This window comes from Aquimarina sp. 433, assembly GCF_054054605.1.
Genome location: NZ_JBSWZK010000007.1, coordinates 173,015 through 288,357 on the forward strand (window position 1 = coordinate 173,015; position 115,343 = coordinate 288,357).

Annotated in this window: 91 protein-coding genes (2 of these 91 running past the window's edge); 58 read left to right on the plus strand and 33 right to left on the minus strand. The window is 33.2% G+C overall.

The window, feature by feature from the left end; translation table 11 throughout:
* The 9 genes from ACWNT5_RS15470 to ACWNT5_RS15510 all read left to right on the plus strand — a co-directional run.
* Window positions 1–644: the 3' end of an MFS transporter gene (locus ACWNT5_RS15470; RefSeq protein ID WP_299607049.1), read on the plus strand. 706 nt of this gene lie to the left of the window's left edge; only the last 644 of its 1,350 coding nucleotides appear in the window; its start codon lies off the left edge, out of view; the stop codon is at window positions 642–644.
* 5 nt (window positions 645–649) lie between these two features.
* Window positions 650–1,312, plus strand: coding sequence for a beta-phosphoglucomutase (pgmB, locus tag ACWNT5_RS15475; protein WP_299607050.1), 663 nt, complete (start codon window positions 650–652; stop codon window positions 1,310–1,312).
* A gap of 82 nt (window positions 1,313–1,394) precedes the next feature.
* Window positions 1,395–3,701: a glycoside hydrolase family 65 protein gene (locus ACWNT5_RS15480; RefSeq protein ID WP_456517844.1), complete on the plus strand. Its 2,307-nt coding sequence runs from the start codon at window positions 1,395–1,397 to the stop codon at window positions 3,699–3,701.
* Between the two features lie 119 nt (window positions 3,702–3,820).
* On the plus strand, window positions 3,821–5,683 hold the full coding sequence (locus tag ACWNT5_RS15485; protein WP_456517845.1) for a glycoside hydrolase family 13 protein: 1,863 nt from the start codon (window positions 3,821–3,823) through the stop codon (window positions 5,681–5,683).
* Window positions 5,684–5,707: 24 nt separating this feature from the next.
* The gene (locus tag ACWNT5_RS15490; RefSeq protein ID WP_456517846.1) at window positions 5,708–7,093 is read left to right on the plus strand and encodes an alpha-amylase family glycosyl hydrolase; all 1,386 of its coding nucleotides are present in this window, start codon (window positions 5,708–5,710) and stop codon (window positions 7,091–7,093) included.
* A 300-nt stretch (window positions 7,094–7,393) separates the two neighbouring features.
* On the plus strand, window positions 7,394–8,140 hold the full coding sequence (locus ACWNT5_RS15495) for a T9SS type A sorting domain-containing protein (protein ID WP_456517847.1): 747 nt from the start codon (window positions 7,394–7,396) through the stop codon (window positions 8,138–8,140).
* A gap of 266 nt (window positions 8,141–8,406) precedes the next feature.
* Window positions 8,407–9,393 (plus strand): 6-phosphofructokinase, encoded by a 987-nt coding sequence (gene pfkA, locus ACWNT5_RS15500; RefSeq protein ID WP_299607055.1) that lies wholly within the window; start codon window positions 8,407–8,409, stop codon window positions 9,391–9,393.
* A 42-nt stretch (window positions 9,394–9,435) separates the two neighbouring features.
* Entirely contained in the window at window positions 9,436–10,437 is a 1,002-nt protein-coding gene (gene gap / locus ACWNT5_RS15505) for a type I glyceraldehyde-3-phosphate dehydrogenase (RefSeq protein WP_299607056.1), read from the plus strand.
* Between the two features lie 88 nt (window positions 10,438–10,525).
* Window positions 10,526–11,395: a BadF/BadG/BcrA/BcrD ATPase family protein gene (locus ACWNT5_RS15510; protein ID WP_456517848.1), complete on the plus strand. Its 870-nt coding sequence runs from the start codon at window positions 10,526–10,528 to the stop codon at window positions 11,393–11,395.
* Window positions 11,396–11,437: 42 nt separating this feature from the next.
* On the opposite strand, the gene ACWNT5_RS15515 is transcribed toward ACWNT5_RS15510, so the two are convergent.
* The 6 genes from ACWNT5_RS15515 to ACWNT5_RS15540 form a co-directional block, all read right to left on the minus strand.
* Complete coding sequence (locus tag ACWNT5_RS15515) at window positions 11,438–11,812, minus strand: hypothetical protein (protein WP_299899180.1); 375 nt, start codon at window positions 11,810–11,812, stop codon at window positions 11,438–11,440.
* A 41-nt stretch (window positions 11,813–11,853) separates the two neighbouring features.
* On the minus strand, window positions 11,854–13,671 hold the full coding sequence (locus ACWNT5_RS15520; RefSeq protein WP_299899182.1) for a sensor histidine kinase: 1,818 nt from the start codon (window positions 13,669–13,671) through the stop codon (window positions 11,854–11,856).
* 10 nt (window positions 13,672–13,681) lie between these two features.
* The gene (locus ACWNT5_RS15525) at window positions 13,682–14,266 is read right to left on the minus strand and encodes a DUF4202 domain-containing protein (RefSeq protein WP_456517849.1); all 585 of its coding nucleotides are present in this window, start codon (window positions 14,264–14,266) and stop codon (window positions 13,682–13,684) included.
* Window positions 14,267–14,328: 62 nt separating this feature from the next.
* On the minus strand, window positions 14,329–14,706 hold the full coding sequence (nirD, locus tag ACWNT5_RS15530) for a nitrite reductase small subunit NirD (protein WP_299607061.1): 378 nt from the start codon (window positions 14,704–14,706) through the stop codon (window positions 14,329–14,331).
* Window positions 14,707–14,751: 45 nt separating this feature from the next.
* Window positions 14,752–17,268 carry a nitrite reductase large subunit NirB gene (nirB, locus tag ACWNT5_RS15535; RefSeq protein WP_456517850.1) on the minus strand — a complete coding sequence of 839 codons (2,517 nt, stop codon included), beginning with the start codon at window positions 17,266–17,268 and terminating at the stop codon, window positions 14,752–14,754.
* A gap of 160 nt (window positions 17,269–17,428) precedes the next feature.
* Window positions 17,429–18,736 carry an alginate export family protein gene (locus ACWNT5_RS15540; RefSeq protein ID WP_456517851.1) on the minus strand — a complete coding sequence of 436 codons (1,308 nt, stop codon included), beginning with the start codon at window positions 18,734–18,736 and terminating at the stop codon, window positions 17,429–17,431.
* Between the two features lie 270 nt (window positions 18,737–19,006).
* On the opposite strand from ACWNT5_RS15540, the gene ACWNT5_RS15545 reads away from it, so the two are divergent.
* The gene (locus tag ACWNT5_RS15545) at window positions 19,007–19,693 is read left to right on the plus strand and encodes a response regulator (RefSeq protein ID WP_456517852.1); all 687 of its coding nucleotides are present in this window, start codon (window positions 19,007–19,009) and stop codon (window positions 19,691–19,693) included.
* A gap of 18 nt (window positions 19,694–19,711) precedes the next feature.
* On the opposite strand, the gene ACWNT5_RS15550 is transcribed toward ACWNT5_RS15545, so the two are convergent.
* On the minus strand, window positions 19,712–20,545 hold the full coding sequence (locus ACWNT5_RS15550) for a type IV pili methyl-accepting chemotaxis transducer N-terminal domain-containing protein (protein ID WP_299607065.1): 834 nt from the start codon (window positions 20,543–20,545) through the stop codon (window positions 19,712–19,714).
* A gap of 453 nt (window positions 20,546–20,998) precedes the next feature.
* On the opposite strand from ACWNT5_RS15550, the gene ACWNT5_RS15555 reads away from it, so the two are divergent.
* The 6 genes from ACWNT5_RS15555 (at window position 20,999) to ACWNT5_RS15580 (ending at window position 26,443) form a co-directional block, all read left to right on the plus strand.
* On the plus strand, window positions 20,999–22,405 hold the full coding sequence (locus ACWNT5_RS15555; RefSeq protein ID WP_456517853.1) for a CmpA/NrtA family ABC transporter substrate-binding protein: 1,407 nt from the start codon (window positions 20,999–21,001) through the stop codon (window positions 22,403–22,405).
* 128 nt (window positions 22,406–22,533) lie between these two features.
* Window positions 22,534–23,628: an ABC transporter permease gene (locus tag ACWNT5_RS15560; protein ID WP_299607067.1), complete on the plus strand. Its 1,095-nt coding sequence runs from the start codon at window positions 22,534–22,536 to the stop codon at window positions 23,626–23,628.
* A gap of 10 nt (window positions 23,629–23,638) precedes the next feature.
* Window positions 23,639–24,502: an ABC transporter ATP-binding protein gene (locus ACWNT5_RS15565; RefSeq protein WP_299607068.1), complete on the plus strand. Its 864-nt coding sequence runs from the start codon at window positions 23,639–23,641 to the stop codon at window positions 24,500–24,502.
* Window positions 24,503–24,518: 16 nt separating this feature from the next.
* A complete protein-coding gene (locus ACWNT5_RS15570) occupies window positions 24,519–25,340 on the plus strand; it encodes an ABC transporter ATP-binding protein (protein WP_299607069.1) in 822 nt (273 codons plus the stop codon).
* Window positions 25,341–25,713: 373 nt separating this feature from the next.
* A complete protein-coding gene (locus ACWNT5_RS15575) occupies window positions 25,714–26,043 on the plus strand; it encodes a hypothetical protein (protein WP_299607070.1) in 330 nt (109 codons plus the stop codon).
* Window positions 26,044–26,116: 73 nt separating this feature from the next.
* A complete protein-coding gene (locus tag ACWNT5_RS15580; RefSeq protein ID WP_299607071.1) occupies window positions 26,117–26,443 on the plus strand; it encodes a hypothetical protein in 327 nt (108 codons plus the stop codon).
* A 300-nt stretch (window positions 26,444–26,743) separates the two neighbouring features.
* Here the strand turns inward: ACWNT5_RS15580 and ACWNT5_RS15585 are convergent, their stop codons facing one another.
* The 8 genes from ACWNT5_RS15585 to ACWNT5_RS15620 all read right to left on the minus strand — a co-directional run bounded on the left by ACWNT5_RS15585 (window position 26,744) and on the right by ACWNT5_RS15620 (window position 33,965).
* Window positions 26,744–28,498, minus strand: a complete 1,755-nt coding sequence (locus ACWNT5_RS15585) for a cytochrome c biogenesis protein (protein WP_456517854.1) — start codon at window positions 28,496–28,498, stop codon at window positions 26,744–26,746.
* Entirely contained in the window at window positions 28,488–29,807 is a 1,320-nt protein-coding gene (locus ACWNT5_RS15590; RefSeq protein WP_456517855.1) for a cytochrome c biogenesis protein ResB, read from the minus strand. The genes ACWNT5_RS15585 and ACWNT5_RS15590 overlap by 11 nt, the downstream gene beginning before the upstream one ends.
* A 137-nt stretch (window positions 29,808–29,944) precedes the next feature.
* A complete protein-coding gene (locus ACWNT5_RS15595) occupies window positions 29,945–30,313 on the minus strand; it encodes a hypothetical protein (RefSeq protein WP_456517856.1) in 369 nt (122 codons plus the stop codon).
* A 36-nt stretch (window positions 30,314–30,349) separates the two neighbouring features.
* On the minus strand, window positions 30,350–31,069 hold the full coding sequence (locus ACWNT5_RS15600) for a cytochrome c3 family protein (protein ID WP_456517857.1): 720 nt from the start codon (window positions 31,067–31,069) through the stop codon (window positions 30,350–30,352).
* A 7-nt stretch (window positions 31,070–31,076) separates the two neighbouring features.
* The gene (locus ACWNT5_RS15605) at window positions 31,077–32,117 is read right to left on the minus strand and encodes a 2Fe-2S iron-sulfur cluster-binding protein (protein WP_456517858.1); all 1,041 of its coding nucleotides are present in this window, start codon (window positions 32,115–32,117) and stop codon (window positions 31,077–31,079) included.
* 14 nt (window positions 32,118–32,131) lie between these two features.
* Window positions 32,132–32,611, minus strand: a complete 480-nt coding sequence (locus ACWNT5_RS15610; RefSeq protein ID WP_299607077.1) for a hypothetical protein — start codon at window positions 32,609–32,611, stop codon at window positions 32,132–32,134.
* Between the two features lie 17 nt (window positions 32,612–32,628).
* Complete coding sequence (locus tag ACWNT5_RS15615; protein WP_456517859.1) at window positions 32,629–33,498, minus strand: c-type heme family protein; 870 nt, start codon at window positions 33,496–33,498, stop codon at window positions 32,629–32,631.
* Between the two features lie 38 nt (window positions 33,499–33,536).
* Complete coding sequence (locus ACWNT5_RS15620) at window positions 33,537–33,965, minus strand: globin family protein (protein ID WP_299607079.1); 429 nt, start codon at window positions 33,963–33,965, stop codon at window positions 33,537–33,539.
* 576 nt (window positions 33,966–34,541) lie between these two features.
* Between ACWNT5_RS15620 and ACWNT5_RS15625 the strand changes: the two genes are divergently transcribed.
* Complete coding sequence (locus ACWNT5_RS15625) at window positions 34,542–38,060, plus strand: molybdopterin-dependent oxidoreductase (protein ID WP_456517860.1); 3,519 nt, start codon at window positions 34,542–34,544, stop codon at window positions 38,058–38,060.
* Between the two features lies 1 nt (window position 38,061).
* The gene (locus ACWNT5_RS15630; RefSeq protein WP_299607081.1) at window positions 38,062–39,498 is read left to right on the plus strand and encodes a rubredoxin; all 1,437 of its coding nucleotides are present in this window, start codon (window positions 38,062–38,064) and stop codon (window positions 39,496–39,498) included.
* A 17-nt stretch (window positions 39,499–39,515) separates the two neighbouring features.
* On the opposite strand, the gene ACWNT5_RS15635 is transcribed toward ACWNT5_RS15630, so the two are convergent.
* Window positions 39,516–40,034 carry a lipocalin family protein gene (locus ACWNT5_RS15635; protein WP_299607082.1) on the minus strand — a complete coding sequence of 173 codons (519 nt, stop codon included), beginning with the start codon at window positions 40,032–40,034 and terminating at the stop codon, window positions 39,516–39,518.
* Between the two features lie 142 nt (window positions 40,035–40,176).
* Between ACWNT5_RS15635 and ACWNT5_RS15640 the strand changes: the two genes are divergently transcribed.
* Window positions 40,177–40,659 carry a hypothetical protein gene (locus tag ACWNT5_RS15640; protein ID WP_299607084.1) on the plus strand — a complete coding sequence of 161 codons (483 nt, stop codon included), beginning with the start codon at window positions 40,177–40,179 and terminating at the stop codon, window positions 40,657–40,659.
* A 7-nt stretch (window positions 40,660–40,666) separates the two neighbouring features.
* On the opposite strand, the gene ACWNT5_RS15645 is transcribed toward ACWNT5_RS15640, so the two are convergent.
* From ACWNT5_RS15645 to ACWNT5_RS15695, 11 genes are all read right to left on the minus strand, one after another.
* Window positions 40,667–42,118 (minus strand): S41 family peptidase, encoded by a 1,452-nt coding sequence (locus tag ACWNT5_RS15645; protein WP_299607086.1) that lies wholly within the window; start codon window positions 42,116–42,118, stop codon window positions 40,667–40,669.
* Between the two features lie 172 nt (window positions 42,119–42,290).
* On the minus strand, window positions 42,291–43,598 hold the full coding sequence (locus ACWNT5_RS15650; RefSeq protein ID WP_299607088.1) for a carboxypeptidase-like regulatory domain-containing protein: 1,308 nt from the start codon (window positions 43,596–43,598) through the stop codon (window positions 42,291–42,293).
* A gap of 228 nt (window positions 43,599–43,826) precedes the next feature.
* A complete protein-coding gene (locus tag ACWNT5_RS15655; protein WP_299607090.1) occupies window positions 43,827–45,230 on the minus strand; it encodes an ATP-binding protein in 1,404 nt (467 codons plus the stop codon).
* Between the two features lie 129 nt (window positions 45,231–45,359).
* The gene (gene moaA, locus ACWNT5_RS15660; protein WP_299607091.1) at window positions 45,360–46,388 is read right to left on the minus strand and encodes a GTP 3',8-cyclase MoaA; all 1,029 of its coding nucleotides are present in this window, start codon (window positions 46,386–46,388) and stop codon (window positions 45,360–45,362) included.
* Window positions 46,378–47,292, minus strand: a complete 915-nt coding sequence (gene moaCB, locus ACWNT5_RS15665; protein ID WP_299607093.1) for a bifunctional molybdenum cofactor biosynthesis protein MoaC/MoaB — start codon at window positions 47,290–47,292, stop codon at window positions 46,378–46,380. The genes moaA and moaCB overlap by 11 nt, the downstream gene beginning before the upstream one ends.
* Window positions 47,293–47,294: 2 nt before the next feature.
* Window positions 47,295–47,732 (minus strand): molybdenum cofactor biosynthesis protein MoaE, encoded by a 438-nt coding sequence (locus ACWNT5_RS15670; RefSeq protein ID WP_299607095.1) that lies wholly within the window; start codon window positions 47,730–47,732, stop codon window positions 47,295–47,297.
* Between the two features lie 70 nt (window positions 47,733–47,802).
* Window positions 47,803–48,042 carry a MoaD/ThiS family protein gene (locus tag ACWNT5_RS15675; protein WP_299607096.1) on the minus strand — a complete coding sequence of 80 codons (240 nt, stop codon included), beginning with the start codon at window positions 48,040–48,042 and terminating at the stop codon, window positions 47,803–47,805.
* Window positions 48,033–48,605, minus strand: a complete 573-nt coding sequence (mobA, locus tag ACWNT5_RS15680) for a molybdenum cofactor guanylyltransferase (protein ID WP_299607102.1) — start codon at window positions 48,603–48,605, stop codon at window positions 48,033–48,035. The genes ACWNT5_RS15675 and mobA overlap by 10 nt, the downstream gene beginning before the upstream one ends.
* Complete coding sequence (locus ACWNT5_RS15685; RefSeq protein WP_299607104.1) at window positions 48,602–48,934, minus strand: winged helix-turn-helix domain-containing protein; 333 nt, start codon at window positions 48,932–48,934, stop codon at window positions 48,602–48,604. The genes mobA and ACWNT5_RS15685 overlap by 4 nt, the downstream gene beginning before the upstream one ends.
* 144 nt (window positions 48,935–49,078) lie before the next feature.
* Window positions 49,079–50,254, minus strand: coding sequence for a molybdopterin molybdotransferase MoeA (locus ACWNT5_RS15690; protein WP_456517861.1), 1,176 nt, complete (start codon window positions 50,252–50,254; stop codon window positions 49,079–49,081).
* A gap of 131 nt (window positions 50,255–50,385) precedes the next feature.
* Window positions 50,386–50,919, minus strand: coding sequence for a hypothetical protein (locus tag ACWNT5_RS15695; protein WP_299607108.1), 534 nt, complete (start codon window positions 50,917–50,919; stop codon window positions 50,386–50,388).
* A gap of 358 nt (window positions 50,920–51,277) precedes the next feature.
* Here ACWNT5_RS15695 and ACWNT5_RS15700 point away from each other — a divergent pair, with 358 nt between their 5' ends.
* The 4 genes from ACWNT5_RS15700 (at window position 51,278) to ACWNT5_RS15715 (ending at window position 56,909) form a co-directional block, all read left to right on the plus strand.
* Entirely contained in the window at window positions 51,278–53,599 is a 2,322-nt protein-coding gene (locus ACWNT5_RS15700) for a hypothetical protein (RefSeq protein WP_456517862.1), read from the plus strand.
* 53 nt (window positions 53,600–53,652) lie between these two features.
* On the plus strand, window positions 53,653–54,105 hold the full coding sequence (gene parS, locus ACWNT5_RS15705; protein ID WP_299607110.1) for a type II RES/Xre toxin-antitoxin system antitoxin: 453 nt from the start codon (window positions 53,653–53,655) through the stop codon (window positions 54,103–54,105).
* Window positions 54,105–54,569 carry an RES family NAD+ phosphorylase gene (locus ACWNT5_RS15710; protein ID WP_299607111.1) on the plus strand — a complete coding sequence of 155 codons (465 nt, stop codon included), beginning with the start codon at window positions 54,105–54,107 and terminating at the stop codon, window positions 54,567–54,569. Before parS ends, ACWNT5_RS15710 begins: the two co-directional genes overlap by 1 nt.
* Before the next feature lie 267 nt (window positions 54,570–54,836).
* Window positions 54,837–56,909, plus strand: a complete 2,073-nt coding sequence (locus ACWNT5_RS15715; protein WP_456517863.1) for a M13 family metallopeptidase — start codon at window positions 54,837–54,839, stop codon at window positions 56,907–56,909.
* A 75-nt stretch (window positions 56,910–56,984) separates the two neighbouring features.
* Here the strand turns inward: ACWNT5_RS15715 and ACWNT5_RS15720 are convergent, their stop codons facing one another.
* The 4 genes from ACWNT5_RS15720 to ACWNT5_RS15735 all read right to left on the minus strand — a co-directional run bounded on the left by ACWNT5_RS15720 (window position 56,985) and on the right by ACWNT5_RS15735 (window position 61,758).
* On the minus strand, window positions 56,985–57,722 hold the full coding sequence (locus ACWNT5_RS15720) for a hypothetical protein (RefSeq protein ID WP_456517864.1): 738 nt from the start codon (window positions 57,720–57,722) through the stop codon (window positions 56,985–56,987).
* Between the two features lie 162 nt (window positions 57,723–57,884).
* Complete coding sequence (locus tag ACWNT5_RS15725) at window positions 57,885–59,054, minus strand: CARDB domain-containing protein (RefSeq protein WP_456517865.1); 1,170 nt, start codon at window positions 59,052–59,054, stop codon at window positions 57,885–57,887.
* 63 nt (window positions 59,055–59,117) lie between these two features.
* Window positions 59,118–60,947 (minus strand): helix-turn-helix domain-containing protein, encoded by a 1,830-nt coding sequence (locus tag ACWNT5_RS15730; protein WP_456517866.1) that lies wholly within the window; start codon window positions 60,945–60,947, stop codon window positions 59,118–59,120.
* Window positions 60,948–61,113: 166 nt separating this feature from the next.
* Complete coding sequence (locus ACWNT5_RS15735; RefSeq protein ID WP_299607118.1) at window positions 61,114–61,758, minus strand: hypothetical protein; 645 nt, start codon at window positions 61,756–61,758, stop codon at window positions 61,114–61,116.
* A gap of 102 nt (window positions 61,759–61,860) precedes the next feature.
* On the opposite strand from ACWNT5_RS15735, the gene ACWNT5_RS15740 reads away from it, so the two are divergent.
* From ACWNT5_RS15740 to ACWNT5_RS15755, 4 genes are all read left to right on the plus strand, one after another.
* Complete coding sequence (locus ACWNT5_RS15740) at window positions 61,861–63,195, plus strand: aspartate kinase (protein ID WP_456517867.1); 1,335 nt, start codon at window positions 61,861–61,863, stop codon at window positions 63,193–63,195.
* 570 nt (window positions 63,196–63,765) lie between these two features.
* On the plus strand, window positions 63,766–65,304 hold the full coding sequence (locus tag ACWNT5_RS15745) for a YifB family Mg chelatase-like AAA ATPase (RefSeq protein ID WP_299899238.1): 1,539 nt from the start codon (window positions 63,766–63,768) through the stop codon (window positions 65,302–65,304).
* 143 nt (window positions 65,305–65,447) lie between these two features.
* On the plus strand, window positions 65,448–69,218 hold the full coding sequence (locus ACWNT5_RS15750; protein WP_456517868.1) for an Ig-like domain-containing protein: 3,771 nt from the start codon (window positions 65,448–65,450) through the stop codon (window positions 69,216–69,218).
* A gap of 269 nt (window positions 69,219–69,487) precedes the next feature.
* Window positions 69,488–72,364, plus strand: a complete 2,877-nt coding sequence (locus tag ACWNT5_RS15755; protein WP_299607126.1) for a M16 family metallopeptidase — start codon at window positions 69,488–69,490, stop codon at window positions 72,362–72,364.
* A gap of 61 nt (window positions 72,365–72,425) precedes the next feature.
* Here ACWNT5_RS15755 and ACWNT5_RS15760 read toward each other — a convergent pair whose 3' ends face one another.
* Together ACWNT5_RS15760 and ACWNT5_RS15765 are read right to left on the minus strand one after the other, a co-directional pair.
* Entirely contained in the window at window positions 72,426–72,776 is a 351-nt protein-coding gene (locus ACWNT5_RS15760) for a hypothetical protein (protein ID WP_299607127.1), read from the minus strand.
* Window positions 72,777–72,799: 23 nt separating this feature from the next.
* Window positions 72,800–73,369 carry a toxin-antitoxin system YwqK family antitoxin gene (locus tag ACWNT5_RS15765; protein WP_299607128.1) on the minus strand — a complete coding sequence of 190 codons (570 nt, stop codon included), beginning with the start codon at window positions 73,367–73,369 and terminating at the stop codon, window positions 72,800–72,802.
* 448 nt (window positions 73,370–73,817) lie between these two features.
* On the opposite strand from ACWNT5_RS15765, the gene ACWNT5_RS15770 reads away from it, so the two are divergent.
* From ACWNT5_RS15770 to ilvC, 31 genes are all read left to right on the plus strand, one after another.
* Window positions 73,818–74,408, plus strand: a complete 591-nt coding sequence (locus ACWNT5_RS15770; RefSeq protein ID WP_456517869.1) for a DUF4255 domain-containing protein — start codon at window positions 73,818–73,820, stop codon at window positions 74,406–74,408.
* Window positions 74,409–75,419, plus strand: a complete 1,011-nt coding sequence (locus ACWNT5_RS15775) for a hypothetical protein (RefSeq protein ID WP_456517870.1) — start codon at window positions 74,409–74,411, stop codon at window positions 75,417–75,419.
* Between the two features lie 15 nt (window positions 75,420–75,434).
* Entirely contained in the window at window positions 75,435–77,393 is a 1,959-nt protein-coding gene (locus ACWNT5_RS15780) for a phage tail sheath C-terminal domain-containing protein (RefSeq protein WP_456517871.1), read from the plus strand.
* A 39-nt stretch (window positions 77,394–77,432) separates the two neighbouring features.
* Window positions 77,433–77,879, plus strand: a complete 447-nt coding sequence (locus tag ACWNT5_RS15785; protein ID WP_299607134.1) for a phage tail protein — start codon at window positions 77,433–77,435, stop codon at window positions 77,877–77,879.
* Window positions 77,879–78,322 (plus strand): phage tail protein, encoded by a 444-nt coding sequence (locus ACWNT5_RS15790; RefSeq protein ID WP_456517872.1) that lies wholly within the window; start codon window positions 77,879–77,881, stop codon window positions 78,320–78,322. Before ACWNT5_RS15785 ends, ACWNT5_RS15790 begins: the two co-directional genes overlap by 1 nt.
* 6 nt (window positions 78,323–78,328) lie before the next feature.
* Window positions 78,329–78,496: a DUF5908 family protein gene (locus tag ACWNT5_RS15795; RefSeq protein WP_456517873.1), complete on the plus strand. Its 168-nt coding sequence runs from the start codon at window positions 78,329–78,331 to the stop codon at window positions 78,494–78,496.
* A gap of 2 nt (window positions 78,497–78,498) precedes the next feature.
* Window positions 78,499–79,224: a CIS tube protein gene (locus ACWNT5_RS15800; RefSeq protein ID WP_456517874.1), complete on the plus strand. Its 726-nt coding sequence runs from the start codon at window positions 78,499–78,501 to the stop codon at window positions 79,222–79,224.
* Window positions 79,225–79,226: 2 nt separating this feature from the next.
* Window positions 79,227–80,972, plus strand: a complete 1,746-nt coding sequence (gene vgrG, locus ACWNT5_RS15805; RefSeq protein ID WP_456517875.1) for a type VI secretion system tip protein VgrG — start codon at window positions 79,227–79,229, stop codon at window positions 80,970–80,972.
* A 94-nt stretch (window positions 80,973–81,066) separates the two neighbouring features.
* A complete protein-coding gene (locus ACWNT5_RS15810) occupies window positions 81,067–81,357 on the plus strand; it encodes a PAAR domain-containing protein (protein ID WP_456517876.1) in 291 nt (96 codons plus the stop codon).
* Between the two features lie 2 nt (window positions 81,358–81,359).
* Window positions 81,360–81,779 carry a GPW/gp25 family protein gene (locus ACWNT5_RS15815; protein ID WP_299607144.1) on the plus strand — a complete coding sequence of 140 codons (420 nt, stop codon included), beginning with the start codon at window positions 81,360–81,362 and terminating at the stop codon, window positions 81,777–81,779.
* A 22-nt stretch (window positions 81,780–81,801) separates the two neighbouring features.
* A complete protein-coding gene (locus tag ACWNT5_RS15820) occupies window positions 81,802–85,026 on the plus strand; it encodes a baseplate J/gp47 family protein (protein ID WP_456517877.1) in 3,225 nt (1,074 codons plus the stop codon).
* A gap of 63 nt (window positions 85,027–85,089) precedes the next feature.
* Window positions 85,090–87,903 (plus strand): hypothetical protein, encoded by a 2,814-nt coding sequence (locus ACWNT5_RS15825; protein WP_456517878.1) that lies wholly within the window; start codon window positions 85,090–85,092, stop codon window positions 87,901–87,903.
* Between the two features lie 15 nt (window positions 87,904–87,918).
* Window positions 87,919–91,722: a hypothetical protein gene (locus ACWNT5_RS15830; RefSeq protein ID WP_456517879.1), complete on the plus strand. Its 3,804-nt coding sequence runs from the start codon at window positions 87,919–87,921 to the stop codon at window positions 91,720–91,722.
* A gap of 3 nt (window positions 91,723–91,725) precedes the next feature.
* Window positions 91,726–93,375: a contractile injection system tape measure protein gene (locus tag ACWNT5_RS15835; protein WP_456517880.1), complete on the plus strand. Its 1,650-nt coding sequence runs from the start codon at window positions 91,726–91,728 to the stop codon at window positions 93,373–93,375.
* A gap of 297 nt (window positions 93,376–93,672) precedes the next feature.
* Complete coding sequence (locus ACWNT5_RS15840; protein WP_456517881.1) at window positions 93,673–95,463, plus strand: eCIS core domain-containing protein; 1,791 nt, start codon at window positions 93,673–93,675, stop codon at window positions 95,461–95,463.
* Between the two features lie 30 nt (window positions 95,464–95,493).
* A complete protein-coding gene (locus ACWNT5_RS15845; protein WP_299607155.1) occupies window positions 95,494–96,159 on the plus strand; it encodes a hypothetical protein in 666 nt (221 codons plus the stop codon).
* Between the two features lie 37 nt (window positions 96,160–96,196).
* A complete protein-coding gene (locus ACWNT5_RS15850; protein ID WP_456517882.1) occupies window positions 96,197–100,057 on the plus strand; it encodes an eCIS core domain-containing protein in 3,861 nt (1,286 codons plus the stop codon).
* Between the two features lie 283 nt (window positions 100,058–100,340).
* Complete coding sequence (locus tag ACWNT5_RS15855) at window positions 100,341–101,159, plus strand: peptidoglycan-binding protein (RefSeq protein ID WP_456517883.1); 819 nt, start codon at window positions 100,341–100,343, stop codon at window positions 101,157–101,159.
* A 6-nt stretch (window positions 101,160–101,165) separates the two neighbouring features.
* On the plus strand, window positions 101,166–102,509 hold the full coding sequence (locus ACWNT5_RS15860; RefSeq protein WP_456517884.1) for an ATP-binding protein: 1,344 nt from the start codon (window positions 101,166–101,168) through the stop codon (window positions 102,507–102,509).
* Between the two features lie 151 nt (window positions 102,510–102,660).
* Window positions 102,661–103,788 carry a DUF2891 domain-containing protein gene (locus ACWNT5_RS15865; protein ID WP_456517885.1) on the plus strand — a complete coding sequence of 376 codons (1,128 nt, stop codon included), beginning with the start codon at window positions 102,661–102,663 and terminating at the stop codon, window positions 103,786–103,788.
* Between the two features lie 82 nt (window positions 103,789–103,870).
* Window positions 103,871–105,091, plus strand: coding sequence for an Nramp family divalent metal transporter (locus ACWNT5_RS15870; RefSeq protein WP_456517916.1), 1,221 nt, complete (start codon window positions 103,871–103,873; stop codon window positions 105,089–105,091).
* A gap of 26 nt (window positions 105,092–105,117) precedes the next feature.
* A complete protein-coding gene (gene pxpA, locus ACWNT5_RS15875) occupies window positions 105,118–105,849 on the plus strand; it encodes a 5-oxoprolinase subunit PxpA (protein ID WP_456517886.1) in 732 nt (243 codons plus the stop codon).
* Window positions 105,846–106,580: a 5-oxoprolinase subunit PxpB gene (gene pxpB / locus ACWNT5_RS15880; RefSeq protein WP_456517887.1), complete on the plus strand. Its 735-nt coding sequence runs from the start codon at window positions 105,846–105,848 to the stop codon at window positions 106,578–106,580. Before pxpA ends, pxpB begins: the two co-directional genes overlap by 4 nt.
* A gap of 5 nt (window positions 106,581–106,585) precedes the next feature.
* Window positions 106,586–107,434: a 5-oxoprolinase subunit C family protein gene (locus tag ACWNT5_RS15885; RefSeq protein ID WP_456517888.1), complete on the plus strand. Its 849-nt coding sequence runs from the start codon at window positions 106,586–106,588 to the stop codon at window positions 107,432–107,434.
* Window positions 107,435–107,803: 369 nt separating this feature from the next.
* Window positions 107,804–108,202 carry a hypothetical protein gene (locus ACWNT5_RS15890; protein ID WP_456517889.1) on the plus strand — a complete coding sequence of 133 codons (399 nt, stop codon included), beginning with the start codon at window positions 107,804–107,806 and terminating at the stop codon, window positions 108,200–108,202.
* Window positions 108,203–108,864: 662 nt separating this feature from the next.
* Entirely contained in the window at window positions 108,865–109,671 is an 807-nt protein-coding gene (locus ACWNT5_RS15895; protein ID WP_456517890.1) for a sensor histidine kinase, read from the plus strand.
* A gap of 16 nt (window positions 109,672–109,687) precedes the next feature.
* A complete protein-coding gene (locus tag ACWNT5_RS15900) occupies window positions 109,688–110,344 on the plus strand; it encodes a response regulator (protein ID WP_456517891.1) in 657 nt (218 codons plus the stop codon).
* Between the two features lie 595 nt (window positions 110,345–110,939).
* The gene (gene ilvD / locus ACWNT5_RS15905) at window positions 110,940–112,616 is read left to right on the plus strand and encodes a dihydroxy-acid dehydratase (protein ID WP_299607170.1); all 1,677 of its coding nucleotides are present in this window, start codon (window positions 110,940–110,942) and stop codon (window positions 112,614–112,616) included.
* A 41-nt stretch (window positions 112,617–112,657) separates the two neighbouring features.
* Window positions 112,658–114,391: a biosynthetic-type acetolactate synthase large subunit gene (gene ilvB / locus ACWNT5_RS15910; RefSeq protein ID WP_456517892.1), complete on the plus strand. Its 1,734-nt coding sequence runs from the start codon at window positions 112,658–112,660 to the stop codon at window positions 114,389–114,391.
* Window positions 114,392–114,393: 2 nt separating this feature from the next.
* Entirely contained in the window at window positions 114,394–114,927 is a 534-nt protein-coding gene (gene ilvN / locus ACWNT5_RS15915) for an acetolactate synthase small subunit (protein WP_299607173.1), read from the plus strand.
* Between the two features lie 180 nt (window positions 114,928–115,107).
* Window positions 115,108–115,343: the beginning of a ketol-acid reductoisomerase gene (gene ilvC / locus ACWNT5_RS15920; protein ID WP_299607175.1), read on the plus strand. 1,240 nt of this gene lie beyond the right edge of the window; only the first 236 of its 1,476 coding nucleotides appear in the window; it begins with the start codon at window positions 115,108–115,110; its stop codon lies beyond the right edge, outside the window.

Below are 115,343 nucleotides of genomic sequence, written 5' to 3' on the forward strand. Positions count from 1 at the left end.
ACATTTTTTCGGATTTTAGAAAAATGCCATTGACTATGAAACAATTGAGCGGTGTTCAGTTTTTTTCTTGGTTTGGTCTTTTTGGAATGTGGGTTTTTTCAACACCTGCTATAGCACATCATATCTATGATTTACCACTTAGTGATCATAGCAGTGAGGCTTATCAAAATGCTGGAGATTGGGTTGGAGTATTATTTGGGGTTTATAATGCTGTTTCCGCAGTGTTCGCATTCTTTTTACCATACATAGCGTTAAAAATAGGTAGAAAACTAACTCATGCTGTATCTTTGATAATCGGTGGCTTAGGTCTTATTTCCATTTATCTAGCTCCAAACGAAGATTGGTTGATACTTTCTATGGTTGGTATTGGAATTGCTTGGGCAAGTATTCTGGCAATGCCTTATGCAATACTAGCGGGTTCTATTCCTGCGAAAAAAATGGGAGTTTATATGGGGATATTTAACTTCTTTATTGTACTGCCTCAGATTATAAACGCAATTATAGGAGGACCTGTAGTTAAATATTTTTATGGAGGAAATCCAATTTATGCTTTAGTAATTAGTGGTGTGTCTTTTATCATTGCAGCACTATTAGTTATCAGAGTAAAAGATGTTGACGATACTTTAATTAATACAAAAAGTTAAAAAGAATGACGAAAAAAGCATTCATATTTGATCTTGATGGTGTCATTGTAGACACTGCAAAATACCATTTTCTGGCATGGCAAAATTTAGCCAATACACTAGGTATATCTTTTTCTGAAGAACAGAATGAACAATTGAAAGGAGTTAGCCGAATAAAATCCTTAGAGAAAATTTTAGAATGGGGAAATAAAACAATTTCAGAAGAAGAGTTTACGACCTTAATGGCTAAAAAGAATGAGGAGTATCTAAATTATATCGAAACGATGGATACCTCTGAAATTCTGCCTGATGTTCCTAGAGTTTTAGAATATCTTTTAACCGAAGAACAAGCTATAGCTCTGGGTTCTGCCAGTAAAAATGCAAGAGTGATTCTTGATAAGGTATTATTAAAAGAGAAATTTCATGCTATTGTGGATGGTACCGACGTAACCAAAGCAAAGCCAGATCCTGAAGTATTTTTGATTGGGGCACAAAAGTTAGGAGTAGCACCTAAAAATTGTGTTGTTTTTGAAGATTCTGTAGCAGGTATTCAAGCAGCTAATATTGCCAATATGATCAGTATTGGTATTGGAGATCCAAAGGTGTTACACGAAGCAGATTATGTGTTTAAAGATTTTACTGAAATAAAAGAAGAATTCATTAACCAATTAGTTACAACCGAAAAATAATGAGAATAATTTGAGAAATTTCCTTGGGATCATAAATACTTGGGTAGTTTTTCAAACAACTAAAAATTAAAAAAGAGAACCGATGAATCAGGATTATATTAAACCAGATAACTGGTCGATAATTGAAGAAGGATTTGATGTAGAAAGAGTTAAATCCTCAGAAAGTCTTTTTAGTATTGGTAACGGAGCCATGGGGCAACGTGCAAATTTTGAAGAGACGTATACAGGCCCTACTTTTCAGGGAAGTTACATTGCAGGAGTATATTATCCTGATAAAACCCGAGTTGGTTGGTGGAAAAATGGATACCCAGAGTATTTTGCTAAAGTTTTAAATGCTCCGAATTGGATTGGAATTGATGTAGAAATCAATGGAGAGAAACTTGATCTTCATAGGTGTAAAGTAGTGTCAGATTTCCGCAGAGAATTAAATATGAAAGAAGGTTGGTATCAACGTTCTTTTAAAGCCATTCTTCGAAATAATACAGAAGTATCGGTAAAATCAACTCGTTTCCTTAGTCTGGATTTAGATGAAGTAGGAGCGATCAAGTATGAAGTTACACCATTAAATGAGGAAGCTGTTGTAAGTTTTAAGCCCTATATAGATGCTGGAATTACTAATGAAGATAGTAACTGGGATGATAAGTTTTGGGATACTTATGAAGTATCACATAAAGGGAATGCTGCTTTTATTTCGTCTAAAACAATGAAAACTGAATTTCATGTGTGTGCGGGAATGTTAAATCAGTTGTTTTTAGACGGAGAGTTACAGGATGTTTACCCAGTTGTAGAAACTAATAAAACCCTAGCTAGTTTAGGGTATGCAGTGACCGCTAAACAAGGAAAAACTGCTGTTTTATGTAAGTTTGGTGGGTATACGGTATCTCTGAATCATAAGAAAGAAGATATTGCTTCTGCCAGTGCAGCAGTACTTAAGCAAGCTTCAGAATCGGGGTTTGATGCACTTTTGGATTTACAAAAGAAAGCTTGGTCTCGTATATGGGAAATGGCAGATATTGTCATAGATGGAGATGTAAAAGCTCAACAAGGAATACGTTTTAATATTTTTCAACTAAACCAGACGTATCTTGGAAAAGATGCTCGTTTAAATATTGGTCCAAAAGGATTTACTGGAGAAAAGTATGGAGGAAGTACCTACTGGGATACTGAAGCATACTGTATCCCTTTCTATATGGCCACAAAAAATCAGCAAGTTGCTCGTAGCTTACTAAAGTACAGATATAATCACCTAGAAAAAGCTATAGAAAATGCTGAAAAGTTAGGTTTCACCAATGGAGCTGCTTTGTATCCAATGGTTACTATGAATGGAGAAGAGTGCCATAACGAATGGGAGATCACTTTCGAAGAGATTCATAGAAATGGAGCGATGACATTTGCAATCTATAACTATCTTCGTTATACAGGTGATTACAGTTATATTCCCGAAATGGGACTGGAAGTGATGATCGGGGTAGCAAGATTTTGGCATCAGAGAGCGACATTTTCTACAGATAAAGAAAAATATGTCATTCTCGGAGTAACAGGACCAAATGAATATGAAAATAATATCAATAACAATTGGTATACAAATTACCTAGCGAAATGGTGTATTGAGTATTGTGTAGAAAATATCGAAAAGGTAAAGTCAGATTTTAAAGCTGATTACGATAGAATTATTGCCAAAACAAAGCTTGATCAAAAAGAAATTGATCAAATGCTAGAAGTAGCAGAAAAAATGTATTTCCCATATTCAGAAAAACATCAAGTATATCTTCAGCAAGATGGTTTCTTGGATAAAGAGTTAATTACCGTTGAAAATTTAGATAAATCTCAACGTCCTATTAACCAAAAATGGAGTTGGGATAGAATCTTAAGATCTCCTTACATCAAGCAGGCAGATACATTGCAAGGTTTTTATATGTTTGAAGATCATTTTACCAAAGAGGAGTTAGAACGTCATTTTGACTTCTACGAACCTTTTACAGTTCATGAATCCTCACTTTCGCCTTGTGTTCATAGTATACAAGCGGCGGCTTTAGATAGAATGGATCAAGCTTATACATTTTATCTTAGAACATCAAGATTAGATCTTGATGACTACAATAAAGAAGTAGAAGAAGGATTACATATTACAAGCATGGCTGGTACCTGGATGAGTATCGTTGAAGGTTTTGGTGGTCTAAGAGTTAAAAATGACACATTATCTTTTGCGCCTAGAATTCCAAAAGAATGGAAAGGATATACTTTTAATGTTAATTTTAGAGGAAGTATCTTAAAAGTAAACGTTTCTCAAGATGGTACTACCTTTAATCTTGAAGGAGAAAAAGATCTGTTGATATATGTGGATGGTAAGGAGTTTACCATTTCTCCAAATAGTTTAATGAGTGTTTAACTCATTTTTTTAAATGAATTAGTGATACCCCAAAAGCGAAAGTTTTTGGGGTATTTAATTCAATTCTTTATTAAGATTAGGATAAACCTAATTAAATATTACAAATCAAAATTTAAACCATGAAGAACATACTAACCATGCTCTTTGGGTTAATCATTTCATTAACCTTCGGGCAAATAGAAAAAATAGAGCCTCCATTTTGGTGGAGCGATATGAAATCTAGCCAACTACAGCTAATGTGCTATGGTAAAAATATAGCGGAGCATGATGTTGAGAGCAAAACAGTAACTATTACCGATGTTACCAAAACTGAGAATCCTAATTATCTTTTTGTTACCATCGAAACTAAAGGAGTAAAGCCGGGTGAAGTAATTTTAGATTTTACAAAAAACAAGAAGATTGTTTTCTCACAGCCGTATGAATTAAAACAAAGAAGAGAAGGTTCTGCTAACCGAAAAGGATTTGATAGTAGTGATGTTATGTATTTGATCATGCCAGATCGATTTGCAAATGGAAACCCGTCTAATGATTCACATAAAGATACCGTAGAAAAGGCAGATCGGTCTAAACCGGGAGGAAGGCATGGAGGAGATATCCAGGGAATTATTGATCATTTGGATTACCTCAATGAGCTTGGTGCCACAGCGATTTGGAGTACACCTTTATTAGAAGATAATGAGCCTGTGTATTCATATCACACCTATGCACAGAGTGATCTTTATAAAATTGACCCCAGATATGGTACAAATGAAGACTATAAAAGATTAGCAACTGAGATGCATAAATTAGATATGAAGCTAATTATGGATTATGTTACGAATCACTGGGGATCAAAACATTGGATGATCAAAGATTTACCTACAAAGGATTGGATTCACCAGTGGCCAGAGGGTTTTAGAAGAAGTAACTATCGAATGACCACTCAATTTGATATCAATGCGTCTAAAGTAGATGCTAAAGGATGCATGGATGGATGGTTCGATACCACTATGCCAGATATGAATCAGAGTAATCCATTACTTCTTCAGTATATTACACAGAATGCCATTTGGTGGATAGAATATGCAGATTTAGATGGATTTAGAGTAGATACATATTCTTATAACGATAAAGAAGGAATTGCTAAATGGACGAAAGCAATTATGGATGAGTATCCTAATTTCAATATTGTTGGTGAGGTATGGATGCATGATCAGGCACAAATGGCGTATTGGCAAAAGGATAGTAAAATAGGAGCTATCGACAACTTCAATTCTCACCTTCCATCAGTAATGGATTTTACTTTGCATGATGCCATTATGGTTATGTTTCACGAAGAAGGAAATTCTTGGGATAAAGGGATGATACGAGCATATGAAAATTTTACAAATGACTTTTTGTATCCCGATATTAATAACATTCTACTTTTTGCAGGTAATCATGATACGAATAGAATCAATGAAATATATCAGAGTGATATTAGTAAGTACAAGATGGCCATGAGTCTTATTTTTACTACCAGAGGTATCCCTCAGATCTATTATGGAGATGAGATAGGTATGTTGGGAAACCGAGATAAAAAAGGAGATGGTGATATTCGTAGAGACTTTCCTGGAGGTTGGCCAGATGATAAAAGAAGCGCTTTTATTTCTGAAGGAGAAAAGCAAAAGATAGCTGGTAGAACTAAGGATGAAGAAGCCTTTCATGCCTTTACAAAAAAGGTATTGAATTGGAGAAAAAATAGCGAAGCTATACACAAAGGGAAGCTCTTACAATATATCCCTTTTGACAACGTGTATGTTTATTTTAGGTATACCGAAAAGGAACGTGTTATGGTGATTATTAATAATAATTCTGAAGATCAAAAGCTAGATGTTACAAGATTTAAAGAAGGTTTAGAAAATCACAAAGTAGGGAAAGATATTATTACAGATAATACTATTGATTTGACGGAAACTATAGAGATACCTTCTAGAACGTCCATGATACTTACATTACAATAATAAATCAAAATCAAACTAGAACAAATGAAAAGAATAATCTTAGGTCTTTTATTAGCGGGTATTGTAACTTCTTGCGGAAAGACAAAAAAGGAAGAAACCGTCGCAGAGGTCACGGAAACTATTATTGAGGAAGCAAAAGAGGAACTAGCACCAATAAGTAATGCAATGATGGAGAATGCTGTTATATATGAAGCTAACATACGACAGTATTCAGAAGAAGGATCTTTTAAAGCTTTTACTAAAGACATTCCAACATTAAAAAATCTTGGAGTAAAAGTATTATGGGTTATGCCAATATATCCAATATCAACAACCAAAAGTAAAGGTCCATTAGGAAGCTATTATGCTATTTCGGATTACACAAAAGTAAATCCTGAATTTGGAACTTTAGAAGATTTTAGAGATTTAGTAAAGACTGCTCATGATAATGGTATCTATGTAATATTGGATTGGGTTGCTAATCATACTGGTTGGGATCATGTTTGGTTAAAAGAACATCCAGAATTTTATACTAAAGATGATAAAGATGAAATAACACATACGGTAGGAACCGATTGGACTGATGTGGCAGACCTTAATTATGATAATCAGGAGATGAGAGCAGAAATGGTAAAAGCTATGCAATATTGGTTAAAAGAAGAAGGAGTAGATGGTTTTCGTTGTGATGTAGCAGGAATGGTCCCTGTTGATTTTTGGGAATCTACCGTAGCTGAACTAAAGAAAATAAAACCAGTATTTATGTTAGCCGAAGGATGGGAACCAGAATTGATGGAGAACGCATTCGATATGGGATATGGATGGGATACACATCATGTAATGAATCATATTGCAAAAGGAGAGAATACAGTAGCAGCTTGGGATAAGAGAATGAAACAAGTAGATTCTATGTATGCTGCAGATGATATATTAATGAATTTTACTTCTAATCATGATGAAAACTCGTGGAATGGTACCGTACAGGAAAGAATGGGAGATGCTAAAGAATTATTTGCAGCACTATCTTATGTCGCACCGGGAATGCCATTAATATATTCTGGACAAGAATATGATATGGATAAACGTTTGTTATTCTTTGAAAAGGATACCATTATTAAAAAGAAAGGAGTGTTTTATCCATTATACGAAAAACTAGGTAAGCTAAAAAATGAGAATATAGCATTACACGGAGGAAAAAGTGCTGCTTCTTATGAAAGAATAAAAACTTCTGCTGATGATAAAGTTTTAGCGTTTAAACGTGAAAAGGAAAATAATAAGGTGATTTTTGTGGCGAACATGACAAAAGAACCTGTGAAATTTACCGCAGAATATGAAGGAGAGTTTAAAGAATATCTTTCTGGTGAATCTATAATGGGTACCAAAGGACAAGAATATGACTTAGATCCATGGCAATACTTAATTTTAATTGAGTAGTTAAGCTATATAAAAGGAATTATAAAAGCAGTGTTTCTAAAACACTGCTTTTTTGTTTTTTTAAATTATGATGGCGTTAAAGTTTCTAAATTGTAATCTAGGATACTTTGGAAAGATGAATTTGAAATGAAGATTATAAATTGATCTTTTTTATTGAGTTATGTTATTTTATGATTAATTAAGGGAATTTTCCCTTAATTAAAAGGTATTTCCACAATAAAATGAAGCAGTATTTCCATAATTTAGAGATTCAGATTTAGCTAAATCAATTATTTCTAACCATTAAACTTCATTTTAATTATGAAAACTCTTAAAACACTTTTATTCATTTGTTTTTTCGCTTTTAATTTTTCGGTGATCAATGCGCAAATTAAAATTGGTCAAGGGGTAACATCTCCAAATGATTGGGTTGATTACAACACGACGGGAATCTATGTAGATGTAGATACGAAATCTTGTGGTTTTACTACGACACCTCATTATTTAGTAACCCTGGAATCCACAAGTAACAAAGGGTTTCATTGGTATATTTCTGGGGTTCCTTCAATTTATAATACAACACCAACTGGTTTTAGAGTATATCTGCGATGGACAGATGCTCCATCTGATTTGCCTACTGTCGGATCTCTTAATTTTCCTAATCCTTTAAGAGCAAGTACGGCTCAGGATAGAGATTGGGTGATTCGTTGGACTGCTATAGAAATGCAAGATTGCTCACCATCTAGATTAGATAGTAGTGCAGTAAATACTATTTTTTCTGGTGCTTTTGGAAAAGATGGTGATATCTTACCTAAAGATAATAATGCAGGTGCGGTAGATACTACTCCAGAGAATAATCTTAAAATATTTCCAAATCCTAGTAGTAATATTCTTAATGTAGAATATAAAGGAAGAATTGAAAAACATGAAATTTATAATTTAAACTTTCAATTATTAGGAACATATCATTCTAATACAATTGATATTAAGAAGTTTCCAAAAGGGAATTACTTATTAAAAACCTATACCTCTCAAGATGGAATAGTTACTAAACAATTTGTGAAGTAAAAATTTTATAAAGTTTATAATTTTAAGTTTAAAATTTTAAGGAACGGTTTATGAATGTAAGCCGTTTTTTGATTTTGTATGAATTATAAAGGAAATATACTCATGTTTATACAATTTTGAAATTTTACTTATTCCTTAACATTTTAGATGTAAATATGTTAAAACCGTACCTTTTTTGTCAGCAATTACTGAATTTATTAACCGAAAACGTTTTAGATTTTAGGCAAATTAGGTTATTGTGATCAATAACAATAGATTTGGCTTCAATGATGGAAAAAGTGAAAAATATTGCGGTTCTAACTTCTGGAGGAGATGCTCCAGGAATGAACGCTGCTATTAGAGCAGTTGTTCGTGCATGTAGTTACTATGAGGTTGAATGTTTTGGTGTGTATAAAGGTTATGAAGGTCTTATACATAACGAAATGGAAAAACTAAATGCGCGTTCGGTAAGAAATATTATAAATAAAGGAGGAACTTTTCTAAAATCAGCACGTTCCAATGACTTCAGGACAGAAGAAGGTAGAAAAAAAGCCCATGATAATCTTATCAAAAACAACATTGATGCTCTTATAGTAATAGGAGGTGATGGAAGTTTTACCGGAGCTTTAAAATTATCAGAAGAGTTCAACTTTCCGGTAGTAGGTATTCCAGGTACTATAGATAATGATATTAATGGAACAGATTATACGATTGGATATGATACTGCACTAAATACGGTTGTAGAAGCAATTGATAAAATACGAGATACGGCAAGTTCGCATAACAGATTATTTTTGATTGAAGTTATGGGAAGAGATGCAGGAGATATTGCTCTAAATGCAGGAATTGGAGCAGGAGCAGAGGAAATACTAATTCCTGAAGAAGATATGGGGATTGATAGACTTATAGAGTCCCTTAGAAAAAGTAAAAAAACAGGAAAGACATCTAGTATCATAGTAGTTGCTGAAGGAGATAAGTCCGGAAAGAATATTTTCGAATTAGGAGAATATGTAGAAGAAAATTTGGAAGATTATGAAGTTAGAGTTTCAGTACTAGGTCATATACAAAGAGGTGGTGCACCAAGCTGTTATGATCGAGTTTTGGCAAGCAAATTAGGAGTAGGCGCCGTAGAAACTTTATTAGAGGGAAAAAGCCAGGTAATGATCGGAATTGTACACAAACAGGTTACAATCGTACCGCTTACCACAGCTTTAGGGAAAAGAACACATAAACACGATAGATTAATAAAAGTAGCTGATATAACTTCAGTTTAAATATAACCACGTTTTAAATCAAAAACAACTAAATTATTAAGTATGAGTACGTTAAAAATTGGAATTAACGGTTTCGGTAGAATTGGAAGAATTGCCTTTAGAATTGCTTCTAAACGCGAGAATGTAGAAATAGTAGCTATTAACGATTTGTTAGATGTAAACCACCTGGCTTATTTGTTAGAGTACGATTCCGTTCACGGAAAGTATGATGGGACTATAGCAGTAGAAGATGGGAAGTTAGTGGTAGATGGCAAAGCAATTCGTGTTACTGCAGAAAGAAACCCTGAAGATTTAAAGTGGGACGAAGCTGGAGTAGAAGTAGTAATGGATTGTACAGGTATTTTCACCACTTTAGATAAAGCGGATGCTCATTTAAAAGCAGGAGCCAAAAAGGTAGTGATTTCTGCACCTTCTGCTGATGCACCAATGTTTGTAATGGGAGTAAATCATAAAGATGTTAAACCAACAGATACTATTGTTTCTAATGCATCTTGTACAACAAATTGTTTAGCTCCTCTAGCTAAAGTAATCAATGATAACTTTGGTATAGAAGAAGGATTAATGACTACAGTGCATGCAGCTACAGCTACACAAGCAGTGGTAGATGCTCCATCTAAAAAGAACTTTAGATTAGGAAGATCTTCCCTAAATAACATTATTCCTTCATCAACAGGAGCTGCAAAAGCGGTAGGTAAAGTTATTCCAGAGTTAAATGGAAAGCTTACAGGAATGGCATTCAGAGTTCCAACGGCTGATGTTTCTGTGGTAGATCTTACTGTAAGAACTAAGAAATCTGTATCTTATGATGAACTTAAGGCAGTTGTGAAAAAGGCTTCAGAAAACGAATTGAAAGGTGTACTAGCATATACAGATGAAGATGTAGTATCACAAGATTTTGTTGGAGAAGATCATACTTCTACTTTCGATGCGGGAGCTGGAATTGCTTTAAACGACAATTTCTTTAAGTTGGTATCTTGGTATGATAATGAGTATGGATACTCATCTAAATTAGTTGATCTTTCATCATACGTAGGAAATCTATAAGGAGTAATATATGATATTGCCCTGATTTCGGAATGTTATTGGGGCTTTTTTCTTAGATATACATACACACACAACAAATTTTTTTTAAATGATTTTAATAGCTGACGGTGGTTCTACTAAGTGCGATTGGATTCTCCTTGATGATGTAGGGGAAATCGTGTTTAAAACGCGTACAGAAGGATTAAATCCTGCTGTATTTGAAAAGTCTTTGTTAGAAAAGCGAGTTCGGGCTAATGCCGAGTTAATCGAACATAGGACAACAATTGAGGCAGTTCACTTTTATGGAGCAGGATGTGGTACGGAGAAACCAGCTGCCATGCTAAAAAAAGTGTTTGAAAACTTTTTTGTCAATGCAGATGTCATTGTTAGAGAAGATATGGTAGCAGCCGTGTATGCTGCAACTACAGAACCTGGTATTGTGTGTATTTTAGGAACAGGTTCTAACAGCTGTTATTTCGATGGTGATAATATACACATGGCCGTAGATTCGTTAGGGTATATTTTAATGGATGAAGCTAGTGGGAACTATTTTGGAAAACGGCTGATAAGAGATTATTATTATAAAAGGATGCCTCCGGAGGTGGCAGGAGAGTTTGAAAAACGTTTCGACCTTTCCTCTGATACTATAAAAGAAAATTTATATAAAAAGGAAAATCCTAATACCTATCTAGCATCATTTGCAGAGTTTATTTTTACAAGTGAACGTAACGGATACTTTTATAAAATTATTACAGAAGGAATTCAGGAATTTGTAGAAACTAGGGTTTTATGTTTCCCTGAAGCACAAAATGTACCAGTACACTTCATTGGATCTATTGCACATTTCAGTGAGGATATTATCCGAGCAGCGGTATGGCCTTATCATTTAACGGTTGGTAATATCGTAAGAAGACCAATTGACGGTATTATAGATTATTACCGAAATGATGTGATTCAGAAAAATCCAAATAACGTATAGGTAAGATAACGTTACCTTGAAGAAAATTAAAAGAAGGAGAAGTTAATGGTAATGTTCTAAAATTATCAGATTTTCTCCTTTTTCCATTTTCCATAAGCTAGCTACAAAAAAGTAAGACCCTTCAAAATCCTCGTAATCACAACCTACAAAATAATCATCATCATCTTTGATTATTTTTTCGCAGATGTGTTTTTTCATTTCATTATGCCAAAAACTGTCATTCTCTTCTTGATCAATCCAATCTATTACATCCCTTTCAGAAATAATTCCTAGTTGTGTTTTGTTGTCCGAAATTAGTTTTTCAACCTCTTTTTCCTTAAGATATTTAACAAACTTTTTACTAATGGTCTCTTCCTTCCAAATTCTTTTGGAATCCCAGTTCATTAAATACTTTATGTTTTCCTTTGTTGTTTTCACTCTTCTTTTTTGGGGAATAATTCTGGGTAAAAGTATATATTTTATTTATTAAAATTGTAATTTAAGGTAATTCTTGTTCCTTTTTCGGGTGTACTACTTATAAATATTCGACCATTTATATAGTTCATTCGCTCTTTCATAAAAAATAGACCCATTCCACCTTCGGCATTGTTTTTTGGCTTATCCGGAATTTTACTTAGATCAAAACCTTTACCATTATCTTCAATACTTATACTTAAAACGGATTCTGAGCTATTTATTTTAATGAGTATATATTCAGAATTAGCATATTTAATAGCATTATTTACGGCTTCTTGTGTAACCCTATATAAATTGGTTTCGACTAACGAATCAAAACGAATATCTGTGTCAGATGTGTCTTGGAGAATGATGTTTTTGCTGGTTAGTTTGGTTAATTCTTTTGCCATTTTCTGAAGGGCAATACTAATACCATAATCTTTTAATTCTGGAGGTGTAAGATTAAAGGTTGCGGTTCTAATCCCAAGAATCAAATCTTTGGATAATTTTTTTAATCCTTCAATTTTTTGATTTGTTTTCTCTACATTCTCCGTGTTAATCGATTCTATATTAAATTTTAATGCAGTAAGCATTTGACCGATACTATCATGAATTTCTTTGGCAATTCGTTTTCGTTCCTCTTCTTGCGCTTCTACTATCTGACTGGCATTTGATTTTTGTAATTCCTCTTTTTGGCGATATTCTAAATCTGTTAACCTTTTAATTTCTAATTGAGCTTCTTTTCTTTTAGAAATATCAGAACAAAGAACCAACCTTTCACTATTACCAGATTCCTTAAATACATTAAGGATAGAAATGTCCAACCACATTTTTTGACCTTCACTTGTAGTAAATTCAAATTCTTCATTAAAAACACCACCTTTGTTTTGTGCAATAAGAAGCAAAAGTCTATTGGTCTGTAATTCACTTAATTTCATAAGTTCAACAAGGTTTTTTTGATCTACTTTTTGATCTACATTTAGAACTTTTCGAAATCGTTCACCTAAATTTTTAATAAATCCTTGTTCATTTACTCTAGCGTAAAGCAATGTTTGATCTAATGCTTTGGTTAAAGAAATAAGTTCTTGTACATTTTCATTTTGAATTTTCCTCAGTTTCTCAGCATTTTTAGCCATATCAGTTGCATCTTTCTGTGAGATCAGAAGATCAAATATGGTCTTTTTAATACTTAGTGCTACAGGTCTAAATAATAGGAAAAATTCAAAGACTAAGATTAAAATAATCAATCCAAAGAGTAAATATTCTATCTGTTTAAGGCTTGAAATTTTTTCTTGTGCATCTTTTTCATACCTAAATACAATAGCATCCATTTGTTTCAGGAAAAGAGGTTCGTTGAAGATAACACTATTTAGATATGGGGTTAGTATTTCATTGTTAATGGAATCATTTCGGGCTAATGAAACTATTTGCAAACTATTTTCATAAATAGTTTCGAAATAGGGTTGTAAAACCAAGAACATCCGCTTGATTTCGGTACTATCATTTTTACCTTTAGGAATCGAATCATTATAGCGTCTTAATCTCTCGTGGGATGTTTTCCAAAGACTAATGGTTGCTTCTAGGTCATTCAAATATCTTTTTTTTGATATAGAATTGGTAGCGTTACTAAGTAGTAATAGTTCTTTAGTAAGCTTTTGGCTTAACATTCTTTGTCTACCAGAAATATTTATGATTTTAGAATCATCAATCTGAGAATTAAGATATCGTTGAATAAAGAACTGACCTCCAATAGTGAAAATAGCAATAGCGCCTAGCGCAATAATATAAATTTTACTAAGGCGATTAAACGTTTGAAGATCTAGTGACTCTAATTTATTCAATTTAACAAAATTAACCGATCGCTTTTTGTATCAATTCCAGTCCTTTTTCAGTATAGGATAATTGCAATGCCGCTTCCTGTCCTCGTTCAGACATTTTTCTCCATGTTTTTTGCAATATATCGATAACTTTTTCGTCAGAATGCTTTTCGAAAAAGTCGGTATAGTAGAACTCTAAAAAAACCAAACAAATTACATCTTCTAAGATTTGGGTTCCCTCATCTTTTTTAAGTTTCTTTTTCTGTATTAAAAATGAAACTCTATCTATCATTTCTTGATCATACCCAACTTCTGACATGATTTCAGAAGTCTTAGCTGCATGAAACTTTTTCAGTTCTTCTCTCCATTTTAAATAGCCAACACGGTCCATTGGATACTGGTTTCGTGGTATTTCCCAGCGACATATATGTTGAGCTCTAGCTGCTATTTCTAATGCTTCAGAAGGGGTCTTTTCGAACTTAGAAAGTGTAGCACTCATTCTTTGTCCATAAATTAACTCTTTTGCTACCTGTTCCTTATTAACATTTTCAGTATTCGGATCTTGAGCATTTAATTTATCGATAAGCGAAAAAACTTGGTCTAATTTTGTGGTTGGCATAAAAGTAAACTATGATTAGAATACTTGCTAATGTAAGGCTTTTATAAGGAATATAATATTGATTATTCTTCAAAACCGATAAATACGGTTCCGTCTTCTACCTTAACAGGGTATGTAGCAATAGCAGCTAAATCCCCATTTAAATTTTCACCACTTTCTAAAGAAAATGTTTTTTTATGCATCGGGCAAGCAACTTTCGGTATTCCTGAGTGATCTCCAATCATTCCTCTACTTAGAACCATTTCCATTTTGTGAGGACACACATTTTGACACGCGTACCATGCATTTTTTCTTTCAAAATTAAAGACAGCAATCTGTTTTCCTTTGTATTTAACGCAAGCACCTCCATTTTTTGGAAAATCTTCTACTTTAGCTGCTTCAAACCAAACTTTTACACTCTCTAAACTAGTAGTCTTGTATATTTCTAAAATTTCTTCCATACTCTTACTATTTTACATACTTGTTAGACTCATTTCCTGGATAGTCTACTTCCAATGTTGTGGCATTTTTTGATCTCTTAATGGAACGAATACCAAGTTATCATCGGTATCGTCACTATTTACAAAATGATTGAAACGTTTCATGATTTCTTCATCCTGTATGGCTTGAGTCCATTCACATTGGAAAGAATCAACCAGCTTTGCCATTTCATTTTCAAGCTCTTCCGCTAATTGTAGTTTATCGTCTACAACAACTTCTTTTAAATACTCAATCCCACCTTCTAAATTATCTAACCACTTTGCTGTTCTTTCAAGCGGAGCTGCAGTTCTGATGTAATACATCAAAAATCTGTCGATGTATTTGATTACAGTTTCATTATCTATTTGCTCTGCTAATAATTCTGCGTGTCTAGGATTCGCTCCACCGTTTCCACAAACGTATAAATTCCATCCTCCTTCTACTGCGATGACACCAAAATCTTTACATCTTGCTTCAGCACATTCTCTAATGCATCCAGATACACCTCCTTTTATTTTGTGAGGAGATCGTAATCCTTTATAACGTTCTTCTAATTCTATAGCGAAGCTCACACTTTCATCCATTCCATATCTGCACCATGTAGATCCAACACAACTTTTTACCGTTCGAAGAGATTTACCGTATGCATGCCCACTTTCAAAACCGTGGTCTATTAGATCTTTCCAAATTAACGGTAATTGATCCAATCTAGCCCCAAAAAAGTCCACTCGTTGACCACCCGTTATTTTTGTATACAAATCGTATTTTTTTCCTACTTCTCCAAGAACAATAAGTTTTTCTGGAGTAATTTCTCCTCCAGGAATTCTAGGTACTACAGAATATGTTCCATTTCGTTGAATATTTGCTAGAAAACGATCATTAGAGTCTTGAATTGCTATTTCTTCATTAGCTGTGTCTGCGTATAAACTCGCCATGATAGAGGCAATTACAGGTTTACACACTTCACATCCATCACCTTTACCATAGGTATCCAGTACTTCATCATAAGTTCTATAACCTTTTACTTTAATAATATCATAAAGTTCTTGTCTGTTATAATCAAAATGCTCGCAGATGTTGTCTTTTACTTCTTTTCCTAATGAAGTTAGAGTAGCATTTACTAAATCTTTTACCATTGGTTTACATCCACCACATCCTGTTCCAGCTTTTGTACATGAAATTACTTCTCCAAGATCATTAGCTTCACCACTTTCTATGGCGCCACATATTTGTCCTTTGGTAACACTCTCACAGGAACAAATCTGTGCATCATCTGGTAGATCCATTACATCGCCTAAAAGAGCACCTCCATCAATACCTCTGCTTCCTAGGATAAGATCTTCCGGCTCTTCAGGAAGTTTTAAGCCATTAATATAAATTTGGAAAAGTGAGTTGTAATCTGAAGAATCTCCAACTAAAATACCGCCTAATAGTTTAGTGCCATCTTTAGAGACGTTGATTTTCTTGTAAACTCCTTTGCGTTTATTTTTATAAGTAATCTCATCTACTTCTTTTTTTGCTTCATTTAGTGCGTCTCCGAAACTAGCAACCTCGGTACCAATCAATTTTAATTGAGTAGACATATCAATATACTCGGGCATTTCACGAGTGCCGCCAGTAATTTGATCAACAGCAATTTCTGCCATGTCATAACCAGGAGCTACCAATCCATAAATCATACTATTTAATAAGGCACATTCTCCTATGGCATAAATAGATTCATCCGAAGTCTGCATTTGCTGGTTTACTACGATGCCTCCTCTAGTTCCTACTTCTAATCCAGCTTCTTTTGCAACTTCATCACGTGGTCTTATACCAGCAGAAACGACTAACATATCTACTTTTAATTCGGTATCATCTATATATTGTAGTCCTTCAATCGCTTTTGCACCTTGTATAAACTTTGTTTGTTTCGATAGATGTACTTGTAACCCTAAGCTTTCTATTTTAGCTTGTAGCATATCACTTGCTCCTTTATCCAATTGTCTTGGCATTAATCTAGGAGCAAATTCTACCACATGTGCATTTAGTCCAAGGTTTTTTACTGCATTGGCAGCTTCTAAGCCTAATAATCCTCCACCAAGAACTGCAGCTTCTGTTTTGCCTTGAGCTTTTAATTTTTTTGCGTACGCTTCTGTAGCTTCTAAATCTTCAATTGTTCGATATACAAAAACACCTTCTTTATCAACACCTTCAATCGGAGGAACGAAAGCGGAAGATCCAGTAGCTAATACAAGATAGTCATAGGAATAAGTGTCACCACGATGATTGGCTACTGTTTTTTGTTCTCTATTAATCTCAGTAATCATTTCTGAAATATGAAGATCTATGTTGTTTTCTTCATACCAACTGGCTGTTGACATACTTAGATCTTCAGCAGTTTTACCATCGTAAAATTCACTTAAATGTACTCTGTCATAAGCTCGTCTTGGTTCTTCCCCAAATACGATTAACTTATAATCATTAAACTTTTCTGAGGCTACAAACTTTTCGCAAAACTTATAACCTACCATTCCGTTACCTATTACTACAACCTTCTTCATTAGTTACGTATTTAAAATTCAAAATTAAGTATTAATACGTATTTAATTAATAAGAATTACGTAATTATATATGTTTGTCATTGAGAAATTCGAAATAATGCATAAAAAAACCTGCAAAATATAATTGCAGGTTTTCATAAATAAACTAAAATCGGTTGATTTATTCTTTTGATTTATTCCATTTAAATAAGTTTGGGTTTACCGTTAACATTACCCATCCCCAATTTTGTATACTATCAGCTTCTCCACCAGCTCTTGCATTGGCAAAATCTTCATCAAGAAAAGACTGTGAATATCCTATGTTTAATTTAGCATATGAAGTAATTTTTTGTGTAAACACTAAATCTACTGATGTACCATATGAGCCAGCTTCATATGAAGCTCCATTAAATGCAGCATCTTCTAAACCTGAAAAATAATGTGCTTTGGTTAGTAATGTTGATTTTTCACCTAGTTTAAATACAGCTTTAACATTAAGATCTAATAATCCACCATTGTTTGCATGACGACCTACGTAGAAGAAGTCTTGAAAACCGTTAAACTTGTGATTTGTTCCGAAAAGCGGAAAAAATGCTTCCGTTTTATCTGCAGTATCAGGATCGTTACCACTTAGAATTTCGGCTCCTATTCCAAATAAAGTTTTACCCGGTTTATAGGTTAAATTTAACATCGCTTGGTAAGCGCCAATACTCACTGTTTCTGTAAAGTCTCCAAACTGATAATAAAAACTACCGTCTAAACCAAATGCACCTTTTTTGTACTTACTGTAAACCCCAGTGGTATGTCGGGAAATAAATCGGTCTATAGCAGCTCCGGTTCCGTCAAGAGCTTGAAACTGATTGTTTAAGAAAAGAAAACTTCCAGAAAATGATTCACTGAATTTATTGTTTAAGTGTAAAAACTGTAATGATTTATACTGAAACACAGGTTGTCCAGCACCTGAAGGTTGGAAAACATTACCGAAATTACTGATTCCGTTTTGGTTAAACGCAAAACCAACATCTAGTTTTAAGCCAGAGTTTTTGTAACGTATCAAAGCTGCATCGTGAGTTCTTTGTTGATCAGCCCATCCAAGAGCCCCTAAAATTCTCTGATCGTCATAGCTTAAGAATTGACGTCCTACTTTTGTGGACCATCCGCCACCGAGAGAAAGTAATGCCCAAGCACGGTTTACTCTAAATCCACCATTTCCTTGGTCATCAGCAGTAGAAAGTTGAGGTCTATCACCCCATACACTTGTACCTTGTAAATCTAAAAAAGTTGTGATTTTGGAATCGCTATATTTAACCAATAAGGCAGAACGTTGTGATACGAAGGCAGATCCTTCCACATCTTCTGGTGCAACATCTTGAAAACCATGACGATATTCGAATCGAGGTCGAACCATAGCATCTACACTTAACTCTTGCGCTTCTCCCTTAAATACCATCACCGTTAATAGTATGGTAAAGAATAATTTGTTTTTCATCTCTTAAGTTTTTGTTTAATGTGTGTTATAAATTGTTCACACCATTGCTAAGTTTTTTCAATTAATCCTATTAGCTGATATATTAATTGAACTTTTCAAAACTAAGTATTAATACGTATATTCTTTGTGTTTTTTAGATAAAAATACTTATTTTTATTTCAAAGATTATCAATTTCTAGAAGCCTTTTTTGAATTATTCATATCTTTGACTCATAGAAGGGCGTATTGATACGTAAATTATAGTAATCACAAATTAAGTATTGAGTTAAAATGGTAAGTATTGTATTAGTGGATGATCATTTTTTGGTTAGAGATGGAATTCGTTCTCTTTTAGAAGATGAAGAACAATATAAGGTTATCGGAGAGGCCTCTAATGGTAAGGATGCAATAGATTTGGTACAATCTCTAAATCCAGATATTGTAATTTGTGATATTAGAATGCCTGAAATGTCTGGGATAGAAACTGTAGAGAAGCTAACTGAATTATCTGTAGCTTCTAAATCCATTATGTTGTCTATGCATGACTCGGATGAGTATATTTTACAATCGATCAATGCTGGTGCAGATGGTTATTTGCTAAAAGACGCAGGAAAAGAGGAGTTTTTGAAAGCTTTATCTACTGTTAGTAAAGGAAATAAGTATTTTAGCGGTGATGTTTCTTCTATATTAGTAAAGAACTTGCTTAATAAAGGTAGTGCTAAAAAAGCAGATCAAATAGAGGAAAAGTCGGATGTAAAGGTGAAGCAAGCGAAGAAAAACCCTTTTGATTTAACAAAAAGAGAAAATCAAATTTTGAAATTGGCTGTTTCCGGTATGACTAACAAGGATATCGCTTCGGAATTAGAAATTAGTAAACGAACAACAGAAGTTCATCGTTTTAATCTGATGAAAAAAATGGGGGTTAAAAATGTATTGGAACTTAGCAAAAAAGCCAGAGAATTTGATATGATTCCCTGACTTTAAGAAGCTAATCCACTAATTGTTTGCTATTCCTTCGTATAAACCTGTAATTTTATTAAAGGACTTTGTTAACTGGTTTGTGGTCGCAAACATTTCTTGTAAAGGGAATTCACCGTTAAGTAATCCTCTTTGATTTGTTTGAAACTTTTCCCAATACGACATTACAACTCCTAACTCTTCTTCGATCTCTGTGCTGTTATAACTACTTATAAGTAATTCTCCAATGGTAGTATCGAATTTTTGGTAAGTTTCACTAAGTATTTTCTTAAATTCAGGACCTTCGCCTTTAAACATGGTTGCAGCAGTATAATAAAGACATAGTCTTTGTGATAACATACGTTGTCTTCCTGAAATATTGATAGTTTTTGCAAAATCCTTATTCTTATTTTGAAAAAACTGATTATTATAATTATAACTGTTTTCTATACTAATAACGACGTCATTACAGGCTTTTAACAAAGCTGTGTTTGTTTTTACAATACGCAAAGAGTTTTGTACATCTGGAGGGCTCATAATAATAGCCTTAAAATCATTCCATAAAGTTTGTACTTTTTTTAGCGATAACTTTGTAGAGGAGCTTGTAGCATTTGTGGTAAGTATTTGAAGTTGTTTCTCAAATATAAATTTGCTCGAGTTTAATTCTTTTTTAATAGAAGGATCGCTGATTCCTTTGGCCATTAATAAGTATGCTTTCGAAATTTTCTGTGATAACATACGTTGTTTTCCTGATACATTAATCGCTTTGGCGTAAGTTATAGATCCAAAGCTATTAGATTGAGCATTTATTGTGACGCACGTTATTAAGAAAATAAAAATGACGGGCAAGGTTTTAATAGTTCTTTTTTTCATAAATAATTTTTTAAGAAATTATACTTTTTAGTGCTATAGTATGGTATGAACTTGGGTAAATTAATACTTACAAACTAAGAAGAAAATGTTTACGTTTTTGAAGTAATTTAGTACGAAAATACTTATTTTTTTTTGAGAATACCAAATATTTGGTACGTAGTTTTTTTTGTGTAAAACAGGATTCTTTCTAAATATGGATAAACCGTATTAAAAATACTGTAATACAGTTAATATATTGATATTCAAAACATTACAATTTTAATAGTTTTAAAGAGAGTTCATATTTTAATTTTTGACCTATTCAGATTATCAATAATTCAATCTACAACTACCTAATTTGAGAAATACGTAATTAACGCAATAAATACGTATTTTTTTTCCTTAAAACTTTTTTAGTAAGTATTAATACTTAATTTTGTTGTATTCTATTAGCTGAATTTCAAAAATCAAATTATGAAAACAATGAATTTTAAAATAGGGATCTTCTTAACTGCATTGGTTATGTTGTCCTGTGGAGGAGAAAAGAAGAAAGAAATCGCTTCAAGTGGGGAAGAGGCCAAAGAAGAATCATCTAAATTAACTATAGAGAAACCTCAATTAACTTTTGGTTTTATAAAGTTAACGGATATGGCGCCTTTAGCAATTGCAAAAGAAAAAGGTTTTTTCGAGGATGAAGGGCTTTTTGTATCAGTAGAGGCTCAGTCTAACTGGAAAAATGTATTAGATCGTGTGATCGACGGGCAATTAGACGGATCTCATATGTTAGCAGGTCAGCCAATTGCAGCTGGTGCTGGTTTTGGAAGACAAGCGGAGTTGGTGACACCTTTTTCCATGGATTTAAATGGAAATGGAATCACCGTTTCTAACGATGTTTGGTCTAAGATGAAACCAAATGTACCGAAGGGTGAAGATGGAAAACCAATACATCCTATTTCTGCGGAAGCTTTAAAACCCGTTATAGAGTCTTATAAGAATAAAGGAAAAGCTTTTAAAATGGGGATGGTATTTCCAGTTTCTACTCATAATTATGAAATACGCTATTGGTTAGCTGCTGCTGGAATTAATCCTGGTATGTATTCGAAAGATAATATTCAGGGTCAGATAGATGCTGAAGTTCTTTTATCTGTAACACCACCACCACAAATGCCAGCTACTTTAGAGGCAGGTACAATATATGGGTATTGTGTAGGAGAGCCATGGAATCAGCAAGCGGTATTTAAAGGTATTGGAGTACCGGTAACTACAAATTACGATATCTGGAAAAATAATCCAGAAAAGGTGTTTGTAATGACTAAAAAATTCGTTGAACAGTATCCTAACACTGCGACAGCTGTAACAAAGGCTTTGATAAGAGCGGGTAAATGGTTAGATACTCCAGGTAATAGAAAAGAAGCGGTAAAAATATTGTCAATGCCAGAATATGTTGGTGCTGATGAGGCAGTTTTAGCAAATTCTATGACAGGAACATTTGAATTTGAAAAAGGTGATAAAAGAGAGATGCCAGATTTTAATGTGTTCTATAGATATGATGCAACGTATCCATTCTATTCTGATGGTATATGGTTTTTAACTCAAATGAGACGTTGGGGGCAAATTCCAGAAAGTAAGCCAGCAGAGTGGTATGATAAAACAATCAAAGATATTTATCGTCCTGATATTTGGACTAAAGCAGCTAATTTATTAGTAGCAGAAGGGCATTTAGAGGCTTCTGAATTACCAAAAACAGATGGGTATAAGCCAGCTACTACAGATTTTATAGATGGTAATAAGTTCGATGCGAAAGATCCTATTGGATACATTAATAGCTTCGGTATTGGAAATAAAGAAAATGTAGAAGGTGTTTCAAGCATAGAGAAATAAAAGAGAGTTTTCTCTTTTATTTCTCCTTCTCTCAGAAAAAGTAAGTTGAATAATAAGAAACAATCAAGTAATCTCTGACACAAAGCATAATCTGAAGATAGTAGTTGGGGAGCAATAAATTAAATGACATGAAAGATAGATCTATTCATATTCTGAATTTTGTAGGATTAGGGTTTTTTGAACCAGCTATTAGATTAGCGGCAGGAGAGGAAACCAAGAAGAATTTAATTGCTTTGTTAAAAAAAGTTTTCTTACCTGTTTTGTCGGTAGGATTGTTTTTGATTTTATGGCATGCCGGAGCTACTTATTTATATAATGTAGAAAAAGATTTTAAAATAGAAAGAGCTCAAGAAGCGTCTGGTGATGCTGGAGTTACTCTAGAGTTACAGAGAATTGAATCTGGAGAGTCTTCTATTAATTCCTTACCATCTCCAGGTGCGGTTTTGGATGCGTTTAAAACATTATTGGCAGATCATAGAAGTATAACAGCAAAGAAAGCAGCTTTTAAAGAAAAGGTAGCTGCTACGAACGCGAAGCGAGAAGAGCAAGGATTAGATCCGATAAAATACACAGGAAGACCATCATTCGTAGATCAAATATTTACAAGTTTGAAAACCGTGTTTGCCGGATTCTTTTTAGCACTGTTTTTGGCAGTTCCTGTAGGGATTATATTGGGGCTAAGTAGTACGTTAAGATCTTCGTTTAATTGGTTGATTCAGATATTTAAGCCTGTTTCTCCAGTGGTTTGGTTTCTATTGGTGTATATGATCGTGAAAACTATGACTTTGAGTTATAATGGAGATGTGTCTTTTATTATTTCTTTTATAGCCGTTGGGTTATGTGCCATGTGGGCAACATTGGTGAATACCACTTTAGGAGTTTCAACGGTGGATAAAGACTATATAAATGTTGCTAAGGTTTTAAATTTGGGAGTAGGGCAAAAAGTATTTAAAATTGTTTTGCCTTCGTCTTTTCCTTTGATATTTACAGGTCTTAGAATAACTGTTTCTGTTGCATGGATGGTATTGATCGCAATTGAACTACTTTCTCAAAGTCCTGGTTTAGGAACTTTTGTATGGGAAGAATTTCAGAATGGTGCAAATGATTCAAATGCTAAAATAATAGCCGCAATGTTTGTGATCGGAATCATTGGATTCTTATTAGATAGATTAATGTTTACAGTACAGAAATTTGTAACTTTTACAGAAGAAGCTGCTGCTTAAAATATATAGTATGGCATACATAGAATTAAGAAATGTTTCTAAGTCATTTGGTACTGGAAAGGATTGTACAGAAGTATTATCTAATATTAATTTAGAGATAGAAGAAGGTGAATTTGTTGCTATTGTTGGTTTTACAGGCAGTGGAAAAACAACATTAATAAATCTAATATCAGGTTTATTAATGCCTGATGAAGGAGAGGTGTTATTTAAAGGTAAGCCTGTGACAGGACCTAGCCATGAACGAGGTGTTATTTTTCAGAATTATTCTTTATTGCCTTGGTTGAACGTTAGAAATAATGTTGGGATGGCGGTAAAAGAGGCGTTTAAAAAAATGTCTAGAAAAGACCGAAATAAGCGTGTGGAAGATTATGTGGAAATGGTAAATCTTTCCCCAGCGATAGGCAAACTTCCAAAAGAACTTTCTGGGGGAATGCGACAAAGGGTTTCTGTTACTAGAGCGTTGTCCATGAGTCCAGAGGTAATACTAATGGATGAGCCATTGAGTGCTTTGGATGCTTTAACGAGAGGGAATCTTCAAAAAGAAATTTTGAATATCTGGAATAAGGACAAAAAAACAGCATTGTTAATTACTAATGATGTTGATGAAGGGATATTGATGGCAGATAGGATTATTCCCTTGAAACCTGGTCCAAAGGCAACGTTGGGGCCAGAATATAAGATAAATCTGGAGCGTCCAAGAGATAAAACGGCTCTTAATCATAATGAAGAGTACAAAAAGCTTCGTAATGGTATTATGGAATATTTGATTCAAATTGGAGAGCAAAGAGCTTCTAAGAAAAGTGCTGATTATGTGTTGCCAGATATAAAACCAGTAATCAAGCCAAAACCTTTTAGAAGATTAAGTTTTAGTTAATAAAAACAGATGAAGCATGGAGACAGTTGAAAAGTTAGGAATTAGAAGATCTGATAATGGGTTGTTTGAGGATAAGTATATGTTAGATATATCTCAATTAACTAAGATTTATCCTACTCCAAAAGGAGATTATGTTGTACTTGATGATCTGGATTTAAAAGTAAAACATGAAGAGTTTATTTCTATTATTGGTCATTCAGGTTGTGGAAAATCCACCTTATTGACAATGATAGCAGGTTTAAATCCTATTTCTAGAGGTACAATAATAGCTAATAATGAAACCGTAAGAGGGCCAGGTCCAGATAGAGGTGTTATTTTTCAATCGCCTAGTTTATTGCCATGGATGACAGCGTATGATAATGTAATGCTAGGAGTTAAGCAGGTTTTTGCTCATGGCACGAAAAAGGATAGAGATGATATTGTAAAGTATTATCTGTCTAAGGTGGGATTAGAAGATGCTATGTACAAAAAGGCAAAAGAATTATCTCAGGGAATGCAACAGAGAGTCGGAATCGCTAGAGCTTTTGCTTTAAAGCCTAAGGTTTTACTATTAGATGAGCCCTTTGGAATGCTAGATTCTCTGACAAGAGGTGAGTTGCAGGATGTCCTTATAGAAGTTTGGAATCAAGAAAAAATAACTGCGATTATGATTACACATGATGTTGATGAATCTATATTTTTGGCGGATAGAGTAATTATGATGACTAGTGGGCCAAGAGCTAAAGTAGGAGATATCTTAGAAATTGATTTTGAACGTCCACGTTTAAGAAAAGATGTTTTAGAACATCCAGATTATTATAAATATAGAGAGCATTTGATTGATTTCTTAGAGCATTAGAAGTTAGAAAATAGATACTATTTTTTTAAACCTCGTACTATTCCTAATACATAGGAAATAGTACGAGGTTTTTTATTTTATGAGTATTTCGCAAACAATGAATAGGTTTTTTAGGATTATAATTAATACTATTCCATTAATTTTTTTGGATCTTAAATTATCAAAAAGATAATTTATCATGGTTTTTTTTTGTTAAAACATAATTATTTGTGTTTAACCCTATTTTTTTAGGGGTTAAATTGTTTTTATATATGTTTTATATATAGATTTGTATTGTTTTTAAGGGGGTATAAACATAGAAATATATTTAATTTTTAATTTAACCCTTAAAAAAAGGGGGTAATTTAGATTTTTTTGAAAATAAAAGAAGAATATGAATATTGAAGAATTAATTACTGCGTCAATTACTGAATTTTTAGATGTAGAAGTGCATAGAGATACTGGGAATCTTGATTTTTCGTCTAAAATAGAAATAGTAAAGAAACGTATTACGAATAAGGTGAAAAATAGTCCAGATTCTTATGGTATGGTGAATGGATTGAAAGGATATGAGTACGAAATGTTTTTTAGTAGTAATCCTAATGATATGATTAAAATTGATGGATGGATTCCGATAGATACGGATAGAATTGAAAAAGCAGATAAAATAGAGGAGTATATAGAAATAGGTCTTCTTAGAAAGATAGGGAGTTCCTTAAGTTGATTCTGTTGTTATAAAGATATATTGCTGATTGGCTAGCTTTAAATAAATTATGAACCCAAAAACAAAATGAATTATGAATGTAAATGAATTAATCACAGAGGCTATTACAGAGTTTTTAGATGTGGAAGTAAATGGAGAAACAGAAAATTTGAATTTTGCGTCTAAGATCGAAATCGTTAAAAATAGAATTACCGATAAAGTAAAAAATAGTCCACATGTCTATGGTCTTGCAAAAGATGCAGAGGAGTATGAATATGAGATGTTTTTTAGTAGTAATCCTAATGATATGATTAAAATTGATGGTTGGATGCCAATTGATACTAAAAAGATAGAAATGGCAGACAAGATTACGGAATATATAGAAATCGGTTTGCTTAGAAGAATAGAAAAAGCTGCGTAAGCTTTAACGTTATAGTTCACAACTTTTTGTGAAAAAGTAGGATAAATAAACTTTGTTTAAGTAATATTGGGGTGTAAAACTAATGTTATTATAGGCAAAGTTTATTTTTTTAAGTATTTTTATAATACACTTTTAAAGCTGGGATACCATTATACATCTATATCAAAAAGATTACATTAAAAAATAATATTGATTGGACTTAATCCATAAAAATTTAGTGTTTGAAACCTTAAAGATCTAGTAGCTTTAAGTGTTTCTTGTGTTGCCGGTTATGAGGAGTCATGACCGGCTTTTTTTATTCTAATTAAATCGTTTCCTATAAATGGGTATTATGGAGATTAGCAATGCTATTGGGATGATAATATATATCCAATAAGGAATAGGGAATGGATCTCCTTTGGCGTAGGAATGAAGACCTGATAAATAATAATTTACCCCAAAGAATGTCATAATTAAGCTACTAAGTGCAAATAGGTTACAAACATTAAAAATGTAGATGTAATTTTTTTGGAAAATAATTCTAAGATGTAAGACGAAGGAGTAGATAATAATACTAATCAAAGCCCAAGTTTCTTTAGGGTCCCATCCCCAGTATCTTCCCCAGGATTCATTTGCCCAGATACCTCCTAAAAAAGTGCCTATAGTTAACATGTATAGACCAATTGTGCTAGTAAGTTGATTTGTGTTGGTGAGTCTGTGGATGGTTTTTTCTGCATTAGTGGTATTCCAAAAAACTTGAAAGCACATGATCAAAAGGGTGATTAATGAAAGTAATGATCCTAGTGCCAGAAAACCATAACTGGCGGTTATTACCGCAACGTGTATGAGTAGCCAATAAGATTTAAGTACAGGAACTAAGTTGGTGATTTCCGGGTTCATCAAGCTTCCGTGGGCTATTCCTATCAAACAAATCGCAAGGATAGAAGATGCTGCAGGTGCAAAAGAACTGTTTTTTTGAAAAATAAATCCAGCTAACATTCCAATCCATGCTATAAAAATAGTAGCTTCATAACCATTGCTCCAAGGAGCATGATTTGAGATGTACCATCTAATTATGATTCCCGAACCGTGTGTTATAAAAATTAAAAATATGGCAATCAATATAATTTTGACAAGTTTTTTAAGGAATTTGTTTTGATCTTTGAATATTTGCCAGAAACTTAAAATTATTAGTAGAGTCCCTAGTAAGGAATATCCTATAAGGCACCATAAAAATATTGGGTTGTTGTTAAACCAAATTTCAGTATTTATCTTGTTTTCTGACAGGATGATTGAAGCTCCATTCTCTTTCTGAAATTTATTTATAAGTTCAATCGTTTCATCAGGTTTTGTCCAATCATTAGTTTTAATAGCATTAGAAAGATTTTCAAAGTAAGTAGGTATGATTTTATCAAAGAAAAGTTGATCTTCTTTTTGAAAGTTGCTATCTGTATCTATTGGGCAGAGCCATTTCTGATTTGAATCGTTTTTGTCTGGAAAAATTTTTAAGAATTGACCATTAAAAATCCCCCAGATGATGTTTACACGTTCGTCAATTTTGATAATGTCTTTATCAAAAGCAGAACGTTTTCCAGGTGCTTTGGAGTAAGCTTTGTTAACTAAATGTTTTAGTTTGTAGTTTCCTTGAAAATCAAAGAACTGAGAAACACTGCTGTGTCCCGAATTGTTGATTTCAATCAAATGGTTTAATTCATGTATTGCTTTTTTTTCAATTTTTATGAGTTCTAATAATTGCCATGAATCTGGTTTGTATTGCATGCCAATAAACACTTGAGTGGGAGAGAGCTTTTTTTTATTATGTTCCTTATCTAGATATGTAAACCTACTTTTACCATAGATTTTTCTTAATAATTCTAGGGATAATGTACTGATTGGCTTTATTCTGCCTTGGAAATCTTGGATTTGGATTTTGGCAATTTTTTCAGCGTGAATTTCATTGATAAGTTGTCTATCAATCAGCTCGTATGTCGTTAGATTGTGCAGTTGCTGCCCAGATAGTGATGGTGTAGCGACAAATAAAAAAAGTATAATGCTATAGATAAACTTATTTTTCACGTAGTAGTTTTAATATAAATCCAAAGTATGATGTTCTCCAACATAAACTAAGTATCATTCCTAATCCTAATAGGCTATATCCGATATAGGTGATTAGTGTTCCCCAGTAGTCATGATTAACAGATAAAATGGTTCCGCTTTCATCAGGTAAGTAAGCAGATTGAAAAAATCTAAAACCTTTATGATTTAGAACATTATTCATGAAAATGGTATAGTCAAACATGTTGTTTTTTTCTTGAATCTGTAGGTTGCTATAAAAGGCTGATGGGCTGTCTGATCCGGGATAGCGTTCCAAAATAAAATCTTTGAGGTATATAGAAAATGGAAGTTGTATGGGTTTGGATCCGTATCTAATATTTAGATGAATACCATTTATGAAAACAGTCTGGTGTGGATTCATATAGCCTGGACCGCCAAATATTGTAGTTTCTAGTTGTTTTTCATCTGATGTGATTAATAATTTAATAGCAGCTTCAGGATTTTTCTTGTCAGCAGTTCTTTCCTTGGACTCAACTGTTAGATATTTGTTTTCTATTACTTCGTTAAAGACTAAAGGAATTTTATTGATTTCGCTAAGTGCTTTAAATTGTAACGGGACTAAACTGTCTTTTGGATACGAACTTGCTTTGTTAAGTGTCATGGAGAAATAGTCAGTTTCTTTGGGAAAAGAAGCTTTCCAAATATCATTTTTCTTAGTAATAAAAATATCTTCAGGTTGTTTGTTCTCGTTTTCGAAAGAGATGGGGATCCCATAAATACTAGTACGATCACCTTTTTTTACATAAAAATCTTTCCGCTCTTCTTTGTCTGCAATTACGATATGCAAGTATGTTGCTCCCGAAGTACTGTCTTTAACTACATAATGCGCTCTGGGAATATATTCTTGAAGTTTTATATTCACTTTTTTATTATCAAAAACGTAATCATTATTAATGTTGTTGAAGCCAATTTCACTCATGTGTATTGGTTTGCTAATGTAGCTTTGATCAAAGGAATCGTTACTTGCTTTAATTTGTAAATGGCTATCAATCGAAATCATACGGTCACTAGCGGTTTCTTCTTTAATTGTTATTAGAGCTTCGTAACCTCTATATCGAGTGACTCCTGCTCCTAAAATGATGATGATAAAAGCAATATGAAATATGAAAATTGGAGCTTTTTCTAGGCTAAAAAGATTGTATTTTGAAATATTTCCAATAAAGTTAATAGCAAGTAGTAAAACAAGAATTTCAAACCATTTTGCATTGTATACTAAGGCTTTAGCTGTTTCTGTACTGTAGTCATTTTCTATGAAAGTAGCTGTTGCCATTGAAATAGCAAATACAAGAAGTAGTAGCGCACTTGTGCGGTTCGAGAAAAGTATCTTTAAAAGATGGTTCAATATTTATTTTTCTTTAGATGTTTTTTAAGTGCTGTTATTTGTTGGTAATAAAGGATAGTACTTTGTTATTCCTTCATTCCTAGGTTAACCCAAGCTTTGATAGTTTCTATAGTACAACTGTCGATTTTTGTTTCTTTTCTGTAGGGCATAGCGATATAGCCTTGAGCATGAGTAATCGAGCCAACAAGTTGTCCACTTTCTCCCATCTTTTTTAAACTTGGGTAATCAAAAATCTTCACTCTAGATGCTTTTTCTTTATACACATCAGAGGCATGGCATTTAAAACATTGAATTTCGATTATGGAAGCGATATGTTCGTTATAGGTTATATTTTCTGGAATATCGCATTCCTCTTTAGGTTCGCCTTTGCAAGAAATTAATGATATTAATAATGCTAAAATTGATACCTGTTTAATAAAATTGGAGAAGTTCATCTTCTGTGTTTTTATGGTTACTAGTACAATGTCAATTTATTTCGTTGTGTATTTCTTTTTCATTTTCAGCCATTCTTCTTCACTTAGAGGAAGGTGTTTTTTTTTGTCAGAAAATGGATCTATTCCTCCTTTTAGGTAGGCTTGAATCTGATTTAGAGGTATGGTGTCTTTGATTTTTTCGGCAACCTTATAAATGTGATTTCCATGAAAGTCGTGGCATTGAAGACAAGTGCTCCATTCCTTATTAGCTATTAATTTGTCATGAGGTACATCAATAGGGTCGTTTTTTACTTCTAGGTCATAATGACAGTTTACGCAAAACGTAGCATCTGCAAGAACAACTCTTGTTTCGTTATGTTCTCCATGGCAGGTTTCACATTCAGTAGCATTAATATTTGCAATAGCTTCTTTAAATCTAGGTTCTAGAAATCTATGAGTTGGATGGCGATCATTTGGTCGATCATGACACTCCATGCATTTTTTGTTGTCTACATTTTCGGTGCCGAAGTCTGCCATGGTTTTGCGCATTCCAAAAGTGTAGGAGATGTTGGATTGTAACTGCTGTACTAGGTTTCCTTTTGCATCGGTATGACATGCATTACATGATAATCCTTCATGACCAGTATTCATAGGTCCTAAGCTCAGGTATTCTTCTGATTGTTTTAAGGGTAGGACAATGTAAATTATAATTCCGATAGCGATTCCTATTAAAGAGCCAATTCGTTGTCTTTTTCTTAGTGGATTTTTTTTGAACATAAATTAGTTAATCCTTTATGAAGCTGATGCTTACATTATTGCTTTTTGGAAAGCTTATGCAGGTTAGTATATCACCATTAGCGACTTCTTCGTCTGATAACAAATGACCGTCGATCATCTTTACTTCTCCTTTGATACATTTTGCTTTACAGCTGCTGCACATGCCTGATCTGCAGGAATAAGGGAGTAGTATGTTTTCTGATAAGGCTGCTTGTAATATGGTTTTGTCTCCAGCAACACTTATTTCGTGTTTCTTTTTTTCGTCATATATAATTACGTTGCTAATAAGGTCTTTTGCGTTACTCGATGTAATGAAATTGGCGTTAAAAGCTTCGAGTTTGATTTGATTTCTTTGGATTCCGTGTTGTGCTAATATTTCCTTGGCTTTATCCATAAAACCTTGAGGTCCACACATCATATATTTTCCTAAATTATAAGTCAGGTCATGATTGTGAATAATTTCTGTAATTAGTTCTTCATTAAGAAGATCTTGATGGTAATTTGGTTGATCAGAAGTGCTTTTTTCTAGTATATGCTCAATCTTTAGACGTTTTGGATGATTCTCGCTAAGATCTTCTAATGCTTTTTTGAAAATGATAGACTCTTCATTTTTATTAGCGTAAATTAATAAGATATTCGATAAAGGTTCTTTTTCTATTACTGTTTTGATAATAGAGAAAATTGGAGTGATACCACTTCCTCCTGCAAAAAACACATAATGATGTTTTGCATTTTTGTCTGGTTCTATAAAAAAACTTCCAGCTGGTTTTTCGATCTCTATTTTTTGTCCTGCGGACAATTGTTCGCATATATAATTAGATACTAAACCCTTTTGAACTTTCTTAACAGTAATTCTCAGGAACTTGTCTGTAAATGGACTGCTACTAAAGGAATAGGCTCTTTTTTCAATTTTATTTTTAATGGGGATTTTGACAGTGAGAAATTGACCAGATTTATATTTTATTTTATTGAAGAAACCTCCTTTGTTAAGGATCACACTTACTGCATCATCGGTTTCGTGAATTATTTCTTTTACAGTTAATTGCATAAGATCTTATTTTATTATTCATAATAGAATACAACGCCCACATGAAAAACTACTAAAAACGTAATAACGACGGATAAGAGAACATGTGTAACCATCCAGGATTTGAAAATCCACTCTTTTTGGCTTTTTATAATATCAAGGTTAATAGTGCCTAGTATCATATTTATGAAAAAAATATAAGAAAGTAAGGCAAGATATCCATAGCCAAATTCTAACGCGTGTATATAAAAGAATATCGGAGATAATACACCAATCCATTTATGTAATAAACTAAAACGGATGGAGTGTTTCATCAGTTTTTTTGATGTTCTGGTCAAGGTGAGTATCCATTGGAAAACTATAAAAGCTCCAACAAATACTCCGGACCAGCGTTTATATCGTTCATTTAGTTGAAGTTCATAAAGCCATTGCCACTTTATATCTAGTGCAAACTGAAGTATATAAAGAGCAAATAAAACAAACCCAATTAATACGAAGCTATATGATTTCTTCACTGTGTTTACGATATTTTTTAATTGGCAGCTAAACCTTCGGTTGTTTTATTTTTGTCTGTATCGGCTAATAATAGTTTTTCAAGACTATGATAAGAAGCTAATTTTCTTACACTATCGATGAAAACTTCTGCTGTAGGAAGGTAAAAACCTTTAGAAGGCCATTGGTTCCCAATTTGAGGTTTTGTACTGTCAACTTTAAAGGCTGCTATTTCTTCTAGGTAAGCATTGTAAATAGCTTTTGTTCCATTTCTGTAGGCGTTAATAACTCCTATTGCTTCCTTGTAAGACAGAGAATCTGAAGGGTATTGCCAAGTCGTTGCTCCCATGACATCGCCTAATTTCCAATCCGTTTTTGTAGTACTTTTATGATCGTTATGACAGTTTACGCATGGTGCTGCTACCGCAAGATCGGCAAACATAGAGGTGTAAAGTTTTTGATCTTCTTCGTAAAAATGTTGTGGTTTTTGATTTGCTTTAATTTTTTTGAAAAGTTCTGCTTGTTTTCCCTGAAACTTATTAGATGCGTTGATCGGAAAATCAGAGCCTAGATATAACCCTAGAGGAACATCACTTTTTCTGATGTCTGAAGAGATTCCTCGTAAGAATAATGCAGGAAGAGGTCCAGCTTCAACTTCATCGTCTTGCCAATCCTCGTCAAATTTTAAACCTTGCTTTTTGCCTGCACCTACAATTCCTTTAGTGTATAGTGTTCTGGTAATATCGTTTTCTTCGGCAACCAAGGTAAGGATATCTGCGACTGCAAATACTTTATCTGAAGGTCCGTTTTCTAAAGAAGTCTCTTCAGGAACTCCACCGCATGATTGCGTTAAAAATATGATAGAGCTTAACATTGAGAAAAAAAATCCCTTTGTTTTTAGATGATTCATTGTGTTGTGTTTTAATGTTGGTAATTTCTATTGTAAGGCTACGCTACTTCTCCGTATGCTGCAGTTTTCATAACTGATGCCATAACTCCATATGTTTCTGCCCAAGCTGCTTCTACTTCTGGAGTAAAGTCATCTCCAAGGCCAACAGATAGTGTGCTAAGTAGTGCTGCTCCTACAGTATCGTAATGAGAAGATTCTACTTTGTAGTCTACGTGTCTTTTTCCTAAATCTTGTAAAATAGGTATAAGTCTGTCTAAATTAGTTAATCCTGCTACAGCTGAAGATAGCATGGTCATGAGTTTGTTTCCTTGGCCTTTCATCGCTTCTGCGTCATTCGCTGGGAATATCTTCTTTAGTTCAGGATCTAGTTCGAATAATTTATTGTAAAAAATTTCTGCAGCTGTCTCTGCTATTGGAGCGACTTTACTAAACGAGGTTTGTACCAATTCAATTGTGCTTTTTTCCATGATTACATTTTTTAAGTGAAATTTTAGACGATGTTATTAAGTATTAATACTTAATTATTTTTCAAATATATTTGAACTAAGGAATAAATGCAAATGAGTATAATTCAGTAAATTATATATTTAGGTATTTATTTTGTTTGTAATTAGTTTAAAAGTAATTAATTATTAATATTTTAACTTATTTTATTAAGAATTATCTAATTTGTGTTTTACAAAATGAGACTTGTGTAAAAATAAGTGTTAATACGTATAAACTGTAGTTTTGTTATAATCGTAATATTCAGTGTTTTTTTTGTAAAATCGATAATTTATGATTTCAGAAATACAATATTTTTTCTTAGGTGATTTTTGTTTTTTTATGCTTTAACAACCTTTAAATGTTATGAAAACAAAGTTTTGTGTTGAAAATTGCTGAATCAATGAACCACTTTTTTTTAAATATCATTTTTTATCAGTCATCTTTTATGGATTCCATAATTAACAAGTGTATTCCTATATATAGATGTCAATTCTGATTTTAATTTAAGTAATAATACTTAATTTTGTGTTTCTATATAATTTTAACGAAAACTCTTTATGGCTTTTAAATCGTATAAAACTACTTGTTCGTATTGTGGTGTTGGTTGTGGAATAATAGCAAAGAAAGATGCGAAGGGTGTAATTAATGTAGAAGGAGATCCGGATCATCCGGTAAATAGAGGTATGTTATGCTCTAAAGGGATGAATCTACATCATGTAGTTCAGGATAAAAGCGACAGAATCTTATATCCTCAGATGCGATGGAGTAAAGGGCATGAACTTCAGCGAGTATCATGGGATAAAGCTTTAGACAGAGCGGTGGCGGTTTTTAATACCATTATAGATAAATACGGGCCCGATAGTGTAGGCTTTTATGTTTCTGGACAATGTCTTACTGAAGAGTATTATTTGGTAAATAAACTGACCAAAGGGTTTATAGGAACCAATAATATTGATACGAATTCGAGGTTATGCATGAGCTCTGCGGTAGTTGGATATAAACAAGCACTTGGAGAAGATAGTGTACCTATTGCCTATGAAGATATAGAACTGGCAGATTGTTTTATGATAGCTGGAGCTAATCCAGCTTGGTGTCATCCAATTTTATTTAGAAGAATTGAAGCTCATAAAGAGAAGAATCCTAATACTAAAATTATGGTAGTAGATCCGAGAAAAACACAGTCTTGTGATATCGCTGATTTACACCTGCAAATTATCCCTGGTACCGATGTTGTCTTATATAATGCTATAGCTAAAAGATTAATCGATCGTAGAAAGATAGACAAAAGTTTTATAGCGAATCACACAGATAATTTTGATCAATTAAAAGAATCTTTGCAGTCAACTTCTTTAACGGAGGCTGCAAAAATATGCGGAGTAACGGTTGCCGATATTAAAAAAGCTGCTTCTTATATTAGTAATGCCAAGGGATTTATTACGCTATGGGCTATGGGATTAAATCAAAGTTCAATTGGTGTTAATAAGAATAACGCATTATTAAATCTGTCATTACTTACGGGGCATATCGGCAAACCAGGATCAGGGCCATTTTCACTAACTGGTCAACCTAATGCAATGGGTGGTAGAGAAGTAGGAGGTATGGCTAATTTACTTGCAGCACATAAGGATTTAGCTAATCAAGAACATAGAACAGAAGTTGCTAATTTTTGGGGAGGAAAAGAAATTTCTGGAAAACCTGGATTAACAGCTACAGAAATGTTTGATGCTTTAGAAAGCGGCAAATTGAAAGCAGTATGGGTAATCTGTACAAACCCATTGGTAAGTCTTCCTAATGTGAACAAAGTAGAAAAAGCACTAAAAAATGCAAAATTCGTCGTAGTCCAAGATATATCATATCGCTCCGAAACCTTAGAATATGCTGATCTCATTCTACCAGCAGCAGGTTGGGCAGAGAAAGAAGGTACCATGACTAATAGTGAACGGCGTATTACATATTTAAACAAAGTTGTAGATCCTCCTGGTGAAGCATTGCCTGATGCCGAAATTCTTTGGAAGTTTGCTCAACGAATGGGATATAGAGGGTTTGATTATACTTCTGCAGAAGAAGTGTATAAAGAACACTGTCAGTTGACTAAGGGTACTAATATTGATATTACTGGGTTGAGCTATGAAAGATTAAAAAATGAAGGTAGTTTTCAATGGCCAGTACCAGAAAGTAATCACTCGGGAACTGCACGTCTTTTTGAAAATAAAAAGTTTTATACCGATACAGGAAATGCAAAATTTGTTGTACCAAGATTTACAAAACCGACTTCAGAATTGTTAACGGAAAGACATCCTTTAATATTAACAACAGGAAGAGTTCGTGATCAATGGCATACGAGGACTAAAACAGGAAAAGTAAATAGACTCTTAACGCATATTCCTCATCCTTTTTTAGAGATCAATCAGGTAGATGCTTTTCTTCGGAATATAAAGGATGGTGATATAGCAGTGGTTGAGAGCAAACGTGGTAAGGTTCAGGTAAAAGTAAAAGTAAGTGATACGATTGGAAAAGGAGTTGTATTTCTTCCTATGCATTGGGGGAAAGTATTAGGGAATGATTTTGGTAGAGCAAATAATTTGACTACCAGTATTATAGATCCCATCTCAAAGGAGCCGGATTTTAAATTTTCCGCAGTACAGGTGTCTAAATTTGTAAAGGAAAAGCAGAAAATTTGCATTATCGGAGCTGGTACTGCAGCATATCGTTTTATTCAAACATATAGAGAGCATAATAAAGAAGACGATATCATAGTTTTTTCCAAGGAACCGTATCCTTTCTATAATCGTGTGTTACTTCCAGAATATGTAAGTGAAGAGTTGACATGGGAGCAATTACAAAAAATGAGAGAAGGGAGCATGGAATCTCTCAATGTAACCTTGTCTACAAGTAATCCAATTACCGAAATTAATAGAGAAGAGAAATACTTAATTGATAGTAAAGGTGATAAACACAATTATGATATCGTTTTGATGGCTACAGGAAGTAGAGCATTTGTACCTAAAGAAGTCCCAATTCACTTGCCAGGAAGGTTTACTATGAGGGATAGAGGAGATGCAGACAAATTAAAAAAATATCTTGATGATAGTGGATTGCCAGAAAATGAGCAACACGTTACTATTGTAGGAGGAGGCTTATTAGGACTTGAATTAGCTGCAGCCCTAAGAAAAAAGGATGTCAAAATTACAATTATACAGAGAGGTAGTAGATTAATGGAACGGCAGTTAGATATAATAGCCAGTCGTTTGCTAGCTGAAGATGTAAGAGAAAAAGGTATTCAAATTCATTTTGATAACGAAGTGGATACAGTCTTCAATCAGGATTCTGGAGCCTTATTGGTAAATCTGAAATCTGGTAAATCATTTAGTTGTAATGCAGTAGTATACTCTATAGGTACTATTCCGAATATAGATTTAGCCAAAGCTGTTGGTATAGATTGCAGACGCGGAATATTAGTAAATCAATATTTGCAATCAAATGATCCTAATATTTTTGCGGTTGGTGAGATTGCGGAATTCGAAGGGAATTTGTTCGGAATTACCGCGGCTGCGGAGCAGCAAGCAGATATTGTAGCTAAATACCTGTTAGGAGATTTTAGCGCAATTTACAGAGGATCCGTGTTTATGAATATTTTGAAGTTCGAAGATTTAGACTTGTGTAGTATTGGTAATATAGATATGCCAAAAGATGATCCATCGTATGAAGAAGTGATATTTATGGATGTTGGTAAAAGGTTTTATAAAAAATGTATTGTTAAAAATGACTGGTTAGTAGGAGCTATTTTGATGGGAGATAAAAGTGAGTTTGCTGATTTTAAAAGGCTCATCGAAGAAAAAATCGAACTCTCCGAAAAAAGAGAAGAGTTACTTCGATCTTCGCAACCAGATGAACCTGTACTAGGTAAATTGATCTGTTCTTGTAGTCAGGTTGGAGAAGGTAATTTAGAAGAGGCAATAAAAGGAGGATGTGAGGACTTCTCTGAACTATGTACGAAAACAGGAGCAGGATTAGGATGTGGTAGTTGTAAACCAGAAGTAAAAGAAGTATTGAATAATGTAATGCAGTTAGCTTAGTATGGAAGATTTTATGCATAGAGTAAATATAAAAGGTGGAATTTTATCACCAAGTGAATTGCAACGAATTATCCTGTATGCAGAGGATTTAGGATTAGATACCTTTCATTTTGGATCTAGACAGGATATTATTTTCCCTTCCAAAGATCAAAATGGAAGATTAGTCGAGGAAAAAGAATCTTTTAAACCAGATTTTTTTGCACCAGAAGTAGAGCAAAATATAAGTTGCTCATACGTGTCTATTGATATATTTAATTCTACCGTTTGGCTTCGAGGTACTACCTATCTCTATATTTTAGAGCAATTTAGATACAAACCAACACTAAAAATTAATATCTCGGATCCTCAGCAACAGATGGTTTCGTTGTTTTCTGGAGATCTTAACTTTATTGCTTCTATACATGAAGATTATTGGTATTTGTTTTTGAAATTACCAGGATGGGAAGAGGTTTATTATCCAGTATTGATCTATACTTGGGATATAGCGAAAGTAGCTGAAGAAATTGAAAAGATTTATAAAAAGGTCAATAATGTAGATGAGTTATTCCAGTTTTTAAATGAAAGTATTGATACTAATAATAGAACCATAGAAAAGCCTTTAGGTGTCGGTTTTAAGCCATTTCCTTATTATGAAGGGATGAATAAAATGGGGATCAATCAGTATTGGTTGGGATTGTATTGGAGAAACAATAAATATGATCTCAAGTTTTTGAAAGCGTTATGCGAATTTTGTATAGAATATCGCATCGGGAAAATATGTTTAACTCCGTGGAAGTCATTTATTATCAAAGGAATTCCAAAAGAATGTAAGTTGGCATTAGAAAAGCTTTTAGGACAATTTGGTATAAATGTAAGGCATTCTGCTCTAGAGTTAAATTGGCATTTACCAGTAGGAAGTCAGAAAGCATTAGATCTAAAGAAATTTTTGGTCATGAATTTTGATCAAAACGATATTAGTACCTACGGGATGACTTTTGCTATAAGTATACGTAGAAAACAAAAAAGATATTTTACTTCAGTTGTTATTGAAGAAAATAAAACTCCAGATGCTGTAAAAGATTTTGTGATTAGACCTACGTACAATGTTTTATATGCTAAGAACTTTGATCCTAATACCAGAAAGTATATTGTGTACGCACAAGATATAGATCAAATGGATCTACCAGGGATTTTATTAGAGCTAACCAAAACCTATTTTCAAAACTTAGGAGAAGGAGATAATGAAAGTTATACAGGAAGTCCTGCTAAAAAAGAAAAAACAGAAATAGAGGTTTATCAATGTAAGCATTGTCAGACTATTTATGACCCATCTATCGGAGATATGGTATCAGGAATTTCGTCAGGTACGAATTTCTCAGAACTTCCTGAAACATATCAATGTCCGTTATGTGATGCTCCAAAAGAAGATTTTGAGAAAATGACCTTAGAGGTGGTTTAATAGTCGATCTCTTTTTCTTATTTATTATGGAAATCTCTATTGGGAACGTCTATATCTTCCTGAACATATAGATCTGTAATAGATCTTACCTGACCCGAAAATTGAGCATGTCTGTATTTAAGCTCTAAGCTGTCTTTAGAAAGATATGTTATTTGAAAGAATTTATAATTTTTGTCTGTATTCAGGAGTTCTGGAAGTTGATCACTGGTTACCTTAATAAAGTAATGTCCTTTTTTATTTTGAATGATCTCCCAATCTGCCTTTAACGAAGGTCCACAGTCTTTTTGAGTGTCGTTGTTATCTTTAACGGTCATATTAGGGAAATAAGTATTCCTGTAGGTTAGAAAACAACCAGCCATATTCATTCGAGTTCCATCATTATATCGTTTAGCAATTTTCCATGTTTTACCAGAGGTTCCGGAAACTAATTCTATGGCATTTTTTGGTATTTGATAAGGTGTTTTAGGTTCGTCAGCGCAAGAATTCAAGCTCACTCCAAAAGAAAGTAATAGTACTATTAAGAAAAATTTATTCATGTTCTGTTGTTAAAGATTTTATAGTGATTTCATAGGTATGCTTTCATCAAATACTATTCCTGTTTTTTATAAATATCTATGCACCATTTATAAATATATCTAATTTTTATAACTAAGTTCGCAAATACCTTTTTTGTTACCCATGAAAGCAGCTACTGTAAGAGAACTTAAAATAGAATTAGAGAATTCTTCTCCACAAGAACTAGTAGCACTATGTTTACGTTTGTCCAAATTTAAAAAGGAAAACAAAGAACTATTGACTTATTTACTTTATGAAGCTTCAGATGAAAGAAATTACATTTTAGAAGTACAAAAAGAAATATCCAATGAATTCGATCTTATTAATACTAAGAATTATTATTACATTAAAAAAAGTGTACGTAAGATATTAAGGAACAGTAAGAAATATATAAGATATTCCGGTAAGAAAGATACAGAAGTTGAGATAATGATTCATTTCTGTACCGAGCTAAAACAAATTCAACCTTCTATTTTTAACAATAAAGTTCTTTCAGGTATTTTTAGTAGACAAATAGCAAGTATACGAAAGGTTATAACTACACTACATGAGGATTTACAATACGATTATAATCAATTATTAGATTCTTTACTTGATGAAGAATAGTGGTTCTCTAGCCTTTTATCAATCTCAAAATATAATCTAGCTGAGCATCTTTCCCTTTTATTAAGTCATCTACAGAAATTGATATCGCTCTATCAGGTATTACTCCAGAACCATTAGGAACATTTTTATCTTTAACGTAATGTTTTATTTTTTCCATAGACATTATCATCATTATTTTGGAATTAGGTAGTTCATAATAAACTGGGAATTGACCAATATGGGAATAATAACCACCTCCTGTTTCTTCTCCAACCAAAAGTATATCGGGATCATTTTTAGCTAAAAGAGCTAACGCAGAACCAGCCGAAAAGGTAGTACCGCTTGCAAGAACATAGGTTTTACCTTTAAATCTATTTTTATCTGGTACCATTATAGTTTCTAGATCATCAAAATCTAATTTCCAACCATCTGAAGTAGGGTGATGATAAAACTTGTCTTTTAAGAATTCTTTTTCACCAAATGTTCTGGTAGCATAAGATTTTTCAGGTATTTCTAAAGAGGAAACAAACGTACTAGTTCTTTGTTTGAATAGTTTATTGGTAACTAAAGAAAATAGATGCACTGAATTAGGTCGGAAACCTCCATCATTCTGGCGTATGTCAATAATTAAATGCTTTATTTTTTTCTTATTGATCTCTTTAAAGAGTTTTATTAAACGAGATTTGAAAGCACTAATGTCTACTCCAAAAGAATTGACAACGAGAACAGCAGTTTTTAAATCTTTTTTGTAATAAACAAAAGGTTCTTTATTATTAATATGTTTAGAGAAAAAAGCTACTTTATCCTTAGCATCATGATAGTTAGAGAAATAAGAGCTTCTGTTAATATTTCTATGTTTCACATTTACAAAAGACTCTGCAGGAAGCGTGATAACTTTTTCAATCCCGTTTGGTTCTATATATTTGATGGTATACTCTTTCTGTAATCCATATTCATAGATATAGAATAAGCCAAATTTTAATTCAATATCCCTATATTTTCTAGTTAGATTATGACCGTCACTAGGAGCATATTTTTTTAAATCGTCTAAAATTTTAACAGTAGAGATATCATTAATATGGGTTATTTTGGAACCTATAGGAATTCCAAAATCATCTGTGTCTACGTAAAAATCTGACTGAATAATTTTTATAATCACAGGAAAATAATACTGAGTGCTTTTTACCGTATTTGGTGCAAATAGCATTAAATGACCATCTTTTACCTGATCTGTTATATACTGCATCTTCTTAAATAATTCGATATCTGTAATCTCTTCAGAGAATGAATCTTGTGTGTTATCTACTAAAGAATCAAATGTTACTTCATCGATATAATCATACAAACTTGGATGACCTTTTTTAAGAATATTTTGGAATATTTTAAAGTCCTCTTTTGCTTTGGTTAATGTTATTTTTTTTTGAGCAAAAAGCGAGGTAGATATTAGAATAAAAGATACCATGTACCCAATATGATTCATATGATAAATTTTGTGTATACTACGTTTAAAGACACTTCTTTAAAAAAGATGTGACATTTTGTTTTCCTATCGTGTAAAAATAATAAATCTGTTTTGTGAATACTTATAGTACAGCATAAAAAAAACAGGTACTTTATTAGCACCTGTTTTTATTATAACTTTAAAGCGAAATTTAATTTAGCTTTCGTAGCTGCTTTTTGATTTTTTTGATAGCAGATTCAATTGACTTTTCTGGTTCAATCACGTTGTACTCTCCCCAAAATTCTGGATCCGAAAATCCGGAGGCTTCATCACTAATAACAACAGAAGATTTTAAACGATCCTTAAATTTAAGGTTTTCATTATCTGGGTTCTTTTTCCAATCTGTAACAGCCATTTCTATATTTAACTTATAGGTAGAGTTAAATAATCTCTTTTTCCAGTTTACCTTAAATACTAAATCAATTTTTCCATAACCGTAGTACCATTTACCGTTTTTCTCTCTATAATTCATATTATAAGTAGCAACTGTTGGGTATACTTTGGCTCTCGATGGTTTTTTTCTAACAAAAAGTTTACTGGCCTCTTCTCTGTCTTCAAGATTCAAGCTAAATTCAGCTTTGGTTAATGCCAAGGTTTCAGAATCAATATATAGCTTTCCATAATAGTAAAGATCTTTTATGTAAGGCTTTTGTTTAAAGTCTAATACATAAATATAGCGATCATTGATATTGGTAGAATTTCCAAAAGTGAAATCATATATATTTAATATATCCTCTGTAAAAAGAAGATCAGGGTTTTTCATTACATCAATAAATAAAGTACTGGATGGTCCTCCTTGAAGCTTAAGGGTAAGTGTATCTAGCTTTTTGTAATCTGCACTTTTTCTTGCTTTGTATAGTTTAATTACATCATTTTTATCCGAGGAATAGGGTTTTTTATAGACATCTACTACGGCTTCAGAAAGGGATACATATTTTCTACGTTTTTTGATGGTTTCTCTATAAAATGCGGTCATAATGGTGTTATCATTTTGATAATTTGTACCACGTTTTTTCATAACTGCTTTTATAAGAGCTTCAGGATCCCTAGGATCAATGTTTACTGCTGTTAATTCTGTTATGGTAGCAGTTAACTTAATTTTAGCGTTATTTCCTTTTAATGAAGAAAGAGAAACTATTTTGTCTTTATAACCTAAAAACGAAACAGTAATATTTGTACTCGAGCTGTTCTTTGGAACTTTTAATAAAAATTCACCTTCAGCATTCGTAATTGTAGATATGTTAGTTCCATTTAATGAAATGGTAGCTGATACCAAAACATCATTAGATTGTTGGTCTACTACAATTCCTTTATATTCATCATAAGTATTACCCGCTTGAATCCCTGTATCTTGAAAAAAACTAAACGCTTGAAGCTGATGGGTATGTCCTACTATTAAAAATAAACTAAGCAAATAGAAAAGATGCTTTTTGCTTAAAAAAGTATTTTTTTTATTCATAACAAATTTATTCAGTTAATAATTTCATTCTTTAGTATTGGAGGTAGAATGCGAATTATACAATATACTAAAATTACCAATGAGATTTTGACTATAATAGTTAAAAATGAGCCAATTATATATTTTTAAGATCTTTATGAGCTTTTCGAAAACATCGATATTTTCGGGTTAGACGGAAACAGTTGGTTTTCATTTCAAAAAAAGAATTAAAAAAATAAAATAAGAATTCTAGTGATATCCACTATGATCTCCGAACCAATTTTTGAGTTTTATATTTAATATTTCTGTAGTAAACGGTTTTGTGATATAATCATCCAAACCTTTTGCTATAAAGCGTTCGGCGTCTCCTGGCAAGGCATTAGAAGTAATAGCGATCACTGGTGGTACTTTTTTATATCCTTGTCTTATTAATTTACAGGTTTCTACCCCATCCAATTCGGGTAGATTAATATCCATTAATATAAGATCATAGGTGTCTTCTTCAAACATCTCCAAGGCTTTTCGTCCCGTTTTAGCAACATCAGCAGTACAACCGAGATATTTCAATATTTGTTTGGATACAAGTATATTAGTGTCAGAATCCTCTACTAATAAAATATGAAGATTAAATTTTTGATCTTTACTCTTATCAAAAGCCTTTTCTACATCTGGAATAATAGCTTCTGATACTTTTGTTTTAAAGGTGAACCAAAAATTACTTCCTTTTCCTAATTCACTACTTACTCCAAGTTTTCCATTAAGTAAGTCAACAAGTTTTTTACTGATAGTAAGCCCTAAACCAGTTCCTTCTCCAACAAGTAGTTCATTATTATGTACTTGACTAAATCTTTTAAAAAGGGATACCTGATCACGTTTACTAATTCCAATTCCAGAATCTATAACTTCTATCTTTATGGTAAGATCATCATTCTTTTTGTTTACCAAAGAAGATTTTACTCTAATCGTTCCTTCATTGGTGAATTTTACTGCATTACCTATTAAGTTAGAGATAACTTGTGTAAGTCTTTTATCATCTGCATAAATTTGCTCAGGTAGTTCATCCGAATATTCTGACACTATATTGATTCCTTTAGCCTTACTATTGGCTAAAAACAAATCAACATTTTGATTAACTAATTTTTTAAAGTTAATGGCTTTCGGTGAAAGGGTAAACTTTCCTGCTTCCATTTTGGATAGGTCAAGAATCTGATTTAATATATCCAGAAGATTTAGAGAAGACTGGTGTATGGTAGTCACATATTCCTTTTGTAAATCATTTAATGAAGTATTTTTAAAAAGCAAATCAATCATTCCAATAACTCCGACCATAGGAGTTCTGATTTCATGACTCATGTTTGCTAAAAAATCTTGTTTGAATTTAGAGGCTTGTAGAATCTGTTTATTTTTTTCTTTTAATTTATCTAAATTACGACCACCGAACATGGCAAATAGTCCAAGAAAAAATGGAGCCGTATCTATAATATAGTGAATAGGGTAATTTTTCTGTACAAAAATAATAGCTTCCCAAGAAAATTCTTGCCCCAATTTTACAATATCAATAGAAGTTGCAAGTATCGGAAATACGCATCCAAACAATACTCCGTAAAGAGCATATTTAGCTGCTTCAGATTTTAACCACGATTTTTGATTCATAGATGGTTTATTAACGACAATCTTATGTTAGTTAATCATCCGATAAGGATAGTTTGGGGCCTTAATGGGATATGTGGTTAAATATAGTGGTTTTTTTGTAAATGGATGAAAATATTGATTGATAGGGACTTAACCGCCAATACTAATCATACTTCTATTTTGGGTGTGTAATGCAGGGTTTTCTAGTTTTTCTGAGGTGTCCATTCCACCTCGAGACTTAAATTTATGTTGTAAAGCATTTTGAATTATTGGAGCTAGAGGCTTTTTATCTCTTAGGGGCTGTAATAAGGAGAATTCATTTCCAGAAAACAAGCAATTTTTCAATTTCCCATCTGCCGTGAGGCGAATACGATTACAAGTATCACAAAAAGGATTAGTTACAGAACTAATGATAGCAAATTGACCTTGGTAATTATTGATCTTATAATTTTTGGAAGTATCATTTGGAAGATCTTCTAATCTAGAGAGTTGTAATGGAAAGGTGTAATGTACTCTATCTAAAATTTCCTGAAGAGACACTAATTTCTCCATGTTCCATTGATTCCCATCAAACGGCATAAACTCTATAAAGCGTACAGTAATATTTTGATCTTTTGTAAGATTAATGAAATCTATAATCTCATCGTCATTGAAATTCTTAATAAGAACAACGTTTAGTTTTATTGCAAAGCCTTCGTTATGAAACAACTGTATGGTATTCCAGACTTTGTCAAATTCATTTCGTCTTGTTATTTTCTCAAATTTATTCTTTTGCAAAGAATCGATACTAATAGTTATAGTTTTAATATTATTTTCTTTCAAAAGAGGAATAAAACGATCTGCTAATACGCCATTTGTGGTAATTCCAATTTCTACAGGTAAACTTGCTAGGCGTTCTAATATGAGCGGAAAATCCTTTCTAACCATGGGTTCACCACCAGTTAATCTTATTTTCGTAACACCAAAATCAACAAACCCTTTTGCAATTTCATAAATCTCATCTGAGGTCATTAAATGTTTTTGGGGTGTTAGCGGAATTCCATTGGCAGGCATACAATAAGTGCATCTTAGATTACACTTTTCTGTTAGTGAAATTCTGAGGTATGTATGCTTACGCCCAAAATTATCTGTTAATATGTTCTTATTATTTGTATTCAAATCTTCTTTGTTAATTTCCATAGTGTTTAGCGCCTTTCAATACACGGAAAGTATGCAAAAGGGCAGGAAATATAGCTTCCATTGATTCTTTTGCTCCATTAGTAGAGCCTGGTAATGCTAGCACAATCGCTTCTCCAATAACTCCAGCAACACTTCTAGAAAGCATAGCGTAAGGCATACGATTTTGACCGTAGTTTCTAATCGCTTCTTCGATTCCTGGAATTCTTCTTTCTATTAACGGGCTGATAGCTTCAGGTGTAACATCTCTTGGAGATAATCCCGTGCCACCAGTAAAGATGATAAGGTCATTACCAGCATTGTGCAATTCTTTTACTTGTTTTTGTATTTCATCTTTTTCATCTGGGATGATAATATATTTTTCTACAGTCACTCCACATTCTTCTAGTTTCTGAATAATAGCTTTACCAGCTTTGTCTTCTTTTTCACCAGCAGAAATAGAATCCGAACATACTACAACTCCTGCAGTATAAGGTTCTCCATTATCCTTATAACTAGATTTTCCTCCTTTTTTACTAAGAAGCTTAATTTCTTTGATTTCTACGTTTTTATCTACCGGTTTAAGCATATCATACATAGTAAGAGCCACCACAGACGCACCATGCATTGCCTCAACTTCGACACCAGTTTTGTAGATAGTTTTAACTGTCATTTCAATAACAATCTCAAGGTTATTTACTTTGTAATCTACACCAGTATATTCAATAGGTAGTGGATGACAGTCAGGTATAATATCACTTGTTTTTTTTACAGCAAATAAACCAGCAGTTTTAGCCATTTCAAAAACATCTCCCTTAGGAATAGATTTGGATATAATGGCTTCTATTGTTTTTGTACTACCAACGTTTACAATAGCTTGGGCTGTTGCAATTCTTAGGGTGTTATTTTTATGTGTAATATCTACCATTTTTAACTATTAACTTTCCAGGTATGAGTTTCATCTTCAAAAATTTCTTTTCCAAATATTGGTACTTCTTTTTTTATAGTATCTACTAAGTATTCTAATGCTTGAAATGTTACTTTTCTATGTGGCGCCGAAACAAAAACGAAAAGACATATTTCTCCTGCTTTTACTTTTCCCAGACTATGGTAAATATGCATACAAGTAAGATCAAATTTATCAAAGGTAGCTTCTCTAATTTCGTGGAACTTGTTTTCTGCCATTTCTTGATAAGCAGTATAATCAATTGCTTGTACCACTTTACCTTCTATCTCATCAGCACGTACCTGACCCAGAAAAATATCGTGTGCACCAATAGTAGTTTTTGTTTGATGTTTTTCTATAGAATTAGCAATAAAACTGGGACTAATTGGTCCTTCTACAAATACAGTTTTTCTCTTTTTCATTAGTATTTTTGTTCTTTTTTTAATGGAATGTACCGTTGGTTTTAATCAATATTCTTATAATTTTATCAAATTAGCCACCAGCAAAAGGGGGTAGTAGTGCGATTTCGGAACTGGAATTAAGTAGTGTAGAATGATCTGAAATTTCTTTATTAATAGCTATATTGAAGGATAGATCCTTCAACTTATCGTATTTGTTATTTAGCTTATGAATTAGTTGTTCCACAGTACTTCCCGATTGCAAAGAAATCTCTTCTTCATTACAATTCGTAGCTTCAGCTATCATTCCAAAATATAAAATTTTTAATTCCATTGTATAGCTTCTTGATATTGTTGTTGCGTATTTATATTTTCTAAAAATGGTCTTATATCATTCCTTATTTGTATGTTTTTAACCTTTAGTGCTGCCATGGTTCTAAAGAGACTTAAACGGTTTTGCCGGATACTTTCTAAAAAAATAGGTAATACAGTGGATTTATATAAGGACACCAAGGGTGTCTTTTCATAAGTAATGACATCATAATCCGAATCACTTTTTAAAACCAGCTCTTGTAAAACAGACGGAGTGATAAAAGGAATATCACAACTCAAAATGAGATTTTGAGAAGTTAAAGTATTCTTTAAACCTGTATAGATGCCTCCTACAGGTCCTAAATTAGGAAAGTCATCCGAAATACAAGGATATCCAAATACTTCATAATCCTCGTTTTTCGTAATGATGAATATCTTATTGGTAATAGTTTCTAAGGCTCTGATGATGTAAGAAATGAAAGGTTTTCCTAAGTGAAGTTTCAAGCCTTTTTCTTCTCCCATGCGCCTGCTTTTACCACCAGCTAATATAATTCCAGTGATATCTGTATCCTTGGACAAATTCATAGCTGTAATGATTTTAGTTGCTCATCTAGAAAATCCCAACAATTCTTATTAATGTTTTCAAAAGCAAGGATCATTTTTAATCCATACTCCGTAATTTCCGTTCCACCACCGCCACTACCGCCAGTATTGGTTTTGATAACTGGAGTTGAAGCATTTTTATTAATAGAATCTACTAAGTTCCAGGCCTTTTTATAAGACATACCTAAAGATTTAGCAGCTTTAGAAACAGAACCTTCAGAAGCGATAGCTTTCAAGATTTTTATTCTTCCTTCTCCAAGGAAAACTCCTTCTTTACCTTCTATCCAGATTCTACTTTTTATTTGATACATCCCCACCGTTGTTTCCTGCAAGATATAACGAAAAAAATGAAGAAAAGATACTTTCAGAAATTTTTATGATTTTCTCAAAATAGATAGGATTTCAGTCAAACTATTGAATAATAACAGCTTTTTATCTCAAAAACGATAAGAATTCTATTTAGGTAAAATAATTGTTTCCACTAGATCACCTTTAGAAATTGTATTCATATTTTCAGGAATATAGACTAACGCGTTGGCTATTGCATATGTTAATAGCATAGCGGAACTCTGCCCTTCAAGAATTTCGACAGCTTTACCAGAGACTTTGGCTTTTAGAAATTGTGCTCTGTCTCCTTTCTTACTAAAATCCTTTGTAATGGCTTTGGTTGTTCTTTTTAAACCTTCAGATGCTATCCCCATTATTTTTCTAATTGTAGGGAGAACATATATGTAGAAGCAGGTTAGGGAAGAAGCAGGATTACCAGGTAGTGCATATACTAAAGTATCTGAATTACGACCAAAAAATAGAGGCTTACCAGGTTTTTGTTTAATCTTGTAAAATAATTCTTCTATTGCTAACTCGGCTAATACATCTTTTACAAAGTCATAATCCCCTACAGAAATTCCTCCACTTATTAGAACTATTTCATGATTTGTGATCGCCTCTTTTACGGTGTTTTTCGTACTATCATAATCATCCTGTACAGTGTAGTTCTTAATTTTTTTGACATTCAGCCGTTTAAGTGCTACTTCTAATTGCACAGAATTACTTTCATAGATTTGACCTTCTTGTAAGGGAAGTCCAGGAGTGACTAATTCATTACCGGTCGTTATTATAGCGATACTTGGTGGATTAAAAACTTGTACTTCGGTGATACCTAATCCTGCTAGATAACCGATACCAGCAGGAGTTAATCGTGTTCCCTTTTTTAAAGCAACTTCTCCTTCTTTGATTTGTTCTCCGATAGGTCTTATATTGCTATTAATTGGCACCTGATCTTCGATTGAAATATGATTCTCGGATCTGTGTACTTTTTCCTGCATAATTACTGTTTCAGCATCATTAGGTACTCTGGCTCCAGTAAAAATCCGTACTCCTTGTCCAGGAGATAAAGAGTAATCAATACTACTGCCAGCGGGTACTTCACCTACTACTTCATATGAGTTGTTATCATGCAATGATAAGGCATATCCATCCATTGCTGATTGTCGAAAAGGAGGCATGTTTATAGGAGAAACAACATCATCACTGAGAACAAGACCATCAGCATCTTTTAATAAAACAGTAGTTTTTTTGGGAGTATAACTTACATTAGAGACTATAGATAGTGCTTCAGTTACAGAAATCATGTGCAAATATTTTTTTGTAAAAGTATTGCTTTGTGTGTAGTAAACCTAAATTTTAAATAATAGAGATAAAATAAAAAAAGCACGGCCCAAAGGACCGTGCTATCATAAAACCTTACTTTTTTATGATTGATTTAACCTTTAAAAACTATTTTTCTTAGTTTATATCCTTCCACCTTAATAAAATAGGTTTTTGGATCTCTATAGTTATGGATGTATTCATCTATTATTCCGTTATCTAATAGCCTTCCTGTTAAAGTGTAAAGACTGTAAGTAAGACCAAGAGGTACATCTTTAATATCTTTAAATGTTTCTAGACCTGTACTCTGCTGACAAGTAGAATCGGCTAGAAATCTATCTATGAAAGTGATTCTTCCTTTCTTTTCTCCTTCTAAGGTTACAGTTGCTGATTCATCAACATCTAATATTCCGTTTCCTGAAATGTCTCCTAATATAATTAAGCACGCATTTCTAATTTTAATTCGTACACCATTTTCAATATGTAAACTCTCTGTAATAAAGATTACACCTTCTTCTGTGTTTTCGTCTAATCCGTTGATAACGGTGTTCTCTGTAACTGACATTAATTTGTACGAAATGTCAATTTTTACATTTGCAAATGCCACACTTGCAAAAAGTAGGGTAACTAGGGGTAATATTCTTTTCATAAGGTTCAGTTTTTTGGGTTAAACTGCAATTAAAAAAGTAAGAATTATCTCACTTATGACGTATTTTTATCGTTGTAAAACACTTATTTAACGACAAGATACAACTTTTTATGTGAAAACCGTAATTTTTATAACTAAAATATTGATTTCGGAAGCCTAGTTTTTATAAAAAATCTCATTTAGCCTGTAAACACAGGTGTTTTAACAAATGTTAAAATTTATATTTTTATTAACATATTGAGTGTTAGTTTATTACTTTTTTAGCTATTTAGGAAAGTGAAGAGGTGATTTTAAAATTTAAAGGTAATTTTTAAGATAAGGGGAAATTTCAGAATTTTTAGTTCTACATTTGAATAAGATGAAAAACCAACTTTTGTTATATTTCCAAGCTTTTAGTATCTGGTTTAAAAGCCTAATTAGAGAATCAGCAAATAATATCATTAGTATTATTTTTATAGGATTTCTATACCTTGCGTTATGGCATTTTCCTCAAACGGTAGATCTGTTGCTGATTTTAAACCAAACAGAAACCTTTTTGCTAGAAGTTCCTTTATATTTTAGTTTACTCTCAATTTCGGCATTTATTATATGGAATATTCCTAAATACTTTTACTACCATAATTATAAGGATATTTCTATCCGTAATCTTATAGGTTTTATTCCTAATCAGCATTATAAATTTCAGGATAGGAGTGAATCTGCTAGTTACTCTTATACTACAAGAATTCATATGAGAAAAACATTGCCTAGGATTCTTGGGATTTTATTATTGGCGATATCTGCATTAAGTATTCTTAATGCGATGGAATTATTTGGATTAGAAAATACATATACCAAGTTTTTGGATTCAACAAGTATGTTGCTATCAGTAATTTTCCTATTGTTACTATTATCAGAACCAAGGTTATATACTTTATTGAAGAATTTTCTCAATAAAATAGCAAATACGACAATTGTATTTTTTTGTATTTCTATTGGACTAATGATTTTAATTATTTCTTTAGGGACTCTAAATACTCAGGCAGAAAAGGATCTGGGGAAATTATTTCTTGCTAATTCTGCCTTGACTTTATTGTTTTTTTCTTTGTCTTTTAATAGTTATAAATTCCTTAAAAGTTTTCCAAAGAAGTTATTCTATGGAACTATCTTAGTAGGTGGCTTTTTGATATTAATCTCTTTCTTTATTTTCAATTTTTATCCAAAATGGGCTACCAGAGTAAATCCTTTATCGATAATGGTTTTATCGCTTTTGAGTCTTTTTATGATTTGTTTTATTTTAATTTTAGTTGGAAAAAAGATTAGATTACCTCTTTTATCTATTATTACTATTATCTGTATTTTCTCTTCAAGGTTTTTTACAGATAACTCGGATCATTATCAACTAGAAATAAAGAAAACCACTGTAGATAGGGTTTCGTTAGATACGTATATTTATCATTGGCTAAAAAGTAGGAAGGATGATATTTTAAATACCGATAATAAGTTTCCAATTATTATGGTATCAGCAGAAGGAGGAGGTTCGAGAGCAGGACTTTGGTCATTTCTAACCCATAGTTATTTATACGAGAAATCAGAAGGTGCTTATTTTGATAGAAATTTACTTTCGTTAACAGGGGCTTCTGGAGGAAGTGTTGGGAATGCTATGTTTTTTGCTGAAGCTCGTAACGCTAGTATATCAAATCGTAAGGCGGATTTTAAAATTCAATCTGATATTGAGAATCCTAATTTGAATTATAAAGCAAGTGTGATATATAAGGATAATTATCTCTCTACCGCATTATTGTCATTATTAGGAAGAGATTTGTTTAAAGAGGTAACTAGCTTATTTAATTTTAAAAATAGAGGACAATTATTAGAAGATCAATGGATTCGAGCTCATGGGCAATTTTTTTCAGATGAAAAAGGGGACCTAATTCTTAACAAAGAATTTTTATCTTTTTATAAAGGTGTAATTTCTAAAAATAGGAAAATATCAGATCCTAAGATTCCACCTTTACTATTGATTAATACAACACATACGCAAACTGGAAATTATAATATAATTAGTCCAGTAACGTATGCTCATCTAAGATCATTAGAGGGGATGAATGATTTTATAAATACAGTACAATCTAGTTATCCAAATGGATCTATAGATCTTTCAACTGCTATGAGGATTAATGCAAGTTTTCCTTTTGTTACTCCAGTAGGTGAGGTAAGAAAAAAAGACCGAACGGATATAATAACATCTGATCAGTATGCAGATGCTGGATATTATGATAATATAGGTGGTAGAGTATCAAAAGGTATTGAAGAAGTGCTTGCCAAAGTCTTAAGAGATTCTTTTCCAGAGTTGATTGAAAAAGTAAAAATGAAGCATGTCTTAATTACTAATAGCGAAGAGCGTAAAATAGCAAAAACAAGTAGTCAGTTAACAGCACCTTTAACGACCTTACAGAATGTAAGATATGGTCATACGCGTGAAATAATGGAAAAATTAGGAGATGATCATATTGTAGAGTTGAAGCCAACGGAAATAATACCATCTACAAATTTGGAAGATTCTATTTCTAAACGTAAAAATGAAGAAAAGATAAAACCCGTGTTGCCTTTAGGAAGGTACTTATCCAAAATAGCAATTAGATCTATGGAGGCTAGATTAGATACAATTAAATCGGATTTGGATATAATTTTAAAATAAATAAGTCATTTGTCATTTTTTTTTGTACTTTTGTCATGTAAAAAATGTAATGTATGAGCGCGGTATCACCTTTAGATTATGATAGTCTAGAAAGTCAGGGGTTGTTAAGATATTTAAATATTAATATCCCTTTACGAAATGTATATGATTTTATAGAATTATCTCGAAACGGAATAGATAAAAGAGCATTGTTACATCTTGCTAAAACTATAGATTTTGATCTTAGTGAGCTTGCGCATGTCCTACATGTTTCTGAACGTACCATACAACGATACGAATTAAAAAAGAAACTTAGCACAGAAGCTAGTGCAAAAGCATTACAATTGGCAAAACTTTATGCAAGAGGAGAGAGTATCTTTGGAGATTTAGAACGTTTTAAAAGATGGATGGAACTCCCGAATGTTGCATTAGCTACTAAAAGACCAAAAGAATTGCTTGATACTACATTTGGATTTCAGTTATTAAACGAAGAATTAATTCGTATTGAGCATGGAATTTTTGCATAATGTTAGTATATAGAATTGCGAAACAAAAATACATTCGTGACCTTACCGGAATAGGAGCTAAAACAGTTGGCGGTAGATGGAATCCAAAAGGTGTTGCAGTTTTGTATACGAGTACAAGCTCTTCACTTTCTGTCTTAGAAGTATTGGCTCACCTTCCTGCTGCTTACTTTCCAGATAATATGTCTTTAGCCACTATAGAGGTACCTGACGAGTTGGTGTCTACTATCGATATAAAGGAGTTACCAAAGGATTGGAATAAAATACCGCCATCTACAGGTATTCAACATTTTGCTATGAATTGGATATCAGAGAATAAATATTTGGGCCTAAAAGTACCAAGTATCATTGTACCAAGAGAGCAAAATCTATTGATTAATCCATTACATCCAAACTTTGATCTAGTAAAATTAATAGAAATCGAACCTTTCGATTTTGATTCTAGATTATTAAAATCTGTTTTCTAACGGGAGATCAGTTAATTTGAGAATGAAAGATAAATCACTAAAATGTTAATATAAAGTTAATGCTTTGGTAATGTTTAATTGTTTTTTGTTGTAAATCAGTGTCTTGTGTTTTTTGGTGTTTGTTATAGTTCGTTAAATTTTGTAAAGAATTTCCTTCATTTTTGCAATTTATCTAACTTGCCAGATTCAAAATAAGTAACAAATCCTCAATTTTTACGTCATATTTTGAATAACTAAACTTAATTCGCTAATAAAATGTATACAAAAATGAGAAAAGTGTATTTTTTGGTTGCACTCTCAATTGCTTTCGTCAGTTGCAAGAATGAATCCAAAAAAGAAGAAGAAGGGCAAAAAGAAACTACTGCAAAAGTAGAAAAGATTCCAGGGATTGTCTTAGATAACATGGATACCTCTGTGAGCCCAAAAGAAGATTTCTATAATTATGTAAATGGAAATTGGATGAAGAATACCGAAATCCCTGAAGATAGAACCAGATGGGGAGGTTTTGGAGTTTTAAGGAAAAAAACTGATTACGATGTATTGGATATTTTAGCTAAAGCGAAAGCTAGCGGAAAATATGCGGCAGGGACAGATCAATACAAAGCAATATTGATTTATGAATCTATTATGGATACAATTGCAAGAGATAAAGCTGGTATCACCCCATTGAAACCCACTTTAGATAAAATTGCAGCAATTAAGAATTTAAAAGATCTACAAACAGTATTAGCTTCAGAAACTGCTGTTTCAGCGCCGTTCGCTGGTTTAGTGTCGTTTCCAAATTTGAGTAATAGTACCGTTAATGCTCCTTATATATCTACAGGAGGTTTAGGGCTTCCTGATCGCGATTATTATCTAGATCAAGATGAAAAATCTAAAGAAATAAGAGGACAATATTTAGATCATATCACCAGAATGTTACAATATATTGGTGAAACTGAAAAACAAGCACGTAAAAATGCTGAAACGATATTATTAATTGAAACCAAATTGGCAGAACCTCGTTTGGATAAAGTGGAAAGTAGAGATACAAGAAACTTTAACAATCCTAGATCTATGGAGCAATTAACAGAAATGACTCCTGCTATCGATTGGAATAAATTAATGAAGGATTTAGAGGTAAAAAAAGACTTAGATTCTGTGATCGTTATGCAGCCTAAGTATATGGTAGCATTGCAAGATGTTCTTGCTAACACTAGCATCGAAGATCTTAAGACTGTAATGCGTTGGTCTACTTTTAATAACGCTGCAGGTTCTCTTTCTACAGAGATTGAAAAGGCAAATTGGGACTTTTATAGTAAAACGTTAAATGGAGCAATAAAACAAAGACCATTAGAAGAAAGAGCTTTGGCCAGAGTAAATGGTTCAGTAGGGGAGGCTATAGGTCAATTATATGTAGATGAAAAGTTCCCGCCAGAGGCAAAAGCTAAGGCCGAAAAAATGATCGCTAATGTTATTAAAGCGTATCAAAAAAGAATTGAAGTTCTAGACTGGATGAGTGACAGCACAAAAACAAAAGCTATTCAGAAATTGGATAAGTTTACAGTTAAAATAGGATATCCTGATGAGTGGGAAGACTACTCTACATTAGATGTAAAAGATGGAAATTCTTATTTCGAAAATATGATTGCAGTTTCTAAATGGAGTTTCAAAAAGAATATTGAAGAAATTGGTGAGCCTGTAGATAAATCAGAATGGGGAATGTCTCCGCAAACAGTAAATGCTTATTTCAATCCATTGTTTAATGAGATTGTTTTCCCAGCAGCAATATTACAACCACCTTTTTATAATTATACAGCTGATGAAGCGGTAAATTATGGAGGGATTGGAGCTGTAATTGGTCATGAGATATCACACGCCTTTGATGATTCTGGTGCTCGCTTTGATGCCGAAGGAAATCTTTCAAATTGGTGGACAGACGGTGACCTTAAAAAGTTTACAGAGCGAGGATCTGCTCTAGCGGAACAATATAGCGCTATCGAAGTTTTAGATAGTGTTTTTATCAATGGTAAATTTACACTTGGTGAGAATATTGGTGATTTAGGAGGTGTTTTAGGTGCTTATGATGGTTTACAAATGCACTTAGAAGAAAATGGAAGACCTGAAGATATTGATGGGTTTACTCCAGAACAAAGATTCTTTATGTCTTGGGCTACTGTGTGGAGAACAAAGATTAGAGAAGATGCTCTAAGAACTCAAATTAAAACAGATCCTCATTCACCAGGAACTACTCGAGCAATACAACCTTTATTAAATGTACAAGCGTTTTATGATGCTTTTGATATTAAAGAAGGAGATAGTATGTATTTAGCTCCAGAAAAAAGAGTGAGTATTTGGTAACATACCAAAAGAAAATATTAATAAAAGCCCTGAGAAATCAGGGCTTTTGTTTTTTGTAGAATGTTATGATTTAGTTTATTGTTCTTCAAACCAACCAGCATAACCATTGTAACTGGAAGATGCAATAGCGAATTCATTATTGCTACCACCAGAAATGGCGAATCGACTTAGACGAATACTTCCTCCAGAGAAAGTACTATTTGGATTGAACGGTGGTGTAAAACGATATAATGCACTATGCTTTTCTATATTGTTTTGTTTTATTCGTATCCACATCCATCCAAATTCATTTGCATGCACGGTTAACTGCATAGGACCATCTTCAGCATAAATATTTTGACTTGATACTACATTAGAATGAAATCTAGCGGAGGTAAAAGGAGTAACTTTTGTTTTACCAAAAATCCCTTGTTTACGATATAAAAGACTTAATCCTTGTCCAACGCCATCTAATCGAATATCAGATCTTCCCGTGGCAACAATATTAGAATTTCGTTCAGATCTGTCTAAACTTTCAATATTTACCGTTGTAGAAATCGTTAAATCAACCCATTGTGTGGTATGTGCAACGGTTCTGCTAGAAAAATCTAAGGTTCTTTGTAATCCATTACTAAAGAGTGTACCTGAATTAAATTCGAATCCCCGGAAGTTTTTCGATTGACTTTCTTCAGAATCTAACACTCCTTTTGTTGTAATCATAACATCGTGATCCAATTCAAGGAGTTGTAGATCCTCTGCGGTTTCGTTTTCCTCACAAGAAAATAAAAGACCAGCGACGATCACCATTAAAATTTTAATTTTTAATTTTTTCATATTGTAAAATGATTTAAGATGAATTAAAAAAGAATCGACGTCGTTTCGATTGCTAAACTAAGAGTGGATTTACTAATAACGAAAGACAGTATACGCAGATTTATAAATTTACATCTCTTGTGTTATCATTTGTTCTTATGAAAATATTTCAAATAGTTTACTTTATTTTTTAACTAGAGTTTTGTGTATAATGTTCTTACCTATTTGAAAACGATAGTGATATAAACCTCTGGATAGATTAGGATTTTCTGACCTATAGATGTTTTTCTCTTTCTCAGAATGAAAAGGTAGTAAAGTAGAATTGTATATTAAAATTCCTTCAGTGTTATAAACTTCTAATGTAATTACCTCGTTTATATCTGTACTTTTGCTTTCTACATATACATAAGATTCTATCGGATTGGGATATACTAGTATTTGATTTCCATGATAGTCATCACTTTCAGAGCACAAATGAAAAGAATCGATATTGTTAGTTTCATCTTTTTCCAGTATTAAATTTTCAGGGTCTATAAAGGCTATGAGATAACAAAAATTATTAGGTATATCATCATAGTATGGAGGAATAAAAATTTGTTGCCCAATGCTTACTGTAATTTCTTGATTACCCTTCATTTCGGGAATTTGTCTTTTAGTAAGTAATATGTCGGAAGGATCAAAAACAGCATCTTTTGAAGCATAATAATTAATGATACTTGTTTCATTAGTAGAAACTTTACTAGTGTTTTTTATTAGGGTTGTAGCACTCAATTTTATATTATTACTGGATGCTCCCGAAGTGATATGAGCGTATTTTTGTGTTACTTTTAGGTCGGGAGGGATCGGTAATACTTGGAACAATTCAATTTTCTGTGCTACTGTTATAAATTGGGATTCTCTTTGGTCGAAATAAGAAAGATTTAATTGTAAATCGTTAAAACCTAATTGTTTTAAGTTTAGAGTTTCTCCTCGAAAAAGGTGGTGATGAAATGAATCGCATTCGTCATCTCCACTTAGAATAACCACTTCGTCACAAGGTTCTATGATAATCGGACGTAATGAGCCACCTCTTCTTTGATCGCATTCATGGCAAGGGGCATATTCAATCTTTAACCGAGGTCTTGGATATGAAGATAGATTGTAAATGTTTAAATCAAAGGTAACGATATCATCGGTAAAAAATGTTTCGGGAATTTCTTCTTCAAATGACAATTGGAAAATCTGTTTTTGAGAATCTAAAAGATCTGGATTATCTGAGATAGTAATTGCTATTGGAATATAATAATCAATTTCCTGAGAAATAATAGTTTTCGAAAAAAGTAAACATAATAGGAGGTAAAAGATTTTTTGCATGAGATAGTTTTAATGCAAAAATAGCTTATGAAAAGAGCTATTATATAGCTTAGCACCTCAAATTTATGAATTTGAGGTATCCATACCTTCCTCTTTATTAAATTGTTTAATATAATAGGAAGGTGTAAGATTGGTTTTTTTTCTAAAGGCTTTGGTAAATGTGTTTGGGCTTTTATATCCTATTTCTTCCGAAATAGCAGTAATCGTATAGGCTCTAAATTTAGAATCATTTTTTAGTCGTTTTAGCACGTAGTCAATCCGTAAATTATTTAAGTATTCTACAAAAGATTGTTTTTTGTATTCATTAAGAGCTTTCGATAGATAAGAAGTATTAGTACCAATTTTTTTTGCGGTACTATATAAATTACAATCTTTTTGTATAAAAAAATCAGAGTTTTCTAATTTCTCTAGTTTTTGCAATATTTCGATTACCTGATCATCTTTTATAGATAATTCTGGTTCTAGGACTTTAGATTTGGTTTTCTCTTGTTTTCGTATTTCGGTTTCATGAAGTTTCAATAAAATTTCTTCGAACCTCTTTTTATTTGAAATTGTATTTTTTCGATATAACAGAAAAGAAATAACTAAGATTATAATTAGAACGACACTAATGGAAATAAAGAAATTTTTTACAGTAGTGTTTTGTTTGTTTTTAGTTTTAAATGTATTTATCTGGTTCTTATGTGTTTGAAAATCGTTTTTTTGAATTATATCACGAGCTTTTAGTTGATCATTCGTCTTTATTTTCTGGATCTTGTTTAGATTTTTTCTGAGCATTAATTGTTTTATGGTGTCGTTTGAGTTTTCCGCTATATGAATAGCAAGCTCATACATTTTATCTATATTATGAACATTAGAAATACCATTAACTTGCTCAAAATTACTCTCTAAAAGTTTTAATGCTTCTTTTTCTTTTTTTAGGTCGAAAAGACATTTAGCTAAATTGTAGTTTGCCATGAGGTAATTAGAGAACTTTTTGCTCTCATAGGTATTGAAAATAGATAAGCCTTTTTCAAAATATTGCTTTGCCTTTTCTAATTCATCTTTCTTATAATATAAAAGACCTTTGTTGACATAGAAGTCTCCTATAAAACTTTTAAATTTATATTGTTTACCTAAGTTTATGCCTTCTTCAATAGTTTTCTCGGAGGTGTCGAACTGATCTAATTCAAGTTCACAGAAACTTTTATTAAGTAACATAGACAAATGAGCGTTTTTATATTTTCCCATTTTTTCTTTACTTAATTTAGCCAATAAAACCTTAGCGTTTTCTATTTCAAATAAAGCTTCTTCATAACGCTTTAATCTGGTTTTTACATTAGCAATGTTTAAAACTAAAGTTAATTGTTTCTCTGTCTTTTTCGCCAGGCTATATAAAGTATCTGATTTTTTTATCAATTCTTTAGCGTTTGTATAAAAAATTGATGCATTATCAAGATCTCCTAAATCAAAAAATATACTACCTAATTGGCTGTTATTGTTGATGATGTTTTTTGTATGCCTTTGGTTTTTTGCAGTTTTAAGTGCTTGATAATAATAAGAAATCGATTGTTGATATTCTGATAGATTGTAATAAATAAAGCCAAGTCTTGAATGACAAGAATGCTGAATTTTTAGATTATTCTCGCTAATGCCACGTTTCAAGAAAAGTTGATATCCTTTTATTGCGCAAAGAGTGTCTTGGTTTATCTTATAAGTATTTCTTATAAACTTAGATACAAGTGCTAATGAATCTTCTTCCAGAATAAATTGTTGAATCTCTAAAGGTAATACAACATCGTTTTGCTGATTATAGATTGATGCTTCTGAAAAAGAATCAATTTGTTGTGCAATACTTCCAAAACAGGATAATAATACCCAGAAAACAATGTTTTTCTTAATTTTTCTTAACATCTAGCACCCCAAATTAAATAATATGTAAAAATCCGTTAAATATATTCAATTAACCAAATTTAGGATACGATTTAATATAATATTAAAAAAGAAAAATGCCCCAATGTTCGTATGTTAGGAGAGAATCAAATATGATTTTCTTTTATTCTTGAAGTCCATATAGAGATTACCTTTCTTTTATTTCATTCATTAATAAAAAGGCATCATTTACAAATTCTTTTTCGAGGAATAATGTAAAATAGTTTGAGGTAGATATGATTTCAAAAATTGGAATACCCTCATATGCTAAAAGCTTAAATATATAGAAATAAAGACCAATTGATTTGGAACTGTCATCCGGAAGAGCAATCGACATTGATGATAAATCATCTTTTACAGAAATGCAAGTTTCATCTTTAAAGTGATCTTCTACAATTTCTTTTAGAGAAGATGAAACTAAAATATTACTTTCTTGAAAATTGCTGGAATAGGTAAAATATGTTTTGGTCATATCTTTTACAGTATTCAAAAGATTTGATTGACTGGTAAGTATCGTATTGGAATTCAGAAAAGCATACTCAGTAATACCAGATCTTACAACAATATCACCTAGATTTCCAAGGTTTTCTGAGTTTTTAATTCTTTTGGGATGATATCTGCGCAAGGCCATTACGATAGATCCTGCTTTTACTGGTTTTCTCATTTCTTTTTCTACTTGCGGTAGTAAGTCAGTAGCTAAAGAACTAAAATTAATAATATCTCTGGAGAGAGCATCTTCTAAAAAAGGTTGATGTCTAAGAATATTATGTACACAATCTGTTATTGTTTTCATTTTGTTAGATATTTAACACAATGTGTAAATATAGACTTTTTTTATTAAAATATTTATTCTGTATGAACTATTGTTTAATTATGCAATGAAAAATTATATGCAATGAAGATTTTAAAGTTTGGAGGAACATCTGTTGGATCTGTAGAGAACTTACATAGAGTAAAGCAAATTCTTTCTAGAGACAATGATAAGAAGATCGTAGTATGTTCAGCAATGTCTGGTGTAACGGATCAATTGGTGAATTTAGTTTCTTATATAAAATTAAAAGATGCTGAAGCAGTTACCCGAAACTTACACAGATTAGAAAACAAGCATTTAGATGTTATTGATGCATTAATTGAAGATGCTGGTTTAAGAAGTGAGATGAAGGATAGGATTTCTTTAATGATTACTGAAATGTTAGAGTTATCTAATCAGGAATATACAGAAGTTTTAAACGCCAAATTTTTGACGTTCGGAGAAACTTTATTGACGTATATTTTTTCAAACTTTCTTTCTACAAAAGGAGTTGCAAATAGACTGATAGCAGCAAAGGAATTTATGTATGTGGATAACGTAGATAATCCTAATATTACTAAAGTTGCTCAAAAATTAGAACAAGTGTTAAGTTCCGAAGAGTCTCATGAAATTTATATTACACAAGGTTTTGTATGTAGAGATCATTTAGGGCAAATAGGTACACTAAAACGCGGAGGTAGTGATTACACGGCTACGATTATTGGAGCTGCACTAAATGCCGAAGAAGTTCAGATTTGGACAGACATAGATGGATTACATAATAACGATCCAAGATACGTAGAAGGAACAAATCCAATTTCGCATCTTACTTATAATGAAGCGGCAGAATTGGCTTACTTCGGAGCTAAAATATTACATCCTCAAACTGTCTCACCTGTAGTAGATAAGAACATTCCTGTTTTACTTAAGAACACTTTTGATCCAGAAGCTTCAGGAACTGTAATATCCAATAAAACCTACAGAAAAGGCTTAAAAGCGATTTCTGCAAAAGATGGTATTACTGCGATTAAGATCAAATCCAACCGAATGTTAATGGCTCATGGATACTTAAGAAGAATATTCGAAGTATTTGACAATTACCATACTTCTATAGACATGATTACAACTTCGGAGATAGCAATTTCTTTAACTATTGATGATACTACATACATAGACGAGATTGTTAAGGAAATAGAAAACTATGCCGAAATAACAGTAGAACAAAATCACAGTATTATTTGTGTAGTTGGAGAGTCTGTTATAAATGATAAAAATTCTCACAAGCTTTTTGAAATATTAAATTATATACCCGTAAGAATGATTTCTTATGGTGGTAGTAATAATAATATTTCAATTCTTGTAGAAACCAAAGATAAAATACCAACCCTTAGGTTTTTAAATGAAAAATTGTTTCTGTCTCATCAGGAAGCAATGATTTAAATTGTTTGTTATGTTATTTGATGAGTATTAGTGAAAAGATAGTTGGATATATAAGGATATTGACTATTAATAATTTGCTACAATCAAAATTATTGTTTTTGATAAATCCCAATAACTAACCAAGATTGGGATTTTTTTGTTATTAAATTTAGGGTAATTGGTATGCTAACTGTTTTATACATGAACTTAACTAAGAATGTAAACCAAACCGAGATGTTAAAGAGAATAATAGAAAAATACCGCCTAGAAATAGTCCTATTTGTTTTTTATACAATCGTCACTTTTACTTTCGTGAAAGTATTTTTAATACGTTAATTAATCCTTGTCCAAATAAGATTTTGGTTTTAGAGAATTTTGCTATATCCTTTTCGTGTAGGAATCAAAAGTGTAATATTTTCTCTTTTGATAACTCTCCTAAAAGATGAATTAGATATATTAAATCTTTTTACTTTCCCAGAATATTTTTTTTAAAAAAATCATGTTCTAGGGTAACATTTATTACACTAAAGACACAAACTAATAAGAATTGTACTCTATGGGAGGCTATAACTCCCATTAAAATAAGAGAATATGCTTATTAAGGTTTTCGGAAGCGCTGTTTTTGGTGTAGAAGCAACAACTATTACTGTAGAAGTTAATATAGACAAAGGAATTGGTTATCATTTGGTAGGACTCCCAGATAATGCAATTAAAGAAAGTAGTTTTCGTATTGCAGCTGCACTTCAGAATAATCAATATAAACTCCCTGGGAAAAAAATTACGATTAATATGGCTCCTGCCGACTTACGAAAAGAAGGATCTGCATATGATCTAACATTAGCTATTGGGATTTTAGCTGCTAGTTCTCAAATTAAAGGAATTGATATATCCGAATATCTTATCATGGGAGAGCTTTCTTTGGATGGAAGTCTTCAACCCATAAAAGGAGCATTGCCTATCGCAATAAAAGCCAGAGAGGAAGGCTTTAAAGGGTTTATTTTACCCAAACAAAATGCTAAGGAAGCAGCTATTGTAGATAATCTACAGGTTTTTGGTGTAGAAAATATTAAAGAAGTTATTGATTTTTTTGATGGAGCTGGAACATTAGAGCAAACATTTGTAGATACCCGAACAGAATTTTATAAAGAATTGGATAACCCAGAGTATGATTTTGCAGATGTTAAAGGACAAGAAAGTATAAAAAGATGTATGGAAATTGCTGCTGCTGGTGGTCATAATATTATTTTGGTAGGACCTCCAGGAAGCGGAAAAACAATGCTTAGTAAAAGATTACCTAGTATTTTACCTCCGATGTCACTTCAGGAAGCGTTGGAAACTACAAAAATTCATAGCGTAGTCGGAAGAATAAAAGATAATGTTGGTTTAATGGCGCAAAGGCCTTTTCGTAGCCCGCATCATACGATATCCAATGTCGCTCTGGTAGGAGGAGGTAGTTATCCACAACCGGGAGAAATTTCATTATCCCATAATGGAGTTTTGTTTTTAGATGAACTCCCAGAATTTAAAAGAGAAGTTTTGGAAGTGATGCGTCAACCCTTAGAAGATAGAGAAGTAACCATTTCTAGAGCCAAATTTACAGTTACCTATCCATCAAGTTTTATGTTAGTGGCAAGCATGAATCCTAGTCCTGGTGGATATTTTAATGACCCTGACGCACCTGTAACCTCATCTCCTGCCGAGATGCAAAGATATCTCAGTAAGATATCTGGACCCTTATTAGATCGTATCGATATACATATAGAAGTTACTCCTGTACCTTTTGATAAGTTAAGCGAAGATAGAAAAGGTGAGAGTAGTGTGGAGATAAGAAAAAGAGTAATAAAAGCAAGAGATATTCAAACCAGACGCTTTAGAGACCAGAAAAACATTCATTATAATGCCCAGATGAATGTAAAACAATTACGATTGTATTGTCAATTAGATACTGCATCTAAAGAATTACTCAAAACAGCTATGGAACGATTGAATCTATCGGCAAGAGCCTATGATAGAATTCTTAAGGTCTCTAGAACCATAGCAGATTTAGAAGGTTCAGAATGTATTAAAGGGTCTCATATTTCTGAAGCGATCCAATATAGAAGTTTGGATAGAGAAGGATGGTTAGGATAAAAAACAAATATAAATGTATATGTTATTTATAACTTGTATAAGTAGGGTAATCATAAATATATCTGTTAATATAAAAGGAACTTTATTTTTTACACAATTATAATATTTATCATTTTAATCAATCACTAAAATTTTAATCAACAATGAAGTATTTTTATCTCTTTTTCGCGTTATTATCAGCAGGGGTTTTAACGGCACAATATAATGCAGATGCTCCCTGGATGAGTACTTTGAACCAAAGTAAAAAAAGTAAAGATGTTAAGCCAACTTTTCAAGAAATTCGACGATCTTTTAATGAGTATTGGAAAACTCACGACAAGAATAAAAAAGGAAGTGGTTATAAACCCTTCAAGAGATGGGAATATATATGGGAAGATATTGTAGACCAAGAAGGATATTTACCGACGGCAAAAGATAAATGGATTGCATGGGAGCATAGAAACGAAATAGAAAATAAGTTTGCTTCGGTAGATTTAAGTAATTGGGAAGCAATTGGGCCGTTTACTCATACAAATACAGGTTCTTGGTCATCTGGACAAGCAAGAACTAATGTAATCGTTGTGGATCCTAACGATACAAATACATGGTATGTAGGAACCCCAGCCGGTGGTTTATGGAAATCTACTAACTCAGGTGGAACGTGGGTTCCTTTAACTGATAACTTACCACAAATAGGAGTTTCTGGAATAGCTGTTGATTACTCTAATTCTGATATCATCTATATCGCAACAGGAGATGATGATGGTAATGATACTCAAAGTGCAGGGGTTTTTAAATCTACAGATGGAGGGCAAACATGGAACCCAACTGGTTTAGGGCCGGATAATACTCCAAGTTCAATGAATGAAATTTATATGCACCCGACAAATTCTTCTATTTTATGGGTAGCCACAAATCAAGGGGTTTACAAGACAAATGATTCAGGTGTTTCATGGAATAGAACACTTTCGGGAAACATAAAGGATGTAAAATTAAAACCGGGAGACCCTGATACTATCTATGCGGTAACGACAAATGAATACTACAAATCTACAGATGGGGGAAACTCTTTTAACCAGATAACAAGTGGAGTTCCAACATCGAATGGTAGATTAGTAATAGAAGTAACACCTGCAAATAATACTTATGTATATATTTTAAGTGTTAATGAAGATTTGACATTTAAAGGAGTTTACCGTTCTGAAGATAGTGGAGAATCATTTGTAGAAAGAAATACGACAACAGATGTTATCGAAAGTAGCCAAGCTTGGTTTGATTTGGCATTGGGAGTGTCTCAAACGAATGCTGAAGAAGTATTTGTTGGTTGTTTAAATGTCTGGAGATCGAATGATGGAGGCACCAATTTTTCAAAATTAAATGAATGGTTTCTTCCAGGTGATCCGTCGTATACTCATGCAGATATTCATATGATTAGATCTTTTGGAGGAACAGTATTCGTATGTTCCGATGGAGGAATCTATTCATCGACAAATGGAGGTGATAATTTTACAGATCACACCGGAGGTATTCAAGCAAGTCAATTTTATAAGGTTGCAATCTCTCAAAATGACCCTAATAAAATGGTTGGAGGACTTCAAGATAATGGAGGACATGCATACAATAATGGGAATGGTAACTGGTTGAATTATTACGGAGCAGATGGAATGGATACTGCTATAGATCCAACCAATGATGATAAGTATTATGGTTTTATCCAAAACGGAGGTGGTCTTTATATGTCTAATAATGCAGGGAGTAGTAGTTCAGGAAGTGTAGCTCAACCTGACGGATCTAGTGGAAATTGGGTTACACCTTTGGCAATGAATAGTAATGGAGAGTTATTTGCAGGTTATGATAATCTATATAGATTAAATGCTACAGAGAACGGATGGGTGCAGCTAGCAAGTCTGGGAAGTTCTGCGGATCAAATGGAAATAGCACCTTCCGATAACACTATTATGTATATAGCAGTCGGAAGTACACTTAAAAAAACTGAAGATTCCGGAACAACTGTTACAGATGTGTTTACTTTTGGGAGTAATATCAGAGGAATTGCAATTCATAATACCAACCCTAATATCGTATGGATTACTACAGCTTCTGGAGTACAAAAATCAATAGATGGAGGTATTAATTTTAGTAATATATCCTCTAATTTACCAGTTACTGATAGATATTTTTTCATAAATGATATTGTACATCAAGCCGGAGAATCTCAAGATGCTATTTATGTAGCTACTAGTATTGGGGTTTTTAGAAGTGTTACTAATGGTTCTTGGACACCTTTTATGAATAATCTTCCAACTACAATAGTTAATGATTTAGAAATAAATATTTCTGATAATTCTATTACTGCAGCAACTTACGGTCGAGGGATTTGGAGGTCTTCACTTCCTAGCTGTTTAACAATTACTGCAGAACAAGAGCTTTCTGTGGATAATGGGGCATTTGAACAAGGATCCGCACAAGGATTATGCACCGGACAATCAGTAGCACTAAATTTAGAAGTATTAACAGGTGATAATCCTACATTTAGTTGGGTAGGACCAAATGGTTATTCAAGTACAGATTCTTCGATTACGTTTAACGATATTTCATTAAATCAAGCAGGAGAGTATATCGTAACAATTAACTCGACAAATACTTGTGGAGCTATTGATTATTCATTTACATTGGATGTAGAGGAAGCATTAGAGCCAATTGCATCAGATGTGAATGTTTGTGCAGATGATACAGCAGTGCTCACTGCATCGGGAAGTTCAGATTTTAAATGGTATACTTCTGCCACAGGAGGAACTGAAATTGCTACAGGTAGTTCTTTTACTACTTCGCCAATTACAGCCACTACAACATATTATGTTTCTGGAGTTTCTGGCAAGATCGTAACTGAACAAACTACATCTCCAGGCGTTAATACAGCGACTGATTATACAAATTCTCCAGGAATTATTTTTAATACTTCGGATGATGTTATCATCGAGTCTTTTACGGTATCTGCAATGCAGGCAGGAGAAAGAACTATCCAGGTGGCGAATAGTTCTGGTGATTTGGTGGCATCGGCTACAGTTGATATACCAGAAGGCGAATCACTTGTAACTGTTAATCTAAATGTACCCAAAGGAGACAATAATGTGATATCTGTTTCTAGCGATTTGGTATTGCTTAGAAGAACTCCAACAGGAAACGGAGTTAACTATCCATATACTTCTCCTTCTAATATTGTTTCGATAATAGGAAACTCATTTAATGCATTAGATTTTTATTACTTTTTTTACGAATGGAATTTTACCTCAAAAGGAGGAAGATGTGAATCTATAAGAACACCAGTGTCGGTAAATGTTACGTCCGAAGTACCAGATTTAACGGATGGTGATAGTCAGTATACTATTGATGGAGGAACTGTTACATCTTTTAGCGATGGAGACACGGTATCTGTTATCGAAACTTTAGACATAGAATTAACGATACCAGCGTCTAGTAATAATGCTTCTGTGATATGGACAGCTCCAGGAGGACAGACGTATAATACCGATACTATTAATTTTGCTAACATCGAGTTAGATGGAAATGAGGATGGTGATTGGACCGTAGAGGTTACTTTTGGTGCGAACTGTGGTACTCCAAATCAATTAATTAATTTTACTCTAGATGTGCAGCCTGCAACACTTAGTGTAGAAGATATAAATATTGATACCATCCAAATGTATCCGAATCCAGTAGATGGGAAATTGTTTATAGATAATTCTTTTGATTTCGTAAATCCAGTCATTAATATCGTTGATATTAGAGGAAGAAGATTAAATGACTATGTAAATATTCAAAATATAACATCAAAAAGAATCGAAATTACCACTTCTTCATTAGCTTCTGGAGCATACTTTGTTATGATTGAGAATAATCAGAAAAAAGTGATTAAGAAAATGATCAAAAGATAACCTTGATATACTAGTTATATCAGAACTTAAACTGGCAAAAGACCTCTTACTATTTTTAAATGGTTAGAGGTCTTTTTTTAAGATGAAGATGAGAACATCCTAAAGATTAAACCAATTTTCGACTATATCTTGAAGAATTCATAAAAAACATCTCATTTAAGAGTTCTAATTATAAGGAATACAGCCTTTTTAACTTTTTTTTAATAATCCAACAAAGGGAATACTCACTTGCTTAAAGTACTTTTAAAGCTTAATCTAAATAATACATCATGAAAACTCGAATATCTAGGACTTTTATTGTGGTAATGTCCTTTTTATTTGTTTCCGTTATTTCTTGTAAAAAAGAAACAACTGAAACTCAATCAGAAAGCGAAGAAGTTGGTAAATTATCTATCGATTTCGAAAAGTACGAATTAGAAAACGGTCTTCAAGTCGTTTTGCATCAGGATAAATCAGATCCTATTGTTTCTGTAGCCATTCAATATGGTGTAGGATCTAATCGTGAAAAGAAAGGAAGAACAGGTTTTGCTCACTTGTTTGAGCATATGTTATTCCAGGAATCAGAAAACGTTCCGCAAGATCAATTTTTTAAAAAAATCCAAGATGTAGGAGGAACCCTTAATGGTGGTACTTGGCAAGATGGTACAATTTATTACGAAGTCGTACCAAAAAATGCTATGGAAACAGTAATGTGGTTAGAGTCTGATAGAATGGGGTTCTTAATTAATACAGTTACTGAAAGTGCTTTTAATAATCAGCAGGAAGTAGTACAGAACGAGAAAAGACAGCGTGTAGATAACAATCCTTATGGGCACACAAACTGGGTAATTGACAAGAATATTTTCCCAGAAGGACATCCTTATAACTGGCAGGTAATTGGTGAATTGGTAGATCTTCAAAATGCAACTGTAGAGGATGTAAAAGAATTCTATGATAAGTATTACGGACCGAATAATGCAACGTTAGTATTGGCAGGAGATTTTGAGACTGCAGAGGCTAAAGCAATGATCGAAAAGTACTTCGGAGAAATTAAAAAAAGACAGCCAGTAGAAAAATTAAAAGTTCAGAATGTTACGTTGTCCGAAACAAAAAGATTTATGCACGAGGATAACTTTGCAACTACGGCCCAGCTTAATATGGTTTGGCCAACGGTAGAGCAGTATACAAAAGATGCATATGCGTTGGACTTTTTAGGAGAGCTATTATCAGAAGGAAAAAAAGCACCATTGTATAAAGTGCTTGTAAAAGAAAAAGAATTAACATCTGATACAAATGCTTGGAATAGATCCATGGAAATAGCAGGTAAATTCAGAGTGAATATTACTGCAAATGATGGAAAAAGCCTTGCGGATATTGAAGCTGGAGTTTTTGAAGCTTTCAAGAAATTTGAAGAAGAGGGAATTACAGAAACAGATATCGAAAGAATTAAAGCAGGTTTAGAAACGCAATTCTATAATGGGATCAGTAGTGTACTTGGTAAGTCTTTTCAATTAGCACAGTATAATGTATTTGCTGGAGATCCAGGGTTTATTACCCAAGATATCGAAAATATAAAAGCGGTTACTAAAGAAGATGTGCTTAGAGTATATAATACCTATATTAAAGATAAGCCTTATGTAATTACTAGTTTTGTTCCTAAAGGTAAAACAGATTTAGCAGCAAAAGATTCTGAAGTAGCTGCAGTAGTCGAAGAAGAGATCAAAGAAAATGTTGAAACAGCTGTAGTAGATTCGAAAGAGGAGATACAAAAAACACCTTCTGCTTTTGATAGATCTGTGGCACCAAAAGAAGGAGATTCTCCAAAACTAAATATCCCTTCTTCTTGGAATACAACTTTATCTAATGGAATGAAGGTATACGGAATAGAACAAAACGAATTGCCTTTGGTTAATTTCAGTTTAGTAATTTCTGGAGGACATTTGCTTGATTCTTTTGATAAAGTTGGAGTAGCGAATTTAATGACGGATATTATGATGGAAGGTACCGCTACTAAAACTCCAGAACAATTAGAGGAAGAAATCGAATTGTTAGGAGCTTCAATCAATATGTATACAACACGAGAAGCAATAGTTGTTAGCGGAAATACGTTGGTAAGAAATCTAGATAAAACAATGAATCTTGTAGAAGAAATTCTACTACAACCAAGATGGGATGAAGAGGAATTTGCAAGAATCAAGACTAAAACTATTAATGATATAAAAAGGTCTTCTGCTAACCCTAACGTAGTGGCAAGAAATGTATACAATAAAGTATTGTATGGAGATAAGCATATGTTTGCGTATCCAACAAGCGGAACTGTAGCATCTGTAGAATCTATTACTATTGATGATTTAAAACAGTTTTATAACAATAATTTTTCACCTTCTGTGAGTAAGTTTCAGATAGTTGGTGATTTAGGTCAAGGCAAAGCTCTTGAAGCACTTAAAAATTTAGAAAGCAAATGGGCAAGTAAAGAAGTAACAATTCCAGAATATGAGATTGTAAACAATAGAGATAAAGCATCATTGTACTTTGTAGATATACCTAATGCAAAACAGTCTGTTATTAACATAGGAAATTTATCAATGGCTCGTACGGATGAGGATTATTTCCCAGCAACTGTTATGAATTATAAATTAGGAGGATCTTTTTCTGGAAATGTAAATCTTATTCTAAGAGAAGAAAAAGGATATACATACGGAGCTAGGTCTGGGTTTAGAGGTAGTAAAATTCCAGGTACTTTTACAGCATCTTCTAGTGTTCGTACCAATACTACTTTTGAATCGGTAAAAATCTTTAAAGATGAAATCGAGAAATACAAAAAAGGTATTTCCGAAGAAGATCTTGCTTTTACTAAAAACGCATTGATTAAATCAAATGCACGTAGGTTTGAAACGCAAGGAGCGTTATTAGGAATGTTACAGGAAATGGGAAGATATGATCTTGCTCCTGATTACATTGCTAAAGAAGAAGCTATTATCGAAGGAATGACACTAGAGCAGCATAAGGCATTAGCAAATAAGTATTTAGATGAATCTAAAATGGCGTATTTGGTAATTGGAGATGCAGCAACGCAGTTTGAACAATTCAAAAATGCTGGTTTTGATGAAGTAATTATGTTAGATAAAGAAGCAAAAGAAGTAAAACTATCTGATGTAAAAATGTAATTTTTAGATTAGAAAAATTAATTAGATAAGGGATAAAATTTATTTTATCCCTTATTTTATTTTATACCGTATTGTGTTTAATTTTTATCTTCTGTATCAGTTTACATACATACTTTTTAAATTCCATATTTCTCATCCCATACCCATCAAGTCCAATAAGCTCAACATTCTTAGAATCCAAAGAAACTAACTGAATATAAAACAGTGAATACCCATCGTTTTTAAACCAGATTTGATTCTCTTTTTTTAAGATCTCGTAGTTACTACATTCCTCAGAGAAAGGAGATTCTTTGATCAATGCATAGTTTTCATAGTTGATACATTCATAATGTTTCTGAATTTTTGACCAGTATGACTTATAATATCCAACAATAATGATCGATAGCATGAATAGTAAAGTAAGTGTAAACATAATGTGTGAATTTTAAATTGGACTTAATAATTTCCAATAGATTGTTGAACCGAAAAGAAGTTTAAATCCTTAGACGGATCATTCAATTCAATTTCACCTTTTTCAATATCATCTTCAAAAGTTATCAGTTTTTTAAGTACTCCATTTTCTGTATAAACTTTCCAAGGTCCTTGTCTTTTGCCAGAAACAAATTCTCCTTCTATTTTTACATTTCCGTTAGGAAAAAATGCTTTCCAAGTTCCATGCTCATTTCCGTTTTTATAGTTTTCAATAAAGATTAATTGTCCTTTCTTATTGTAAATTTTCCAGGTACCTATAGATTTGCCTTGTGAAAAGGCACCTTCTTTTTTTAACTCCCCATTACTAAAGAAAAACTTCCAAAGTCCATGTAATACATCATTTTTGGTTTCTCGTATTTCTTTAATAGTACCATTACTATAGTGTAATGTCTTCTTTGTGTTTCCATTCGTACCTATATTTTCTGATATGTTAGAAGTGTTTGTAGTAGAGGAAAGAACTAATTCTTGTGACTGTGTTTTTGAGATGAAAATAATTGTAACAATGAATGTATATTTTAAAAATGCAGTTCTCATGATAAAAGAGTTTTAATTTTTACAATACAAAGATTTATAAATACTATGTGCTTAGCTACACTTCATTTAGTGAAAATGTTCTCACTGAATTCAGGGGATAGAGCTTTGCGTTCTTGCTTAGCACCGATATATATTAAAAATACTGCTAGTCAAAAGAATACTCGAGAATTATATGATGTAACTAAATATCATGCTTTGGGGTATTTACCCCTATGTTTTAAAGTTGTTTTCCTATGTAGAATCCGTGTTTTAGCTATGTGAATTAATGTTTCTAAAACATAATTTTATATCATCTTAATCAGACACATATTTCCCTTTTACAGATTAAGAATTACTACCCCTATTTATCATTGATTACCTGATTTATGTAAAGTTTAAAAACATCCCTGAGTTGGAGATGAATAGCTTAAGCTTTAAAACCATATTACTAATAGACTAATATAAACCTATGATATTCGAGGTATTACAGATAATTACTGAAGAAATCAATAATTTCTTTAATGTAGAGATTGATGAAAAACCAGTTTCTCTAGAGAATATTGCTTTTATAGATTCAGAAGCAAATGAGAATTCCAGTACTAATAATAATGTAATTCTATCATTACTTCATACCGAAGAAGAAGCAACACTTAAGAATATCCTTAATCATCAAATAGAAGGGGCCAAAGTTATTTATAAAAACAACAAAGTCCATTTGAATCTATACGTCATGTTCTCAGCAAATAGAAGTGATTATACAGAGTCATTAAAGAGTCTATCAAAAGTTATAGAATTCTTTCAGTCTAAAAGGATTTTTACTCAAAGTAATACAAATTTTGATAGAGCATTAGATGGAATGGATCAGATCAAGGATTTCAAATTCACTGTAGAACTTTTTAGCCCATCTTTTGAAGAGATGAATTTCATTTGGGGAACACTGGGAGGAAAACAGTACCCTTCGGTGATATATAAAATAAGTGTACTCGAAATTGAAAGAGATGTTACTCAGGCTGAAGGTTCATTGATAACAGAAATTAATGGAAGTTTAAATCATAATTAGATGGCTTTTAAAATTTTATACAATACTCTCTTTTCTGTAGAGCTACTTCATTCCTATTTTCTGGATGATGGAGATGTTACATTTCAGTCCATGAGTGATGATGAGAAGGAACAGCAATTGAAAAAGTATAACTTTTTGGATGCTATTGATGTGATCCCATCTCTTGCTACTTATAGAATATTGAAGAATCATAAACTGATTTTAATTAAAGAGTCCAGAGGTTTTAAGGTGTTAAGCAATGTTTTAGAAGATACTAATAAATTAAAATCAAGTAGTTTCCTGAATAGTGAACTTACACTAACATTTTTCTTATACAAGAAGGACTATTTATTCGATAATTATACAGAATTAATTGAAGAGAATAATCAGCTCTATTATTTCTCCAATAGAAAACCAGTAACAGAAGCGAATCCGTTCTCTTATATCCCAACGAATATTTCCAACGATTTAGTTACAGAAGATTTTTTGATAACTGAAGAAAGTACACAACAGTTATGGTTTGATATTCAACAGGCAAATATAAATGCTGAAATCAATAAGCGATTGGACTTAATTGCCGAATTAGATCAAGATGACCTAATAACTGATGAAGGCAAACTAATTATTGAGCAATCTATACAAAAAGAGACAGGGAAAGGTTTATTGGGAATTATAGAGTTAAAAATGATTGGAGATAATACTATGGATGTAGTAGAAATCGATACGAGTGATCCTAACGAGAGTAAAAGTTTTTTATTGGATCCCTTCCCAGCATTTAAAATTCATTTCGATAATAGAAAAACAATCTGGAAGTATATTAAAAAATCAGATGATAATGAATTGGAAACTTCTTCGGTAAAACCATTGACTAAAAATGGCTTTATAGAAATTGATCCAAATGCGGACTTTTCGGGAACATTACCAGTAGATATTGACAAATATATGTTTCCAAATCCCACTGCAAATATGATAAAACAAGTCACAGACGAAAATACAAATATAACAACAACATATTCTGAAATTTTTATTTAATAAACAATTAAAATTATGGCAACTACGTACAAAACACCAGGGGTCTATATAGAGGAAATTGTAAAGTTTCCTCCTTCGGTAGCCCAAGTAGAAACAGCTATTCCAGCTTTTATAGGGTATACTGAGAAAGCAAAAGAGAAGGAAGAAGATCTTACAGAGACGCTACATATGGATCCAAAGAGAATTACCTCTATGTTGGAATACGAGGTGCACTTTGGGTTTCCACAAAAAGAAACCGCTTTAGGAATTACCATTACCGAAGTCGATGGAGAAAAATCCATTACAGTTACAGAACCTGTAGAAGATGAAAAATCACCTTTTTTAATGTATTATGCTATGCAAATGTATTTTGCTAATGGAGGAGGACCGTGTTATGTGGTTTCTGTAAATACGTATGCAGATGCAATTGCAAATAATTCATCAACTCCGGTACAGTTTAATGACCTTACTGACGGTTTAAATACACTAGAAAAAGAAGATGAACCAACATTATTATTGTTTCCAGATGCAACATCACTTGCTAATGAAGCAGATTTCTATAACCTATACAATAATGCATTAGCGCAGTGTAAAAAAATGCAGGATAGATTTAGCATCATAGACACCTATACAGATGATGAAGATGTTGAAATGAATGAACCAGAAGGAGTGAGAAATTTAATCACTTCGGATATTGATGAAAAGAAATATGGAGCAGTGTATTTTCCATATTTAAAAACAATTTTGGATTATCATTATGATGAAGATGCTTTAGAAATCACTCATAATACCAATCAACCAGTACTTTTAAGTGATACCAACGATTTATTGACGAATATCGCTGATGCGCAAGCTGCAATGACAGGTTTGGTAACAACACTTACTACAGAAGATACAGCTTTACAAGCAATGACAGCTGGTGATGCGCTAGCAAATTCATCAACGATAACGAATGCACTCACGCCGATCGTAGAAAGTTTATCCGATATTGTAGAAGACACAAATACCATAGTTAGTAATGCTAATACCGCTGCAGCTAACTCTAACGAAGACGCTGTCGTTTCCGCTGCCGCAACCGCCGCTGCAGATGCATTAGCAGCTAGTGTTGCAGACGGATCTACTATAGTAACATTGATCACTTCTTTAGAGTCTCATCTAACTACTATCCAAGAGGCTGCAAATGGAACAGCTGTAAAAACAGAATCTGCTAATGCCCTTTTGGCTTTGGCTACAGTAGATGCAACAATTCAGGCGGTAGAAGATTTAATTACACCACCAGTAATTGATGCAATTACAGATGCACAAGCCGTGGATCCAGATAGTGGAAACTTAGATGGTTTTAAGTTGAGTGCTATAAAAGATATGGATAGTGCCACATATAATAATATTAAAACAGCTATCAATAACCTTCCGTTAGAATTACCACCATCATCTGCAATGGCTGGAGTATATGCAAGAGTGGATAATGATCGTGGAGTATGGAAAGCACCAGCAAATGTTTCCGTAAAATATACAGTGAAGCCGAGTCAAAAAATCACCAATGATATCCAAGATAGACTTAATGTTGATACTACTGCAGGAAAATCAATAAATGCAATTAGAACATTTACAGGAAAAGGAACCTTAGTTTGGGGATCAAGAACACTGGCAGGAAATGATAAAGAATGGAGATATGTGCCTGTAAGAAGGTTTTTTAACATGGCAGAAGAATCCATTAAGAAAGCTACAGAGCAATTTGTTTTTGAACCAAATGACAGAAATACATGGGTTCGCGTAAAAGCAATGATAAATAATTTCTTAACACTGCAATGGAGAGCAGGAGCTCTTGCAGGACCTACTCCTGATAAAGCATTCTACGTAAATGTTGGTTTAGGAGAAACCATGACTGCTAATGATGTTTTAGATGGTAAAATGATCATAGAAATTGGAATGGCAGTAGTACGACCGGCAGAATTTATTATTCTTAGATTCTCTCACAAAATGCAAGAAGCATAATAACCCTTAACTAATATAAAATTTTAAAACATAGAAATCATGGCAGAATATCCATTACCAAAGTTCCATTTTAAAGTAACTATAGGTGGAGACACCGAACTCAATTGTACAGAAGTATCTGGTTTAGATTTTGAAACTGAAGTTATAGAATATAGAGGAGGAGCGGACAATGATTATTTCAAGAAGAAACAACCTGGAATGACCAAGTTTGCAAATATTGCTATCAAGAGAGGAACTTTCGCCTCTACTAAAGGACAGTTCTATGAAATGTGGAAGAAAAACGTCTTTTTCCAAGAAGGAGAAGAGAAGTTTAGAAGCGATCTTACCATTAGCATGTTAGATGAAAAACATGAGCCAATACTCACTTGGGAAGCTGCAGATGCATGGTTGTCTAAACTGCAATCTACGGACCTAAAAGCAGATGGAAATGAGATCGCAATAGAGTCTGCAGAGTTTGTAATTAATAGTCTTAAACTAGCATCCTAATGGCTACCTATTATCCACCAGTAGGCTTTCATTTTAGTGTAGAATTCACCGGTTTGTCTACCGGTGAAAAAGACTATCATTTTCAGTCTGTCTCTGGATTAACAGTGGATATAGAAACTGAAGAAGTTACCGAAGGTGGAGAAAATAGGTTTAAGCATAAAATTCCAGTAAGAACTAAATATCCTAATCTGGTTTTAAAAAGAGGACTTCTAGTAAATTCAGAGGTGGTGAATTGGTGTAAAAAAGCTGTGGAGAACTTTGATTTTGAGCCAATAGATCTAATCGTCAAGTTACTAAACGAAAAACACGAACCGCTGATATCCTGGAATATAGTGCATGCATATCCTATAAAATGGTCCATCGGAGATTTTAATGCAGAAGAAAGCAAAGTGGTTATCGAGACGATTGAACTAGTATATAACTATTACAATACCATAAAATAAATATAAATGGGAGCAATAGAAATTAAAGAATTGCATATTAAGATCAATGTAGATAATGATGCAAAAAAATCTGAAGGCAAAGCAGCTAAAAGTTCTAAAGCTGATAAGGATAACATTATTGCTGAGTGTGTTGAACAAATTATGGAAATAATTGCTAAACAAACAGATCGTTAGTCATGAGTACAGGAGAATTAACAAAACTTAGGGTAAAAGCGTATAGCGATCCTCAGTTTAACGATGAGGTAGCAGATGGAGAGTTTACCACACTTATTAATCCAGAGAAGTATACGTTTAATTATAAGATTGAACAAAATGAAGATCAAGCGGCAGGTACCAGTGATCTTTCTCCAAGATTCAATAAAAAACTTCCAGAAGATCTAGAGTTAGAGTTTTTATTTGATAGAACAGGGGTCATTGTTCATTATGGTAATAATCCTAATGAAAGCTCTGGTAATACTGTTTTCAAAGACAATGGTGAAGGGGTTATTGATGATATTGAAAAGTTTAAAAAAGTAATCCTAGATTATAATGGAGAAGAACATGCTCCTAATTATGTAATGATATATTGGGGAACCCTTTTGTTTAAAGGGAAACTCACTGAAATGAGCATAGAGTTCAAGCTTTTTAAATCAGACGGAACTCCCATTCGAGCTGTTGCCAAAGCAAAATTTCAAGGATTTGTAGAAGACGACTTAAGGGTTGCAAGAGAAAATAATCAGTCTCCTGATCTAACGCATGTGCGCTTAGTAAAGGAAGGAGATACATTGCCACTGATGTCGCATCGTATTTATGGGGATTCTAAATATTATCTCGAAGTAGCGAAGGTAAATGAACTAACATCTTTTAGAAAACTGGAAGTAGGAACAGAACTCTTTTTTCCACCAATAGAAAAAATTTCATAATCATGGCGCAAGGAAGTGTAATACAAACCTCTAAAAGTGCGGATCTGATCACTCATAAACTTTTGGTGGGAGGAAATGAACTGTCTAAAAAGTATCAGGTAAAGACGATTTCTATTGAAAAAGAAGTAAATAGAATTCCTACCGCTAAAATTATTTTGATCGACGGAGAACCTGCAAAACAGGATTTTGAACTAAGTAATGAGGAACTATTAATTCCTGGTGCAGAAATCGAAATTACTGCAGGGTATCATTCAGATGAAGAAACGGTTTTTAAAGGAATCATCATTAAACATAATATTAAAATAAGAGCAAATGGTTCTTATCTGATTGTAGAATGTAAAGACGAAGCGGTTAAGCTAACGATTGGTAGAAAAAGCAACTATTTCTATGAAAATAAAGATAGTGATATTATAGAAGAAATTATTGGAGCATATGGTATTGATAAAGAGGTAGAAGCTACAAATTATGAGCATAAAGAATTGGTGCAATACCATATTTCAGATTGGGATTTTATAGTAAGTCGAGCACAAGCAAATGGTAAGTTATGCTTTGTCGATGATGGTAAATTAAGTGTTAAGAAACCTGACTTCTCTAGTGCTGAAATAGAAACGGTAACTTTTGGAGCTACAATGCTTGATTTAGATGCAGAGATTGATGCCAGACATCAGATAGATAAGGTTACTTCGTATAGCTGGAATTATGCCGATCAGGAGGTTATAGAGATTGAGGCTGTAGATCCATCAGTTTCTCTTAATGGAAATTTAGAACCGTCAGATCTTTCATCAATAATAGGATTGGAAAATCTAGAATTGAGACATGGAGGATCACTTTCTACAACCGAAATGCAAGATTGGAGTGATGCAAAGTGGATGTTTCAGCAATTATCTAAGATAAGAGGAAGAGTCAAATTTCAAGGAATCCCAGCAGTTAAACCAGGTACTATTTTAAAACTTCAGGGAGTTGGTGATCGATTTAATGGCAACGTGTATGTTACAGGAATAAGTCATCATATTTCCGAAGGTAATTGGACAGTAGATGCGCAATTTGGAATAAACCCCAAATGGTTTTCTGAAACCTATGATATTAATCCATTACCAGCTTCTGGATTATTATCAGGAATCTGTGGACTCCAAATAGGAATTGTGAGTCAGTTAGAAGAAGATCCTGATGGAGAAAATAGAATATTAGTACAGTTACCCATTATAAATAATGAAGAACAAGGGATATGGTGTCGTGTTGCATCTTTAGATGCAGGAGAAAATAGAGGAGCATTCTTTCTTCCTGAAATCTCGGATGAGGTAATTGTAGGTTTTATCAATGATGATCCTAATGATGGAGTAGTATTAGGAATGCTTAATAGCAGTGCAAAGCCTGCTCCTATAACAGCCAGTGATGATAATCATGAAAAAGGATTTATTACTAGAAGTGAAATGAAAGTACTTTTTGATGATGATAAAAAATCCATAAGTATTGAAACTCCGGCAGGTAAAAAAATAGTGCTAGATGAAGATGCGGGATCCATAGTAGTGGAGGATGATAATTCTAACATTATTACGGTCGATAGCTCTGGTATCGTGATTGAAAGTGCGAGCGATATAAATCTTACAGCTTCTGGAGATGTAAATATCGAAGGAACCAATGTAAATATTAAAGCCAACGCACAATTTAAAGCGGAAGGGTCGGCAGGAGTAGAAATGTCGTCGAGTGCTACCGCAATCTTAAAAGGTTCTTTAGTACAGATAAATTAGAGAAATATATAGAGAATGAAAACAAGAGCTTGATAGCAAATTCTTGGGACAGAAACTATAAACCAATAATTAACAACTAAAAAAAGAAAATACAATGCCACCAGCAGCAAGAATAACAGATATGCATGTATGTCCTATGGTAACCGGAGTAGTTCCCCATGTGGGAGGTCCAATACTTTCAGCAGGAGAACCAACAGTGCTCATTGGAGGTTTACCAGCTGCAAGAGTGGGAGATATGGCAACTTGTGTAGGTCCGCCAGATACAATCATTATGGGATCCGGAACCGTAATGATAGGAGGAATGCCAGCAGCAAGAATGGGTGATAGTACAGCTCATGGAGGAACCATAGTGATGGGATTGCTAACAGTAATAATAGGAGGATGATTATGGATACAAATACATCATTTTTAGGAACAGGATGGGGATTTCCACCAGAATTTGTAAAGGAAGGTAACGAGTCCGGAAAAGTAGCAATGCTTTCTGATGAAAGTGATATTAAAAGTAGTCTAGAAGTTTTACTATCTACCCGTTTAGGAGAACGCGTAATGGTTCCGAATTATGGATGTAATCTCGATGAACTTTTATTTAAACCTCTAAATCTCACATTAAAAACTTTTGTAAGAGAGTTGATAAAAAATGCCATTCTCTACTACGAACCAAGAATAGATGCAGAGAAGATACAGATTGATCAAACCAACGAATTGGATGGAGAATTATTAATCAATATCGATTACCGAATTAGAGCAACCAATGCTAGAAATAATTTGGTGTTTCCATTCTATAAACAAGAGGGTACTAATATTTAAGCAAAAATAAAAAGACAATACAATGAGCAGCAGTTGCGAACATAACGATCTATTATTGATGAGGAATGGTACTTCTCAAAGTCAGCGTTGTATTGATGCATTAGATCCAGAAAGTATACAATTACACGATTTGAGTATCGATGATTGGATGCGATTTGCATATAGGTTCTCACAAAAAGTACAATATTTTGATACAAAAAGTAATACCGTTTCAGGTGACTGGAGTAACTTTTTTGTAAAAGAAGAAGAAATAGCAAGTTTCGTAGAAAGAATTACAAAACTAGAAGAAGCTGAAATCTCAATTGAGAAAAGTATTCAACCACATCTCTCTTTATTTGCAGCTTTTTTGAAGCTCACTAGCTTTTCGCAAGAACGACTTAATAGTTTGTCTAAAAAGCATCTTGATTTTTATTATAAAGAAGTTCTAAAATTAAGTAATAAGGCAGCTGTAGAAGATAAAGTGCACGTATTGTTTGAACTAGCTAAAAATGCTACAGAGGTTAAAATAGATAAAGACACTAAGCTGGATGGAGGAAAAGATGAAGATGGTATAAAGCGTGAATATTATACGCAAGAAGAAATTGTGGTCAATGAGGCATCCGTTTCTTCACTACGTAATGTATTCTATGAAGAAGGAGTTGGTGTTAGAAATGCTTTGATTGCAAATTCATACGATGGATTAGGAGAAGATTTTCCAGATGATCAGATACGATGGTGGCCTTTTGGATATCCTACAGATACATTAGGACCAACACAAGATGCTGCAACCTATCCGAATCTTCCTTTTGGAAAAACAGGTTTTGGAGTCGCGTCTCCTGTTCTATTGCTAAAAGAAGGAAAAAGGACAATAACGTTTACTATAAGTTTAGGTGCGTTTAGCACAGTAGGAATAAATACTTCGGATATTCCAGAGGCACTAGGCATTTTTTTTAGTGGAGAAAAAGAATGGATCGAAGGAGAAATTAGCACTACCGAATCTACTATAACTTCTGGAGAACTAAAACTAGTGGTTATACTTAATGAAGGATTAGATCCTATTGTCGGATATGACGAAGAAGTGCTTTTGGAACCATATACAACTACAGATCCTGTAGCTAGATTTTTAATAAAAAATAGTATTACGAATACCATTGGAAATACCTTTCAAAATATATTTTCTGCTACTAAGGTAAATAGTATCTCTATTGATGTCTCTGTAGATTCCATTCAGGATATAACCATTGAAAATGATTTAGGGGTTTTGGATGCTTCCAAACCATTTTATCCTTTTGGTCCACAACCCAAAAAAGGATCTAATTTTTTTATTGGTCTTCCCGAAGCATTAGATAAAAATTGGACAGAAATAAATATTGATTTCTCTTGGAAAGATAAACCCAATTTGGTTGAAAATTATATAGCTTACAGGACAGAGTTTATACAAAGAATTAGTAAAGATAGATATACGTTAGCTTTAAATTCTAGTGGAGGATTAGTAAATGATGATAATTTAGAAGCTATTGTAGCTAATGAAGACTATTTCACTTCAAAAATACAAGTTTTAGAGAATGGAGTTTGGGAATCAAAGGATTTAGATCATTTGCTTTTTAGCGAAGCAGATCCTGATAAAAGTACTATTGCCATTACCCGTACTGCAGAAGTGGGAAGTGAAAAAGGTGGTTTTTTGGATTTTCTTATGGAGCCACTCCCAAAATTTCAAAAAGGAGGATTTCCATTTCAATCAAAGATACCTACTAAAGAAAAATTTTCAGCTTCTATAAAGAAAGGTTTTGTCAAACTTATTCTCAATCAATCATTTCTGCATGATCTGTTCCCTAAGATTTTTTCGGTAGCATTATCCAAAGAAAATGCTACTGACACATTAATACCAAATGCACCGTATACTCCACAGATAGAAACAATAAAAGTCGGATATGCTGCACAAGCAAGCACGACGGATGCAAATGTTCAGCTATTCCATGAGCACCCTTTTGGTATATCGGAAGAAAGTGAAGATTTAAAAAAAGCATCTGTACTAGCTATTGCCAATCCAGAAATCAAATTATTACCAGCTTACAAAAAGGGATGCTTGTTTATAGGGATTGAAAATGCGAAGAATCTAGAAAGTGTTTCCTTATTAGTACAAACCTTAGAAGGTAGTGAAAACCCTGAAACGGCAAATGATTTTGCTGATGGAGAAAAACTAGCATGGTCCATATTATGTAACAATGAATGGCTGTCTTTAAATACAGATTATATAATATCTAACAACACGGATAATTTTCTAAAATCAGGAATAGTAAAGTTTTCGATTCCAAAAGAAGCTACAAAAGAAAATACAAAATTACCAACAGGATTATTCTGGGTTAAAGTAGAGAATCCAAGAGATTTTGATACCGTAAGTCAGCTTATAGATATTAAGGCGCAAGCTGTTTTAGCACAATTTCAGAATAACAATAATAATCTGAATCATTTACAATATGGTATTCCTGAAGGAACAATCTCTAAGTTAGTAGAACGGCTAGCAAATGTAAAAGGAGTTGCCCAGAATTATGGTTCTTTTGATGGTAAACCAGAAGAAACTGATAAAGATTTTTATCGCAGAATTAGTGAACGCCTTAGACATAAACAAAGAGCTATTACTATCTGGGATTACGAAAACCTGATATTACAAGAATTTCCAGACATCTATAAGGTTAATTGTTTAAATCATACATCTTTAACGTCTTTTTTATCTCCTGGAGATGTAACCTTGGTGGTCATACCGAATATCATTAACCAAAATGTATATGATCCTTATAAACCAAGAATTAGTAAAGCGAAGCGTAATGCTATTCAGGAATTTATTAATAATCTGAATACGCTCCATGTTGCAGCTCAGGTAATTAATCCAGTATATGAAGAAGTTAAGGTCAATTTAAAAGCGAAGTTTTACGAAGGTAAAGATGAGAGTTTTTATAGTATCCAATTACAAAAAGATATTGCTAAGCTTTTAGCTCCTTGGGCTTTTGAGGAAACTTCGGTAATTGATTTTGGGATTACCCTACATCAAAGCATGGTAATTAATTATATCGAGAAATTATCATACGTAGACTACATAACCGACTTTCAATTATTGCAAGAAACAGGGATTGATGTATCTACCGGAAAAAAAATATTTAATCAAACAAAGAAAGTAGTACCATCAAGTGCAAAAGTGATTCTCACTTCTGTAGAATATACAAAGCACGTTGTAAGTGTAGTGAGTCCTTCAGAAGAATGTAAAGTATAGAGATGATGATTTTTAGAATACAGTAAAAGTAGAGAAAGAATTAATTATTAAAAAGTAAAACTCGTGAAAGAAACGATATCCATACCCAAAAATGTAAGCACCAAAAATGATTTGGATTATGAATACTTGCGAGAAATTGGAGTAGACTATATAGAGAAAATCGGGAGTAAGCTATGGACAGATTATAATGTACATGATCCTGGGATTACTATTTTAGAAATGCTGTCGTATGCTATAACAGATTTGTCGCAACGTATTGAAATGCCTATAGAAAATCTTTTAGCATCTAAGGAGAATAATATGGCAAAAATGCACGAACAGTTCTTGTCTGCTATACACATTTTACCTACAAAATCAGTTACAGCTTTAGATTATCGCAATCTTTTTATTCATATTGATGGTGTAAAAAATGCATGGATAAAACAGCACGAAGAATTTATACACGTCAACTGTAAAGAACATCCGGCTCAATTATCCTATACTCCTTTTGATGAAAACCAAACTTTTCCAGAACCATTTAAATTAAAAGGTCTTAATGATGTAATTATTGATCTGGAGGAAGAAGTTGAAGATCCAACTACCATTATTTCTTTAGTAAAAGACATATATCATCAGAACAGAAATCTTTGTGAAGATGTAGTAGATGTTTCTATTGTAAAAGAACATCCTATTGCGATCTGTGCATATATAGATTTGGATCCAGGTGCTGATGAAGAATATATACTAGCACTCATTTATCAAGCCATAGACCTCTATTTTTCTCCAACCGTTAATTTTTATTCTTTACAGCAAATGTTTGATAAAGGATATACAACAGATCAAATTTTTGAAGGACCAATTCCTTTTTCAAGTGGATGCACCCATTTAGAAAATGATAAAGGTGGTTTTATTGATAAAGAAGAACTGATCAAAGCAGATCTTCGAAAGGATGTTCGATTATCTGATATCATTCAGCTCATCATGAATATCGAAGGGGTTCATGTAATTAAGGATATCTCAATTAGTAATTGTGGAGAAACTTTAGGGTTAGAAGGTGCATGGAATATTTGTATTAAGGATTGGCATAAACCAGTACGATGCGATAAAAGTACTTTTAATTTCACCAAGGGACTATTACCAATAGGAATTAATAAAGAAAAAGTAGCGACCCACTTAGCTAAACTAAAAGCACAGGAAAAAGCCAAATATGAAGATGTTGAGATAGAAGATGTAGCAATGCCATTAGGGAAATACATGGCGCCAGAAAGTTACACAACTATTCAGAATGATTTTCCTGATGCCTATGGGATTTCTCCTTTTGGACTTCCCGGAAATGCTAAAAAACCAAGAAAGGCCAAAGCAAATCAATTAAAAGCATATTTGTTGTTCTTTGATCAGGTATTGGCCAATTATTTTCAGCATCTATCCAAAGTAAAAGATTTGTTATCAGTAGATGAACATCTGAAAAAACTATATGTGGATAATGTAATACTTACCGAGGCAGAAGAACTCAAGAATAGGCAAACCTATTATGCACAAAAAGTTGAAGATGTTACTGATATTAAAATGATAGTAGGGGATTATTCGAATTATGAATCTGATCTTCTGGAGATTATAAATGATCTGCACGAAGAAAAAACTGGAAAAGAAGTATTCTATGAACGAAGGAATCAATTATTAGATCACTTGATCAGTCGATTTGCTGAACGATTTGGTGACTACGCTTTTATGATGAAATTAATTTATGGAGATAATGATATTGCCAATGATGAAATTTTGAGGGCAAAGCTTAGTTTTTTACAAAATTATAAAGAAATCAGTTGCGCAAGAGGATTGGGATTTAACTACTGTAATCCAGAATCTACGATAAACGATAATGGTATTTGGGATACGGTGAATGTTTCAGGTGTTCAACAAAGAATAGCAAAATTACTTGGAATTGTAGATCATAGTAGAAGAGATTTAGCTTCCGAATTTTTAGAAGTTTATGAAGAACTCGATGATGATGGTGTAACAGAATACAGATGGAGAATTAAGAATGAAAGTCAGGTTTTGCTTTCCTCCAGTAAGCATTATCATAGTTTAGAGGATGCTTTTAAAGAGCTTTTCTTAGCATATCACTATGCTAAAAATCCAGATAATTATGATTTTAAGTTAACCGAAGATGGTACTCAGACATATTTCAACCTAATTAATCCTGATATCAATGATCCAGAGAACGAAGATTGGATTATTGCCAGAAGAATAGCTTTTACAGACACTAAAGAAGAAGGGATAGCTGCGAGAGATGCTCTAATTACACTAATAAAAGAGGTAACCGCAGATGAAGGAATGTATATCATAGAACATATCCTGCTTAGACCAGATAAGAATAATTTAGATCAATTTGATGTTGAAGATCCTTCAGGATTAGAACCCGATGCCAGTCCAGAAAATTTTATGCCAGTATGCATAGATGCAGATTGCAAGTCATGCAGCCCTTTCGATCCATACTCTTTTAGGGTTTCGATCATACTTCCAGGATGGACCAAGAGATTTGGGAATAAAGATTTTAGAAGATTTGCCGAGCAATTGATTAGAGAAGAACTACCTGCTCATGTTTTGGCCAAAATATGTTGGATTGGACATCCCTTAGGATTAGTGCCAGATGAAGAAAATGATATGCTACACCTTCAAACCAAATACAAGAGCTTTTTAGAGCAATTACATTGTGATACCACTATAGAAAGCAAATCAGATATCGAGAAGTATAGAGCTACTTTGAATGAATTGATAGAGGCTATGAATAAGGCCAATACAATTTATCAAACAGGAAGATTGCACGATTGTGATAATGATGATACAGAAGAAACAGGAAACAAAATAATATTAGGAAGAACCAACATAGGGAATCTTTAAAAAAGAAGAAAAATCATGGCAACAATACGATTAGAAGAAATTACAACACAATATCGATCTTTTGTTGATGATCAGGTATTGACAGCAGAACAATTAAATACTATTATAGAATATTTCGAAGATCAAAATCGACTTACTCGTATTTGTTTAAGTGGAGTAGGAATCGTCTGTGGTTTAGATGTTTCGTATGAAGAAAATAGTTCTATAATCATTTCGGATGGATGTGCAGTAACCACGGATGGAGATTTGGTGAAGTATCTTTCTAAGACATATACACATACCAAGGTTTTTGAAGATAGTGAAGCTAATTATAGCAAATTTGATACTATCAATACCATCCATGAACTGATTACCACAGAAGAATCAGAAACTACGGAATCCCTTGCCCTGAATGAATTAGAAGATATCAATGATAAAGTAGTCGTGCTGTATCTAGAAAATTTTGCAAAAGAAGAAACGCCATGTACTTCTACCGATTGCGATACTCAAGGCCAAGAACAAGTTGCCAACATTAGAATCTTATTAATATCCAAAAACGATGCGAAAACAATTAGTAATCAATCTAATGATCCAATCTTTAACAGACATAGTACCACAAAGAAGTTTATAAATCTTCCAGAATTAGCAGTAAAACGTGTTATCCTAACAAACCAATACATAGTAGACAATTCTGGGAATACTGTTATTTCTCAGAACTCTAATACAACAAATTATTACCGATTAAAGAAAAGTTATTACGATGTAATTAAAAGTACTTCTATCATAATAGATTTAAAAACAGCTATTACTCGTCTATTTACGGATTTTAGAACTTTATTGGATACGGATTCTTTAGAAGTAAATAGCAGCAAAGGTATTATTGATAATATAGATGGTTTATTTGATTTTAGTATAAATGATATTCCTATAGATATTCAATATAGATATGACCTTTTAAAAGATTTGATAAGTACCTATACAGAAATTAAATGTTTATTATTTGATTTAAGATGGGTTTGTTGTCCCAATAGAAACGCATTTCCGAAGCATCTTTTATTAGGTGAATTAGTTCCTGAAGAAGGTTATCTCGAATGTAGACATAGTTTTTACCCTTCATCAATTATTACCGATGGTAAAGAAAAATGGTTAGAAATACGAAACCTAATTCTGCGTATGCACTATATGCTAGAAGAGTATCGAATTACACCATCTGCTTTTACTGCAATAAAAGTGACACCATCAAGAGACTATGATGAAGATTTAAGCAAAAGATCAATACCTTATTATTTCAGTACTTCTAAAAACCTTATTCAGAATTGGAATTATACAAAAACCAAGAAATTCCAGAAAGATCAGAATTTAGGGTATCGGAGTTCGAATCTATCCAGTAATGATACTATTCAAAACCCCTTAGATTATAATATTGACACAAACGATTTCTATAGAATTGAAGGTCATTTAGGAAAGGATTATCGCACTGCAATAAAGGATCTAGATACTATAAAAACCGAAAAAGGGTTAGCGTTTGATATAAAAGTGTTAAGTATTGACGAAGCCTTAGAAAGTTTAGATTTATCGGATTATAAATGCCAATTCGAAGACCTTAATGCAGTATTGAAAGCCTGGAGAGCGGAACAAAATTGTTTGAATGCAAGTGTAGCTAGATTTTTCTCAGGGTTTAGTTTACAAGATAAAGGAAAACATAAATACTACAGAGTAAATAGTTTTGAAACCAATAATACTGGACTTGTAGCTGAAGAGCGTTCTTTTTTAGCTCCGATCACTCTTGATACTAGTAGAACTGCTTCTATAAATACATTGGCTCTGGAGACTAATTTTGCAAATATAGGAGGTTTTGAAACAGTATATAATGTAGATACCGTAGTAGAGGAAAATATTATCAAAGAAGAAGATGTTTTAGGAAAATTTATAGATAAAGCATTTAAAGAAAAACCAGAAGGCTCTGCAGAGGATATTATCGCAGTAATTAAAAAAGATATAGAAGAGGATCCTGTTATTTCTGCTTGGGAAACAGAAATAAAAGAAGTAGCAATAGATCAGCCAGCAGAGATATTAGCGCATACAAAAGTAGCTACTAGATATATTCCTAACAGTGTAGAGGAAATGGAACCGCAGCGAATTAATGATTACAAAATCACCATTGAGAGTCTATGCGAAAAAGTAGAAGCCTATAAAAAGAGAACTACAGGATTATTATACTCGCAAGCATCAAACTATCAAAGAACAGGTTTTGAACAGCAATATGCATTGTTGTTAAATCAATTGTCAATTAATTGTTGTGCAGCAGAGAAAATAGAAATACTACTAGATGAAATTCAAAAGCGCAAAGAAGAAGTTCTTTCTCAAAAACTATTATCAAAATTTGTAGAAAAAAATTCTGGATTAGAGCATAAGGCAGGTGTAAAACCAGGAGGAACTTTTGTAATGGTATACAGAGGGAGAACCAAAACACAAGGATTATCAATAGCCAATAATACGTTTTTATCGTTAGCACCTGTGACAAATGCAGTTACACCACTTAGTTTTTCTACTATAAATAATCCTATCACGTTAAACCCGCTTACGAATATAAATACGAATAGTTTAGCACTAAATCCAATACTTCCAGAACTAAGTGTAGCTAATCTCACAGGACTAAACGACCTTTTTTCCGTTCCAATTTCTAATGTTACAGAAAATACAGTGGTAGCAGATTTTTCATTACCGTATATGTGTTGTTCTGATTGTGCTCCAACAGCATTTATTATTCCTAAACAACCTGTTTCACTTCGATTACCTGTGGATCATATTTGTTTGCATAACGAAACTGCTCCAATTCCTTTCGAAGTAGTTCCAGCAGATGGAATTGTGGCTGCAAGCGTGGATGAAAGCCAAAATGGAGGAGTAGTACAGATAGATGGTCGATTCTTCTTTGATGCGAGTCAAGTGACAGAAGAATTGTTAGGTAATGAAATAGCGTTTACAGTAAATGATCAAATTACAGATGCTAAAATCACAGTGTTTAGAAGACCAGAGTTTGATTTTGAAAACTCTGAACCACGGTATTCTAATGATAATACAATAGCCTCAGTAAACTTTATGGTGCTAGGAGTTGACCTTCCTGCAGGCGTTACTTATTTCTGGGATTTTGGAGACAATACGTTACCTGATAACAGAACAGACGAAAACCCAAGACACGAGTTTAAACTTCCTGTAAATGATCAGAATTTAGCGACGGTTACTTTAACAATAACTAATGGGAAATGTAGTCATGATGTTTCTCATGATATTCAGTTTGAAGTAGAAGTGATCGATACAGCATGTGTAATTGATGCAAAAGAAACTATCCAAAAAGGATTCGAAGAATTACCACAGTTTAGTGATTTATCCGAAGAAATAAGAATCAACATTTTTGAGCCTACATCAACTTTATACAAAACTGTTGTACAGGATATGGATGCATTTATTGCAGGGAAGTTCAATGATCAACTAGGGAACGGTTTTGGCCCTCTAATTACGACAACCGCAGAAGCAATTTTAAAAAGAATTCAAGAACAAGATAGTTTCGAATTTAACGCTTTAACCAACATTTTTAGGCTACAAATACAATTGTTCTATGCTATCTTATGCTGTCAGTCCAATGATCAAATCGAAGAATTCAGAGGAGAATTAGAAGAGGTATTGGCATCTATTACAAGGGCATTAGAAGAGTTTAGAAATAATCAAATGATTGTGGATACTGATGGAAGATTAAAAGAATTTTTAGAAATCACATTCGAAAAAGTATCGGACAAACCGCTTTTAGAAGAGAGAATCAAAGAACAATTAGAACTTTTATAAGTAATGGGTAATAGCAAGCATATCATAAATAGAGTACTCTTTGAGGTAAATACGGCCGATACTAAAACGGCATATTACCTCAAAGATCATCTAGATGTGTTTTTAAAAGATAGTTTATTGCCTACGATTACCTCTTATTTTAATAGTGTACAAACATTTGGGGATCAAATCTTACGATTCGATACACTTAGACTAGATATTGATTGTGCTAATGTAAAAGATCAAGTACAACTCCAGTTGGATGTCGTCAGGGCATTTCAAAAGAAATTGGGCAATATGGATGACAAAGCGTTTTTAGACACAAAAGATGCTCCATTCTTACGAACTACCAAAGAGAAAAGTGATGTAGATGCATTTTTCCATTTTCTAAAAACAGGAAGAAATCCATGGTGGGATTCGGAAAAGAAATTAGAAGATCCTTTATTTATAAATACACTCATTTCCAGGAAGAACTTTAAGAAGGAGCTTTTAGAAAAGATAGGAAACTCAAATATTCGAAAAAGATTGATATATCAATTTTCTGATGAGGTTTTGATTAGCATTTTCAGTAACAGGAAAAATAATATTTCTTTTCCGAAAACACTAACAAACCAAGACAAGCGAGAACAATTCTGGGATTCAATCATAAGGTTTCAGAGGCATAAAAATAAAGAAATACTTCATGAAGAGTTTAATAAATTAGATCACTTTGGTACAAAAAAAACTATTCAAAAAGAGGTTGCCCATTTTTTCAAAGAACGGTTAAGATTAAAAGATCTTATAAACAAGGATCTACTTCCTGAAGAAATCAAGCTATCAGAACTACAAAGTGTAATTGCGAAAGCATTTACTAAACAAATCAAATTAGCACTAGAAGCAAATAAGGTATTCAAAATTTCTTCTAAGAACATTGAAAAGCACATCGATGATAAATTCAAAAAGAATATAAACAACAAGGTTCTAAAGAAATTAATCGTCCAATTTACAAAGGAGTTATCAACCTTTGTGAAAGAAAAACAAGCTGGTTCACGAAAAGCAATGCAATCTTTTGTCGAAGAATTATTAGATGAACAACTAGCCATCGAGGTAGATAATAATTTACAAAATATTGATACCGTCAAAGATCAAATATTTCAGTATACAGAAGAAGAAATAGACGAAATAGAAGATGTTGCTATTTACATACATAATGCAGGTTTGATCTTGCTTCATCCTTATCTAAAAATCTTGTTTGGTGCTTTGGGACTTTTGGATAAAGTAGGTACAATAGTTCCAGAAAAAGTAGAATTGGCAATCCATTTATTGCACTATCTGGCTACCAAAGAAGAAGAACCGATGGAAACAGACTTAACATTAGAAAAGTTCCTATGTGGCTACCCATTAGATAAACCAATTCGGAAGCATATAAAGCTCTCCAAAAGTTTTAAAGAAGAAAGCGAAAAATTACTGAATTCAGTTATCCAAAATTGGCAGGTACTAAAGAACACTTCCGCAGATGGATTACGAGAAAACTTTATTAAAAGGGATGGTAAGTTACTATTAGAACAAGAATCGGGTAAACATCGAATCATTATTGAGCGTAAAACTCAAGACCTACTATTAGAAAAACTTCCATGGAATCTAAATATGATTAAACTACCATGGTTTGATCAACTGATTTTTGTGGAATGGTGAAAACATAAACAAGATAGTTAAGATATGTACTATAAATAGGTTAATCAAAATCTGTTTTCAAGGTTAGGCAAAACTTCCTCCTTTGAAGGAGGATTGAGGAGGATGTTGAAAAACACCCGTCCCAACCTTCCCTTCAGGGAAGTAGTAGCTATAGAATTGAATAATAGTTATATAAACAATGTTTCAATCATAGCTTGTCGAAGTGAATTTAAAAGCAAAAAGAACTAAAGCTCGAACGATTTTATAAGTTTTCGAATAGAATACACAATTAGATATAAAGTAATAAATAGATACGGCATGAGATTACAGCGAAAGAAAAAACCAGGAGTTCAGCATCAGGGATCACAAGCTTTTATTCAGCCAAAACTAAAGGTAGGACAGCCAGGTGATAAATACGAAGTAGAAGCAGATAAAATGGCCGATCAGGTAGTAAATAAACCTTCTTCCGAAACAGAAGGGGCTATTCAGAAAAAGGACTCGGAAGAAGAAGTGCAGCAAAAACCTCTGGCTAGTACAATAACTCCTTTAGTTCAGACAAGTATGTTTAAAGATAGAAATGAAGGAACCGTCCAGAAGATGGAAGAGGAAGAAGCAGTACAACAAAAAGAGGAGGAGGAATCTGTTCAGAAGATGGAAGAAGAGGAAACGGTACAACAAAAGGAGGAAGAAGATGCTGTTCAGAAAATGGAAGAGGAGGAAACCGTACAGTCCAAATGTGATGATTGCGAAAGTGAAGAAAGTGTACAAAAGATGGAAGAGGAAGAATCCGTACAAGCGAAGTCAAATCCGAATGCTGTTTCTTCAGGTGTAAAGACCAACGCTTCGATAGAATCAAGATTGAAATCTAGTAAAGGCAGAGGAAATAAAATGTCTGGAGATACCAAAAATGAAATGGAAGCAGGTTTTGGTGCGGATTTTAGTAATGTAACTATTCATACAGATACAAATGCAGTTCAGCTAAGTCAGGAATTGGGAGCACAAGCATTTACGCATGGGAATGATGTGTATTTTAATAAAGGTAAATACAATCCCGATTCTAAAGAAGGGAAACATCTTTTAGCACACGAACTAACACATACCGTTCAGCAAAGTGGAATGGTAAATAAGGAAATTCAAAAGAAGCATAAATTGGAGAATGATCCTAAAGATGCACCATCAGGAATGGGGTGTAGTGTTGCTAATGATGGTGCGTTTGGAATGCAAATGAGCATTAATCATGGTGTAGGAAGTAGTAATTTAACAGAATCAGATAAAGCAATGTTATCAAATCTGGCAATGAATTGGCATGCTTCTGGAGGTAAAGATATTATTCGAATTGATGGTTTTGCTAGTATCGATGGGAAACCAACATTTAATTGGGGACTTTCCTGCGATAGAGCAGAAAAGGTTGCAGAAGAGTTGATGAATCCGTCAGATGGATCCCAAGGAATTCCAATGGTAAATATCAAAACTTTTGCCAATGGTGAGACCAATCAATTTTCAAAATCTCTCAGTCCTAACAGAAGAGCAGTAGTCACGATTCCAAGTACTGTTCCACCACCAACTCCAAAGAAAAAGAAACCTAAACAAAAGACTTTAACGCTGAATGTGGTTCATGTAAAAGGTAGTAGTGGAAACGTTTCAAGCGCTATTAATTATGCAAATAATGAGGTCTATCATCAAGCCAATATTAAAGTAAAGAAAGGAAAAGAAATCAGTTTACCAACTTTTATATCAAAACTGATTATTGGTAATGATTTGGTTTTAGATGAATATCCCAACCCTACGAGTCCTACCAATGAAGAAAAAGCATTGTTGCCTTTAAATCAAAAATCTGGAGAAATCACCTTGTTTTTTGTGAAAGAATTGAGTGCAGGTAGTTTAGGAGAAGCTTTTTGGCCAGCCACAGGAACAGGACTTTTAGGAGTAGTAGTTAGTAACGTAGGAACAAATAATACTGTATCTCATGAAATGGGACATGTACTGCTAAACAGAGGAACACATGTCGTTCCGGATAATACATATTTAATGCATTCCACAGCTTCAAATCCCAAAAAACTTACTCCAGAGGAAATTAAAACCATGAGATCAAGCTCTTTCGTAAAGTAACTTTTTTAATAATAATTGAAACTAACCATCATGAAAGCATTATTAAATGATTTATATCTCTATGAACTGGTACTGTTGTTACTAGGTGTTTTTTTATTCCTGATTCTAAGTGCTGGATTGGTGTATTATATTATCAAAAAAGAAGAGATTAAAAAATTACTACTGTTCTTTCCAATTCCTATTTTAATGATAGGATATCCAAGTGTAAAAGAAATAACAATCTCATCAGATAAAATTGCATTTTCGAAGTATCAGGAAGAATACATTAATAATCCTGAAGATACTATTGCAAAACAAAACTTAGAAAAGCTCACTGAAAAACTCGAAGAGCGAGCTCATTCTCCAGAAGATATTATAGAGATTAGCAAAGCAAAATTGTTGTTAGGGAACAGTAAAGAAGCTGTGCAATATGCTAATAAGGCTATTAAAATAGAGAAAGAGAGAAAAGAGAGAACCGATTCAGAAAGTACGTCAATAACTAAAGATCCATCGGTCAATGCTTCTCAAAAATCAAAAATTACTGCTCAGGCAAAGCAGTTAAAACAGTTAGCACGAATTCAGAATATGAACAGCAATGATATAGATACCAATGCTTTAAATGCTAAGATAAATGAGTTAAAAGTTGATAAAGAACTAGTAGGAACCAAAGAAATCATAAAAAGAAAAGCTTTGGGGAATTTAAAGGTCAAAAACTAAAACATCGATATAACAGTAGATATCTGTATAGAGTAACATGTTTACAACGGCAACTAGAAATACTACCAGCGCTAAATCTAGCAATACTTCTCTTTTCCAAAAGGATAAGGCGAATAATGCTTTTATTCAACCAAAGTTGAATATTGGTAAGCCTGGTGATAAGTATGAAATAGAAGCAGATAGAGTTGCTGATACAGTTGTTGCTAAAGGGAATGATCAAAGTAGTTCTTTTTTTAGTCCAGTTCCGCAAGTACAAAAACAACAAGAAGAGGATGTTCAGAAACAAGAACTGACGGATAATGAGGTTCAACAAAAATCTTTAGGCGATACCGTAACTCCTTTGGTTCAGCGACAATCAGAAGAAGAAATACAAAGCAGAGAACTGCCAGAAAATCAGATACAGCCAAAAGCAGAAGGTACTAATGTCGTAACAGAACTTCAGAAACAGGAAGAGGAGATTCAGGAAAAAGAGGAGGAAGAAGAAGATGTACAATTGGTACAGCTGAAATCCCAAGCTGCATCAGTAACAGATAGCTCAATAGAATCTAGATTACATAGCTCCAAAGGAAGTGGGGCACCATTGCCAAAAGATACCAAGACCCAAATGGAGTCAGGTTTTGGTAGAGATTTCAGTAATGTACGAGTGCATACTGATTCGAATGCAAAACAAATGAGTCAGGATTTGGGAGCGCAAGCTTTTACACATGGTAATGATATTTATTTCAATGAAGGTAAATTTGATACTTCTTCCAATTCTGGAAAGCATTTACTTGCGCACGAATTGACGCATACGGTACAACAAGGAGCATCTACGGTTAGAAAAAAGCCAGTAGAAGTAACATCTGCTCCCAAAATGGTTCAAGGATCATTCTTAGATTGGATACCGGATTGGATATTGGATAACGCGCGTAACCTACCTGGTTATTTGTTGTTTACGGTGATTATACAATACGACCCTTTACGAGGAGAGCGAGTAGAACCCACACCGACAAACCTTTTAAGAGGGCTCATAGGTTTAGTACCATTTGGAGTAGCAATTTTCGATAAGTTACAGGAGTATGCAATTATTCAGAGAGTTTTTGATTGGGTAACAGGAAAGTTAAGTGAATTAAACCTCACTACACGAGCACTTTTAGATCTGGTAGAGGAGACATGGGAGAATAATTCTGCAACTTCATTTATTGGTGCATTACGAGAAGAATTTAATGATCTGGTGGATAGGGTCACCACATTTGCTAGTTCTCTAGTAGATCAAATCATAGACTGGATTAAAGAAGCTTTAATTGATGTGGCAGAACCTATTTTAGCAGAAAACCGTGCTTGGTCTCTTATTAAAAAGATCATACATTATGATCCATTACGAGATGAGGAAGTAACTGCTACCACTGTAGAAATTTTAGAAGACTTTCTAATGCTCATTGGTAAGGAAACGGAGCTAGAGCAAATGCGAGAGCGAGGCACCTTACAAGAAACTGCCGATTGGTTAGATACGCAGGTAGGAACGTTTATGTCTTTGTTAGGAGAGTTAAGAGGATTGATTAATGCTGCTTGGGAGGCTATTCGTCCTGCAAACCTGACAGAGATTTCGGCAAACCTTACCGCTTTATCAGGAAGAGTTACAGGATTTTTGGAAAGAGTATGGGCATTCGCATCAACAGTAGCAATCGAAGTATTAAAGCTTATTAAAAAAGCATTGTTGAGTTGGCTTTCTTCTGTTGCCAATGAAACCAGAGGATTCTCATTGGTAAAAGTTATTATAGGTAAAGATCCTTTCACTGATGAACATGTTCCTAGAACAGTGCCAAACCTTATCCGTGGTTTTATGAGTCTGATGGAAGGAGGCGAGGCACAATATGCTCAAATGGTAGAAACAGGTGCTATTGCAAGAATTGTTGGAGAAATCCAAGCGGCAGTAGATACTCTAAACATGACTCCACAGTATATCGTTCAGCTATTTACGGATCTTTGGAATTCTTTTACAATCGATGATCTTTTAAATCCTATAGATGCGTTTGTTAGAATTATAGAACGATTCGGAGAACCTATCGGTAGACTTATTGCTTTTGTGGCAGAGATAGTTCGAATTGTAATCGTAGGGATTTTGGAAATCATGAATTTCCCGTTCGATTTAATTGGAAATATCATTACCAGATCCTTACAGGCTATCGAAGATATCAAAAGAGACCCTATTGGATTCCTTAAGAATATACTGAGAGCGATTAAGGAAGGGTTTGTAAAGTTCTTTGATAACATCGTTACTCATTTGATCAATGGAGTAATGGGATGGTTAATGCGAGAATTAAGAGATGCTGGAATACCGGAATTAACAGATTTTTCTTTACAAGGTGTTATCAGTTGGGTATTGGAGGTCTTAGGGCTTTCTATGGAACGTATTTGGGAAAAACTAGCTGAACATCCTCGCATCGGCCCAGAACGAGTAGCCAGAATACGTGGGGCAATTAATACACTGGAAGGAATTTGGACTTTTATTAAAGATGTACAGGAACGCGGAATCGCAGCAATTTGGGATAAGATTCAGGAACAGTTGAGTAATCTGTGGAACGTAGTAATTGATGCAGTGAAAAACTTTGTAATGACCAGAATCATTACCCAAGTTACGACCAGATTATTAAGCATGCTAGATCCAACTGGAATTATGGCAGTAGTGAATGGAGCAATTGCTTTCTTCAATGCGGTTCAGAGTTTTATTCAGTATTTAAGAGAAATGCTAGAGGTGATCAACTCTTTTGTCAATGGAGTGGCAGATATCGCACGAGGAAATGTAGCTACAGCTGCAGATTATTTGGAGCGTACTATGGGACAGTCCATGCCTGTAGTGATAGGATTTTTGGCAAATCAAGTTGGTTTGGGAGGTATAGGAGCCAGAATAGCAGAAATTATTGGATCTGTAAGAGCATTGATTGACGAAGCCTTAACATGGTTAGTAAACAAAGCAGTTGATACCGGCATGGCCTTGTTGGATAGGGTGATGAGAAGACAAGGAGATGATGATTTAGTTTTGGTTAAACAAAATTTGCATCAAGAAGAAAGAGCTTATTTAACTAATGGTGCAATAAACAACGAAGAAGCGCAAACAGTTGCTCAAAATGTAGCTAATAGGAATAGTAACTTAGTGAGTTCAATTGAGGTTATAGATGGTCAGGATACTTGGGATTATAATATAATTCAGAGAACAGAAGAAGAAGGACCTAGAAAAGAAGAAATTGTAATAGAAGAAGATGTTATATTGGAGGTCATATATGAAGGTGGAAGGATTCGACTAAATTTTATAGATCAAGAAACAACAGCTGTTATATCGCCTGAAGTTAGTGATAGAAGGTTATTACAAGTATTACAAGAACTGGAAATGGAAGATTATCAAGCAGGATTGTTTTACAATGAGTTAAGATCCCGAAATATTATCAATACGGATAGTTTTAGACAATTACTTATTGCACATGCGAGACCATCTTCTGCTGGACAGGATCCTGTTACATTTTTAACAAATAAACTTACGATGAATGAATCTACTGCAGCAGCATGGAGCAGTCCCCAAAGCAATACGATGAGAAACAGAGGTGTTAATTTAGGCACTGATCAGGATGGAAACCAAAGAGAAACTCTTTCAAGATTTGCGCAAATTTTTTATGAAAAAGAGGTAGGAGATTGGCAAAGTAGACCTTTGGAACGCGATCATGGACCGGGTGAGCCTCGAATTTTGGAATATATTTATCAAAAACAAGGTAATCCTCAAGTAATTTCTTTAGGTGTTGTGGAGCTTAATGATAATGGAGAAATCGTACAAATTATTGAAGTTAATTCTAATAATATCCGTGGAGGTAGAAGTGGATTGATTCAATTATTAGAAAGAAAAGGTTGGAGAATGAATCTAAGTTAATTGCTTTTGGATTAATAACACAGAATAATTACATATAAATCAATTGCTTTAAAAGCCAAAGTGTATGCAAGAGCAATAAGTGTTCTAGGCAATGATAAATGTTCTGACAAAGAGTAACAACTTGTAGATAAAGGTTCTGGCATAAAGAGCACAGGCAAAAAACCCTTTAAAGATTAGTTTTTAACCCTATTTAAAATCAGTTAATTAAGAGTAAATTTAGAATCTAAATTACCAAGCCAAATCTGAATGTTTAAATCTCAATTATTCACTAAAGTGTGTTACAATGAAAAAAACAGCATATCAAAAAGAATTGGTTATTAAAACAACTCAGAAAAGAAGGGGAGTTGACAATAGTAGGAAAGAAGTAAGGAAAATTCAATCTTGGTTAACGCTGTTTTCGATTCCTAATCCAGGAAGTGGAACCGCTACAGAAATTGATGGAGATTTTGGTCCAGCAACAGAAAGAGCAGTGAAGAATTTCCAGAGATTCCATAATCTCGAAACTACTGGAATTGTAGACCAAGAATTGTTTAGTAAATTATGTTTTGGGTTAAAACAAGCTTTCGAAAAACCATTACTAAGTACAAACCTACGAGATTTAATGGTAGAAGTTGCAGAAAACCATTTACATCAACATCCTTTTGAGTTAACCATTAATGGAGAATCCAATAGTGGTCCTTGGGTACGTAGTTATATGGATGGAAATGATGGTTCCTTATGGTTTTGGTGTATGGGATTTGCACAGGCAATTTTGGATCAGGCTGCAAGTGCTTTGGGTAAAAATTTTAAAACCTTAATGCCCTTAACATACAGTTGCGATACTGTTGGAAATACAGGATTAGAAAAAGGATTGTTATCCAGATATCAAAAGATTCGACAAGATCCAACGATTATAAAGCCAGGAGATATCTTCTTAATTCAAAAATCGAGATTGGATTGGACGCATACTGGAGTGATCATTAATGTAGATAATGATGTTATTGAGACTATAGAAGGAAATACAAATCACCAAGGTTCTAGGAATGGTGTTGCAGTAATGAAAAGAACAAGAAGCTTTAGAAGATCTAAAATAGATGTATTTTCAATAGAACCTTTAGTGTAAAAAAACATGACAAAAACATTAATTCAAAACACCGCACATTTCGATAGTAAGTTGTCTTACTTAAGAGAAGTAATAGCGTATCGTTTAAAAGATAGCTATACAAATGATGTTCCTGTTTTCCCCAGGTTTCACGAGATCATTTCAGATGATTCGTTATTTTCGGAGTTTGCTAGAGTTAAGCAATTATCACAGGATGAGGTAATCACGCTGTTACTGGCAATTGTTCCTCACCTAATGCCTAACTTTTTCACGTCTATCATTTCTGATTTTTTACCAAATGGAGGAGAATTACCAGAATTTGGTGGAGTAAAAGGAAAAAACCATAGAGGTATTATCCCTACAGGAGAAACAGTGCAGTTCATTTTAGGAGGCAATGATATTCAAAAGAGGATAGCATTGACTGAAATGTTTCACGAAGATCATCTTTTTAAACAAGAAGGAGTCCTTTATTTAGATTCCATTCCAATGGGAGAACCCAGAATGAGTGGGCGTTTGATTTTAGATGAAGAGTATATAGCACTATTTACCACAGGAAGTATATTGAAACCTACGATGAGTAAAGATTTTCCTGCTGAAAGAATAGAAACTCAATTAGAATGGACGGATTTAGTATTACAATCCAAAACTTTACAGCAAATAAAAGAGATTGAATCATGGCTTAACTTTAATGAGATGGTGCTAAATGAATGGAATATGAAATCCAGAATTAAACCTGGTTATCGTATTTTGTTTTCGGGACCTCCAGGAACAGGAAAGACGCTTACAGCAACCTTGTTAGGAAAGTATACCGGATCACATGTATATCGTGTAGATCTTTCTATGATAGTCTCTAAATATATCGGAGAAACAGAAAAGAACTTATCCAAACTCTTTGATAAGGCTAAAAATAAATCATGGATTTTATTTTTTGATGAAGCAGATGCTATTTTCGGAAAACGAACTAATGTTAGAGATGCTCATGATAAATATGCAAACCAAGAAGTATCCTATTTATTACAGAGGATCGAAGCACATCCTGGACTAGTAATTCTAGCTACTAATTTCAAAAATAATATCGATACTGCGTTCACAAGGAGATTTCAATCTATTATAGAGTTTGAGAATCCATCTTATAGAGAGCGACTAGAATTGTGGAAGAATAACCTTCCTGATAAAGTATCATTAGCCAATGATGTTTCTCTCGAAGAGATTTCTAAAAAATATGCGCTTACCGGAGCAAATATTATGAATGTGATACAACATGTTTGTATAAAGACCGCGGCATCAAAACATGCTGAAATTCTTTTAGAAACCATTTTAGAGGGTGTGAAAAAAGAATACTTAAAAGAAGGTAAAATGATCACTATATAAAGTGATTTTTAATAGTTTATGAACTATTTATTCATGTTATTAACAATCCTATAGATTAAAAAGAGGAAATCAATATTTTTAAAAACAATCGTCTTTGGATACCCAAATATATTGCAATAATCAGGGGATCAAGAATTAAAAATATTGTCACATGAATCGATTAGTTGTAGTATTTTTTTCAATACTAATATTAGCTTGTAATCCCTCTGAATCTTCATCCGAAAAAACCGTGAAAGAACCTACTACGGTAGTATCGAATACTATTAAAGTAGTTATTGAAAAACCTTTAGAATTAACTAAGAAACAGGCGATTTCCTTATTAGAATTACCTTTAGCTTGTATCAATACGGAATACCCAAATAAATTAGGGCAAACCATAGGTGGTAAAGAAGATATTGGAGAGCCTAGTGTACTACACCCAGCTTTTTATGGTTGTTTTGATTGGCATTCTTCGGTGCACGGACATTGGTCCTTGGTAAAGTTGCTAAAATCTTTCCCAGATATCGAAAACGCCGCAGATATTAAAACAAATCTCTTAGCCAATATTTCTAAAAAGAATATTGAAGCAGAAGTTGTCTATTTTGAAGGTAAACACAATACTTCTTATGAGCGAACATATGGTTGGGCATGGTTACTAAAATTAGCAGAAGAAATTCATTCATGGGATGATCCTGTAGCTAAAGAATTAGAAACGAATTTACAACCGCTTACCGATCTTATTATACAACGGTATATCGATTTTCTACCAAAACTAAAATATCCAATACGAGTAGGAGAGCATACGAATACTGCTTTTGGATTGTCATTTGCCTACGATTATGCAGTTGCTTTGGATCATCAACTCCTAAAAGAAGCTATAACCAAAAGAGCAAAAGAGTTTTATACAAACGATATCTCTTGTCCGATAGTTTGGGAACCTAGTGGATATGATTTTTTGTCTCCTTGTTTAGAAGAGGTCGATATTATGAGAAAGATTTTATCCAAATCATCTTTTGATGCTTGGGTTCAAGATTTTATGCCACAACTTAAAAACAAGGATTTTGATATTTCAGTAGGAGAGGTTTCGGATAGAACAGATGGTAAACTTGTACACTTAGATGGACTTAATTTTAGTAGAGCATGGGTTTTGTATGGTTTAGCAAATCAATATCCAGAGTACGAACATCTTGTGAATATTGCAAATAAGCATGTCAACTACTCATTACCAAACCTTGTTGGAGATAGTTATGAAGGAGGTCATTGGCTAGGGTCTTTTGCCATCTATGCGCTTCAAAAATAGACTAGTAACACAGCACTAAAAACATACATGAATGTTCTCAGCGAATGTTCATTGTCCTACTAACATTTTAATACATAATTATATGATCAAATGGCTTCCTAAAATAGGTCCAGGTACCTTAGTAACTGCTGCATTTATTGGTCCGGGTACCGTTACGGTCTGCACAATGGCTGGAGTACAATTTGGATTTACCTTGCTTTGGGCTTTGGTATTATCGATTGTAGCTTGTATTATTTTACAGGAAATGTCTGCGCGATTAGGACTGGTAACGCAACAAGGGTTGAGTGAAGTAGTAAAGTCTCAGTTTGCAAATAAAGCTATTCGTTGGATACTCATTGCATTGATGTTATCCGCAATTTTTATAGGAAATGCAGCTTATGAAGCAGGAAACATTAGTGGAGGTGTCCTTGGAGTATCTACGATCATAGGATCTCCTACCATACAGATTGGAAGTATACCGCTTAACTATGTCAGTGTTTTGATCGGAATTGTCGCTTTTTTACTGCTGTATATAGGAAATTATAAGATTTTAGAGCGAAGTCTTATCGTTTTAGTACTGTTCATGAGTCTTGCATTCATTATCGCAGCAATGGTAACAAAACCAGACATATCTCCTTTGGTAAAAGGGTTTATCCCTGATCTCTCTTCCGATAAAATACTGACCATAGTTGGATTAATAGGTACTACTGTGGTTCCTTATAATCTGTTTTTACATGCCTCTATTGTAAGCGAAAAATGGAAGTCAAAGGATGACTTACCAGCAGTACGAAGGGATACCGTAGTAGCAATAGTACTTGGAGGATTGGTTTCGATGGCAATCATTGTGGCAGGAGCAGCGATCCAGCAGTCAGAGATAAATAATGCAGCTGATCTGGCAAAAGGGTTAGAACCTGTTTTTGGGTCAATGGCAAAATATGTCCTATCGCTTGGGTTGTTTGCAGCTGGAATTACATCTGCAATCACAGCTCCTTTAGCAGCAGCATATGTGGTGAAAGGATGTCTTGGATGGGAGGATGGATTGAAGAGTAAACGCTTTAGAATGGTCTGGATGTTTATCCTTTTTTTAGGCGTTTTATTTTCATCTTTTGGTATCAAATCTATTGTCATTATTCAGTTTGCTCAAGTGGCAAATGGAGTCTTACTACCTATCGTAGCGATCTTTCTTTTATGGGTAATGAATCAGAAAAAATTATTGGGGAATTTTACGAATTCTAAACTGCAAAATATAATGGGTGTTTTGATAGTGTGTGTTACTTGCTTTTTAGGGTTTAGAGGTATTTGGAAAGTGATAATAAATTTGTAAGAAATAATTTTATAAAATGTAAGAATTTGAAAAAAGTTTTATTGAATGCAGATGTGGGAGAAAGGGCAGGATTTGATGATCAAATTATGCCATTTATTTCGTGGTGTAATGTTGCTTGCGGTGGGCATGCAGGTGATGACGAAGAGATAAAAAAAACAATAGATTTAGCTATACAGTATAATGTAAAAATTGGAGCACATCCTTCATATCCTGATCGAGAAAATTTCGGAAGAGTGTCCATGAAAATTTCTCATGATGATTTGGTTAAAACATTGACCGATCAAATTTTGAAAGTTAAAAGGTTTACCGAACAAGCAGGTGCGATATTGCATCATGTAAAACCACATGGAGCGTTGTATAACGATGCTGTAAAAAACAAAGGTATTGCTAAAGCTGTTGTTGATTCGGTTAAAGATATAGATAAAAGTTTATTAATAATATCGCCAAAAGATTCTGTTATTTCTTATTTTTACAAAGATGATTTTGAGATAAAACATGAGGTTTTTGCAGATAGGAATTATAATGATGATTTAACATTGGTGTCGCGATCAGAAGTTGGTGCGGTGATAAAAAATCCTGAAAAAGTTTTTAATCATGTTTGGAAAATGATTTCTGAAGAAAAAGTAAAAACAATCAGTGGAGAAGAAGTGGATGTTTTTTTTGATACAATTTGTGTGCATGGTGATAATCCAAAATCTGTTGAAATTTTGAAGTATATATATAAGGAGTTAACAGCTAAAAATTACGTGTTAAAATGAAGAATTCTGATGTGAAATTTGACTATAAACAATACAGTGAGAATTCAATTTTGATTCAAACCGATGCAAAAGTTGATGAAAATTTGCTGAATTTGTTGATTTTTTATAAAAAATCCATCGAGGAATTTTATGGTAAAGTAATTGTTGAGGTAATTTTATCATATAACTCGTTATTAATTTTATATGTATCCACTATAGAGAATATCTATGATAGGTTTTTTGAACTAAAATCACTGGTTTCTAAAGAAGTTTTAAAAAAGAGTGTGAAAAAACGTTTGTGGAATATACCTGTTTGCTATGATGAAAATGTGTGTCCGGAAATCGTTACGTTTGCTGATCAAAAATCAATGAGTGTTGATGAGATTATTTCGCTTCACACTACTCCATTATATACAATTCATTTTATCGGTTTTTTACCAGGATTTTTGTATTTGAGTGGTCTTGATGAAAAATTGATAACTCAAAGAAAATCGAATCCTAGTCGTTTTGTAGAAAAAGGATCTGTGGCGATTGGTGGAAATCAAACTGGAGTTTATCCATTCAATAGTCCTGGTGGTTGGCATGTGATTGGTAGAACTCCTTTGTCTTTTTTCGATGTCAATTCGGATCCTTGTTGCTTTGCTACTCCAGGTGATAGAATAAAGTTTATATCGGTAAAAGAAAATGAATACAACGATATAGGTTTATCTATTGTTAATAAAAATTATCAGTTAATTCCTGAATATTTATAATAGTCATGGTAGAGATTTTATCTTCAGGGATGTATACGACGATTCAGGATAGAGGTCGTTTCGGATTTTCAAAATATGGAGTTCCACAAAGTGGTGCTATGGATAAAAGATCTTTTAAGTTAGCAAATGCTTTGTTAGGGAATGATGAGAATTGTGCGGTTATAGAGTGGATGATAATGCCGCCGATTTTAAAGTTTTATGAAGAGTCGGTAATAGTTCTCACAGGTGTAATATGTGATCCGTATATGAATGATCAACCTGTAAAATTTAATCAACCTTTATTAGTAAATAAAGGAGATGTTTTAAGGCTAAAAAATATATCAAAAGGTGTTTTTGGTTATGTAGGAATCAAAAATGGATTTTGTACGAATCGTGTTTTGAATAGTAGGTCGCAATATAAAAATATTACAGCTTCAGAAAAGTTTGTTAAAACTGATAAGATATCGTATAGTAGTTATTGTGGATTTTTAACATCGTTATCTTCTGTGAAAATTGAAAATGATTGGTTCGGTCAAGAAGGTTTAGAGGTGTATCCAGGTCCTGAATATGATCTGTTAAGTGATACCGGAAAGGCATCTATTTTAAGGGGGAATTTTACTGTTTCTAATGAGAGTAGTCGGATGGCTATTTCATTGAATGAAGAGGTGGGGAATAATCTAACTTCTATGATTTCGGTTCCGGTGTTGCCAGGTACGGTTCAATTAACGCCTTCAGGCAGGTTGATTGTTTTAATGAGAGACTGCCAAACTACGGGTGGATATCCAAGAATTTTTCAATTATCAGAGGAGTCAATAAATGTTATTGCACAAAAAAGGGTAGGCGAAAGTGTAAAATTTAAAATGTCGTCTTTTTAGGTAGATTTGCTTCAATACAATATTTAATATTTTAATTTTCCATTCGATTTGAAGTTTTATAATAATTAACTGGTTAAATAGAGTTGCGTATATGTGTTGTTGGTTTTTTATGCTATAAGTTAATCTGATTATAAGTTTGTTAAGTTTATATAGGTTGTTGATAGGGGTAAAACCACCTGTAACATATAGGGGGAAAACCCCCTTTGTGTATTTTTTTTGAATTTTATAGTATCTGTTTAAGTATTTGAAAATCAAAATATTGTAATTATGGTTTTTCCGTAAACAAAGTTTGCTAAAGGTTAGGGGTATTTGCGGATAATCTTGTTTTTTGAATATATTAGCATTAATAAACCCGTTAAACAAAATATTATGGCAAAAAAAGTACAAAAACCCCAAAAGTGTATCAGTGTAGAGAAGGCTAAGGAGCTTCATAATAACTGGTGTGGTAAAAGAGGTAAAAGTCTTGAAAAAAGTTTAGGATTTGAAGATGCACATGAATTTCATTGGACTCTTGCAGAGTTAGAGGAATATGTGGCATATGTAAAACAAGAATCGGAAGCACAAGGGATTAAAAACCCTGGAATTAGGGCGTACATGGGAGCGTACTCTCCATCAAAATGTAAAATGGGAAGAGGGTATTCTACTTTATTCTTTGCGCCAACAGGTTCTCGTCCTGGAGCAGGAAAAGATGGAGGAGATGATGAAAATAATTATGATATAGATGCTTTTAATGGCGGATCAAGTGGATGGCCTCCAAATAAGTATTAATAAATGCCTTTTTATTTACACATAATTTTTGAGTTCGTTGCAGCTTTGTTTGGAACTTATTATATTAATAAACACCGGGTGGATAAATCTACTCGGTATTTTGTTTACTTCTTATGGTTAACCTTTTTAGTTGAATTAGTAGGATTGTATCCTGGTCTAATGTATTACGGAATATGGTTAGAGCATTTAAAGGATACTAAATGGTTTGAAAATCATTGGTTATATAATATCTTTTTTATTTTAAACTTTTCTTTTTACTCATTTTATCTGATCTCGAATTTTTACAGTAATAAGTACAGAAATTTATTAGGCACCTTAGTTAAAGTCTATATTGTGGGTGCTGTGATTAATTTGATTTTTTCTGATGTCTATTTTGTAAGAATATCTTCATTTACATATGTTTTTGGAACTATTTTAATATTTATTAATGGTTTTATTTATTTTTTTGAGATTTTACAAAGTGATAAAATTTTAAGCTTTTATAAGGTAATTCCTTTTTATGTTGCTTTAGGATCAATAATTTTTCATATCGTGGTAGCTCCTATGTTTATTTATGATAAATATTATGATTTAGATAGTCCTAATTTTATACATCTTCGTAATATTATTTTAAAAATTGCGATCTTTTTTCTTTATACTTGTTACTCTATTGGATTTATTATATGTTACAAGAAGAACAAATCTTACAGAAGGAACAGATCTTACTCATAGTTTACTTTACAGTAATCATTTTATTCTTTGCGATTTTTGGTATCGTATTCTTTGTAGCCTTTCAAAGGAGGAAGAATAAATTATTATTGGAACGTTTAAAAGCAAAACAACGTTTTGATGAAGAACTCCAAAACTCTAAACTAGAAATCCAAGAGCAAACCCTAAAAAATGTAAGTTGGGAATTACATGATAATATTGGTCAGTTGTTATCTACTGCTGTAATGCAAATCAATATTTTAAGTGCCAATTTAGAACCAAAGATCAAAGACTCCGTGCAAGATATCCGAGGTTTGGTTGGTGATAGTCTACAAGAAATCAGAAATCTTTCTAAAACCCTCAATCACGAAGTAATACAGAATATTGGTCTAATAAAATCTATCCAGGTAGAATTAGATCGATTTAAAAAACTAAATTTTTTAACTCCAGAGCTTATTGTTACTGGAGAAGAATTGTTTATCAATCCTAAGGATGAAATTATCATCTATCGTATTGTTCAGGAGTTTTTCTCTAATACTATAAAGCATGCAGAGGCTTCTCATTTATTAGTAAAACTAGAGTATTCGCCAGATGATTTAGCAATTACTATCAAAGATGATGGTGTAGGGTATGATATGGAATCTGTACAAGCTAATTCGGGATTATTAAACATGAAAAGTAGAGCAGCTTTGGTAAATGCAACTTTAGACTGTATTTCGGAGCCTAATAAAGGAGTATTGCTTACCTTGCAGTACCCATTTAAAGAAGAAGATAAGGTATAATAAAATTAAATCGAAAATGAAGAAAAAGACTGTTGTCATTGTAGATGATCATCTTCTATTCGCTCAATCTCTAGAAAGTCTTATAACCAATCTCGAAGGATATGAGGTTTTGGCTATTCTAAAAAACGGAAAAGAACTCACACAATATTATCTGCATAAAAGAAAAAAACCAGAACTCATCTTGCTAGATGTGAAAATGCCTGTGATGGATGGTATACAAACCATGCAGTGGTTAAAAGAAAACCAACCTGAGCAAAAAGTATTGGCGCTAACTATGGAAGATGATGAAGAAACTATCATCAAAATGTTAAGGGCAGGAGCGAGAGGATATTTGTTAAAGGATATCCATCCAGAAAACTTCGAGTTTGCCATGAAAATGGTTATCGAACAAGGGTTTTATTATTCGAGTAAGATAGAGACTGCGCTAAAATATACAGAAAAAGCAGATGCGAAAACGACTGAAAACCTTGCTGAAAAACTAACCGATCGAGAATGGACTTTTTTAAAGTATGCTTGTTCCGAACTTACGTATAAGAATATCGCGGGTGAGATGAATTTGAGTCCTAAAACCATAGAAAATTATAGAGAAGCAGTGTTTAAAAAATTGCAAGTAAAAACAAGAGTAGGGCTTGTAATTTACTGTATGAAGAATAACTTATTTAAATTAGACTAAAGATTTCTATTCGTAACTATTTGTTTTTCAATATTAAATTTTACTATATTTAGCCTCATAAATGAAAAAAACAAATTTAAATATCATTAATGTCATTATTATCGAGGTGATTATTTCATCTTGGTAAAGGGATATGATATGATACAATCTTATACTAAAATCCCTTTACGTTCGTAAAGGGATTTTTTTATGAGCTGTTTTAAACCGGTTCTATTAATAAAGTAAAATAATGAATTTACAACAAGTAATTATTGTCCAAATTATTATCAACATCGTGATTATTATATCAGGGTGAGAAGGGCGTTATGAATATATAATTTAAAAATCCCTTCTACTATTAGAAGGGATTTTTTTTAACTAAAAAAATAAAAATATGATATGTAGTGATTGTAAATAGATTAAGTGTAAGTATCTGTAAATCAGTATAAAATGATGGTTTGTGAATGGTTGGATGTTGTAAGCTTATTGAATTAAATTTAACAGTTTAGTCATTACGAAATAATTTTATACTATGGTTTATTTAGATACATGAGAATATGTTAATAAATAGGTTAAAAAAATAAGAAATCGATAAAAAAATAACATTCAGATAAGGATGAGTATTAATAAATATAGTAAACGAGTTACACAAGACGACACCCAACCAGCTGCGCAGGCCATGCTTCATGCGGTTGGGTTAACCGATGAAGATTTTAATAAGCCATTAGTTGGTATTGCCAGTACAGGTTATGAAGGAAATCCTTGTAATATGCACTTAAATGACCTGGCCAAGTTAGTCAAACAAGGCACAAGAGAAGAAGATGTGGTTGGGTTAATCTTTAATACGATCGGTGTAAGTGATGGAATTTCCATGGGAACTCCAGGAATGCGTTTTTCATTACCGTCTAGAGATGTTATTGCGGATTCTATGGAAACCGTAGTACAGGCAATGTCCTATGATGGAATGGTAACAGTAGTTGGATGTGATAAGAACATGCCTGGAGCATTAATGGCGATGATTCGTTTAAATAGACCTTCGATTTTGGTATATGGAGGTACAATTGCTTCGGGATGTCATGAAGGACGAAAGCTAGATATTGTTTCGGCATTTGAAGCTTGGGGTGAAAAAGTAGCCGGAACGATGGAGAACACAGAATATAAAAGTGTTATTAAGAAAGCAATTCCTGGTGCTGGAGCTTGTGGAGGAATGTATACCGCAAATACCATGGCATCAGCGATCGAAGCTTTGGGGATGTCACTTCCGTATAATTCATCAAATCCTGCTATTAGTAAAAACAAGGAAGAAGAAAGTATCGCTGCGGGTAGAGCTATGCGAGTGCTATTGGAAAAAGATATTAAACCTTTGGATATCGTTACCAAAAAGTCATTAGAAAATGCTGTTCGTCTGGTAACGATCTTAGGAGGTTCAACAAATGCTGTACTTCATTTTTTAGCCATTGCTAGAGCGGCAGATGTAGAATTTACCTTGGCAGATTTTCAAAGAATAAGTGATGAAACTCCATTCTTAGCAGATCTAAAACCAAGTGGAAAATACCTAATGGAAGATGTTCATGATATCGGAGGGATTCCTGCTGTGTTAAAATATCTTTTAAAGAAAGGGTTATTACATGGAGATTGTTTGACCGTTACTGGAAAAACGTTGGCAGAAAACTTATTAGACGTTCCGGATTTAGAAGAAGGACAAGATGTGATAAAACCATTAGAAAATCCTATTAAAGCAACCGGACATTTAAGAATCATGTTTGGAAACTTAGCGAAAGATGGATGTGTTGCAAAAATAACTGGGAAAGAAGGTTTGAGCTTTACAGGTAAAGCCAAAGTTTTCGATAGTGAGTATGATGCGAATGATGGTATTAGGGATGGAAAAGTTCAAAAAGGTGATGTAGTCGTCATTAGGTACGAAGGTCCTAAAGGAGGTCCTGGAATGCCAGAAATGTTAAAACCAACAGCGGCAATCATGGGAGCGGGCCTTGGTAAAGAGGTTGCATTGATTACAGACGGAAGATTCTCAGGAGGAACACATGGCTTTGTTGTAGGTCATATTACTCCCGAAGCACAAGAAGGAGGTTTGATTGCATTGGTAGAAGATGGTGATATGATCACTATCGATGCTGAATCAAATTCTATTACGGTTGCTATCGAAGAAGAAGAAATAGAAAGAAGAAAAGCTGCTTGGGTTCAACCACCGTTGAAATTTAAAAAAGGAGTTTTATATAAATATGCCAATACAGTTTCATCTGCATCGCAGGGTTGCGTAACAGATGAATTCTAAAAAACATTTCAGTACGAGCTGAAAGAAAAATATATAGCGTAATGGAAACACAAACGCAAACAATAAAAAAAGAAACTGAAACAGCCTCTGGTCGAATGACAGGCGCTGAAGCAGTAATACATTGTCTGTTATCAGAAGGTGTAGATTTAATTTATGGATATCCTGGTGGAGCAATTATGCCAGTATATGATGAGTTATACAAGTTTCAAGATAGATTACATCACGTTCTTACCAGACATGAACAAGGTGCTACGCATGCAGCACAAGGGTATGCAAGAACTAGTGGAAAAGTCGGAGTCGCAATTGCTACTTCAGGTCCGGGAGCTACAAATTTTGTTACCGGAATTGCGGATGCGCAAATTGATTCGACGCCTATGGTTTGTATTACAGGTCAGGTAGGTTCTCATTTATTAGGATCTGATGCTTTTCAGGAAACGGATATTATAGGAATTTCTACTCCAATCACTAAATGGAATCATCAGGTCACCAAAGCTGAAGATATTCCTTCTGTGTTAGCCAAAGCATTTTATATCGCTCGTTCAGGTCGTCCTGGTCCTGTTTTGATTGATATAACAAAAGACGCTCAGTTTGGTGAACTGGATTTTAACTATGAAAAGTGTAAAGGTGTACGAAGCTATAAACCCGTTCCTGAAACAGATCCAGAAACAGTACAACAAGCCGCTCAATTAATCAATAATGCTAAGAAACCTATGATCGTCTTTGGTCAGGGAGTGATTTTAGGAGAGGCTGAAGAAGAATTAAAAGATTTTGTAGAAAAATCAGGAATCCCTGCCGCTTGGACTATTTTAGGACTGTCGGCATTGCCAACAGCTCATCCATTAAATGTGGGAATGGTAGGAATGCATGGAAATTATGGGCCTAATAAGCTTACCAATGAATGTGACTTATTAGTTGCTATCGGAATGCGATTCGATGATAGAGTTACAGGTAATTTAGAAACTTACGCAAAACAAGCAAAGATTATTCATTTCGAAATTGATCCGGCAGAGGTTAATAAAAATGTAGAAGTAGACGTTGCTGTAATGGGTAATGTTAAAAATACCTTGGCTAAAATACTACCATTAATAGAGCCAAATACCCATGAAAATTGGTTGCAGGAATTCAAAGATTTTGATACTGTAGAATACGAAAAAGTCATTAAAGATGAGCTGTATCCTTCTAAAGAAGGACTTTCAATGGGTGAAGTATTGCGAGGAATTAATGAAGAAACCAAAGGTGATGCAGTTATTGTATCCGATGTAGGGCAACATCAGATGATCGCTTGTCGATATGCAGAATTTGTAAAAACAAAAAGTAACGTCACCTCTGGAGGATTAGGAACTATGGGATTTGCCTTGCCTGCAGCTATAGGTGCTAAAATGGGAGCACCAGATAGAGAAGTGGTGGCAATTATTGGTGATGGAGGTTACCAAATGACCATACAAGAATTGGGTACCATTTTTCAGACAAGAGTACCTGTGAAAATTGTAGTGTTAAACAATGATTTCTTAGGAATGGTGCGTCAGTGGCAACAATTGTTCTTTGATAAACGATATGCCTCTACAGAAATGGTAAATCCTGATTTTATTACTATTGCCAAAGGATATCATATTGCAGCTAAAAGAGTAACAAAAAGAGAAGAATTGCAAGGTGCAATTAAAGAAATGATAGCTTCCGAAGAACCTTATTTCTTAGAAGTGTGTGTAGAAAAAGAAAATAATGTATTTCCTATGATACCCACAGGAGCGTCGGTTTCGGATATAAGATTATGTTAGTTATGGAGAGAGAGTGTTATACCATATCAGTATATACTGAGAATAATATAGGATTGTTGAATAGAATTTCTGCAATTTTCCTAAAACGTCATATTAATTTAGATAGTATGACCGCTTCTGTATCTGAAATAAAAGATGTATTTCGTTTTACTATTGTTGTAAAAATTACTGAAGAACAAGTAAAGAAATTAGTAGGTCAGATCGAAAAGCAGATTGAAGTTATCAAAGCGTTTTATCATAAAGATGATGAAACGATTTATCAGGAGACAGCATTATTTAAAGTTGCTTCAAAATTATTATTTGAGGAGCGACAAATACAAAATGTGATTAAAGAAAGTAATGCTAATATCGTCACAGTGACTCCAGAGTTTTTTGTTCTGGAAAAAACAGGAAGACGTAAAGAAGTCGAAAAATTATATGATCAACTAGAACCTTATGGATTAATGCAATTTGTTCGATCTGGAAGAATAGCAGTAACTAAGGATAAAATGCATATATCATCTATATTAGAAGAATTTGTAGAAGAAACTGTGTAAGGGATAGCAGTGGCATCCTTTTCTAGGGGTGCCCTGAGGCTCTCGAAGGGAACCATTAGAAAAGATATAACGAATAGCCCGATCCGCCTCAAGCGGGATACACACAAAAAATAAAACAACTAAAAATCAAAATTAAATAGATTTCCGTGAGAACGGAAGTAACCACAAATTAAGAAGGAAATGGCAAATTATTTTAATACGCTATCATTAAGAGATCAATTAACACAATTAGGTAAATGTAGATTTATGGACTCTTCTGAGTTTACAGATGGAGTAAATGCATTAAAAGGAAAGAAAATAGTAATTGTGGGATGTGGAGCACAAGGACTGAATCAAGGATTAAATATGAGAGATTCTGGTTTAGATATTTCATATACACTGAGAGAAGCGGCTATTAAAGAGCAAAGACAGTCTTA

Coding starts and splice junctions, on each gene's coding strand:
- ACWNT5_RS15790 (WP_456517872.1), top strand. CDS start 77,879: ATGGCTACCTATTATCCACCAGTAGGCTTTCATTTTAGTGTAGAATTC.
- ACWNT5_RS15845 (WP_299607155.1), top strand. CDS start 95,494: ATGAAAGCATTATTAAATGATTTATATCTCTATGAACTGGTACTGTTG.
- ACWNT5_RS15630 (WP_299607081.1), top strand. CDS start 38,062: ATGGAAGATTTTATGCATAGAGTAAATATAAAAGGTGGAATTTTATCA.
- vgrG (WP_456517875.1), top strand. CDS start 79,227: ATGGCGCAAGGAAGTGTAATACAAACCTCTAAAAGTGCGGATCTGATC.
- ACWNT5_RS15735 (WP_299607118.1), bottom strand. CDS start 61,758: ATGAAAACAATAACAGATTGTGTACATAATATTCTTAGACATCAACCT.
- ACWNT5_RS15650 (WP_299607088.1), bottom strand. CDS start 43,598: ATGAATAAAAAAAATACTTTTTTAAGCAAAAAGCATCTTTTCTATTTG.
- ACWNT5_RS15550 (WP_299607065.1), bottom strand. CDS start 20,545: ATGAAAAAAAGAACTATTAAAACCTTGCCCGTCATTTTTATTTTCTTA.
- ACWNT5_RS15685 (WP_299607104.1), bottom strand. CDS start 48,934: ATGTATCAAATAAAAAGTAGAATCTGGATAGAAGGTAAAGAAGGAGTT.
- ACWNT5_RS15855 (WP_456517883.1), top strand. CDS start 100,341: ATGAAAAAAACAGCATATCAAAAAGAATTGGTTATTAAAACAACTCAG.
- ACWNT5_RS15605 (WP_456517858.1), bottom strand. CDS start 32,117: ATGCAATTAACTGTAAAAGAAATAATTCACGAAACCGATGATGCAGTA.
- mobA (WP_299607102.1), bottom strand. CDS start 48,605: ATGAATTTGTCCAAGGATACAGATATCACTGGAATTATATTAGCTGGT.
- ACWNT5_RS15840 (WP_456517881.1), top strand. CDS start 93,673: ATGAGATTACAGCGAAAGAAAAAACCAGGAGTTCAGCATCAGGGATCA.
- ACWNT5_RS15490 (WP_456517846.1), top strand. CDS start 5,708: ATGAAAAGAATAATCTTAGGTCTTTTATTAGCGGGTATTGTAACTTCT.
- ACWNT5_RS15525 (WP_456517849.1), bottom strand. CDS start 14,266: ATGCCAACCACAAAATTAGACCAAGTTTTTTCGCTTATCGATAAATTA.
- ACWNT5_RS15725 (WP_456517865.1), bottom strand. CDS start 59,054: ATGCAAAAAATCTTTTACCTCCTATTATGTTTACTTTTTTCGAAAACT.
- ACWNT5_RS15565 (WP_299607068.1), top strand. CDS start 23,639: ATGGCATACATAGAATTAAGAAATGTTTCTAAGTCATTTGGTACTGGA.
- ACWNT5_RS15760 (WP_299607127.1), bottom strand. CDS start 72,776: ATGTTTACACTTACTTTACTATTCATGCTATCGATCATTATTGTTGGA.
- pxpB (WP_456517887.1), top strand. CDS start 105,846: ATGAAGAATTCTGATGTGAAATTTGACTATAAACAATACAGTGAGAAT.
- ACWNT5_RS15635 (WP_299607082.1), bottom strand. CDS start 40,034: ATGAATAAATTTTTCTTAATAGTACTATTACTTTCTTTTGGAGTGAGC.
- ACWNT5_RS15615 (WP_456517859.1), bottom strand. CDS start 33,498: ATGAATCATCTAAAAACAAAGGGATTTTTTTTCTCAATGTTAAGCTCT.
- ACWNT5_RS15640 (WP_299607084.1), top strand. CDS start 40,177: ATGAAAGCAGCTACTGTAAGAGAACTTAAAATAGAATTAGAGAATTCT.
- ACWNT5_RS15795 (WP_456517873.1), top strand. CDS start 78,329: ATGGGAGCAATAGAAATTAAAGAATTGCATATTAAGATCAATGTAGAT.
- ACWNT5_RS15785 (WP_299607134.1), top strand. CDS start 77,433: ATGGCAGAATATCCATTACCAAAGTTCCATTTTAAAGTAACTATAGGT.
- ACWNT5_RS15480 (WP_456517844.1), top strand. CDS start 1,395: ATGAATCAGGATTATATTAAACCAGATAACTGGTCGATAATTGAAGAA.
- ACWNT5_RS15860 (WP_456517884.1), top strand. CDS start 101,166: ATGACAAAAACATTAATTCAAAACACCGCACATTTCGATAGTAAGTTG.
- ACWNT5_RS15620 (WP_299607079.1), bottom strand. CDS start 33,965: ATGGAAAAAAGCACAATTGAATTGGTACAAACCTCGTTTAGTAAAGTC.
- ACWNT5_RS15885 (WP_456517888.1), top strand. CDS start 106,586: ATGGTAGAGATTTTATCTTCAGGGATGTATACGACGATTCAGGATAGA.
- ACWNT5_RS15700 (WP_456517862.1), top strand. CDS start 51,278: ATGAAAAACCAACTTTTGTTATATTTCCAAGCTTTTAGTATCTGGTTT.
- ACWNT5_RS15485 (WP_456517845.1), top strand. CDS start 3,821: ATGAAGAACATACTAACCATGCTCTTTGGGTTAATCATTTCATTAACC.
- ACWNT5_RS15580 (WP_299607071.1), top strand. CDS start 26,117: ATGAATGTAAATGAATTAATCACAGAGGCTATTACAGAGTTTTTAGAT.
- ilvN (WP_299607173.1), top strand. CDS start 114,394: ATGGAGAGAGAGTGTTATACCATATCAGTATATACTGAGAATAATATA.
- ACWNT5_RS15810 (WP_456517876.1), top strand. CDS start 81,067: ATGCCACCAGCAGCAAGAATAACAGATATGCATGTATGTCCTATGGTA.
- ACWNT5_RS15575 (WP_299607070.1), top strand. CDS start 25,714: ATGAATATTGAAGAATTAATTACTGCGTCAATTACTGAATTTTTAGAT.
- gap (WP_299607056.1), top strand. CDS start 9,436: ATGAGTACGTTAAAAATTGGAATTAACGGTTTCGGTAGAATTGGAAGA.
- ACWNT5_RS15775 (WP_456517870.1), top strand. CDS start 74,409: ATGGCTTTTAAAATTTTATACAATACTCTCTTTTCTGTAGAGCTACTT.
- ACWNT5_RS15670 (WP_299607095.1), bottom strand. CDS start 47,732: ATGAAAAAGAGAAAAACTGTATTTGTAGAAGGACCAATTAGTCCCAGT.
- ACWNT5_RS15510 (WP_456517848.1), top strand. CDS start 10,526: ATGATTTTAATAGCTGACGGTGGTTCTACTAAGTGCGATTGGATTCTC.
- ACWNT5_RS15495 (WP_456517847.1), top strand. CDS start 7,394: ATGAAAACTCTTAAAACACTTTTATTCATTTGTTTTTTCGCTTTTAAT.
- ACWNT5_RS15720 (WP_456517864.1), bottom strand. CDS start 57,722: ATGAAAAAATTAAAAATTAAAATTTTAATGGTGATCGTCGCTGGTCTT.
- ACWNT5_RS15895 (WP_456517890.1), top strand. CDS start 108,865: ATGTTACAAGAAGAACAAATCTTACAGAAGGAACAGATCTTACTCATA.
- ACWNT5_RS15820 (WP_456517877.1), top strand. CDS start 81,802: ATGAGCAGCAGTTGCGAACATAACGATCTATTATTGATGAGGAATGGT.
- ACWNT5_RS15740 (WP_456517867.1), top strand. CDS start 61,861: ATGAAGATTTTAAAGTTTGGAGGAACATCTGTTGGATCTGTAGAGAAC.
- ilvD (WP_299607170.1), top strand. CDS start 110,940: ATGAGTATTAATAAATATAGTAAACGAGTTACACAAGACGACACCCAA.
- ACWNT5_RS15730 (WP_456517866.1), bottom strand. CDS start 60,947: ATGTTAAGAAAAATTAAGAAAAACATTGTTTTCTGGGTATTATTATCC.
- nirD (WP_299607061.1), bottom strand. CDS start 14,706: ATGGAAGAAATTTTAGAAATATACAAGACTACTAGTTTAGAGAGTGTA.
- ACWNT5_RS15865 (WP_456517885.1), top strand. CDS start 102,661: ATGAATCGATTAGTTGTAGTATTTTTTTCAATACTAATATTAGCTTGT.
- ACWNT5_RS15745 (WP_299899238.1), top strand. CDS start 63,766: ATGCTTATTAAGGTTTTCGGAAGCGCTGTTTTTGGTGTAGAAGCAACA.
- ACWNT5_RS15545 (WP_456517852.1), top strand. CDS start 19,007: ATGGTAAGTATTGTATTAGTGGATGATCATTTTTTGGTTAGAGATGGA.
- ACWNT5_RS15595 (WP_456517856.1), bottom strand. CDS start 30,313: ATGAACTTCTCCAATTTTATTAAACAGGTATCAATTTTAGCATTATTA.
- ACWNT5_RS15625 (WP_456517860.1), top strand. CDS start 34,542: ATGGCTTTTAAATCGTATAAAACTACTTGTTCGTATTGTGGTGTTGGT.
- ACWNT5_RS15560 (WP_299607067.1), top strand. CDS start 22,534: ATGAAAGATAGATCTATTCATATTCTGAATTTTGTAGGATTAGGGTTT.
- nirB (WP_456517850.1), bottom strand. CDS start 17,268: ATGAAGAAGGTTGTAGTAATAGGTAACGGAATGGTAGGTTATAAGTTT.
- ACWNT5_RS15675 (WP_299607096.1), bottom strand. CDS start 48,042: ATGGAATTAAAAATTTTATATTTTGGAATGATAGCTGAAGCTACGAAT.
- ACWNT5_RS15890 (WP_456517889.1), top strand. CDS start 107,804: ATGGCAAAAAAAGTACAAAAACCCCAAAAGTGTATCAGTGTAGAGAAG.
- ACWNT5_RS15765 (WP_299607128.1), bottom strand. CDS start 73,369: ATGAGAACTGCATTTTTAAAATATACATTCATTGTTACAATTATTTTC.
- ACWNT5_RS15555 (WP_456517853.1), top strand. CDS start 20,999: ATGAAAACAATGAATTTTAAAATAGGGATCTTCTTAACTGCATTGGTT.
- ACWNT5_RS15800 (WP_456517874.1), top strand. CDS start 78,499: ATGAGTACAGGAGAATTAACAAAACTTAGGGTAAAAGCGTATAGCGAT.
- moaA (WP_299607091.1), bottom strand. CDS start 46,388: ATGGAAATTAACAAAGAAGATTTGAATACAAATAATAAGAACATATTA.
- ACWNT5_RS15870 (WP_456517916.1), top strand. CDS start 103,871: ATGATCAAATGGCTTCCTAAAATAGGTCCAGGTACCTTAGTAACTGCT.
- pgmB (WP_299607050.1), top strand. CDS start 650: ATGACGAAAAAAGCATTCATATTTGATCTTGATGGTGTCATTGTAGAC.
- ACWNT5_RS15780 (WP_456517871.1), top strand. CDS start 75,435: ATGGCAACTACGTACAAAACACCAGGGGTCTATATAGAGGAAATTGTA.
- ACWNT5_RS15830 (WP_456517879.1), top strand. CDS start 87,919: ATGGCAACAATACGATTAGAAGAAATTACAACACAATATCGATCTTTT.
- pfkA (WP_299607055.1), top strand. CDS start 8,407: ATGATGGAAAAAGTGAAAAATATTGCGGTTCTAACTTCTGGAGGAGAT.
- ACWNT5_RS15835 (WP_456517880.1), top strand. CDS start 91,726: ATGGGTAATAGCAAGCATATCATAAATAGAGTACTCTTTGAGGTAAAT.
- ACWNT5_RS15540 (WP_456517851.1), bottom strand. CDS start 18,736: ATGAAAAACAAATTATTCTTTACCATACTATTAACGGTGATGGTATTT.
- ACWNT5_RS15645 (WP_299607086.1), bottom strand. CDS start 42,118: ATGAATCATATTGGGTACATGGTATCTTTTATTCTAATATCTACCTCG.
- ACWNT5_RS15600 (WP_456517857.1), bottom strand. CDS start 31,069: ATGTTCAAAAAAAATCCACTAAGAAAAAGACAACGAATTGGCTCTTTA.
- ACWNT5_RS15715 (WP_456517863.1), top strand. CDS start 54,837: ATGAGAAAAGTGTATTTTTTGGTTGCACTCTCAATTGCTTTCGTCAGT.
- ACWNT5_RS15900 (WP_456517891.1), top strand. CDS start 109,688: ATGAAGAAAAAGACTGTTGTCATTGTAGATGATCATCTTCTATTCGCT.
- ACWNT5_RS15850 (WP_456517882.1), top strand. CDS start 96,197: ATGTTTACAACGGCAACTAGAAATACTACCAGCGCTAAATCTAGCAAT.
- moaCB (WP_299607093.1), bottom strand. CDS start 47,292: ATGGTAGATATTACACATAAAAATAACACCCTAAGAATTGCAACAGCC.
- ACWNT5_RS15695 (WP_299607108.1), bottom strand. CDS start 50,919: ATGAAAAGAATATTACCCCTAGTTACCCTACTTTTTGCAAGTGTGGCA.
- ACWNT5_RS15770 (WP_456517869.1), top strand. CDS start 73,818: ATGATATTCGAGGTATTACAGATAATTACTGAAGAAATCAATAATTTC.
- ACWNT5_RS15570 (WP_299607069.1), top strand. CDS start 24,519: ATGGAGACAGTTGAAAAGTTAGGAATTAGAAGATCTGATAATGGGTTG.
- ACWNT5_RS15755 (WP_299607126.1), top strand. CDS start 69,488: ATGAAAACTCGAATATCTAGGACTTTTATTGTGGTAATGTCCTTTTTA.
- ACWNT5_RS15590 (WP_456517855.1), bottom strand. CDS start 29,807: ATGGCAACAGCTACTTTCATAGAAAATGACTACAGTACAGAAACAGCT.
- ACWNT5_RS15750 (WP_456517868.1), top strand. CDS start 65,448: ATGAAGTATTTTTATCTCTTTTTCGCGTTATTATCAGCAGGGGTTTTA.
- parS (WP_299607110.1), top strand. CDS start 53,653: ATGAGCGCGGTATCACCTTTAGATTATGATAGTCTAGAAAGTCAGGGG.
- ilvB (WP_456517892.1), top strand. CDS start 112,658: ATGGAAACACAAACGCAAACAATAAAAAAAGAAACTGAAACAGCCTCT.
- ACWNT5_RS15655 (WP_299607090.1), bottom strand. CDS start 45,230: ATGAATCAAAAATCGTGGTTAAAATCTGAAGCAGCTAAATATGCTCTT.
- ACWNT5_RS15815 (WP_299607144.1), top strand. CDS start 81,360: ATGGATACAAATACATCATTTTTAGGAACAGGATGGGGATTTCCACCA.
- ACWNT5_RS15710 (WP_299607111.1), top strand. CDS start 54,105: ATGTTAGTATATAGAATTGCGAAACAAAAATACATTCGTGACCTTACC.
- ACWNT5_RS15690 (WP_456517861.1), bottom strand. CDS start 50,254: ATGATTTCTGTAACTGAAGCACTATCTATAGTCTCTAATGTAAGTTAT.